The organism is Embleya sp. NPDC001921 (genome assembly GCF_053594475.1).
On the sequence record NZ_JBSFEO010000047.1, the window covers coordinates 1 to 96,634 of the forward strand.

Consider the following 96,634-nt stretch of genomic DNA (forward strand, 5'->3'; position numbering starts at 1 on the left):
TCACCGGGCGGATCGCCGGTGTCGCGGAACTGACCGATCCCGATTACTGGGTGCGTCAGGTACGCGAACCGGTCCGCTTCGCCGACGGGATCGACGCGGTCGCCGCCTCGGGCGAGACCGTGCTGCTGGAGGTCGGGCCCGACGGGATGCTGACCGCGATGGCCCGCGAGTGCCTCGGTTCGGGCACCGAAGCGGCTGCCGTCCCGGTGGTTCGCCGGGACCGATCGGAACGGGTCACGCTTACCGCGGCGTTGGGCACGCTGCACGCACACGGGACGCCCGTGGACTGGACCGCGTTCCTCTCCGGGCGGGGCGGTTCGGTCGACCTGCCCACGTACGCGTTCCAGCGACAGCGCTACTGGCTGGACCCGTTGCCCGACCCGCGGGCCGCCGGCGGCTCCGACGACCCGGACACCTGGCGGTACCGGGCCGAGTGGGCACCCTGGACCGAACGATCCGGCGCGGAACCGTTCGGCGCCTGGGCCGTGGTGAGCCATCCGGCGAGCCGGCACGCCGACGCGTGCGCGCGTGCGCTCGAACTGCGCGGTGCCGCCGTACGACGACTCGGGGTCGACGCGTCGGAGTGCGACCGAGGCGTCCTCGCCGAACATTTGCGCCGCTTCGGCCCCCTCGACGGGGTGCTCTCGCTGTTGTCCGACCTGCCGGGCGAGCGCGCCGACCCGCTCGGTCTCACCCACGGCCTGGCGGCCACCCTCGCGCTCGTCCAGGCGCTCGCCGACACCGAACCGGGGGCCAGGCTGTGGTGCCTGACCACCGGCGCCGTGTCCGTCGCCGAGCACGACCCGGTCGCATACCCCGACCAGGCCGGGATCTGGGGACTCGGCCGGGTCGCCGCGCTCGAACTGCCCGGCACCTGGGGCGGCCTGGTGGACCTCGTGGACGCCGGGCCGCGTGCGCCCGGCGCCGCCCCGGAGGAGCCGCGGACCGGCGAGGCCGTCGACGTGTGGTCCCACCTCGCGGATGTGCTCGCGCACGGCGCCGAGGACCAGGTGGCGATCCGTCCCGACGGGGTGCGCGTACGCCGCCTGGCCCGCGTGCCGGCCGCCACCGAGGCCGAGGACCACCCCTGGCGGCCGTTCGGCACGGTCCTGATCACCGGCGGCACCGGCGGCCTCGGCGCGCACGTGGCACGGTGGGCGGCGACCGCGGGCGCGGAGCGTCTGGTCCTGGCCGGTCGGCGAGGCGCGCGGGCCCCGGGGGCCGAGTCCCTCGCGGCCGAACTGACCGCCCTGGGCGTCGGCGTGCTGATCGAGACCTGCGATGTGGCCGACCGGAGCGCGGTGGAGCGCCTCGTGCGGCGGATCGACGCCGACGGGCCGCCGCTGAGCGCGGTGGTGCACGCCGCCGGGGTGCCGCAGGCCGCGCCGATCACCGACACCGATCCGGTCGAGGCCGCGCCGATCACCGCGGGCAAGGCGGCGGGCGCGGCCAACCTGGACGCCGTGCTGGGCGAACGGTCCCTGGCGGCGTTCGTGCTCTTCTCCTCGATAGCCGGAGTCTGGGGCAGCGGCGGCCAAGGCGTCTACGGGGCCGCCAACGCGTACCTGGACGCGCTGGCCCGCGACCGGCGCGCCCGCGGCCTGACCGCGACGTCGATCGCCTGGGGTCCGTGGGCCGGGGGCGGGATGGTCGAACAGGCCGACGGCGACCGACTCGCCCGGCTCGGCCTGCGTGCGATGCCCCCGGGGGCCGCGGTGGACGCGATGGTCCGCGCGGTGGGCCGGGGGGACACCGACGTGGTCGTCGCCGACGTGGACTGGCGCGCCTTCGCGCCCCGCTTCACCTCGCTGCGTCCGAGCCCGCTGCTCGGCGCCCTCCCCGAGGTCGGCGCCGCGCTCGCCGCGTTCGCCGCGCGGGCCGTGCCGGCCGCCCCGGGGGCGGCGGACCCCGGCCTGATCGGTCGGCTGGCCGCCGCGGGCGCGGCCGAACGCGCAAGGATCCTGCTGGACCTGGTGCGCGGCGAGGCCGCCGCCGTCCTCGGCCACACCTCCGCCGGACAGGTGCCGGCCGACCAGGCCTTCAGCGACCTGGGGTTCGACTCGCTGACCGCCGTCGAACTGCGGGACCGGCTCGGCCGCGCGACCGGTGTCGAGCTGCCGAGCACGCTGGTGTTCGACCACCCGACCCCCACCGACCTGGCCGCCCGGCTACGGGCCGCGCTGACCGGCGGCGACGAGTCCGTACTCGCCCCGGTCCTGGCCGAACTCGACAGCCTGGAGGCCGCGTTCGGGCGAGTCGCGGACGAGGATCGGCAGATCCGAGCCCGAGTCGCGCTGCGCATGCGGCGCTTCCTGGAACGGCTCGGCTCGCTCGACCGGGAACACACCGCGGCACCGGACGAGGCGGGTGTCGCGTCCGCATCCGACGACGAACTGTTCGCCCTGCTCGACGACCATCTCGAAACGCCCGGGCAGGCCCCGAAAGGTGAGCACTCATGAGCGGCAGCGAAGACAGGCTGCGGGACTACCTCAAACGCGCGACGGTCGACCTGCAGCGGGCCCGGGCCCGCATCGCGGAGCTGGAGCGGCCCGAGCCGATCGCGGTGATCGGCATGGCCTGCCGCTTCCCCGGCGGCGTGCGCTCGCCGGAGGACCTGTGGCGGCTGGTCGCCGACGGGGTGGACGCGATGGGCGGATTCCCGGCCGACCGGGGCTGGGCGGTCGAGGGCCTGTACCACCCCGACCCCGACCATCCGGGCACCAGCTACACGCGAGAGGGCGGATTCCTGGACGGCGCGGGCGAGTTCGATCCGGCGTTCTTCGGGATCTCCCCGCACGAGGCGCTCGCCATGGACCCGCAGCAACGGCTGCTCCTGGAGACCTCGTGGGAGGCGTTCGAACATGCCGGGATCGATCGGGCCACCCTGCGAGGCAGTTCCACCGGCGTCTTCGTCGGCGGCACCCCCAGCGGCTACGGCAGCGGGGTGCGGCACCTGCCCGACGGTGTCGATGGATACGCGCTCACCGGCGGCGTCGGCAGCGCGATGTCGGGCCGGGTGTCCTACGCGCTCGGCCTCGAAGGCCCCGCCGTCACCGTGGACACCGCGTGCTCGTCCTCGCTGGTGGCGCTGCACCTCGCGGTCCGGGCGCTGCGCGGCGGCGAGTGCACGATGGCGCTCGCGGGCGGGGCCGGCGTGATGGCGACCCCGGCCGTCTTCGTCGAGTTCAGCCGGCAGCGCGTGTTGTCCGCGGACGGCCGGTGCAAGCCGTTCGCGGCCGCGGCCGACGGCACCGGATGGTCCGAGGGCGTCGGCATGCTCCTGGTCGAGCGGCTGCGCGACGCGCGCCGCAACGGCCACCCCGTACTGGCCGTCGTGCGCGGCAGCGCGGTCAACCAGGACGGCGCGAGCAACGGCCTCACCGCCCCCAACGGCCCCGCGCAACGACGGGTGATCGAGCAGGCGCTGGCCGACGCGGGCCTGGCGCCGGCGGACATCGACGCGGTGGAGGCGCACGGCACCGGTACCCGGCTGGGCGATCCGATCGAGGCCCGGGCGCTGATCGCCGGCTACGGCAGCGGTCGCGACCCCGAACGGCCGCTGTGGATCGGCTCGGTGAAGTCCAACTTCGGCCATACCGCGGCGGCCGCCGGCGCGGCCGGGACGATCAAGATGATCATGGCGATGCGCCACGGCGTGCTGCCCAGGACCCTGCACGTGGACGAGCCGACCCCGCACGTGGACTGGTCCGCGGGCACCGTGGCAGTGCTCACCGAGGCCAGGAGTTGGCCCGGCGGCGAGCGACCGCGCCGCGCCGGCGTCTCGTCCTTCGGGATCAGCGGCACCAACGCGCACCTGATCCTGGAACAGGCCCCCGAGGCGACCGCCGCCGACGACGCGGAACCGGAGCAGGATCGCGCGCCCGGCACACCGGTGCTGCGTGACCTCACCGTGCTGCCCTTCCTCGTCTCCGCGGCCGGCCCCGAGAGCCTGCGCGCCCAGGCCGCGCGACTGGCCGCCCACCTGGACACCGAGGCCGGCCGCGGCGCCTCGCTGCCCGACCTGGCACACTCCCTGCACGCCACCCGGTCCGCCCTGCCGCACCGCGCCGTCCTGCGAGCCGCCGACCGCGACGAACTCCGGCGCGGGCTGGCCGGCCTCGCCGCCGGCACCCCGGTCGCCGCGGTCGCCAGGGGCCAGGCCCGGCACGGCGAACGGGTCGTGTTCGTCTTCCCCGGCCAGGGCTCGGAGTGGCCCCGGATGGCGGTGGAACTGCTGGACAGCGCACCGGTGTTCGCCGATCGCATCGCCGCCTGCGGGCGCGCCCTGGACCCGTACGTGGACTGGTCCCTCGAAGAGGTGCTGCGCGCCGACGCGGACGCCGCGAAGGCGTGGCTCGCGCGCGTCGACGTGGTGCAGCCGGTGTTGTGGGCGGTGATGATCGGCCTGGCCGAACTGTGGCGCTCCTGCGGCGTCGAACCCGCCGCCGTGGTCGGCCACTCGCAGGGCGAGATCGCCGCGGCCCACATCGCGGGCGCCCTGAGCCTGGCGGACTCCGCGAAGATCGTCGCCCTGCGCAGCCAGGCCGTCACCGTGCTGGCCGGCCGCGGTGGCATCCTCTCCGTCGGCGAACCGGCCGCGCGGGTCGCGGCCCGGCTGGAGCCGTGGTCCGGACGGCTGTCGGTCGCCGTGATCAACGGACCCGGCTCCACCGTGGTCGCCGGCGACACCGCCGCCCTCGACGAACTGACGGCGGTGTACGAGGGCGAGCGGATCCGCCACTGGCGCGTCCCCACCACCTACGCCTCGCACAGCGCCCACGTCGAGGAGATCCGCGACCGGCTCGTCGACGCCCTCGCCGGGATCGAGCCGCGCTCGGGCCACATCCCCTTCTACTCGACGGTCACCGCCGGCCGGCAGGACACCGCCGGCCTCGACGTCGAATACTGGTACCGCAACCTGCGGCAGACCGTGCGCTTCGAGGAGACCGTGCACGCGCTCCTGGAAGCCGGACACACCGCCTTCGTCGAGGTCGGCGCCCATCCCATGCTGGCCCCCGTGATCGAGCAGGTGCTGGACGGAGCGGACCGGTCCGCCGTAGCGCTCGGCACCCTGCGCCGCGGCCGGCCGGACGTGGAGCGATTCCTCGGCTCGCTCACGGAAGCCCACGTGCACGGGCTGCCGGTCGCGTGGACCGCGGTCCTGGGCGCCGGCTTCGGCCGGCGCGTTCCGCTGCCGACCTACGCGTTCCAACACCGGCATTACTGGCTGGAGTCCGACACCGACCGGGCCGGCGCCGGTGACGCCGCCGAACTCGGGCTCGCCCCCGTCGACCACCCGCTGCTGCTCGCCGGCACCACCCTGTCCGAACTCGGCCTCCTCGTGCTCACCGGCTTGATCTCGCCGCGCACCCACCCCTGGCTCGCCGACCACACCGTCGCCGGCACCATCGTGCTGCCCGGCACCGCCTTCGTGGAGCTGGCGATACGCGCGGCCGACGAGGCGGGCTGCGGCCGACTCGACGAACTCGACCTCGAAGCCCCGCTGATCGTGCCGCCGACCGGCGAGGTACGGATCCAGATCGTGGTCGGTCCGCCCGACGAGACCGGCCGCCGCGGCCTGACCGTGCACTCCCGCCCCGCCACCGACGGGGCGGTGGACGAGGGAGATTGGCAGCGCAACGCCAGTGCCACCCTCGCCCCCGCCGGCCCGGCCGCCGACTTCGACCCGATCGCCTGGCCGCCGACCGGCGCCGTCCCGCTCGACACCGCCGAATCGCACGAGCGGGCGCGCGCCTCGGGCCGGGTGTACGGGCCCGCCTTCCGGGGCCTGGAACAGGCCTGGCGGGTGGGCGCCGAGGTGTACGCCGAGGTCGCGCTCGGCGACCGCGAACGCGACGAGGCCGGACGATACGGCCTGCACCCGGCGCTGCTGGATGCCGCACTCCAGGCGTACGGCTCGGCCGACTCCGGTGATCGGGACGCCGGGATCCTGGTGCCGTGCGCCTGGAGCGGCGTCTCGCTGTACGCCTCGGGCGCGCGGCGGCTGCGGGTGCGGCTCGTTCCCGCGGGCGCCGACACCGTCACCGTGCTGGTGGCCGACGGCGCGGGCGACCCCGTGCTGCGCGCCGACTCCCTCGTGTTGCGCCGGGTCCCCGTCGACCGGATCGTCGGCGGCCGGGCAGCCGCCCGCGACGCGCTGTTCACCGTCGCCTGGACGCCGGTGACCGCGCCCGCCGACGAAGGCGCCGAGGCCGGCTGGGCGGTGCTCGGCGTGCCCGGCAGCCCGGCCACCGAGGACACACGCGCCGAACTCGTCGGTGCCGGGATCACCCCGGCGGTGTACGCGGACCCCGCGGCACTGGGCGCCGCGATCGAAGCGGGCGCCCCCGTACCCGACTTCGCCCTGCTCACACCCACCGGCGACGCGGCGGAGCCGGACAACCCGGTCGAGCGGGTGCACACGTCCACCGCACGGGCCCTGGCCGACCTCCAGGCGTGGGTGACCGATCCGCGCCTGGCCGACTCCCGACTCGTCCTGCGTACGCGCGGCGCATCGGCCGCGGGGCCCGGGGAGGCCGGCGCCGACCTCGGCCACGCCGCGATCGTCGGCCTCGTCCGCGCCGTGCGGAGCGAACACCCCGGCCGCTGCGTCCTGATCGACACGGATGTCGAGGCCGACTCCCGGTGTCCGCTGCCCGTCGCGGTCCGCGCGTCGCTCGCTCTCGACGAGCCGCAACTGGCGGTTCGCGCGGGGCGGTTGCTCGCCCCGCGACTCCGGCGGATCGGCGGGTCCGCCGCTTCGGCGCGGCCGGCGGGCCCGCGGCGACCGGACACCGTCAAGGCGATGCCGCTCGATCGGGACGGGACGGTCCTGATCACGGGCGGTACGGGCACACTCGGCGCCTTGGTGGCCCGTCATCTGGTCACCGAACACGGCGTGCGCGGCTTGGTGTTGGTCAACCGCGGCGGCATGGCCGCCGCGGGCGCGGCGGAGTTGGCGGCCGAACTCCGCGGCCTCGGGGCGGATGTGGTCGTCGAGGCGTGCGATGTGGCCGACCGAAAAGCGCTGGCCGAGGTATTGGCGCGGATCCCGGCCGCGCGGCCGCTCACGGGAGTGGTGCACGCGACGGGCGTGCGCGCCGACGGCCCGGTCGCATCGACGACGCCCGAGCGGTTGCGGCGGATGTTACGGGCCAAGGTCGACGGCGCGCTCAACCTGCACGAACTCACCGCCGACCTCGACCTCGGCGCGTTCGTCCTGTTCTCCTCCCTCGCGGGCCTGCTCGGCGGCGCGGGGCAGGCCGACCGGGCCGCCGCCGATGCCTTCCTGGACGCGCTCGCCCAGGACCGGCACGCGCGCGGCCTGACCGCAACCGCACTGGCCTGGGGCCCGTGGGCCGAAGCGGGCGGGCCCGCCGGCGAACCCGCCGAGGCGGACCCGACCCGGACGGCACGCGCCGGCATCGTGCCGATGGCGTCCGACCTGGCACTCGCCCTCTTCGACACCGCACGCGGCAGCGGCGAGGCACTGGTGGTGCCCGCGCGCATCGACACCGGCGCACTGCGCACCGGTCCGGTGGCACCGATCCTGCGCGGCCTCGCCCCGGCACCGGCCCGGCGCGCCGCGTCGGCCGACACGGCGGCCGCGGGACCCTCGCCCGCGCAGCGGTTGTCCGGACTGTCCGCGGCCGACCAAGAGGAGTTCCTCCTCGACCTGGTCCGCGCCCATGTCGCCGTGGTGCTGGGCCACGGGTCGGCCGGCGCGGTGGATCCGGACCGGGCCTTCCGCGACCTGGGCTTCGACTCGCTCACCGCCGTGGAACTGCGCAACCGCCTCACCGCCGACACCGGCCTGCGGCTGCCCGCCACGCTGGTCTTCGACCACCCCACACCGGTCGACCTGGCCCGCAGGCTGCGGGCGGACCTCGCCCCGGAACCGGTCGACGCACCGCCCGCCGCCACCGAGGACCCGGCCGGATCGGGCGCCGGCGGCGCGCTCGCGGAGGAGGCCGCGGCGTCGATCGCGCTGATGGACGCCGACGAACTCATCCGCCTCGCGCTCGACGGCACCGGCGACTCCTGACGGCACTGGGCACCGGACCCCGCACCGGACCCGCACCGGATCCCGAACCGGACTCCGAACCGGACCGGCCCCGCGCGCGTCACGCGCGGGGCCGATCCGCGTGCGAGGCGCATCGTGCCCCGTCGGTGGCCGAGCAGCGCCGACTCGTCCGCCTGCGAAAGCGGTTCGGCCGGCCCCGGCCCAGTCGCCGGGCGGCCGGCGAAGCGCCGCGCCGACCACCTCGGGCGCCTGGCGTCGGGTCGGTGGCGCGGGCCACGTGGTGACCTCCATCGTGGCGACCGCCACGGCGGGTTCGGACCGTCCGGGGTGATCCTCATCGGCCCAGGCATCCTCGAGCTGTCCGCTGTCCGCTGTCCGCTGTCCGTAGTCCGGCAATCGGCCGCCGGGCCGCGCCTCAGATGGACACGTCGACGGGGTCGTCGGTCTCGGTGCCCGAGTCGTCATCGGTGGTCTTCGTTCGGGACGCCCCGAGCCAGTACGGCTCGCGTTGAAACGGATACGTCGGCAGGTCGATCCACCGGGCGGGCACGTCGCGGAACAGGTCGGCGGGCTCCGGGTCGGCGCCGGCCGCGTACAGCCGGGCCACCGTCAGGGCAACCGCTCCAGGTGCGGGCAGCGTGCCCGATGGCAGGTGCACGGTGCGGGCCGCGCCGGAGTGGGACCGGTCCGTGTCGGGGCCGGACCGGTCCGCACCGGTGTCGGACCCATCCTCGCCGGCCCCATCCTCGCCGGCCCCATCCTCCTCGGACCCGTCTTCGCCGGGGGCGCCGAGCACCACCACGAGGTCGGTGTCGGGGCTCCGCCACGTGAAGTCGCGTCCCTCGGTCCCTTCGTCGCCGGTCGGCTCGGTGCCGGCGAGCAGGGCCGCGGCGTCGATCCTGGCGCCGCTGTCGGCCACCAGTACGGGAATTCGCGGCGGCGCGACCGTCCGGTCGTCCAAGGTGTCGGTACGACCGGCGGCCACCGAGGCCGCCTGCCGCAGGGTCAGGCCGCCGCCGAGATGGGCGGCGGCGAGTCGGCCGGCGCCGCGCCCGGCGACGGCGTCCGGGCGCAGGCCCAGGCTCTCCAGCAGTCGGTAGGCGGCGACGTGTGCCGCGAACGTGGCGGCGCCGACGTGCGGTTCGGCATTCCGCTCGCCGACCGGTTCGCCGTCCGTGCCCGGCGTGGGCAGTGGCCGGTCCAGGTGGGGAGCGAGGGCGCGGGCGGCCTCGTCCCAGGCGTGCGCGTAGGCCGGAAACGCCGCGTAGAGCTCGGCCTCGACGGCGGGCGAGCGCTCCTCGGCGCCGGGCAGCAGGGCCACCAGGCGGGCGTCCTCGCCGACGGACCGGCCGGTGACCAGCGCGGGATGGGCGGTGCCGGCGGCCAACGCGGCCAGCCCGTCCAGGAGTTCGGTCCGGTCCCGGGCCAGGATCGCGGCGCGTTGCTCGAACGCGGTGCGGGTGGTGGCCAGCGACCGGGCCACCTCTGCCGGTGTGACGGTATGCGCGCCGGCGATCAAGTGCTCGCGCAGCCTGCGGGCCTGTTCGGCCAGGGCGGGCCCGGTACGGGCCGACAACAGGCAGGGCGGCGGCGGGGCCGACCCGGTGCCCGGTGCGGGCAACGGGGGTTGCGTCACCGGCTCCTCGGGAGCCTGTTCCAGAATGAAGTGCACCTTGGTGCCACTGCCGCCGAACGAGGACACCCCGGCCCGGCGTGGTCGCCCGGTCTCCGGCCAGGCCACCGCCCGATGCGGGAGGGCGATGCCGCTGTCCTGCCAATCGACCTCGGTCAGCGGCTCGGCGGCGTGCAGCGCCTCGGGCACGATGCCGTGCCGCATGGCCAGGATCGTCTTGATGACACCGACGACACCCGAGGCGGCATGGGGGTGGCCGATGTTGGCCTTGACGCTGCCCAACCACAGCGGCCGGTCGGCGGGACGGTGCCGGCCGTACGCGTCGATGACCGCCTCGGCCTCGACCGCGTCGCCGAGCGCGGTGCCGGTGCCGTGCGCCTCGACCATGTCGATGTCGGCCGGGCCGAGGCCGGCCTCGGCGAGCGCGAGCCGCATGACCCGACGCTGCGAGGGGCCGTGCGGCGCGGTCAGCCCGTTGCCGCCGCCGTTGTGGTTCAGGGCCGAGCCGCGGATCACCGCGAGCACCGGGTGACCGCGGCGGCGGGCCTCGGAGAGGCGTTCGATGATCAGCACGCCGGCGCCCTCGCCCCACCCGGTGCCGTCGGCGGCGGCCGAGAAGGACTTGCAGCGACCGTCGGGGGCGATGCCGCCGAGGTTGTCGAAGGCGGCCGGAAACGCGAGCACCGTCACGCCGCCGACCAGCGCGGAGGTGCACTCCCCGCGCCGCACCGCCTGGCAGGCCAGATGCAGGGCAACCCCGGAGGACGAGCATCCGGTGTCGACGGCCAGCGTCGGCCCCTCCCAACCGAAGGTATAGGCCACCCGAGCACAGGCGAACGCCGACCCCGACCCCGCCGAGACATACGGCAGGCTCGCCAACGGAACCTCCCGCAGATCAGACAAGTAATTCTGATAGAAACTGCCTAGGTAGGTGCCGGTGTGCGCCCCCCGCAACCCTCTCGGATCCTCCCCGGCACGCTCCCAAGCCTCCCAAGCCAATTCCAACAACACCCGCTGCTGAGGGTCGATCACCAACGCCTCGTCCGCGCTCATGTCGAAGAACGCCGGATCGAACCCCGAGGCGCCGGTGATGAATCCGCCCTCCGAGAGCAGGCCGACGCCGGGCAGGTCGCCGTGCAGGGCGGCGAACCGGTTCGGATCCCAGCCGCGGTCGTCCGGCACGGGACCGATCGCGTCGCCGCCCGACGCCAGCAACTCCCAGAGCGCGTCCGGCGATTCGATGCCGCCGGGGAGCCGGCAGCTCATCCCGACGACGACCACCGGGTCGTCCTCGCGGGCCGGTCCGGCGGGGTGGGCGGCGACCGGGACGGCCGAGCCGGCGGGCTCCTCCCCGTCCGCGCCGAGTCGCGCGCGCAGGTGTTGGGCGATGGCGTTCGGCGTGGGGAGGTCGTAGATCAGGCCGACCGGCAGGCGCAGTCCGGTGGCCGCGGCCAGCCGGTTGCGCAGGTCCACCGAATTGAGCGAGTCGAAGCCCAGTTCGCGGAAGGGCCGACCGGCGCCGACCGCGTCGCCGCCGGCATGCCCCAGGACGGCGGCGGCCTGGGTGCGGACGAGGTCGAGCAGGATCCGGGTGCGCTCGGCGGGGGGTTCACCGGCCAGCCGGGCGGCCAGTTTCGAGGGCTCACCCGCTCCCGCGCCGACGACCCGACGCACCGGGGTGCGGAGCAGGCCGCGGAACAGCGGCGGCGGCGGACTGCCGGCGAGTTGCCGGGCGAGTGCGTCGAGGTCGAGCGGAAGCGGTACGAACAGCGCGGTGTCGCTGCGCAGCGCGGCGTCGAGGACGGCCAGGCCGTCCGCCGTGGACAGGGTGCGGAACCCGGCATCGGCCATCCGGTCCCGGCCGGTGCTCAGCACGCCGCGGGTCAGCTCGCTCGCCTGTGCCCACGGGCCCCAGGCCAGCGAGGTGGCGGGCAGGCCGTGGGCGCGGCGCCGGGCCGCCAGCGCGTCCAGGAAGGTGTTCGCGGCGGCGTAGTTGGCCTGTCCGGCGGTGCCGAGGATTCCGGCGGACGAGGAGAAGAGCACGAACGCGGCCAGGGGCGCGGCGCGGGTGAGTTCGTCGAGGTGGACGGCGGCGTCCACCTTGGGGCGGAAGACCGTGGCCAGGCGCTCCGGGGTCAGCGCGTCCAAAACGGCGTCGTCGAGCGCGGCGGCGGTGTGCACGACGGCGGTGAGGGGGTGGTCCGCGGGTACGGCGGCCAGGACGGCGGCGAGCGTGTCCCGGTCGGCGGCGTCGCTCGCGACGATGTCGACGTGGGCACCCGACTCGCGCAGTTCGGCGGCGAGTTCCCCGGCGCCGGGAGCATCCGCGCCGCGGCGGCTGAGCAGCAGCAGTCGGCGGATGCCGTGGGCGGACACCAGGTGGCGGGCCACGAGCCCGCCGAGCGTACCGGTGCCCCCGGTGATCAGCACGGTGCCGTCCGGGTCGAGCGGGGTGCGCCCGGGGGCGGGAGCGGCGGCGGCCCGGCCGAGCCGGGGCGAGCGCAGCGTGCCGTCGCGTACGACCAGCCGGGGTTCGCCGACGGCCAGGGCTTCGCGCAGGAGGCCGGCGGAGACCGGGGCGTCGGTGTCGAGCAGGAGCAGCCGCCCGGGGTGTTCGGCGCCGGCCGAACCGACCAGTCCCCACAGGGGCGCGAGTTCCGGGTCCGGGGCCTCGCCGGCGTGCGCGGCGACCGCCGACCGGGTGAGCAACACCAGGCGGCCGGCCGCGAGCAGGTCGTCGCCCAGGAACGCCTGCAGAGTTGCCAGGGCCGTGCACGCGGCGGCCTCGGGTCGGCCGCCCGACGCGTGGATCGGGAGCACGACGGCGTCCGGGGCGCGGGCGCCCGCGGCGACGGCGGCGGTCAGCGCGGCCGGGTCGCGGTGTGCGTACACCTCGGCGCCCGTGTCGCGCAGAGCGGCGGACAGGGCGAGGTGGCCCGCGTCTTCGGTGAGCAGTGCCCAACTCCCGGGCGAGTGGTCCGGCGTGGCGGTCACCGGTGCCCACTCGATGCCGAAGAGCACGTCGGGCGGCAGCGACGGGCCCGCGGGAGTCGTCGAGTCCGCCGCGGCGACGCGTTCGAAGGCCACCGGGCCGAGGTCGGCCAGGGGCTGCCCGGCGGCGTCGGCGAGCGCCGCGGTGACCGTGCCGTCGGCGTCGGGACGCAGTCGTACGCGGGCGCCCTCGGCACCCACGGCGTGCACGGCGACCCGGCCGAGCGAGACGGGCAGCAGGTCGCGGCCGGTGCCGTCGTCCCGCGGCGGTCGGGCGAGGTGCCAGGCCCGGAGTGCGGCGTCGAGCAACGCGGGGTGGATGCGGTATCCCCGTACCTCGCGGGCCTCGGCGCTCAGGGCCACGTCGGCGAACACCTCGTCGGCGCGCTGCCACAACCCCCGGATCACCGCCGCGTCGCGGGCGCCGTCCCGGTCCGGCAGCGCGAGCGGTTCGGCGTCCCGGGGCGGCCAGGCGTCCTCGTCCGCGACGGGCGGCGGCTCCGGATCGGTGAGGCCGGCGGTGGCGTGTCGGACCCACCGGCCGTCCGCGACGGCCGGGTGGCGCGCGTGCACGGTCAGCGTACGGGCGGCGGCGCCGCTTCCGGCGGCGGTCACCTGGACGCGGGTGGCACCCGTCGCGGAGAGCACCAGCGGCCGGTCCAGGGTCAGCCCGGTCACCGCGCCGCCGACCTCGTCGGCGGCGCGTACCGCCAGCTCCGCCAGGGCCGCGGCGTCGAGCGTGGGCACGCCGCGCACGTCGTGCCGCACGGCCGGGTCGAGCGCGCCGAGGGCGCCGGTCAGGACCACCTCGTCGCGGTCGGCCAACTCCACCGCGGCACCGAGGATCGGGTGGTCGGCGGTGTCCAGGCCGAGCGCGGACGGCTCGCCGGCCGGGCCGCCGGGCATCAGCCAGTAGCGGGTGCGCTGGAACGGATAGGTGGGCAACTCCAGGTCCGCCGCGTCGATTCCGGCGAACAGCGGACCGAGTTCGACCCGGGTGCCGCGGACCGCCGCCTCGGCCAACGAGGTGCGAAAGCGCAACAACGAATCGTCGTCGCGGCGCAGCGTCGCGACGACGACGGCGTCCGCCTCGGCATTGTCGGCACACTCCTCGACGGCCGCCGTGAGCACCGGGTGCGGCCCCACCTCGACGAAGACGCCGTGACCGCTCGCCAGCAGCGCCCGCACGCCTTCCTCCAGCAGGACGGTCTGCCGCAGGTTGCGGTACCAGTAGTCGGCGTCCAGGCGCGCGGTGTCGATCCAGTCGCCGGTGACGGTGGACCAGAACGGCACCTCCCCGGCGCGCGGCACGATGTCCGCGAGTTCCGCGGTCAGCCGCTCGCGCAGGGACTCGATCCGCGCCGAGTGCGAGGCGTAGTCGACGGGGATGCGGCGCACCCGCACGTCGTCGGCCTCGCAGGCCCGCACGAAGTCGTCGATCGGGCCCGGCGGGCCGGAGACGACGGTGGAGCGGGGGCCGTTGTGCGCGGCGACCGACAGGTCGAGGCCGGCGCCCTCGATCCGGCCCAGGACCTCGGCGACCGGCAGCGCGACCGAGGCCATCGCGCCGTGTCCGGCCAACTCCGCGGCGATCGCCCGGCTGCGCAGCGCGACGATCTTGGCGCCGTCCGCCGGCGACAGCGCGCCGGCGACACATGCCGCGGCGATCTCGCCCTGGGAGTGGCCCAGGACGGCGGCCGGCCGCACGCCGTGGTCCTGCCACAGCCGGGCGAGGGAGACCAGGACCGCCCACAGGGCCGGCTGTACGAGGTCGACCCGGGCGAGCGCGGCCTCGTCGTCCAGCACCTCGGTCAAGCGCCGATCGATCCATGGCGCGAGGGCCTCCTCGCACGCGGCCAAGTGGGCGGCGAACGCCGGGCATTCCCGGCGCAGCCGGGTCGCCATCCCGGTCCACTGGGAGCCCTGGCCGGGGAAGACGAAGACGACCTTGCCGCGGACGGTCGCGATCCCCTCGACCGACAGTGGTGACGCGGCGCCGGATTCCAGCGCGCGCAGCGGCTCGGCGGCCCGGTCGGGGTCGTCGACCAGGATCACCGCCCGGTGTTCGAGGCCGGCCCGGGAGCGGGCCAGCGCGGCGCCCACGGCGACGGGGTCGGGCCGCGGGTCGCGGGCGTACCACCGGGCCAGTTGCCGCGCGCGGGCCCGCAGCGCCTCCGGCGTGGCCGCCGACAACAGCCACGGCACCGGTCCGCGGCCGAGCGCACCGTCCGGGCGCCCTGACGGGGATTCGACCGGCGGCGGGTCGTCCGCGCCGTCGGCCTGTTCCAGGACGACGTGCGCGTTGGTGCCACTGACCCCGAACGAGGACACCGCGGCGCGGCGCGGCCGGTCGACCCGCGGCCAGTCGCGGGGTTCGACGGCGAGCCGGACGTCCCCGGCCGACCAGTCGATGTGCGGTGAGGGCGCGTCGACGTGCAGGGTGCGCGGCACCCGCCCGTGGCGCAGCGCCTGCACGGTCTTGATGACACCGGCGATGCCCGCCGCGGCCTGGGCGTGGCCGATGTTGGACTTGACCGACCCGAGCCACAGGGGCCGTTCCGGCTCGCGCCCCTGTCCGTAGGTGGCCAGCAGGGCCTGTGCCTCGATCGGGTCGCCGAGGGTGGTGCCGGTGCCGTGCGCCTCGACCAGGTCGACCTGGTCGGGCGTCAGCCCGGCGTCGGCGAGGGCGGCCCGGATCACCCGCTGCTGGGAGGGGCCGTTGGGCGCGGTCAGCCCGTTGGACGCGCCGTCCTGGTTGACCGCCGAACCGCGCAGCACGGCGAGCACGCGCCGGCCGTTGCGGCGGGCGTCGGACAGCCGCTCGACCAGCACCAGGCCCACGCCCTCGGACCACGCGGTCCCGTCGGCCGCGGCGGCGAAGGCACTGCAGCGGTTGTTCGGGGACATCAGGCCCTGGCCGCCGAATCCGTAGAAGATGGCGGGGGTGGACATCACGGTCACCCCGCCGGCCAGGGCCAGCGAACACTCGCCGTTGCGCAGCGCCTGGACGGCCAGGTGCAGCGCCACGAGCGAGGAGGAGCACGCGGTGTCGACCGTGACCGCCGGGCCCTCCAGGCCGTAGACGTAGGACAGCCGGCCCGAGAGCACGCTGCTCGAGGTGCCACTGAGCATGTAGGTGCCCACGCCCTCGGGCAGCTCCGTGACCCCGATGCCGTAGCCGCTGATGGTGCCGCCGATGAAGACGCCGGTCGCACTGCGCTTGAGCGAGGACGGCACGATGCCGACACTCTCGAGGACCTCCCACGACGTCTCCAGCAGCAGCCGCTGCTGGGGGTCCAGCGCGAGTGCCTCGCGGGGCGCGATGCCGAAGACGGCGGGGTCGAAACGGTCGGCGTGGTCGACGAACCCGCCCCGCAGGGGCGGGTCCACGCCGATCCCGGCCGCCGCGAGGTCGAGCAACTGCCGCTCCCAGCCGCGATCGTCCGGCAGGTCGCCGATGGCGTCGGTGCCGTCGACGACCAGCCGCCACAGGTCCCCGGGGGAGGAGACCGAGCCGGGGTAGCGGCAGCCCATCCCGACGATCGCGATCGGCTCGCCGGTGTCGGCGGCCGCTTGCTCGCCGCGGGCCACGAGTTCCGCGTTCCGCGCGCGCAGTCGCTCGTTGTGGGTCAGGGCCGCCCGGAGCGCTTCGACGAGCCGGTCGGAAGGGGCGGTGGCGGTCACGCCGAACTCCGCTCGTCGCGGTGGCGGGTCGGAGCGGATGTCCGGCCCGGGGAACGATCACAACAGGACCGCCCCCAAGCTAATCGGCCCGACACCGAAACCCGACCCCATCTTCGGCCCGGGCCACCCCCTCATCCGTTGCCCGGACCCCCTACCGGGCCCGAGTACCGCTCCGCGAGCAACTCGCGGGCGCGGCGGGCGGCTTCGGCGACGAGGGACTCCAGCGCGCCCGCCGGGATCCCGGGCGGCGGGGTGATCCGCGCCGGCGCGACCGGGTCGGGGACCGGCGGCGGATCGGCGGGCAGCGGGTCGGCCGGCCGGTACGCCTCCCGGGCGGTCACCCCGGGTGCGGACAGCCCGGGCCCCATCGTTTCGGACCCGGTCACCCCGGATTCGGGCGACCCGGCCGCCGGGGCGGGAACACGGGTGAGTGTGTCCCGCTCGCGCAACCGGTCCAGGAACGCGCGTTCGCCCAGCCCGCGGATCAACAGCAGCACGAACGGATCCGCGTCCAGCAGCCAGGCCGCCTGGTAGCTCAACGCGGCGGCGTGCGTGCAGGGCAACTCCCAGTCGGGGCAGTCGCATTCCGGATCCAGCTCGCCGATGCCCGGGAGCAGCGGGACGTCCGCGTCCTCGGCGGCGCTCACCAGATCGCGCGGCATGTCCCGCTCCACGAGCGCGGCCAGGTGCCCGGCCTTGGCGGCCACCTGGTCGAGGAAGCGATCCCATTGCGCGTCGGTGAACCGTTCGACCCGCACCACGGTCTCGTACGGTGTGCCGTCCGCGTCGTGCACGGTCGCGGCGATCCGACCCGGGCCGACGGTGATCGGGCCGACCCGGCCCGAGTTGGCGCAGGCCCGGCCCTTGCGCATCGGCTCCTGCGCAAGCGCGGAGTCCTCCAGGGCGTTCGTCCAGGCGCGGCCCCACCAGGTATGCCCCTTGGCGCCGCGCGACCGGCGGGCGGCGAACGCGGGGAAGGCGCGGGCGGGTTCGGTACTCGTCGGGCGCTCATCGGTCATCGCGCGCTCCTCAGCTCGACCAGGTCCGCGAGTTCGGTGTCGGAGAGTTCGGTCAGTGCGGCCTCGCCGCCGGTGAGCACCGAATCGGCCAGCGCGCGCTTGTCGCGCAACATCTCGGCGATCCGGTCCTCGATGGTGCCCTCGGCGATGAACCGGTGCACCTGGACCGGCCGGGTCTGGCCGATGCGGTACGCGCGGTCGGTGGCCTGTTCCTCGACGGCCGGGTTCCACCAGCGGTCGTAGTGCACGACGTGGTCGGCGCGGGTGAGGTTGAGTCCGGTGCCGGCCGCCTTGAGCGACAACAGGAACACGGGCACCTCGCCGTCCTGGAAGCGGGCGACCAGGGTGTCCCGGCGGGCGGGCGAAGTGCCGCCGTGCAGGAGCTGGTTGCCGATGCCCCGGGCGTCGAGGTGCCTGGTGAGCAGTCGGGCCATGGTGACGTACTGGGTGAAGACCAGGACCGCGCCGTCCTCGGCGAGGATCGTGTCCAGGAGTTCGTCGAGCAGTTCGAGCTTGCCGGAGCGACCGTCCAGGCGGGGCTCGCTCTCCTTGAGGTACTGCGCCGGGTGGTTGCAGATCTGCTTGAGCCCGGTGAGCAGACCGACGATCCGCCCGCGCCGGGCCATGCCCTTGCTGTCCCGCAGTTCGGCCATCGCCTCGCGTACCGCCGCCTCGTACAGGCCGGCCTGCTCGCGGGTGAGCGACACGGGTTGATCGGTCTCGGTCTTGGCGGGCAGCTCCGGGGCGATGCCCGGATCGGCCTTGCGGCGGCGGAGCAGGAACGGCGCGATCAGCCGGCCCAGCCGTTCCGCCGTGGGGCCGTCCCGATCGGCCTCCACCGGCTTGGCCCAACGGCGGCGGAACGCGGCGAGGTTGCCGAGCAGGCCCGGGGTGGTCCAGTCGAGGATGGCCCACAGTTCGGACAGCCGGTTCTCCACCGGGGTGCCGGTGAGCGCGACCCTGGCCCGGGCCGGAATCGCGCGCAGCGCCTTGGCGGTGCCGGAGTTGTGGTTCTTGACGTGCTGCGCCTCGTCCGCGACCACCAGGTCCCATGGCACGGCGGCCAGGCGGGCGCGATCCAGGCGCATCGTGCCGTAGGTGGTGAGCACGAAGCCGTCGACGAGGTCGTCGAGGGTGCGGGTGGCGCCGTGGAAGCGGCGCACCGGGGTACCCGGCGCGAAGCGCCGGATCTCCCGCTCCCAGTTGCCGAGCAGCGAGGCCGGGCAGACCACGAGGGTCGGCGCCCCCTCGGCCGGGTCGCCGCGCACGGTCCGGCGGTGCAGGTGCAGCGCGATCAGGGTGACGGTCTTGCCCAGGCCCATGTCGTCGGCCAGGCAGCCGCCCAGGCCCAGCGAGGTCATGCGATCCAGCCAGCGCAGGCCGCGCAGTTGGTAGTCGCGCAGGGTCGCGGCGAGCGCGTCGGGCGCGGCGATCGGCTCGCCGCCGGCGTCCGGATCGGCGATCCGCGCGCGCAGGTCGTCCAGCCACGCCGAGGTGCCCACCTCGATCCGCTTGCCGGCCACCTCGGTGCCGCCGGTCAGGGCGGCGTTCAGCGCCTCGATCGGCGTGAGCGGTTTGATCGAGCGGTTGCGGGCCTTGGCGGCCAGGGCGGGATCGACCAGTACCCACTGATCGCGCAGTCGGACCACGGGGCGGTGCGATTCGGCCAGCGCGTCCATCTCGGCGAGGGTCAACGGGTGCTCGCCGAGCGCGAGTTGCCAGTCGAAGCCGAGCGGGGTGTCGCCGCCGAGGAAGGCGCGCAGATCACCGGGCGCGCGGTCGCGGGCGCCGACCACGGCCTTGGCGGTGAGGTCGCGGACGAGATCGCGCGGCCAGTGCACCTCGACGCCGGCGGCGGCCAGCCGGGCGGTCGCGGCGCCGAGCAGCGCGCCGAGGTCGTCGTCGCCGATCACCACGCGGTCCGGCACACCGGCGTTCAGCAGCGGTTCCAGGGCGGGCCATACCCGGGCGGCCCGGCGCAGCGCGAGCAATACGTCCAGCCGGGCACGTTCGCCGAAGCGTGGGTCGGTGCCGGTCCACAGGGTGTCCGCGTCGATCACGGCGGTCGGGTCGGCGAGCGAGTGCACCTGGACCACGGCCCGGAACGGCGCGTGTTCGACGTCGTACGTCTCCAGCCGCAGCGAGATCCGCACGCCGGTGTCGATCCCGGCGGCGACCCGGTCCGACCACGGGCGCAACTCCGGCAACCGGCGCGGCGCGGCGGCGGCGAACGCGGAGGTGTCGTCGGCGGACGCGGTGGCGTCGCCGGTGCGCGGCGCCGCGGCGGTGCGCGGCATGGTGTCGGCGACCGCGTCCAGGAAGGCGCGGACCAGCGGCGCGGCCTCCGGGAGCAGTACGCCGCCCGGCGTCGGGATCGCCCGCGCCTCGCCGGGCATCGCGTCGGCGAGCGCTCGCACCCGTTCCACGTCGGCGGCGTCCAGCGGCCCGGCCCGCCACGCGTCGTGGTCGCCGGGGGAGAGCCCGGGCAACATCCGGCCGCGCGCGACCAGTTGCAGCGCGAGCACGGTGGCCGCGCCCCAGAACGCGGCGGCCGGGTGGGCGTCCGGGGTCCGGCGGGCCCGGGAGAGCAGGCGGACCGCGTCGGTGACCGGGACGCGCACGGCGGGATGGGTGTGTTCGATGCCGTCGGCGTCGAGCACGGTGACGGTGTCGGTGCCGGTCGGGTGCGGCCAGAAGGCCACGGTGCCGGCGCGGGGCGGATCGGCCGGCGCGAAGGTGGCGGCGCGTCGGATCAGGTCGGGCGGGGCGTGGGTGGCGCGGGTGGCGATGTTGGTTACTCCTGTGTCGCGGGGGGCTCGGCGGGCCGGGCGGGTTCCGCGGGCTCGGCGGGCCGGGCGGGTGCCGGGGACGCCGCGGGCCGGGTGGGTGCCGCGGACTCCGCGGACTCCGCGGACTCCACGGACTCGCGGGAGCGGATCAGCGTCTCGATGCCGTCCAGGACCAGACGCAGGCCGAACTCGAAGCTCGCGTCGGGCGGCGCCTCGTAGGTGCCGGCGGCCCAGACCCGGGTGAGGGTGGGGAAGCGGGCGGGCTGGATGAGGCGTTCCAGGTAGGGCGTGCTCTCCGCCCACCAGTCCTCGTAGCCCTCGCCGCTGTTCGCCGCCTCCCGGTTGACGTCGACGGCGACCTGGGTGACCCCTCGGACGTACGCGTCCACGAGTCCGACCACGTGTGCCATCTCGGTCTCGGTCAGCCCGAGGTCGGCGACGGTGCGCAGCGCCACCTCGGCCCGGGCGGTGATTCTGGGCCCCATCAACAGCAGGCCGGGGCCCCACAGTTGCACCACCCACGGGTGCCGCTGGGCGAGCGCGTGGTCGGCGCGCGCCTGCCGCTCCAGCGCCGTGCGCCAGCCGAGCCCGGTGGGGTCGGGCAGCTCGGTCTCGCCGAGCACGGTGTCGAACATGACGTGCAGCAGCTCGGCCTTGCCCGGCACGTAGGTGTACAGCGACATGGTGCCGACCCCCAGCCGCTCGGCGACCGCGCGCATGGACAGCGCGCCGAGTCCCTCGGCGTCGGCGATCGCGATCGCCGCGAGCGCGATGCGGTCCACGGTCAGCCCCTGCTTGGGACCCCTGGTCGGCCCCTCGCCGGTGCGCCACAACAACGCGAGCGTCCGCGCGGGATCGGCGCGCCCACTCTTCTCTCGTGCCACGTGCGTGCCTCTCTCGGGAAACTCCGTATGCCGTACGGTACGCCATCCGGAATTGATCGACAAGTGTCGTGGATCCGATCGGGAAGGCGCTTGCGCGATAACTCCGTATGTCGTACGGTACGACGTACGGAGCAACTTCGTACGTTGTACAGAGTTGTCTTCGAGGGCGTGACCCGAGAGTGCGACAAGCCGAACAAGAAGGGGTGTCCATGCCACTGGCGATCTCCGCCGAAGGCGTGACCAAGGCCTACGGCGCCGAGCGGGCGCTGGACGGGTTCGATCTGGAGGTGCCGGTCGGGACGGTGCACGGGCTGCTCGGACCCAACGGGGCGGGCAAGACCACGGCGGTGCGGATCCTGACCACGCTGCTGGCGTCGGACGGCGGGCGAGTCGAGGTGGCCGGGCTCGACGTGACACGGGACGCGGCGCGGGTACGGGCCCGGATCGGGCTGCTCGGGCAGCACGTCGCGCTGGACGAGATGCTCGGCGGGCGGCAGAACCTGGAGATGTTCGGCCGGCTGCACCACCTGGGCGCCCGCGCGGCCCGGGTCCGGGCGGGCGAGCTGCTGGAGCGATTCGCGCTGACCGACGTCGCCGCGCGGGCGGTGAGCACGTACTCGGGCGGCATGCGGCGCCGGCTGGACCTGGCCGCGTCGCTGATCCTGGCACCCGACGTGCTGTTCCTGGACGAGCCGACCACCGGCCTGGACCCGCGCGGGCGCACCGAGGTGTGGGACGCGGTGCGCGAACTGGTCGCGGGCGGCACCAGCGTGCTGCTGACCACGCAGTACCTGGAGGAGGCGGACATGCTCGCGGACGCGATCTCGGTGGTCGACCACGGCCGGGTGATCGCCCGGGGCACACCCGGCGAGCTCAAGTCCCGGCTCGGCGGCGACCGGATCGACGTGGTGGTCCGCGACCCGCTCGACCTGAGCGCCGCCGCCGCGATCCTGGCCCGGGTCGGCGCCGGGAACCCGGAGGTCCGCCACGACGAGAAGCGGGTGGGCGTCGCGGTCACCGACCGGGTGGCCGCGCTGACCGGCACGGTGCGGGCGCTGCACGACGCGGGCATCGAGGCCGAGGACATCGCGCTGCGCCGACCCACCCTCGACGAGGTCTTCCTGACCATCACCGGCGTGCGCCGGGACGAGAAACCGGACGACCGCGCGGGCGGGCCGGCTCGCGCGGGCACACCCGGCACGGGCGACAAGGCGGAGGTGGCCGGATGAGTACCGCACTGCGCTGGGCCGTGCTGGACACCTGGACGCTGACCCGGCGCGCGTTCGCGCACTGGGCCCGCCAACCCGCGCCGGTACTGGTCGGGCTGTTGTTCCCGGTGCTGATGGTGCTGATGTTCGGCTACCTGTTCGGCGGCGGGATGGACGTGCCCGGTGGTGGCGACTACCGCGAGTTCCTGATGCCGGGCATGTTCGCGATGACGATGGTCTTCGGCATCGAGTCGACCTTCACGGCGGTCGCCGGCGACGCCTCGCGCGGGGTGACCGACCGGTTCCGGTCGATGCCGATGTCCCGCTCGGCGGTGGTCGGCGGCCGGGTGCTCGCGGACATGCTGCACGCCGCCGTCGGACTGCTCGTGCTGATCGGCTGCGGCCTCGCGGTGGGCTGGCGGTGGCACGAGGGACCGGGACGGGCGGCGCTCGCCGTCGCGCTGCTGCTGGCGCTGCGGCTGGCGGTGTTGTGGATGGGCATCTACCTGGCCCTGCGCGCGAAGGGGCCGGAGTCGGTCGCCGCCCTGCAGATCCTGGTCTGGCCGCTGGGCTTCCTGTCCAACGTGTTCGTGGCGCCGCAGACGATGCCGGGCTGGCTGGGCACGATCGCCGAGTGGAATCCGCTGTCCGCGAGCGCGGGGGCCGGCCGCGAGTTGTTCGGGAACCCCGGTTGGGCCGGCGGCTCCTGGGTCGCCGACCACGCGGTCATGATGGCCTTCGTCTGGCCGCTGGTGCTGATCGCGATCTTCGCGCCGCTGTCCGTACGGCGCTATCGCGGACTCGGTCGGTAGAGCCCGTCCCGGCACCGGGTCGGCGTCCGGCCGCTCGCGAACCCGCGAGCGGCCGGACGCGCCGTGCACGGCCCGCGATCAGGCGGGCCCGTCCCCGCGCTCGACCAGGTCCCAGGCGTGGACGAACAGTTCGGGCAGGGTCAGGCGCCAGACCTGCTCCTCCCAGACCCGGTCGCCGATCAGGCGCACGCCCAGCAGTTTCGCCTTCCACACCTCGATCGGCCACAGCGGCTTGCGGGCCTTGGCCCAGCCGCCCGGCAGGAAGACGCCGCGCCCGGCCCGCGCCCGCTTGTCCGCGACCACCACACCGGCCGTCACCAGCGCCGCCGCGGCCTGCCGGTGACGGGCGGCGTTCCAACCGTTCCACAGCCGGACCCGGCGATCGCTCGGGCGCTCGATCGCGAGCAGTTGCAGGTACAGCGCGGCGGCGTCGGCGTCCACGCCGAGTGCCTTCTCGACCCGCGCGACGGTCTCCGGCGCGCTCAGCGCCGGATTGCCCTCGTACCCGCCGACCGGCAGCGCGTCGCCGGCCACCCGGTCCACCACCCGCGCGCACCAGTCCCCGCGCAGCATGTCCACGGCCTCGCGCACGGGCGCGCCACCGGAGGCGACCCGCCGCAGCAGGTCCGAACGCTCGTCGTCGCGGTAGAGCGCGGGGCGGAAGTACATCCGCACGAAGGGATCGGGGTGGCGTTCGGTGGGCTCGGCGACGGTGGCGACGGTCAGGCCGTCGTCGAAGTTCGCCGACGTCAGCGGGAGCGGGCCGGCGTATGGCCGCTCGCCGAACAGGGCGCGCAGGCGGTCGGCGGCATCGGGGTAGCGCGGGGTGTACCCGGCGTTCAACAGCAGGCCCGGATGATCGAGCCGGGCGCGCAACGCGGCCACCACGGCGGGCAGCCCGGCGCGGACCGGGTCCCCGGCGGGCAACTCGGCGTAGACGGCCGGCAGCGCGACGGTGAGTGCCATCAGGAATTCCGCGAACCAGCGGACGCCCTGCTCCGCGCTGGTGCCGTACGTCCCGCCGACCCCCTCCGCCAGCCACGTGTCGTGGTCCCGGCTGGTCAAGGGGTGCGTGTCGGGGGCCAGGAAGGCGGCGCACACGTGCGCGGCCGGGGTGTGCAGGGTCAGGCCGGGGAACTCGGCGAGCACGGCGAGGGTTTCCTCCGGCACCGCCCGCGCCCGCCCGAACCGCTCCCGCCACGCGGCGGCGATCCCGGCCGCGAGCGCACCCGGGCCGGCGGGCTCCCACAGGTCGGCCGGGTCCTCGGGCAATACCCGCGCGTACAGCTCCAGCCGTTCGAGTTCGGTCATCCGGCGCAACTCGTCGTAACCGGCGTCCGCTTCGGCCATGCTCAGCCCGAGCACCCGGCGCTGGTCGGGATCCAGCGGCGGCACGGTGCGGATTCCGCCGGCATCGCCGGTCAGCAGCAGCACCGCCGCCGCCCGGGACACGCCGGTCTCCTCGGCGATCAGTCGCGCCGCCGCCGGATCCCAGGCGATCGGCCCGCGTTCGCGCACCAGCGTGACCAGTCGGCGCAGTTGCCGCGCGTCGCCCCAGCCGCGCGCGGCCTCGACCCAGTCGCCCGGCTCGCCGAACACGGGCGGATCGGCGTCCCCGGCACGCACCTGGAGCACGCCGCAGCGGTCCTCGTGCGGCCAACTCGTGGCGATGGTGGCCCCTCGCTCGTCGCGCACGGCCTTGGCGTCGGCGCGCGCGACGCCGAAGCGCAACCGTGCCGTGGGGTCGGCCATCGGTGTGCCCGCCCAGTTCTCCAGGAATCCCAGCAGCGCCTCGCGGTGCTTCGCCGCGGTGGTCGGAGCCGCCGCGCGCAGCGCGATCGCGCCGATCCGGCCGATCACCGGCGGCCAGGACCCGTCGCCGATGATGCCCGGCCCGTCCTCCTCGGCCGGCGGATCCCACGTGCCGGCGAGATAGCCGCCGACCCGCTCGACGCCCGCCAACACATTCCAACTCCACATCCCCAGACCGGTGACGAGCCCCGACAATGCCGAGGGGAGCCACTGATCGCGAGGATCAACCGTCGTAGGTGCCATGCGCACATCCCTATCGCGTCGCGCCGACGCGGCCGGCGGCGCCCCGCTCCCACGCGTTGCCACAGCTCACGACGCCGGCGACGAAGCTCACAACACCAGCCACAGCGCGGTCGTCGACGCGACCAGCCCCAACGGCACGGTCAGCAGCCCCAGCCGGGTGAACGCCGCCAAGTCGGCGTCCGTGTCGTGTTCACGCAACACCCGCCGCCACAACAGCGTCGCCAGCGACCCGACATAGGTCAGGTTCGGGCCCAGGTTCACCCCGATCAGCACGGCGAGCACGGGCCCCGGACCCGCGCCGGTGCTCGCGGTGAGCGGCAGCAGCGCGAGCACGGCCGGCAGGTTGTTGATCAGGTTCGCCAGACCGGCCGCGACGGCGGCGATCGCGAGCAGGGCCGGCCACGAGGACCCGGCCGGCAACACGTGGGCCAGCGCGTCGCCGAGTCCGTTGTCGACCACGGCGGTGACCACGACCCCCAGCGCGAGCACGAACAGGCAGAACAGCGGATCGGCCGCGCCGAGCAGGCCGCGCACCGTGGTGTGCCGGCGAGCCAGCGCGCGCACGCCGAGCACCAGCACACCGCCGAGCGCGGCCCACACCGGCTCGAGTCCGGCGAGCGAGGTGACCGCGAACCCGGCCAGCGTGCAGGCCAGGACGACCAGCACGAAGATCGGCACCCCGGTGGTCGGTGCCGCCGTCGGCGGGGTGAGCGGCGCGGCCAGGTCGGTGCGGAAGAAGCGGCGGAACACCGCGTACTCGACCACGATCGCCACCAGCCACGGCAGCGCCATCAGCAGTGCGAAGCGCCCGAAGGACAGGCCGCTGACGGTGAACGCGAGCAGGTTGGTCAGATTCGACACCGGCAGCAACAGCGAGGCCGAGTTGGCCAGATGCGCACACGCGTACGCGTGCGGGCGGGCCCGGGCACCGACCCGCGCCGCCGTGGCGAACACCACCGGCGTCAGCAGCACCACGGTCGCGTCCAGGCTCAGTACGGCGGTCACCACGGCGGCGACCACGAACACCCCCGACAACAGCCGTCCCGGCCGGCGCCGACACAACCGGGCCACCGCGTTCCCGGCCGCGACGAACAGGCCTTCGTCCGCGCACAGTTTGGCGAGCACCAGCACGGCGGCCAGGAACGCGACCACCGGCGACAACGTGCGCACCTGCTCCCGGGCCGCGTCGAAGGACACCGCCCCGGCGGCCACCACCAGGACCGCCGCCGGCACCGCGGCGACCGCCTCGGGCCACCCGCGCGGCCGGGCCACGGCGAACGCGAGCACCGCGGCGAGCAGCAAGACGGACAACGTCTCGGCGGCGGCGGTACCCACGGTGATCTCCCCGGCGAAGGTCGAACGGTGCCGATCGAACGACCGGATCGACGAGCGGCCCACCACCCTGCCGGCCGCCCTTTTCCCGCTCGACGGCGGCCCCGGGCCCGGAGCCGGATCGCCCGGGCCCGGGCGACCCGGCTCCGTCCGAAGTGTCAGCTCGCCCGGGCCCGCTCCGCCGCCGCCAACGCCGCCCGCAGGAACTCCGCGGTCGCCGAGTCCTCAGCCTTGACCAACTCCGCCGGCGTGCCCTCGAACACCACCGTGCCGCCGTGCTTGCCGCCGCCCGGGCCCAGGTCGAGCACGTGGTCGGCGCGCTTGACCACGTCCAGGTTGTGCTCGACCACCACCACGGTGTTGCCCGCGTCCACCAGCCGGTCCAGCAGCCGGATCAACGTCTCCACATCGGACATGTGCAGGCCCGTGGTCGGCTCGTCGAGGATGTACACGCTGCCGGCCTTGTGCAGTTCGCTCGCCAGCTTGAGCCGCTGCAACTCGCCGCCGGACAGCGAACTCAGCGGTTGTCCCAGGGTCAGGTAGCCCAGCCCGACCGAGACCAGCGACCGCACCCGGGTGCGCAGCGCCTTCTCGGTGAAGTAGTCCACCGCCTCCTCGGCGGTCAGCGCCAGCACCTCCACGATCGACTTGCCGCGCAGCCGGTACGTCAGGACCTCGTCGCGGAACCGCCGCCCCTCGCACGCCTCGCAGCGTGTGGTGACCGGGTCCATGAACGCCATGTCGGTGCGGATCACGCCGCGCCCCTGGCACTCGGGACACGCGCCGAGCGAGTTGAACGTGAACATCCCCGGGTCCACGTCGTTGGCCTTCGCGAACAGCTTGCGCACGGTGTCCAGCACGCCGACGTAGGTCGCCGGCGTCGAGCGGGAGGAGATGCCCACGCCCGACTGGTCGACCACCACCGCCTGCGGGTGCGCGGCGACCAGCACGTCCGAGATCAGCGTGCTCTTGCCCGAGCCCGCGACGCCGGTGACCACGGTGAGCACGCCGGTGGGGATGTCCACGTCCACGTTCCGCAGGTTGTGCAGGTTCGCGCCGCGAATCTCCAGAGTCCCCGTGGGCCGGCGGAAGCTCGGCTTGAGCGGGCCGAGCCGGCGCAGCGCGCGCCCGGTCGGCGAGTCCGCGGCGCACAGTTCGGCGAAGCCGCCCTCGAACGTGACGGTGCCGCCGTGGATGCCCGCTCCCGGGCCGACGTCGACGATGTGGTCCGCGATCGCGATCACGTCCGGGTCGTGCTCGACCACCAGCACGGTGTTGCCCTTGTCCCGCAGGCGGGTGAGCAGGTCGTTGAGCCGCACCACGTCGCGCGGATGCAGCCCCACGCTCGGCTCGTCGAAGATGTACGTCATCCCGGTCAGGCTCGACCCGAGATAGCGCACCATCTTCAGCCGCTGCCCCTCGCCGCCGGACACCGTCGAGGTGGGCCGGTCCAGGTGCAGGTAGCCGAGCCCGATCGCGACGATCCGCTCCAACGCGACCGCCGCCGGCCGGGCGACCCGCCGCGCGACCGGATCGGCCAGCCTGGTGAGCACCTCGACCAGGTCGGCGATCTCCATCGCCGCGTAGTCCGACAACGAGCGCCCCTCGATCAGCGACGTGCGCGCCGCCTCGTTGAGCCGGGCCCCCGCGCAGTCCGGACACGCTCCGTCGGTGACGAACCGGGCGATCGTCTCGCGGCTCTTCTCGGCCAGCGCCGAGGTGTCCCGCTTGAGGTAGAGCCGGTTGAACCGGTCGACCAAGCCCTCGTAGTCGATGTGGTGCCGGCCGTTGTTGTTGACGATCTCCACCTTGGCGCCGGTGCCGTACAGGAACAGCCGCCACTGCTCGTCGGTGAACTCGCGCACCGGGACGTCGGTCGGGTAGAGGTCGTGGTTGGCGTAGAGCTGCCACTGCCAGCCGCCGACCGCGAACCCCGGGTGCCGGATCGCGCCGTCGCCGATCGTGCGGCTCGGGTCGATCAGCGCGTCCAGGTTCAGCCGGACGGTGCGCCCGAGGCCCTCGCAGGTCGCACACATGCCGTTCGGGTCGTTGAACGAATAGTGGTTGGAGGGTCCCGCCGACGGGGTGCCGTGCCGCGAGAACAACACGCGCAGCAGCGGGTGGATGTCGGTCATCGTGCCCACCGTGGACCGCGAGTTGCCGCCGATCGGGCGCTGGTCGACGATGATCGCCGTCGACAGGTGCTCGATCGAGTCCGCCTCGGGGCGCTCGTGCTTGGGCAGCCGGTTGCGGATGAACGCCGTGAACGTCTCGGCGAGTTGCCGTTGCGACTCGACCGCGATGGTGTCGAACACGATCGACGACTTGCCCGATCCGGAGACTCCGGTGAACACCACGATCCGGTTCTTGGGGATGCGCAGCGACACCCCCTTGAGATTGTGCTCCCGGGCGCCGGTGATCACGATGTGGTCGTAGTTCATGACACCAACGTACGAAGGGGTCCCTGACACGTGGTGTCAAGGATTTCGGAGCTATTCGGCATCGGTCGCCGAACCGTCCGGAACCGCGCGGATCGCTGCGACGGCGCGCAAACGGGTTGCGCGGGAGGCGTCGATCCAGCAGCATCACCGCCATGACGAACCCGAACCGAGAGGGCGGCGACCGCCCCCGCGCGTGAACGCCCCGACGCCGGCGCCCGAGCCGACCGACCCGACCGAGACGACCGCCGCGCCCCTGAGCCCGACGGTGCGCGATCCGCTCTTCGCCGGCTACGGCGACGCGACGTACCAGGCGATCCTGGCCGATCGCGACGGCCCGGCGGCCCGCGAGATGTTCGCGCGAAGCGCCGATCCGGATCCGGTCGTCCGGCTGCGCGTGACGACACTGTTGACCACCGTGAGCCACGCGGTCGATCGATGGCCGGCCGCCGCCGACATCGCCGCGAACCTGCTGATCGACCCCGACGAACGTGTACGCCGCGCGGCGGCCTGGCTGCTCGCGCAGGCCGATCTCGACCGGGCGCTGCGCACGGCCCACGAACCACCCGCCGACCCGGTGGCCGGCCTGGCACTCGTGGAGGCCGCGCTCGGCCGGTGGGCCCCCGGCGCGGAGGCCGCGCGCCTGGATCTGGCCGGGCACCTGCGCGAACACCCGGATCCGGCCGTGCGGTTGCGCGCGGGCTTCGCGGCCCTCGCGCTGTGCCCGCCGGAGCGGCGGGGGAGATGGGAGCGGGTGGTCCGGGACGCGCTGGGCTCGGCCGAGCGACTGTCCGGTCCGGGTTCGCCGGTCACGTGGAGCGCGGCCGAGCTGCTGGCCTCCGCGTTCGAGCGCGGCGGACGTGCCGAGGTGGACTGGTACCTGTGGGCCGATCTGCTGATCCGCTCCCCGGACCCGGCGACGGCGCGGGTGGGCATCGGGTTCGGCCGCGAGACGATCGGGAAGTGGCGGGCCGGCCCGGTGCGATTGTTGCCGGCCCTCACGTACGCGCTCGACCACGAGGACCCGGACGTACGGGCGGCCGCGCTGCACACGATCGGCCGCTCCGCGCACGCCACCCGGGGCGCCGCCGACCGTCTGGCGCGACTGGCGGCGGATCCGACCGCGGGTTGGCCGGCCGTCGCCGTCCTCGCGCGCGAGGGCGATCGCCGGGCGCTCCCGGCGGTTCGCGCGGCGCTGTTCACGGCGGCGACGGACGCGACGCACCCGGGGTTGACGCGGGCCGCGGCCGGCTTCGCCGACGACCCGTCGGCTCTCCTGCCGGCCGCCGGACTCGACCGACTGGTCAGGCACGACGCCGCCTCCTGCGTACGTTCGCTGCGCGAGCGCGGGTGCCTGCTGCCGGCGGCCATGGCCGCGCTGAACCCCGGTGCGCCGGTCGACCCGGCGGTGCTGCCCGCACTGATCGCGACGCTGTCCGACGTGGCGAGCGTCGAGGCGCACACCTGGCCGCGGGCGCGGATCGCGCAGGTGCTGGGCGAGTTCGGCCCGGCCGCGGGCGAGGCCGTACCGCTGCTGGAGCGCCTGGTCGCCGAAGCGCCCGAGCCGCTCGCGCGACACGCGGCTCTGGCGCTGATCCGGATCACCGGCGATCGCCGGCTCGCGGAGGCCCACCTCGACGCGCTCGAATCGGTGATCCGACGACCGCGCCAGGCCGTGGTGCTGCTGGAGTGGCTGGTGGACAACGGCGGCCTGAGCCCGCGCCATTCGGCCGCGCTGTGGTCGATGGCGGCGGACCCCGGGCGGACCTACGCCCGCGTCCTGGAACCGCTGTGGCGGCATGCCGGCGCCGCCGCGCTGCCGGTCCTGCTCGCGTCGCTGCCGCAATTCCTGGACGCCGACGTGTACGCCTCGTCCGTGTACCGCCTGCTGGACGAGTTGGGCGCGGCGGCGGCCCCGCTGCTGCCCGCCCTGGACACGATCGTCGACCCGCCCGAGCGCCCGCCGCTCACGGACGACGACCGGGACCGGATCCGCCTGGACGAGGCGCTCGTCGAGCGCGCCCGTGCGGCGCGGGCCCGGATCATCGCGGCTGTTGCAAGTGATGTGCAAGTACTCCATGACGGCAACTAAGCTCGTGCCATGACCGCCTCACCCATCGTCCTCGGCATCGAATCGTCCTGCGACGAGACCGGAGTCGGCCTGGTCCGGGACGGCCGGCTGCTCGGCCACGCGGTGGCCACCAGCATGGCCGAACACGCCCGATTCGGCGGCGTCGTACCGGAGATCGCGGCCCGCGCGCACGTGCACGCGCTCACCCCGACGGTGCGCGCCGCGCTGGACTCGGCCGGGCTGCGCCGCGGCGACATCGGCGCGGTCGCGGTGACCACCGGCCCCGGCCTGACCACCGCGCTCCAAGTCGGCGTGGCCGCCGCGAAGGGCTTCGCGCTCGCGCTGGACGTGCCCCTGTACGGGGTGCACCACCTGGCCGGGCACGTCGCCGCCGACACCCTCGAACACGGCCCGCTGCCCGACCCGTGCGTCGTGCTGATCGTCTCCGGCGGCCACACCTCGCTGCTGCTCGTGCGCGACCTCGCCCGCGACCCGATCACCCACCTCGGCGACACGCTCGACGACGCGGCGGGGGAGTGCTTCGACAAGGTGGCCCGGGTGTTCGGCCTGTCCTACCCGGGCGGACCGGCGATCGACGCGGCCGCGCGCGACGGCGACCCGCGCGCCGTCGCCTTCCCGCGCGCCCTCACCGGACCGCGCGACGACCCGTACGCGTTCTCCTTCTCCGGCCTCAAGTCCGCCGCCGCCCGCTGGGCCGAGCGCTCGCGTGCGGGCGGCGCCGCGCTGCCGGTCGCGGACGGCGCCGCCGCGCTCCAGGAGGCGGTGGCCGACGTACTGACCCGCAAGGCCGTGGCCGCCTGCGTCTCGCACGACGTGCGCACGCTCGTCGTGGTCGGCGGCGTCGCGGCCAACTCCCGGGTGCGCTCGCTCGCGGCCGAGCGCTGCGCCGCCGCGGGCATCACACTGCGGGTGCCGCCGCCGCGCCTGTGCACCGACAACGGCGCGATGATCGCCGCCGTCGGCGACCTGCTGATCCGCGCCGGCGTCGCGCCGGCTCCGCTCGACGTGTCGATCGACCCGTCCGCACCCCTGGAGTACGCGTGCCTGCACCCCGTGGCGACGCCGACACGAGCCGCCGGATGATCCCGCCGATCCGCCGATTCACCGCCGCCGATCTGAACCGGTGCGCGGCCGGGATCCGTGCCGTCTACCTGGAGGCGTTCTCCGAACCGCCGTGGGACGAGGGCCCGGAACAGGCCGACGAGTACCTGCGGCGGCTCGCGCTGGACGTCGGCCGGCCCGGCTTCGTCGGTGTCGTCGCGCTCGCCGAACCCACCGGCGCCGTGCTCGGGTTCGCCACCGCGTGGACCACCACGACACCGATGCCCACCGGCCGCTCGTACGACCGGGTCGCCCGGGTGCTGGGTCCCGAGCGCACCGCGGCGTGGTTGTGCGGCGGGCGGGAGGTGGACGAACTCGCGGTCGCGGCCGAGGCCCGGGGCACCGGAGCCGCCGCCGCGCTGCTGGAGACGGTGACCGCCGACGCCGTCGACGGCCGCTCCTGGCTGCTCACCTCCACGGAGGCCGAACCCGCCCTGCGCTTCTACGCACGCCGGGGCTGGCGACGGATCGCCTCGGACGAGTGGCCGGGCACCGTGGTGCTGTTGCACCCCCGGCACCCGGCCCACGACGAGGCGGTGCCGCGGAGTTAGGGCGCGGAGCGCAGCAGCCAGTCGTTGTTCGCGTCGCGGCCGAACTCGGGGTCGTTGGGCGGATCGGCCGGGAGCTCCTCGACCCGGTCGGCCGGCGCCACCCGCTCGGGCAGCTTGCCCCAGCGCTCGGCGCGGGCCGCCTCGGCGGCGCGCTCGGCCGCCTCGCCGGGAGTCTCCTCCACCGACGGACGTCCACGCTGCTCTTCGATGTCCATGAGCCCCTGCCCGGTTCGGACGTGCACGCTGACAGCCCAACGGTACCGCCGCCGGACCCGGGGATACTGGGGTCGTGTACGTCGAACGTCGTTCCCGCCTGGCACCGCTGATCGTGTGGACCCGCACGGTCGAGACGGCCGGATCCGGTCGCGTGTTGCCGGACGGGTGCATGGACCTGATCTGGTCCGGTGACGAGTTGATCGTGGCCGGCCCCGACACCGCCGCGCACCTGGTCCGGGACAGCCCGGGAGCGCGCTACGCGGCGGTGCGCTGCGCCCCCGGGTTCGGACCCGCGCTGTTCGGGTCGCCCGCCGACGCGCTGCGCGATCGGCGGGTCCCGCTGGCCGACGTGTGGGGCGAGCGCGACGCGCGGGAGTTGGCCGAGCGGATCGCCGCCGCCGGCGACCCGGCCGCAGTCCTGGAACGCGTGGCGGCCGAGCGGCTGCGCGAGCACGACGCCGACACGGCCCGGTTCGCCGGCACCGTGGTCGGCGAACTGCGGGCGGGCGCGGACATCGCCACGGTCGCGGTCGGGGTCAACCTGAGCGAGCGCCAACTGCACCGCCGCTCGCTCGCCGCGTTCGGCTACGGGCCCAAGACGCTGGCCCGGGTGCTGAGACTGGACCGCGCGCTGGACCTGGCCCGAGGCGGCGTCCCGGCCGCCCGGGTCGCGGCCGTCACCGGCTACGCCGACCAGGCCCACTTCGCGCGGGACGTCAAGGCGCTGGCCGGCGTCCCGCTGCGCACCCTGCTGGGCTGAACCCGGCGACCGCCCGCTGCTCGGCCGGCTGCTCGGCCCGCTACTCGGCGGCGTCCGGCAGGGGCGCCATCAGGTCGACGCCGTTTCCGTCCGGGTCGTGCAGGACCGCGTACCGCTGGCCCCAGAACGCGTCCCACGGCGGCAGGTGGCCGGTGTGTCCGGCCGCGACCAGTTCGCCGTACAGCTTGTCCACCGCGGCCGGATCGGCACACATGAAGGCCAGCGCGGCCCGGTGACCGCCGGTCGGCGCGGTCCACTCGGGGTCGAACGAGCGGACCGTCCCGACCGTGTCCAGGACCAGCAGCGGCCCGCCGGGCAAGGTCACCTCGACGTGCGGCAGCGCGTCGTCCCCGGCGGGGATGTCCAGGCCGAGCGCGCGGTAGAACGCGAGCGACGCGGGCATGTCGGCGACCACGAGGCCGATGAAGTGGAAACGCAACGCGGGAGAAGTCATGCCCCCACGCTAGCCGGCGCCGGCGGCCGAGATCTTGAACGAATCGGACGTGTTCCGGCAACGAACCCGGATGTCTTCGCGTGGCGCTTCCGGACGTGTTCACGTGGCGCGTTCGGATGTCTTCGTGGCGCGTCCGGACGTGTTCACGTGGCGCGCCGGACCTGTCCATGGGAAGCGTCCGCACGTGTTCACGCCCGTGCCCGACGAGCCGCCGTCACGGCCAGCAGCCCGGTCGCCGCGGCCAGACCGCCGCCGAACCACAACACGGCGGACGTGGCCACCGCGTCCACCGCGACGCCGCCGAGCAGCGAACCGAGCGCGATGGCGAACTGGAAGCCGGTCACGAACACCGCCGACGCCGCCTCGGGGGCGTCCGGCGCCGAGCGCAGCAACCACGCCTGCAACCCCACCGGCACCGCGCCGTACGCGAGCCCCCACGCGAGCATCGCCGCCACCGTGCCCGGCGTCCACGTGCCGGCCAGCGCGAGCAGTACGACCGAGACGGTGAGCAGCCCGGCCGCGACCGCGAGCGTGCCGTGCGGGGCGCGTCCGGTGTACGCGCCGGCCACGAAGTTGCCGACCACACCGGCCACGCCGTAGCCGAGCAGCAGCCCGCCGATCGGCCCGGGACCCAGGTCGCCGACCCGCTCCAGGACGGGCCGGACAAAGGTGTACGCGCCGAAGTGCCCGGCGATCACCAGGACCAGCCCGGCGAGGCCGAGGAGCACGGGACCGCGACCCAGCAGCGCCCGCAGCTCGCTCGGGCGCACGGCCCGTTCGGCGGGCAGCGGCGGGAGCAGTACCAACAGCGCGGCCAGGACCACGGCGGCGAGCCCGGCCATGGCCGCGAACGCGAAGCGCCAACCGGCCCATTCGCCGATCATCGTGCCGATCGGCACACCGACCACCGAGGCCACCGACACGCCGCCGAAGATCATCGCGGCGGCCCGGCCGACCGATCGGGCGGGCACCAGGCGGACCGGCAGGCTCGCGCCGATCGCCCAGAAGCCGCCGAGGCCGGCGCCGACCAGGACCCGGGCGACCAGCAGGGTGGCGAAGTTCGGCGCCAGCGCGCTGATCGTGTTGGCGGCCAGCAGCACGAACATCATCACGGCCAGCACGATTCGCCGATCCACCCGACCGGCGGCGACGAGCACGATCGGCGCGGCGAAGCCCGCGACCACCGCGGCCAGCGTCATGGCCAGCCCGGTGGTGCCGTCGGACACGTGCAGGCCGTGCGAGATCGGGGTGAGCAGGCCGACCGGGAGCATCTCGGTGCTGACCACCGCGAAGGTGCCGACGGCGATGGCCGCGACGGCGAGCCAGGACCGGGCGCCGGCCGTCTCGGGGGCCGACCCGGATTCGGCGGCCGGCCCGGGATCGGGGGCCATGGGATCGGGGGCCTTGGGATCGGGGGCCTCGGGATCGGCGGCGGACCCCGGCCCGGGGCCGGACGAAGGGGACGAAGCGGTGTCGACGACTGGGTTGGACATGGTGTCAACCCTGGTCACCGGGCCGGGCCCGAACAACGGCCGAGATCGCATGCGTGCACAAGCCTCGCTTATGCTCGCAGGTCGAAGTCCGGTGCCGGGTCCGAGCGGGCACCGCGTACGGGCCCGGTCGGCCCGTACCAGAGGGGGAGGAGAGCGCGGATGAGCGTGGAGTTCCGCGAGTTGGAGTGCTTCGTCGTGTTGAGCGAGGAACTGCACTTCACCCGCACCGCCGCCCGGCTCTACACGTCGCAGGCCCGGGTCAGCCAACTGCTGCGGCAACTGGAGGAGCGGATCGGCGCCCGGTTGTTCGAGCGCAACAGCCGCCGGGTCGAGCTCACGCCGCAGGGCGAACTGTTCCTGGCCGAGGTGCGGCCCGCGTACGCCGGACTCACCGACGCGGTCGAGCGCGCCCGCTCCCGGGCCCGGGGCATCGAGGGTGTGCTGCGGATCGGCTTCGTCGGCACGCCCTACGGCACCCTCCTGGACCTGGTCGGCGACTTCCGCGCCGGACATCCGCAGGCCGGCGCCGACCTGGTCGAGACGCCGCTGTCGGATCCGTTCGGCGCGGTGCTGCGCGGCGAGATCGACGCGGCGTTCGTGACCCTGCCGGTGGTCGACCCGGCGCTGCGCACCGGCCCGGTGATCGCCGCCGACCCGCTCGTGCTCGGGGTCTCCACCCGGCACCCGTTCGCGCGGCGCGCGCACGTGGACGCCGAGGAGTTGGCCGAGTGCGCGTTCGTGGACATCGCCGATCCGGCCCCGGCGCGCTGGCGTGAACTCCAGTCGCCGACGGTGACCCCGCGGGGTCGCCCGATTCCGCGCGGACCGGTCGCCGGCACCCTCCAGGAGGCGTTGTCGCTGATCGCCGCCGAGCGGGGCGTGCTGCTGTTCTGCGCGCAGTTCGCCGGCTACAACGCGCGACCCGACGTCGCGTTCGTGCCGGTCACCGGCCTGGCCGAGTCGGCGGTCACGCTCACCTGGCGGGCCGGGCACGAGACGAACCTGCTGCGCTCCTTCGTCGCGGTGTCGAGCCGGCCGACGGTGGCGGCCTGACCGACCTACGGCGACCGCCCGCGCCGACGGGCCATACCGTGGGGGCGTCCACCGATGTCGTACCGAAGGACCTGGTCATGCCGCTGCTCACGATCAAGTCCGAAGGTGAGGTCGAGGTCGAGGTACGGCGCTCGCGCTTCCTGTGCGCCGTCGCGCGGGTGGCCGACGACGCCCAGGCGCAGGCCTTCCTGGCCCGGCGTCGGGCGCTGCACCCCTCCGCGCGGCACAACTGCTCGGCGTGGATCGCGGGTGGCCAGGAGAAGGCATACGACGACGGCGAACCGTCCGGTACGGCGGGTGCGCCGATGCTCCAGGTGCTCCGGCGCCGCGAGCTCACCGAGACGGTCGCCGTGGTGACCCGATACTTCGGCGGCATCATGCTCGGCGCCGGCGGCCTGATCCGGGCCTACGGCTCGGCGGTGACCGAGGCGGTGGACACGGTCGGGGTGGTCGAGCTGCGGCCGATGCTGGTGCTGACCGTGGACGTCGACCACGCGCACGCCGGCCGGTTGGAGAACGACCTGCGCGGGCTCGGCCACGAGGTGCGCGACATTCGTTACGGCGCCGAGGTGGCGATCGACGTGTGCGTGCCGGAGCCGGATCGGGAGCGCTTCACCGCGCGGTTGACCGACCTGACCGGCGGCCGGGCGAGTGCCCGTGAGACGGGGCGCACGTTCGTCGAGGTCGACGCCTCCCGAAACACTTCCTGACGGACTTTTCACGCCGGTGTGCGCCGGCCCGGTTGAAACGCGCCCCAGGTCGGAACACCAAGGGGTGTATAGGGGGGCTCGCACGGGGCCGCGGGAAATGAGGAAGTGATGACGGCTGGATACGACGAGAAGTCGGCGATCGACCGGACGGAGGTCGACCGGGCCGTTCGCGAGCGGGTGATTCGGGCTCGCGCGGTGTTGTCCGAGGCCAGTGCCGCGCACGACACGAACGCGTTGTCCCCCGCGCTGGACGAATTGGAGGACGCGCTGCACGCCGCACGGGAATACGGCGTGACGCTCCCACCGACGGGCAGCGCCTGACGCGCCGGGTCAGGGGTTCTCGTGCAACCCCGCGTCGGCGGGCCCGACGACGAAGCGGGTGAAACGCACCCGCAGATCCGCGCGCTCCGGCGAACAGCAGAACGGTCCGGCGAAGGCCCGCGCGTCGGGAGACAGCGGTGCGAGTCGGATGGTCCGCCAGGGGTCGTCGGCCGAGCGCGCCCGGATGGTGAGCGCGTCGCCGGCCCGACTGACCCGGACGGTGACCGGTCGGCCGGCCCATTCGGGCACGGGCGCGATCGACCAGTCGGAGACGCCGTGGGTGACCACGGCGCCCACGTGCAGCGCGCCGTCGGTGACCTCGACGCCGGCCTTGACCCAGGTCCGCTCGTCCACGCGGACGAAGGCGCCGGCCTGGTCGTAGAGCGTGTCGAAGTCGCCGTCGAAGGTCACCTCCACCGAGGTGTCCGGCAACAGTTCGGTCAGCAGCGCACTCCCGGTGTCCCGGCTGAAGCCGTACGAGGTCTGCCGCCAGAAGTCGGCGCCCGCCTGCGGGGTCACCACGAGCGCGCTGCCGACCCGCTCGGCCGAACTCGGCGGGTTGAGCCAGCGTGCGTCGTCCCAGTCCACATTCCGCGCGTCCATGGGGTGAGGTTAGTGGTGCGGCCGGGGAACGTTTCGCCGGTCCCCGGCCGTACCCGACGGGTCAGATCGCCTTGTGCATGCCGCCGTCGACGATGTAGTCCACGCCCATGATGTTCGCGGCCCGCTCGGAGGCCAGGAACAGCACGACGTCGGCGACCTCCCGCGGCTCGGAGACGCGACCGGTGAGCACGCCCATCGCCTGCGGCAGCACCTCGTCCATGAACACCTGCGCGGTGGTCCCGGCGGACGCGGCCATCATGTCGGCGAACTGCCCCGGGTCGGTCCACAGCGGCGTGCGCACCGGGCCGGGCGAGACGGTGTTCACCCGCACACCCTGCGGGCCGAACTCCTCGGCGAGCGACTTCGAGTACGAGCTCAGCGCGGCCTTCGAGGCCGAGTAGTGCACCAGCGACGAGGACGGGAGGTGACTGTTCAGCGAGCTGATGGTGACCACCGCGCCGCCGCCCCGGGCGACGATGGACGGCATCGCGGCCCTGGTCGCGCGCACCGCGCTGAACAGGTTGATCTCGAAGATCCGCTGCCACTCGGCGTCCTCGACCCCGATGATCGAGGGCGTCGGCGCACCGGTACCGACGTTGTTGATCAGTACGTCGACCCCGCCGTGGGTGTCGACGGCGACCTGCACCAGTTCGGCCGGACCATCCGGGTGGGCCAGGTCCACGGCCACCGGAAGCACGTCGAACTCCGCGCGCAGCGCTGCCAGTTCGGTGGATACGGTGCGGCTGCCGACGACGACTCGGGCACCTTCCTCGGCGAAGCCGCGCACGATCGCCAGACCGATGCCCTTGCTGCCGCCGGTGACCACGACGACCTTGTTCTTCAGGTTCAAGTTCATGGCTCAATCATTGCTTCGCGGATAGTTCAAATCTGGCGGAAATCCGCCGTGGCGTTCGGCGGGACGGGCGGGGCCTTCGGCGCCTGCACCGGCTCGCCGGCCGGGGGTGCGAAGATCGCGCCGGGCGGACGAGCGCGGCGTCGAGATGGGTGAACTGCCCTGCCGCGAGGACGGTGTTCGGCGGACAGCGGACAGCGGACAGCGGACAGCGGACAGCGGGTAACGAACGGCGGACGGCGGACGGCGGGTCGGCCCGGGCGAGGAGTGATCGCGCGGAGGAGGGTCGGTGGCCGCCGGCCACGTCAGGCGGGTCGGCTCGCCTTCAGGGCGTTGTCGAGGAGGGTGCCGGTCTCGGCGATCGCGGCGGACAGTGTCGTGGGGGTCAGTCGGGCCACGATCTCGTCGACGCCGCGCAGGCCCGCGCGATCCAGCAGGGTCTTCTCGTTGGTCACCCACTCGCCGCGACCGGCCGACACCGCGTGTGCCGCCTCGCACGCCGCACGCCCGATCGCGCCCGCGACGTCGGTGACACGGCCGCGTCCGGCGTGCGCCCCGTCGGCGTACGCGAGGGTCAGCCGCGCGTCGTCGCCCCACCTGGTGTGTCCGGTGCGGCGCAGCGCCTCCGGGTAGGAGGGGCGCGGCAGGTCGCCGAACAGCACGCGGTTGACCGCGAGTTCGGCTACCACCAGATAGGTCGGCACGCCCGCCAGGTGGAACAGCAGCCGCTCGACCTCGAACCTGCCCTCCCGCGCCTGGGCCAACCGCAGCTCCACGTCCGCGAGTTCGCGATAGTGCAGATCGACCGCCCGGTCCTGGACGGTGAGCCAGGCGCCGCCGTTGAACACCCCGCCGCCCCACGCGCCGAACTCGGACACCTCGCCGGGCCAGCCGAGGCCGCGGACCGCGTCCGGGGTGAATCCGTCCCGGTAGTACACCGAGAAGTCCCAGTCGCTGTCCGGGCGGTGGGTGCCTTGGGCGCGCGACCCGCCGAGCGCGACCGCCGCGACGCCGGGCAGCGCCGCGAGCCGTTCGGTGACGTGGGTGGTGAAGGATGCGTCACTGGTCATCATCGCAGGCTACAACGTGCCGCTTGCGGGCCTTTCGACCCGCGCCGGGCCCGGTGGGGCGACCGGACCCACCCCGGGGCGGTCAGGGCCGCAGGTAGCCGCGGGCGACCGCCTCGTCGATCAGTTCCAGGGTATAGGCCCACAACGACGGCGAGCCGTCCGCGATCGTGCTGCCCTGCTTGGCCAGCACCTCGGTGCGGGTCAGGTCGTACTCGCGCCACGTGCCGCCCTCGGTGTGGAAGTTGAGCAGGCACGGCTGGAACCGGTCGATCGCCTTGGCGAAGCGCGCGTCCGGGCTCTCGCGGGCCTCGAACTCCTCCCACAGGGCGCGCAGTTCCGCCCCCTGCCCGGCGGGCAGCAGGCCGAAGATCCGGTCCGCGCCCTTTTGTTCGCGCTCGGACTGGTCCACCTCGGCGACCGCGTCGTAGTAGAACGTGTCGCCCGCGTCGATCTCGACCAGGTCGTGGATCAACAACATCCGGGTCACCCGCGCGACGTCGACGTCGGTCGCGGCGTGCTCGGCCAGCGTGCCGGCCAGCATGGCCAGGTGCCACGAGTGCTCGGCGGTGTTCTCGCGTCGCGACGCGTCCGCGACCAGGTTGCGCCGGACCACGCCCTTGAGCCGGTCGATCTCCAGGATGAAGCCGATCTGCGCGGCCAGGTGCGCGTCGGTGGGTGGGAACAGCGGGACACCGGACAAGGCAACTCCTCGGTCGAACGGTCGGGCGGCGTCCGGATCGCCCGACCGGCGCGCGAGCGCGGCGGCCGTCGGCCGACGGTCGACGACTGCCGGCCGACGGCCGGTCGGCGGTGCGCGCGGTCGGCGGTGATCGCGGACGCCTCCACGATATGCAACGCGGTCGCGCCGAAGACCGCCCCGGGTCCGCGGGAGCCGGATCCCCGCGCCGGCCCGCATCGCAGCGACCGTCGCGCGGTCCCCGGGTCAGCGCAACTTGGCCAGCAGCGCCGGGTGATCCGCCAACGCCTTCTCGACCATCGCGGTCGCCATCGGCGCGAACGCGGCGACGTCCGTGCCGGCCCAGTCGATCGGCCCCTGCGGCGGCTCCGGGTCGTACTCGATGCCCAACTGGATCGCGCGCGCGACGTCCGCGCCGGCGATTCTCCCGACCACGTGCAGCGCCATGTCGATCCCGGCGGACACGCCCGCCGCGGTGACCACGTCGCCGTCCTCGACCCAGCGCTCGGCCACCGGTCGCGCGCCGAAGGCGGTCAGCCGGTCGCGGAACATCCAGTGCGTGGTCGCCCGGCGCCCGGTCAACACGCCGGCCTCGCCCAGGATCAGCGAACCCGTGCACACCGAGGTGGTCCAGGCGGCGGCGGCCGACGCGGTGCGCACGTAGTCGAGCAGCGGGGCGTCGGCGAGGGCCCGCAGCGTCGCCTCCTCGCCGCCGGGAACACACAGCAGATACGGTGCGGGCACCTCGGCGAAGGTGCGGTCGGCGGCCACCCGGAGCGGGGTGTCGGTGGACATCGGGTCGGTGTTCGCGGCGACCACGGTCACCTCGAAGCCGGGCCCGAACCGGGCCAGGCTCGTGAACACCTCGAGCGGCCCGACCAGGTCGAGCAGGGTCAGTCCCTCGTACAACACGAACGCGATGGTCCTGGGCGGGGGAGCGGTGGCATCGTGCGCGGTGGATGCGGTCATGGGACGACCCTCGCGTGCCCGCGTGGGCGGTGACGAGGTCGATGTCCGAATCCTTGTGATCCCGGTCCTTCGGACACTAGGTTTCCGGGCCATGGACACTCACCCGACCCCGCGCCCGGACGCGCGCCGGATGATCGTGGTCGGCTATCCCAACTCCGCGCTCCTGGACATCGCCTGCGTCACCGAGACGCTGGTCACCGCGAACACGCTCGGCGCCGACCCGCCCTACGACGTCCGCCTGGCCGGGCTCGGCGGCCGGCCGATCGCGTGCTCCGGCGGCTTCGAGTTGACCCCGCACATCCCGCTCGAACACGTGGTCGGCGCGGTGGACACGCTGCTGATCTGCGGCGGGCACGGCCACGAACGCGCCGCCGAGGACGAACGCTTCGTCGGCCACCTGCGCCGCGCGGCCCGGGAGGCGCGGCGGGTGGCGTCGGTGTGCACGGGCGCCTCGGTGCTGGCCGCGACCGGGCTGCTGGACGGCCGACGGGCCACCACACACTGGGCCTACGCCCGGCAACTGGCCGCCGACCGGCCCGCGGTCACGGTGGACGCGGCCCCGCTTTTCATCCGCGACGGCCGGATCTCCACGTCGGCCGGGGTGACCGCGGCGCTCGATCTGACGCTGTCCTTCATCGAGGAGGACCACGGTCCGGACCTGGCCCGGCACACCGCGCGCGGCCTGGTCACCTACCTCCAGCGGCCCGGCAACCAGGCCCAGGTGTCCATGTTCGTGGCCGCGCCGCCGCCCGAACACCCGCTGGTGCGGCGGGCGACCGCTTACGTGACCGGCAACCTGGACGCCGACCTGAGCACTCCGGCACTGGCCCGCGAGGTGGGTATCGGCGCGCGGCACCTGACCCGGCTCTTCCACGCCCAGTTGGGCACCTCGCCGGGCCGGCACGTGCGGGTGACCCGCACCGAGGCCGCGGCCCGGCTGCTGGTGGCCACCCGGCTGCCGCTGAGCGCGATCGCGCGCCGCTGCGGGTTCGGCACCACGGAGACGCTGCGGCTGGCCTTCGCCGACCTGTACGCGTGCTCGCCGTCGGCCTATCGGCGATCCGCCGGCGATTTGGACGGGCCGCCGGTGTCCGCCGCCGCGACGCCCTCGGGCACGATGTAGTCGCGGATCAGCCGTTCCGCGTCGCGCACCAGCGGCCGGAAGACCTTGTACCGGGACAGCGAGATCACCCGCTCCACCATCGGCGTGGTGCGCGCGACGAACGCGCGTGACTTGGCGCACTCGGGGGAGCGGTCGTAGACCCAGAAGAGCACGATGCCCATCAGGTGCAGCCACAGCAACTCGGGCAGCAACTCGGCGAGTTCGTCGTCGATCCGGAGCGAGGAGCCGCGCAGGACGTCGGCGAACAGCCCGGTGACCTGTTCGCGGATCGGATACGACTCCGCGGAGAACGGGCTGAGCGGGCTCTCCGGGTCCGCGGCGTTGCGGAAGAACTGCACCGCGAACGCGTGGTACGGCTCGGCGACGTCCAACCACGCGGACAGCACCACCTGGAGCCGGTCGCCGAAGTCGCGGACCCCGCGCAGCTCCCGCCGGCAACGGTCGACGTGCTCGTGGGTGACCTGGTCGTAGAAGCCGTGGATCAGGTGTTCCTTGGAGCCGAAGTAGTAGTAGGCGTTGCCGACCGAGACGCCGGACTCCTGGGCGATGGCCCGCATGGTCGTCTTGTCGTAGCCGCGCTCGCGGAAGAGCCGCAGCGCGGTCTCCAGGATCAGAGACCGCGTCTGCTCGCTCTTGCCGGGCCGACCGCCCCGGTCCGGCGGGTCGCTCTTGTCGGCCGGGTTCGATGCGTCGGTGCCTTCCACGTGCTCCACGACAGGCAAGGTTAGTGCTCGAGCTCGCACCGGTCGCCACACGCGACCACCGTCCACGGTTCGAGGTAGGGGTCCTCGTCCGGATACGGGGGGAGCGGCTGCCGCCGGGTGACCGCCCGGATCCGGGCCGCGGCCAGTACGGCGGCTCGGGCCATCGGCATGCCCATCGGCGTGGCGAGCCGGTAGGACAGGCCGCGGTAGGCGCGCAGTGCCCACGCCACGGTGATCCACGCGGCCGGGCCGGACCACACCTCGCCGGCGCTGCCGACGACGGTCAGCTCGCGTACGGTCGCGGCGTGGTCGAGTTCGGGGTAGCGGTTGCGGGCCCTGGGCGAGCCGGCCGGGAGCAGGTCGACGGCGAGCAGGGTGGGCTGCCGGGCGATCCAGTCCGAGAGCGCCGTGCACAACGGGCACTCGGCGTCGTACAGGACGGTGAGGCGGCGGATCGGGGTGGGCGGCTCGGGGGCGGGGGCGCCGTGCCGGGCCGTCCCCTCCGATCGGCCCGGCACGGTGTTTTCGGGAAGGTCCTCGGGAAGGTCCTCGGCGGGGTGCTCGGGAAGGGCGATCATCGGGATCAGACCCCGGGTGCCGGTCGGGTGGTGCCCTGCGGGTGCACCGGCGGGCCGAAGTCCCGGCCGGAGACCTTGCGCGCCCGCCGGGCGCTACCGCTGCTGCCGTAGGCCTCGTCCGCCAGACCGCGCTGCCGGATGCGATTGAGCACGTAGACGTTCAACAGGTGCAGCACACCCAGGACCAGCAGCACGGTGCCGAGTTTGACCGACAGCGCCTCGACCGACTCGCGGGCGTTGTCGATGCCGCCGCCGCCCTTGAGGTAGAGCGCGACGAAGCCGAGGTTGACGAGGTAGAAGCCGACCACCAGGAGGTGGTTGACGGCGGCGGCGAGTTCCTCGCGTCCGCGCAGGACGTCCTGGAGGAAGACCTGCCCGCTGCGGCTGAGGGTTCGGGCCACCCAGACGGTGAGTCCGACGCTGATGACCAGGTAGATGGCGTACGTGACAACGGTCATGTCCATTGACCGGCTCCTTTTTGAACGTGTTCAAACTGGCCGACGAGCGCGACTGTAGACCTGTTTTTGAACACGTTCAAGTCGCCGTCGGAGAGGTGTCGGGGTCGTGGCGAACACTTCGGGCGGAAACGACTAAACCCGCCGAACACGCCGCGAGTGCGGTGCGATCGACGGGTGTTCGTGGTGTTCGTGGTGTTCGTGGTGTTTGTGGTGGTCGCGCGTTCGAGCATGTCCCCGGTGCCGTACGGCCACCACGTCGGTGGGGTCAAACCGTGGGCCGCGGACCCGGAACGGGCGGCTCGCCGGTGGCGGATGTCGGCCGGAGTCACCGGTGTGGACGCGTTCGGCTGACCGCGGACACCCGGTCGCGCGGGGCCGGCGCGGCGCGTTCCGGCCGGTCCCGTCCGGTCGCGTGGCGGCCTTATCATCCACATGATCGACAACTCGGTGACCGCGCTCGGCCCGAGCGCGCCGGGTGGCGACGACCCCGGGAGCGACCTTGTCCGACGCGCTGGAATACCACGCCCTGCACATCGCGGTGGAGACCGAGAGCGAGGGCCGGGCGATTCTCGAGGAACTCGCCCGGGACCCGGGCCGGTTCGGCGAGATCGCCCGGAAGCGCTCCAAGGACCCGCTGTCCGCCGCGAACGGCGGCGACCTGGGCTGGGGGCAGGAGGACGACTACGCCGACGCGTTCGCCGAGGCGCTGGTGCGGCTGCGTCCCGGTCAACTGAGCGATCTCGTCGCGTCCCAGTACGGCTTCCACATCATCAAGCTCGCGGGCACCCGCCCGGCCCGCTTCGTCGAAGAGGACTGACCGGGCGGGGCGTACCTCGCGCGCGGCCGGTCCGGACGCGGGCGCCGGACGGTCCCGGCGTGGCGCCGGGCGGGTCCGATCGGCGGAAGCGCTCTTCGGGTACGGGTGGGGCCGATGCGAATGGGGATGCATCCGCAGGGCGACCGTGCGCGTGCAAAGGGTAGGGCCGTCGGTTCCGCCGGGACCCCCGTCGCACGGCCGTCCGATCGAAGGGACCGCGAGATGACTCGTACTCGGCAGACGCAGGACACCCACCGACGCGCGTCGAGGAAGGTGTTCGGCGCGGCGGCCGTCGCGCTCGCCGCGATCGGCGTCTGCGCGGCGCCCGCCTCGGCCGTGCGCTTCGGCACCGACGCGCCCGCCGGCGCCGCGCCGTACGCCGTGGCCCTGTTCACCGCCGACGGCCAACAGCTCTGCGGCGGAACGCTGGTGGCCCCGAAGAAGGTGCTCACCGCGGCGCACTGTGTGAACGGGCTGGAGGACCCGACCGCCGTCACGGTGGTCGCCGGGCGCCTGGACCTGTCCGGCACGGGCGGACAGACCCGCAAGGTGACGAAGACCAAGGTGCACCCGAAGTTCGAGCAGGGCACGCTCACCTACGACGCGGCCGTGCTCGAACTGGACCGCCCGCTGAATCAGAAGCCCCTGCCGATCGCCGGCGCGAAGGACGACGCGCTCTACAAGGTCGGCAACAAGGCGACCGTTTACGGGTGGGGCAAGACCGACGGCGGCGCGACGACCACGCGGCTCAAGCAGACCACCCTGGTGCTCTCGCCGCTGGCGCAGTGCGAGCCGTACACGTTCCCCGGGGACAGTCCGGCCACGCGGGTGTGCGGCCAGGCGCCGGCCGACAACCCCGGCACCAGCATCTGCCGCGGCGACTCCGGCGGGCCGCTGGTGGAGAAGGGGAAGCTGATCGGGATCGTGTCGACCGGCAACAAGTACTGCACGGGCGAGCAGCCCGAGTCGGTGTTCACCCGGGCGAGCGCCGTGACCAAGGGCCTCGGCCTCTGAGCGGTTCCGGGCGTTCGGGACACCGCGTGATCCACCACGGCTGAGCAAGCGGGTTCGGCCGAACGGCCGCACGCGTCGGGACGAGGGCGCGCCGCCGATCGGGCGGCGCGCCCTCGTCGATCCCGCCGTACAGCCATCCGCACAACCATCCGTACAGCCATCCTTCGGCCCTGGGTACGCCCTCCATCCGCACGTCGATCTCGCTATACACGCTAGGTATACCTGCTGTGTATAGTGCTCCGCATGTCAATCGGACACACCCTGCTCGGGCTCCTGGAGTCCGGCCCCCGCCATGGCTACGACCTCAAGCGCAGCTTCGACGAGCGCTTCGGGCGAGACCGTTCGCTCGCCTACGGCCAGGTCTACTCGACCATGTCGCGGCTGCTGAAGAACGGGCTCGTGGAGATAGACGGCCTCGAGACCAGCGGCGGCCCCGAGCGCAAGCGCTACTCGATCACCGATGCCGGGGTCACCGACGTCGAGCAGTGGCTCGGCCAACCCGAGAAGCCCGAGCCCTACCTCCAGTCGACGCTCTACACGAAGGTCGTCCTCGCGCTGCTCACCGGCCGGGACGCCAACGAGATCCTGGACACCCAACGCGCCGAGCACCTGCGCATGATGCGCGACCTCACCCGGCGCAAGATCGACGGCGACCTCAGCGACCGATTGATCTGCGACCACGCGCTGTTCCACCTCGAAGCGGACCTGCGGTGGCTGGAACTGACCACCGCACGCCTCGGCGAACTCACCCAGGAGATCCGCACGTGACCGACGCCCTGCTCAGTGGCCAGGATCTGCACAAGACGTACGGTGCGACGCCCGCGCTGGCCGGCGCGGAGTTCACCATCCGCGCGGGCGAGGTCGTGGCCATCATGGGACCGTCCGGATCGGGCAAATCCACGTTGCTGCACTGTCTGGCCGGCATCGTGCGACCGGATTCCGGCGCCATCCGCTACGACGGCCGCGACGTGACCGCCATGTCGGACGTGCAACGCAGCGCGCTGCGCCGCAGCGACTTCGGTTTCGTCTTCCAGTTCGGCCAGTTGGTCCCCGAGTTGACCTGCCTGGAGAACGTCGCGCTGCCGCTGCGCCTGAACGCGGTCAAGCGCAAGGAGGCCGAGACGAGGGCCCGCGAGTGGATGGAGCGCCTGGAGGTCGCCGACCTCGCGGGCAAACGGCCCGGTGAGATCTCCGGCGGGCAGGGCCAGCGGATCGCGGTGGCCCGCGCCCTGGTGATCCGCCCCCGGGTGGTGTTCGCGGACGAGCCGACCGGTGCGCTGGACTCGCTCAACGGCGAACGTGTCATGCAGATGTTGATCGAGGCCGCCCGCACCACCGACGCGGCGATCGTGCTGGTCACCCACGAGTCCCGGATCGCCGCCTACTCCGACCGCGAGATCGTGGTCCGCGACGGCAGGTCCCGAGACATGGCGCGTGCCGCGTGAAGGTGTTGCGCGACCTGGGAATGGGCGCCGGATTCGCGGTCACCGGCGGCCGGGAGGGCTGGACCCGTACGCTGCTGACCGCGATCGGGGTCGGGCTGGGCGTGGCGCTGCTGTTGCTGACCACCGCGATCCCCGGCGCGCTGGGCGCGCGGGACGACCGCGGGCGGGCCCGGGACGAGCACGCGGGCCGGGCGGCCGAAGCCGGCGCGAACACGCTGCTGGTCGGGATTGCGGACACCGCCTACAAGGGTGAGGACATCCGCGGCCGGGTGCTGCGCGCGGAAGGCCCGGACGCGCCGGTCCCGCCGGGGTTGCGCAGGCTGCCCGGCCCGGGCGAGATGGTCGTCTCGCCCGCGCTGGCCGAACTGCTCGGCTCGGACCGGGGGCGGTTGCTCAAGGAGCGCTTCCCCTACCGCACAGTGGGCCGGATCGCCGACCGGGGCCTGATCGGTCCGGACGAACTGGTCTACTACGTCGGCAGCGACGCGCTCGCCGCGGACTCCATGTCGACGCTGCGGATCACCGAGTTCGGCAACCGGATCCCGGCGGAGAAGCTGGACGCCAGGCTGCTCCTGCTCGTCCTGGTGATGTTCGTGGTGCTGCTGATGCCGGTCGCCGTATTGATCGCCACGGCTGTGCGGTTCGGCGGCGAACGGCGCGACCGACGGCTCGCGGCGCTGCGGCTGGTGGGCGCGGACAACCGGACCACCCGCTGGATCGCGGCCGGTGAGGCGCTCGCGGGTTCGCTGCTCGGGCTGCTCCTCGGGCTCGGCTTCTTCCTGATCGGCCGGCAACTGACCGATGTGGCGGCGGCGTTCGACCTGAGCATCTTCCCGAGCGACCTGGATCCGAGCGTGCCGCTCGCGGTCCTGGTGGCGCTCGCGGTGCCGGCCGCCGCCGTCGCGGTGACGCTGTTCGCACTGCGTTCGGTGGTGATCGAGCCGCTCGGCGTGGTGCGCACCAGTACGCCGATCCGGCGCCGGGTGTGGTGGCGGTTGTTGCTGCCGCTCGCGGGCGTGGCGCTGTTGTTCCCGATGATCCGCCGAGGCGCCGATCGCGGCGAGTTCAACGAACTGCAGGTGGTCGCCGGCACGGTTCTCCTGCTGGTCGGTGTCACCGCGCTGCTGCCGTGGCTGGTCGAGGCCGTGGTGTTCCGGCTCGGCGCCGGTCGGGTGCCGTGGCAACTCGCGGTGCGCCGGCTGCAACTGGGCAGCGGCCTGGCCGCGCGGTCGGTCAACGGCATCGCGGTCGCGGTGGCCGGCGCCATCGCCTTGCAGATGCTCTTCCTCGGCGTCGACCAGGACTACGTCAAGGAGACCGGCCAGGACACCGAGCGGGCGCAGATGTCGATGTCCTCCGATGTGCGGGCGGGCAGCGACAAGGTCGCCGAGATCACCCGGGCGATCCGGGAGAGCAAGGGCGTGCGGTCCGCCTTCGGGTACGCGAGCACCCGGATCGGCGATCGGGCGGAGGACCCGGCCGGCTCGGCCTCGTTGACCATCGGGAACTGCGACGCGCTGCGCGAGCTGGCCCGGATCGATCGATGCGCCGAAGGCGACACGTTCATCATCGAGGCCCGCGCGAACCCGTTCGGCGAGATGCAGGCGGCCCCCGGGCAGCAGGTGATCGTCGATCCGTCGTACGGCCCGAACGCGCAACGGTCGGCCCGTACGCCGTGGCGGATTCCGGCGGCCGCGGCGACGGTTCCGGGGCGGGCCGACCCGCACGGGCGTTCGTACGACGGCGTGCTGGCGACGCCGAGCGCGGTTCCGGCGGCCGCGACCAAGCGCCTGACCCTCTCGATGGACATCCAAATCGACCCGGCGGCTCCGGACGCCCGGGACCTGGTCCGCAACGCCGCGGCTCGGATCGACCCGTTGTCCTCGGTCTACGATCTGTCCTCGACCGAGGAATCGCGGCGGTTCGCGAACGTGCGCACGGCGCTGTTCATCGGCACGGCCGTGGTGCTGGCGCTGATCGGCGCGAGCCTGCTGGTGACCATGCTGGAGCAACTGCGCGAGCGGCGGAAACTGTTGTCGGTGCTGGTCGCGTTCGGCACCAGGCGCAGCACGCTGAGCTGGTCGATCCTGTATCAGTCGGCGATTCCGGTGGTCCTGGGGCTGATGCTCGCGGTGGCCACCGGCGTGGGGCTGGGCGCCGTGCTGCTCGGGATGGCGGGGCGGCCGTTCACCGTGGACTGGTCCGGCATGGCGGCGATGACCGGGATCGGCGCGGGAGTGGTGCTGCTGGTCACGGCGCTGAGCCTGCCGCCGCTGTGGCGGCTGATGCGCCCGGACGGCCTGCGTACGGAGTAGCGGTACACGGCCTCGGTCGGTGGGTGGTGGTGCCGGGTGCGGATTTCCCCGCCCGGCATCGCCGTCGCGCGTTGTGGCGCGACCGCCCGGGGGCGGTGGGCCGGGCCCGGTGGGTCAGGCCTTGCGCGCGACCGCGCCGAACTGCGGTACGACCGGCGGAAGTTCGTCGGCGGGGGCGTCGGTGCGCCAGCGGGAGCAGGAGACGATGCCCGGTTCGAGCAGTTCCAGCCCCTCGAAGAACCGGGTGAACTCGGCGAGGCTGCGGGCGGTGATCGGCGGTTTCGCGTTCTCGTTCCAGAACCGCATCGCCTCGACGTTGCCCTCGCCGCCGAGTTCCGTGGTCGGGTGGGTCACCACGAGGTAGCTGCCGGAGGGCACCGCGGCCATGAGCCGGCGCACGATGTCCACGGCCGTGTCGGTGTCCAGGATGAAATTGAGGCTGCCCAGGAGCATCACCGCGATCGGCCGCTCGAAGTCCAGCGTCGCCTTCGCGGTCGCGATGATCGCGTCCGGGTAGTGCGCGTCGGCGTCGATGTAGTCCGTGGCGCCTTCGGGGGTGCTGGTGAGCAGGGCTCGGGCGTGCGCCAGTACCAGGGGATCGTTGTCCACGTACACGATCCGCGCGGTGGGGTCGACCCGCTGGGCGACCTCGTGCGTGTTGTCGGCTGTGGGCAGTCCGGTCCCGATGTCCAGGAACTGGTCCAGGCCCGCCTCGCCGGCCAGGAATCGCACCGCGCGGCCCAGGAAGACCCGGTCGGCCCGGGCGACTTCGCCGATCGAGGGGAACATCTCGGTGACGTGGTCGCCGACCCTGCGGTCGATCGGGTAGTTGTCCTTGCCGCCCAGCCAGTGGTTCCAGACCCGGGCGTTGTGCGCCACGTCCTGACTCGATGTCGGCGTGCCCTCGTCGGGTCGACTCTCGCTCACGGGGTGGTTCCTCTTCCCTGTGCGCCGTGCACCCGGCGCCTGTTCGCCGTTCAGCGGGCGCGTTTCCAACGGAGGGCGGCACCGACCGGCGCGATCGAACCGATTCCCGAACCATTGTGCCAGGCGCCGACCGTTCGGTTCGCTTCGGCGCACGGGCGTGTCGGGCTCGGGTGGACCGACGCGTGCGCGGCTCGCCGTCGTGCCGATCGGCGCCGCTGTGGCCGGGGCGCGGCGGGTCGGCGATGGTGGAGGGATGAGCGAACGGCGGTTCGACACCTGGGCGCTCGGCGACGCGTACGAGCGGTACATGGGGCGGTGGAGCAGGGCGGTCGCGGCCGAGTTCGTGGCGTGGCTCGACGCGGACGCGGGACTGCGCTGGGTGGACGCGGGCTGCGGTACGGGCGCGTTGACCGCGGCCGTGGTGGCCCGGTGCCGGCCGCGGTGGGTGCTCGGGCTGGACCGGTCGCCCGAATTCGTGGCGCGGGCTCGGGCCGCGGTGCCGGCACCGGCCGGGTTCGTGGTCGCCGACGCCCAGACGCTGCCGGTCCGGGACGCGGCGTGCGAGGTGGTGGTCGGCGGTCTGGTACTCAACTTTCTGCCCGCGCCCGACGCGGCGGTGCTGGAGGCGACCCGGGTGGTGCGGCCCGGTGGGCTGGTCGCCGGGTATGTGTGGGACTACGCCGAGGGCATGGGACTGCTCCGGCGGTTCTGGGCCGCCGCCGTCGCGGCGGATCCGGCGGCGGCTCGGTGGGACGAGGGGCGGCGGTTCACGGTGTGTCGCCCCGATCGGCTGCGAGCGTTGTGGGCGGCGGCGGGACTGGTCGAGGTGTCGGTCGTGCCGATCGAGGTGGTGACGGGGTTCGCCGGCTTCGACGACCTGTGGGAGCCGTTCCTGGCCGGGCAGGGACCCGCGCCCGGCTATGCGGCCGCGCTCGCGCCGCCCGCGCGGGACCGGCTGCGGGAGGCGCTGCGCGCGGCGGTGCCGACCCGGGCGGACGGGTCGATCACGCTCATCGCGCGGGCTTGGGCGATCCGGGGCACGCGGGTGGGGCACCGAGTCGGGTGCGTTCGGGCGGAGCCCTGAGTCGGGTGCGCGCCGGTCGGGCAACGGGTCGGGTGCGCTGGGTCGGGCGCCGGGTCGGGTGCGTTCGGGCCGAGCCCTGAGTCGGGTGCGCGGGCGGCCGGTGATCGTGATCGGCAGCGATGAGCACGAACGTGTCCTCGGACCGCTTCCGGTCCGGGGGCGCGTGCGCGGGCGGGTGGCGACGGATGTCGGTGCGCCGGAGTGGGTGTGGGGGTGCGACGGGTGGGGCCGGTGCCGGGATTGTCGGGATTCCCGAAGGAAGCGGAGGCCGCTGCTTTGCATATGCAATTGCATGCGTATCACTCGGGAGAGTGGATTCGCCATGCGCGCGTGTCCGCTCGGCGGTAGGCGCGAAAATCGGGCCGATCGGACGCTGTGACGATTTCCGATCGAGTCTTTGCGGCGCCTGTGCTTTTATGCTTCCAGGCCTGCGGTTCTCGGCGGCTCGGTGGCTCGCTGCTGTCGGATCGGCAGGACGTCCTCGATCGTTTCGGGTGCTCGGGGCCATGTCGGTGCATTTGCATTTCCGCGGATTCGTTGGTGTCCGGGAAATTCTGGGAGTAGCTTCCGAAACATCGAATGGCCCCGGGCGGCGGTCACCGCCCGGGGCCATCGGGAACAACGATCAAGGAATCGAAGATGTTGATCGAGTTATCCGGCGGAGGGTTTTCGGACCGCCTCCGGCGATTCTCGAATGTAGCATTCCGTGCTTTCGCTCGGGGGGAACAATGCGGAGTCCGAGGTTCGACGACGCGGGGTGCGGGGACGGGGAGTTCGCGGGTGTCGCGGGTGTCGCCGGTGTCGCGGGCGTTGCGCTCGGATCGGGGGCCGGGGTGTCGTTCGTGAGGCGCGTGCGTACCGCGAGCCGGGACGTTTCCGGGGCCGCCGTCGCCGTTGTCGCCTCGGCCGAAACCGGAGGGGAGAAACAGGGGATGAACGCCCGGAGGGGCATCACCCGGTGCGCGGCGTGCGGTCGACGATTCGCCCAGCGCAAGGTGACCGGCCGCAAGCGGCTGTACTGCGACCCGACGTGTCGGCGATGGGCGCAGCGGGTGCGCGAGCGGGAACGGGCACGGGAACGGGTGCGGGTTCGCGGGGTGTCGGTGCGGGTCGAGGCGGGCGAGCACGCCGCTGGGGCGCGGACCGCCGGGGCCGTCGAGTCCGCCGAGCCGACCGCGTCCACCGCGTCCACCGCGTCCACCGAGCCGACCGAGTCCACCGAGCACGCCGGTCGGGTCGATCCGCGCGGTCTGGAGACGGGAATCGTGGCGATCCTGCGCCGGGTGGCGTGCGCGCTGGAGGAGGCCGAGCGCACTCGTGAGCCGCTGCGGGTGCGGCCGGCCTACGCGGATCGGCTCGGCGGGGACACCCGCTATCGAGCGGTGGTGGGGGAGGCCCGCCCGACCTCGGCGGCGATGCGGCCGCGGCCGGAGTGGTCCGCGCAGTTGGCCGCGCGGCTGGGCGCCCGGGCGGACCCCGGCGCGGACGCCGGCGGCGACGAGGACCTCTCGTCGTCGCAGCACGCGGGCGAGCGGTTGGCCGCCGCGTTGCGCGAACTGCGCCGTGCCGACGGCGTGACCGTCGCGGAACTGGCCTGGCAGGCGGGGATCAGCGAGGGCTTCCTGGACCGGATCCTGGCCGGCGAGGTCTGGCCGTCGTGGCCGGTGGTGGAGACACTGGCCGGGAAACTCGGCGGCGAGGCGCGCGAGTTGCGTGCGCTGTGGGAGTGCTCGCGCGGGATCGACCACACCATTCGGCGCGAACTTCGAGACCTGGCAACGCTGTTGGCGCAGATGTTGCGCGGACTTTGGCTGGCCGTCGGGCGGCCCGAGCCGGAGGGTATCGGCGGCGCGCCGCTCACCCCCGACTCGGTACGGCGCATCCTGGCCGGCGAGCTGATTCCGGATCGTGGCACCGCGGAACTCCTGGTCGAACGACTGGGCGCGCACCCGGACGTGATCCGCCGGTTGTGGACGCACGTGCACTACGGCGTCCTGACCCGCCTCGGCGACACCGGATTCCCGCCCGGTGGACTCCCCTTCGCGGCGCTCACGGGCGCCGACCCCGGTGCGGACGCCCGTCCCGGTGCCGCCGATGTCCGGTGACCCGCGCGCGGCCCGACCCGTCGGCCTCGGCGTGCCCGCGGGTGTACGCACAGGCGCAGGCGTGGTCGGGCGGTCCCGTGCCCCGCTCGACTTCGCCGCGTTCTGCCTGCTCCACCGGGCCCGCTGGGCGCAGTACGCCCGCCTGCGGGTGGGTGACCGGGTCCGCGGGGATCGAGCCGTGCAGTCGGCGGTCGCGGAACTGGCCGTCAACTGGGCGGACATGCTGCGCGGGCCGAACCCGACCGCCGGTGCGTGGCGGATCCTGGGCCGGGCGGTCACCCGCGCCCCCGGCCCCACGCCCGCCCCCGCGCGGGACACCCTGCACGACGCCCTCCCGTGGCCCCAGGCGGACGCGGTGCTGCTCCACTACCGGCTGGGCCTGACCCTCACCGCGACCGCCGACCTGATGGGCACCGATCCACCCGAGGTGGCGGCACACCTGGTCGCGGCCGAACGCACCCTGCCCACCGCCATGGTCAAAACCCTCGAACGCGACCCGGAAACGAGTCGCGGCCCATCGTGAAGCAGGACGCCGGCCGCGTCGGGCCGCGACGGACGTCGCCCGGCCGATGGTTTCGGCGGCGCTCGACGGCGGGCGGGGCCGTTTCGCGTCGCCATCGCAGGCGGGTCGGGCGCGGGGCATCTCGAAGGAGTGGCTGTCCGGCGCCCGGGTGCGCGCCTAGCATGGCCGGGGGCGGCCGGGACGGTGGCGGTGTGCCCGGGCGGGTGCGGAATCGAGGGGGGTCTGGTGGGGGACGCGGACAAGCACGTTTTCGAGATCGACGTGGACACGCCCAGTGCGGCTCGGATGTACGACTGGTACCTGGGCGGTACGGACAACTACCCCGCCGATCGGGTGGCGTGCGAGGAACTGCTCAAGATCGTGCCCAGTACCCGCGAACTGGCGCGCAACAACCGGGCGTTCCTGCAGCGGGTGGTGCGGGTGCTGGCCGCCGAGTACGGGATCCGCCAGTTCCTCGACCACGGATCCGGGCTGCCGACGCGGGAGAACGTGCACCAGGTGGCGCAGGCCGTCGATCCCGGTTCCCGGGTGGTCTACGTCGACAACGACCCGATCGTGTTGGCGCACGGTCGGATGTTGTTGGAGGAGAACGACAACACCGCGGTGATCCAGGCGGACATGACCGACACCGCCGGCATCTTCGACCACCCCGAGGTCCGACGGCTGATCCGCCTCGACGAGCCGGTGGCCGCGTTGTTCGTGTCGGTGCTGCACTGCCTGCCCGACGCGGCCGAACCCGCCGCGATGATCCGTCGGGTCGCCGAACGGCTGCCCTCGGGCAGTTTCATGGTGATCTGCCAACTGGTCAGCGAGGACCCGGAGATCCGGGACGGGGTCAGCGACTTCATGGCCGAGGCGACCGGCGGGAACTGGGGACGGGTACGCGAACCCGCCCAGGTGGACGCGTACTTCGCCGGATTGAGCATCCTGGAACCGGGCCTGGTCGAGGTCTCCACGTGGCGACCCGACTCGCACGTCACCGCGCGCCAGGAGACCGAGGAGTGGATCGAGTACGGCGGCCTGGGCCACATTCCCTGACCGCACCCGGTCCACCCGCCGAGCGCCGAGACGCCGGCTCGCGGTTCAGTCGGTCCGGCCCGCCGTGAAGCGGCGTTCGGCGTCGCGCAACATGCGTTGGCTGGACTGCCGGTCCTCGGCGGCGGCCCACAGTCGCAGCAGGATCTCCCGATAGGCGTCGATGTCCGCCCGCCTGCTCAAGTACGTGGCGCTGTTGGCCTGTTCCAGGTAGATCATCTCGCTGGGGCCGCCCGACGCGAAGCGCAGATACGTCATCGGCGAGGGCGGCGTGATGCTGGCGGCGCGGTCGAAGCGTACGACGCGGATGTTGATCCGATCCCGGGCCGACTCCGCCAGCAGGTGGCGCATCTGTTCGGCCATCACCTCCGGGCCGCCGACCGGGCGGCGCAGGATGCCCTCGTCCAACAGCGCGGTCAGGTCGGGTCGGCGCTCGTCCGCGAGCAACGCCTGGCGCCGGCACCGGAGATCGATCCGCCGCTCGACCTCCTCGTGGTCGGCGCGCGGCAGCCCGGTGCGCACGATCGCGCGGGTGTACGAGGGCACCTGCAACAGGCCCGGGACGACGTGCACCTCATAGGTGTCGATCTTGGTGGCGGAGTCCTCCATGCCGATCAACCGCGCCAACCAGCCCGGCATCACGTCGCTGTAGTGGCTCCACCAGGCCCGCTCCAACGCCTTCTTCAGCAACTCCTCTATCTCGGAGAGGGATTCCTCGTCCCGTACCCCGTAGAAGTGGACCAGGTCGAAGACGTCCCGGGCACGTGGCGGGCTCTCGCCCCGCTCCAGTCGGCTGATCTTGGACATCGAGGCCCGGATCGCCTCGGCCGCGTCCTTGAGCCCCTTGCCGTTGTCCAGGCGCAACTTGCGCAGCGTGGCCCCGAGCACCTTCACGGCCGCGGCCGGACTGCTCTGCTGGGTCAGTGACACCACGGGTGCGATCGACGGGGCGCGGGCCGGGCGGTCGGCGGACATGCGGGCTCCAGGAATGGGCGTGTCGACGCACGCCATTATCGCGAGTCGAAACCCGCCTGTCCGTCGATCCCGCGGCCGAACCCCGGCCCGGACCTCTCCCCGACCGCGCCCGCGCCTTGCCCGAGCCTCACCCGGACCCGGCCCGGATCAGTCCGTCGGGGAATCGACCCCGCCGTTCCCGGCACCCGCGACGAACGCGGCGATCCTCGCCCGCGAGTAGACCAGAGCCGGTCCCCGCGCGAACCGTGAATCGCGCACCGCGACCACCCCGCCGGGCAGCACGGCGAGTTCGACGCAGTTGCCCTCCGCCGTGCTCGCGCTGCTCTTCACCCACGTCACGGACCCGAACGAGTCCGCCGCATCCCCGTTGCCGGCACGCATCCTCATCACCCTTTCCGATCCCGCCCGATCGCGACCCGCACGGCGCGATCACGGACGCGACAGCCGTCTCGCAAAACCACCTGCATTTGCATCATGGAACCGAGTGAAAGCCCAGTCACGCAAAACCGGCCGGGAAGTCCCTCGAAAGAGTGCCCGACCCGGGTCGCGCGGACCCCCGAAGTCCTCTCCGGGTTCGCCCGATCGCACGCGAACCCGCGCACGACCCGCCGCGTACCCGGGGCGCCCGCGGCAACCGACCCGACCCCCTCGAAACCGGTCTCCGCAAGACGGATCCGGCCGAAATCAGAGGGTTGACCGGCGCCCGGAGCGAACTTGGGATTTGTTCAACACACGGTCACAAGATCCTTGCGCGCAGTTGGCAATCGGGACTTGTGGCCCGCCGCCGCAATGGCGTAACAAGGAACCCGCTGATGGTGTGACACAGCTGATCGGCGTGCCCCACACCGCGGTTCCGCGACCGCGGAACCCGACGGGGAGGGGCCGCGCGGCACGACCGGAACCACCCACGCACGGCTGGACAAGCGGGACGTCCTCCCACGTCCCGGAACGTGACACACCGCTCCGGCCCCGCGGGGAGCCGCCGGCGGCGTCCCCGACGAGCAACGCTGTGCCCACTTTCCCCGCACAGCGCCGCGGTGGGGGCCGCGCCCGGGGGAAGGGAACGCTTCAGTGGAACCGGAGCGGGTATCCGAACTTTCCGATCTGCTGGCGCACGCACGCGCCTCTCGCACCGGCGCCGGCGGACGCGCCGTGATCATCAGAACCCCGTCCGGCATGTGGTGCCGCGAACTGCTCGTCGAGTTCACCGACCGGCAACGCCGCGCCGGCGCCGCGCCGATCCTGGTCTCGTGCCAACACCGCGACGCCGACCAACCCTTCGCCGCACTGCGCCAGTTGCTCACCGGCCTCGACGACGCCGCGGACAGCCCCGGCGACTCTCGCTTCGACGAACTGCGCCGGGCCCTGCCGCACGCCGTCCCCGACAACGACCGGCACCTGTTCGACGAACTCTACGAGGCGCTGCTGCCCGCGGTGCGCCGCTGCCCCCGGGTGATCGTCGTCGACCACGCGCAGTGGATGGACGACGCCTCGCTGCGGTGGTTCGCGCACCTGGTCCGCCGGCTGTCCCGGCTGCCGCTGCTGGTGGTGCTCGGCGTGCGCGTCGACGACGACCTGCCCGCGCGCGACGCGCTCGAGGACATCGGCGCGCAGGCCGCGTGCCACGAGACCACGCTGCGCCCGCTGTCCGTGCACAGCGCTCGCGAACTCGTGCAACGGGCCTACGGCGGTCGCGCCCCCGACGAACCGTTCGTACGACTGTGCCACCACGTCACCGCCGGCGTGCCCGAATACCTGGCCCGGCTGGTCGACACCCAACTCCAGGCCGGACTGCCCCCGGAACTCGGCCCCACCCGCACCGGGATCCACGTCGACGGCAGGCCCCGGCTGACCCGGGCCGATCACATCCGCCGCATCGCCGCCCGGATCGAGGCCGCGGCGGTGACCACCCGGCTGGCCCGACAACCCGACCGGGTCCGCGCGCTGGCCCAGACCACCGCGCTGTTCGGCGACGGCGCCGACCTGGACATCGTCGCCGACCTGCTGGGCACCGGCCCGGATCGGCTGGACGGCCCGCTGGCCGAGCTGGTCCGGATCGGCGCGCTGCGCCGCGCCCCGGTCGGCAGCCGGCTGATGTTCCGCACCCCCGAACTGCGCGACGCCGTCCACGACACCATCCCGGAGAAGCTGCTGCGCGACCGACACCTGCGTGCCGCCCGGCGCCTCGGCGACTATGGCGCGCCCCCCGTGCGCGTGGCCGAACACCTGCTGCGGATCGACACGCTGGACGTCGACGACCACGCGTGGGCGGGCGCGGTACTGCACGAGGCGGGCCGCACCGCGCTGGAGGCGGGCGCGACGCTGCGCTGCGCCGAGTACGCCCGACGGGCCCTGCGCGACGACCCCGCCCCCGAACACCGGGCCCGACTGCTGGTGTTGCTCGGCCGGGCCGAGGTGCCGACCGCGCCCGAGGCCGCCGCACGCCACCTGGAGGAGGCGCTGCGACTGCTCACCGACCCGGCCGAACGCGCCGAGGCCGTCCTGGAGTTGTGCCACGCGCACGTGCTGCGCCAGGGAGACTGCGTCGAATCGGTGATGCGTCCGGCCCGCGGCACCGCGTCGCGACTGGGCGAGCTGGCCGAGCAGGACTGCCCCGACCCCGACGTGCGGCTGCGGCTGCGCGCCGTCGTCCACCAGGGGGCACCCCACGGCGGCCGGCCCGCGCGCGAACTCCCGCACGGCACGGAATCGCCGGTGGACTTCACCCGAGTCACCGGAGTCACCGCCGGCGAGCGCGAACTGCTCGCCGCGTTCGCCTCGGACAGCGCGTGCCGGGCCGAACCCAGCTCGGTGGCGCTGGACCTGATCGAACGCGCGCTCGCCGGCGAAGCGCCGCGTGGCAGCGCCTCGGCCCTGCTCCTGCTGCGCAGCGTCGTGGTGTTGGCCTGGGCCGGACGGCTCGACGAGGCCCGGGCGTGGGCCGCGGGCCTGACCGCGACCATCCCGATCGGGCCCGCGCACTCGCGGATCGGCCTGCCCGCCGTGGTCGCGCACTGCCTGTGCGCGGACATCGCGCTGCGGGCCGGGAACCTGCCCGAGGCGCTGTCCGAGGCGCGCACCGCGAGCCGACTCGCGCGCGGCCCCGAACTGTCCGCCCTCGCCCAACTGACCCGCGTGCAGTTGGCGCGCATCCGGGTGGTCCTGGGCCAACACGACGCCGCCGCGGCGATGTTGCGCGGATCCCTGGGCGTACCCCGGGCACGGGCCACCGCGCTGGGCGTGCGCGGGCGATGTCGGCACGCGATGGGAGACATCCGCGGAGCGCTGACCGACTATCTCGAATGCGGCCGAAGGCTGGCCGAACTGGGCATCGTCAACCCGGCGTTGAGCGACTGGCGAGGCGGCGCGGCACTGGCGCTGACCGAACTGGACCGGGGCGCCGAAGCGGTGCCGCTGCTGGAGGAGGGCCTGGACATCGCCCGGCGCTGGGGCGCCGCGGCCACCATCGGTGAGGCCCTGCGCAACCGGGCGCGGATCGAACCCCCGCGCGCCGCGGCCCGACTCCTGGAGGAGTCGGTCGCCGTCCTCGAACACTCCGGCGCCCGCCTGCAACTGGCCGAGTCCCTGGTGGAGTCGGGCCGGATGTACGCGCTGGCCGGGCAAGCGGCGGCGGCCCGGCAGGCGCTGCGGCGCGGGATGGGCCTGGCCCAGGAGTGCGGTTGGGACCTGCTGGTCGAGCGGGCGCACAAGGACCTGCTGGCCTGCGGCGGCCGGCTGCGCCGCAGCAGCCTGTCCGGTCCCGGTTCGCTGACCCCGTCCGAACGCCAGATCGCCGAACTCGCCGCCGCCGGGCACACCAACCGGGCCATCGCCGAGTTCCTGTGCGTCACGCGCGGCACGGTGGAGGTGCACCTGACGCACGTCTACCGCAAGCTGGGCATCTCCGGCCGCTCCGCGCTGTCCACCCGGCTGGCCTCGAAGTAGCCGCCGACGCCGACCCGCGCCGACCCGCGCCCACGGAGCGGCTCGGCTCGGCGCGGCTCGGCGCGAGCGTCACGCGGGGTGCCCGGCCCGGCGCACCCGCCCACCCACCGCGAAGCCCAACAGCATGGTGAACCCGTCCAGCGCGACGAACCGCTCCCACGCGGCCATCGCCCTGGCGTACACGCCCAACCCCAGGGCGCCCCGCTCGACCAGCGGGAGCAACCGTTCCGGGGACAACTGCGGCGCGAGCGCGCCGACGCCGCCGACCTCGTCGCTGGTGTAGGCGAACGGCCGCACGGTGATCTCCTCCAGGCCCGCCGCCCGCAGGATCCGCGGCAGCCGGCGGGCCACCAACCGGTCCCCGCCGTCCGCCGCCTGCGCCGTACCCAGTGCCCGGTAGGCCTCGGCGGAGAAGGCCGACATGTCCGGGTCCGCGCAGCCCCACAGCCCGGCGTCCACATCGACGACGGCCAGCCGTCCGCCCGGCCGCACCAGGCCCGCGAGGGCCCGCGCGGCGCCGACCGGATCGGCCAGGTGCTGGAAGACGTACCGGGCCAGCACCAGGTCGAACCCCGCGGCGGGCAACGGGGGGCGGGCCAGGTCGCCCGCCAGGTAGCGAATCCCGTCGACGGGCCCCTTCGCCCGGGCCACCGCCAACAGGCGCTCGTCCGCGTCCAACCCCACCACCCGCGTGCCGGGGTCGACCAGTTCCGCCCGCAGCCGCCGGGTGACCGCTCCCGTACCGCAGCCCGCGTCCAGCACCGCCCCGCCCGAGGCCGGCGCCCAGTCGGCGAGCACCCGCCACTCGTGTGCCCAGCTCAACTCCGCCTGGGTCTCCAGCCGGCGCACCTCGGCCGGCACTCCGCCCCACTCGGCCTGCGGCCGGTAGCTGCCGCCGGGGTGGATCGTGCCGCTCACCGCGCGCCGCCGTCCGCGAGCAGGTGCGGCGTCATCAGCAGCCCGTCCCGCGGCCGCAGCGTCACCAGCGCCTCCGGCACCACCGGATGGCCGACCACGCCGCGCAGTTCCAGCCGCTGCAGGATGGTGGCCAGCACCAGGATCGCCTCCGTGGTCGCGAACGACTGGCCGATGCACACCCTTGGCCCGCCGCCGAAGGGCACGTACGCGTGCGCGGGTCGCCCCTGCCGTGCGGTCGCGGTGAAGCGCTCGGGCCGGAACTCCTCGGGCGCCTCCCATACTCGCGGGTGCCGGTGCAGGGTCCACGGACTGATGCACACCAGGGTGCCCGCGGGCACCGTGAGGCCGTCGAGGACGTCCTCCGCGTTCGCCCGCCGGGAGATCAGCCACACCGGCGGATACAACCGGATCGCCTCCTCCAGGCAGCGCCGGGTCAGATCCAGGCGCGGCAGGTCCTCGGCCCGGGGCGCCCGGCCGCCGAGCACCTCGGCCAACTCGGCCCGGACCGCCGCCGCGTGCTCCGGCTCGCGGTCCAGCAGATGCACCGTCCAACTCAGTGCCTTGGCCGTGGTCTCGTGCCCGGCCATCACCATGGTCAGCACCTGATCGTGCAACTCGCGATCACTGAACGCGTCGCCGTGCGCGTCGCGCGCGGCGAGCATGGCGTCCAGCAGGTCGGCGGGCCGATCCGACGGCGGTCCGGTGTAGCGGCGGGCGGCCACCAGCATCCCGACCACCCGTTCCAGGAAGGTCTGCGCGGCCAGGTACGACCCGCGCAGCCGGCGGAACGCGGCGTCGTGCACGACCGTCGCGTTCGGCTCGCCGTCGAAGTGGCCGATGAAGCGGTTGATGTCGTCGACGGCGCGCCCGAATCCGGGTCCGGCCGCCGCCAGATCCGCGCCCAGCAGGGCGTCCGCGACGATCCGCAGGGTCAGCGCGGTGAAGTCGTGGTCCACCCGCACCGGCCGACCGGCCCGCGCGGCCTCGCTCCACGCGTCGGCGAGATCCGCGGCGGCGTCGGTCATCAGCGTGTCGAACGCCTCCACCTGCCGGGCCCGGAAAGCCGGTGCGCACAGCCGCCGTTGGCGCTCCCAGGTCGGCCCGTCGCTGGTCAGCAGGCCGGTGCCGAGCAGCGGAGTGAGCATGAAGTCGTCGGGCGTGCCCGCCTTCGTCCACGCGGTGTAGTTGTCCTTGAGGATGTGCCGGACCAGATCGGGGCGATTGACGAACCACACCACCTCGCCCCGGGTGCGATGACTGCACAGATCGCCGTACTCGGCGGCGAGTTCGGTGAGGAAGGCCAGCGGGTCGTCCCGGATGCCGGCCAGGTCGAGTTCGTCGACGGGCCCGGGTGGACGCCGGCGGACGGGGGATTCGGACACGAGGGACCTCCTGGACCCGGACTGCGGAACCGACGACGAGGACGCGAACTCGGCCTGGAGTCAGGCCATCTGACGTTGCACCAGCCGATGGAAGAGCCCGTCCTCGTCGGCGAGCAACTGGTCCGGCGGCCCCTGCTGCACCACTCGCCCGGCGTCGAGCACGATGATGCGGTCGGCCTGCATCACCGTGGACAGTCGGTGCGCGATGATGATCCGGGTCGCGTTGAGCCGGCGGGTGCTCTGGGTGACCACCTCCTGCGTGCGGTTGTCCAGCGCGCTGGTCGCCTCGTCGAAGAACAGGATGCGCGGTCGGCCGATCAACGCCCGGGCGATCATCAGGCGCTGCCGCTGACCGGCGGACAGGGTCACCGCGCCGTCGTTGAGGACGGTGTGCATGCCCATCGGCATGCGGCCCAGATCGTCGTCCAGACCGGCCATCTCGGCGGCCTCCCAGGCCTCGTCGAGGGTGTAGTCGCGCAATCCGCAGATGTTGTGCAGCACGCTGCCCGCGAACAGCTGGCCGTTTTGCAACACCACGCCGAATTGCCGCCGCACGGCCGCCACGTCCAGCGACGCCAGGTCCTGCCCGTCGTAGAGCACCGAACCGGTGGTCGGCTCCTCGAAGCCGATCAACAACCGCAGCAGGGTCGACTTGCCGCAGCCGGTCGGCCCGACGATGGCCACGAACTCGCCGGGCCGGGCCCGCAGGTTCACGTCCTCCAACACCGGCGGGCTGTCCCGGTGGTAGCTGAACGACAACCGGCTGACCTCGATGCCGCCGTACAGGTCACCGGGCGGCTGCTTGGACTCCAGGACCTCGGGCAGCGCCCGGAGCACCGGCTGCACGCCCTCGTACAGCGGCACCGCCGCGGCCACCATGGTCACGCTCGCGGTCATCTGCAACATCGAGCCGAGCATCAGGGTGAACGCGACGTTGAAGGACAGGAATTCGCCGACGTCCAGTTGCCCGGAGGCCGGACCCGAGACCATCGCGAACAGCACCAGCGTGCAGGCGAGCAGGTAGGCCGAGTTGAACACCGTGACCAGGTTCTGCAGGCGGCGGGTGCGCACGGTCAGCATGCGACCGCGGGCGAAGGCCATCGCCCAGAACGCGAACGCCCGGTCCTCGGCCGCGGCGACGCGCAACTTGGGCAGTCCGGAAAGCAGTTGGAACATGCGGCCGGACAACAGGTGGTCCTCGGCGACCAGTTCGCGTTGCCAGCGCATCTGACGCAGTCCGGCGACCGCGCAGACCGCGCCGCCCAGCAGCGCGAGCAGGCAGGCCACCAGGGCGAGCGGCACGCTGTAGAAGAACAGCAGCCCCAGATCGACCGTGAAGACCAGGAACGCGGGGACGAACAACGCGGTGACCCCGCTGAGGATCTCGCGCAAGCCGCTGATGCCCATCGCGGCGCTGCTGAGCGAGCCGGAGGAGACGGAGGCGAAGAACCCGGTGGGCAGCCGCAGCAGCCGATCCCACACGGCCGCCTGCGCGGACGCCTCGAACCGGCCCTCGATCCGCAGCAGGGACAGGTTCTGCACCGCGGACAAGGCCGCGGCCAGCAGCGCGGACGCGATCAGGACGACGCACATCTGGGAGACCAGGACCCGATCGCTCTGCGGCACGAACACGCCGAGCACCTTGCCGGTCAGCACCGGCACCAGCAGCCCGAGCAGGGCCGCCGCCAACCCGCAGGCGAGCAGCACCAGCAGATCGCGCGCGCTGCCCCGGACGCCGAAGCGCAGCAGCGCGCCCCGGCCGCCGGGCTGCTCGGGCAGTGGCGGGTAGAACATCGTCGCGCGGCGCTCCAGCGTGTCCGCCAGCGCCCGGGTCACCGGCCTCCAGTCGGCGCCGGAGGAGTCGAGCAGGTGATAGCGCCGTCGCCGCCACACCAGCGCGACCGGGCGGCGGGTGTCCGGATCGTCGTCCACCGCGCGCACGTGGCCGACCAGCGGGCCCGAGTCGGTGCGCCACCAGTGGTCCACCAACTGCACGTCGCGCACCCGGAACCCGGAGGAGACGGCGATCCGCTCCAGCGGGTGCAACCGGGCGTCGGAGGCCTCCGAGGTGCCCGAGCGGGTGACCCGGACACCGCCCGCCTGCCCGACCACCCGGGCCACCGCGAGATAGTCGTCCTGATCGGCCGCGTCCAGGCCGGGCCGGTGGGCCGGCCGATAGGGGTCGAGCACCGCGCCCAACGCGCGCGAGGAACGGCGCAGCGCGTCCGCGTCCACCAGCCGCCGGGCGTCCAGTTCCCGACCCGCGTTGCCGCGTCGGCCGCGCAGGCGCTCGTCCACGCGCTGCATCAGGGTGTGCTGATGGCGGGCCAGGTCGGTGGCGAACACCGCCTCCGAGAGCACGTCGCGGGTGCGGACCGCGTGCACGAACGCGCCGCCGGCGGAGTACAGCCAGTCGGCCGCGCCGATCGCGAGCCGGCCGCCGAACCCGACCGTGGGCGCCGCCTCGGCATCGCCGGGGGCATCGCTCGCGGCCTCGGCGGCGGGCCGGACCGCGGTGCCCGGTCCGCGCTCGTCGGGTGCGCCGGTGTCCTCGTTCGGCCCGCCGATGGCCACCGCGCCGGAGAGCACCCGCACCCACAAGGTGCCCTCGACCGAGCGGGCCGAGCCGCCGGCGGGCATCTCCGCGCCGTCCCCGGCCTCCAGGGCGGTGAAGGTACGCGGTGGCAGGCCCATCCGGACCGCGTCGGCCAGCGCGCCCAGGCCGCGGTCCAGGCCGGCCGCGAAGCAGCCCGCGAACGCGTCGTCCCCGGCGGCGGCGGTGAGCACGTCGGTGAGCGCGGCGGTGCGTACGGCCCCGCCGGGCAGTGGCTTGCCAAGCATCGCGGTGCCGCCCGCCGGTACCCCGCACAACGCCGTCCCGGCGCCCACCCGGCACAGGAACTGCCAGCGTCCGCCCTCCTCCTCGGTGGTGGCGAACACGTCCACCATGCCGGAGGTGACGAACCGCACCTCGCGCGCGCCGACGAGCGGGAACGCGCCGGCGACCTCGGGCCCCAGCCGATCGCCGAGCGCGCTCAGGTCCAACGGCGTGTCGTCGGGCGGCTCGACGGGTTCGAAGCCCTGCGGGGGCTCGGTCATCCTGCTTCCTCCATCGGGCGGTTCGCGGGCGGCGGGCAAGACGTGCGCGTCCGGTGCCGGGGACGTCCCGGGCGGCCGTGACGGGCACGGCGTCGAGGTCGGGGTCGGCCGGGCACGGGTGGATCCGCGCCTCGGCCGGCGTCTACTGGTCGCGGATGAGTTCGGCGTACGGCCCGGCGACGGCGGCCAGCGCGTGGTGGCTGCCGCGTTGCGCGACCCGGCCCTGTTCGAGCACGACGATCTCGTCGCTGTCGCGCACCGTGGACAGGCGGTGCGCGATGATCACGCACGCACAGCCCCGCCGGCGCAGGTTGTCGTCGATGGTCGCCTCGGTCTGCGCGTCCAGCGCGCTGGTGGCCTCGTCGAGGACCAGCACACTGGGATTGCGGACCAGTGCGCGGGCGATCTCCAGGCGCTGCCGCTGGCCGCCGGAGAAGTTCTTGCCGCCCTCGGCCATCGGGCTGTGGATGGTGCCCGGGCGGGCCGCGACCACGTCGTACACGGCCGCGTCGCGCAGCGCGGCCACCACCGCCTCGTCCGGGATCGAGTCGTCCCACAGGGTGACGTTGTCGCGCACGGTGCCCTCGAAGAGGAAGATGTCCTGGTCCACGAACGCGACCGCGGTGCCCATCACATCGCGCGGGTAGTCCCGTCGGGGCCGGCCGTCGAAGAGCAACTCGCCGCTCCACGGCTCGTACAGGCCGGCGATCAACCGGCTCACCGTCGATTTGCCGCTGCCCGACCCGCCCACCAGCGCGACCCGCTCGCCCGGGCCCACCCGCAGCGAGAAGTCGTCCAGGAGCGGCTTGCCCAACGGGCTGTAGCCGAAGGTGACATGGGAGAGTTCGACCCGGCCGGCGAGCACCGGGGTGGTGTCGTGCCCGTTCCCGAACCGGGCCCGGCGGGCCGGTTCGTCCTCCAGGAACTCGGGAGCGGGCGGGAACTTCTCGATGTCCTTGAGCCGGTGCAGGTCGGCGGTCACGTCCTGCAGGCGCGGCCCGAGGTTGGCGAGTTGGGCCACCGGCCGGCTGAACGAGTTGACCAGTGTCTGGAAGGCGACCAGCAGGCCGATCGACATGTGCCCGTCGATCGCCCGCAGTCCGCCGATCCACAACAGCAGGCCGCTGTCCACCGCGGCCAGCAGCGGCGGGACCACGGCCAGGACCGAGGTGGGCGCGCCCAGGGTCTGCTGTCCGGACACCACCCGGGCCTGGAACCCGGCCCAGCGCTTGAAGTAGTCGCCCTCGGCGCCGGAGGCCTTGAGTGTCTCGATCAGTTGCAGGCCGTTGTACGAGGCGGCGACCAGACCGGAGCGGTCCGCGCGCAGCCGGGCCACGGTGTCCGTGCGCATCCGCGAGACCAGCTTGAGCACCACGATGTTGAGCATCGCCACGCCCACCCCGACCACGGTGAGCTGCGCGTCGTAGGTCCACAGCAGGCCCGCGTAGACCATCACCAGGAGCGTGCTGACCGCGGTGGTGGCCACGTCGCGGGACAGGATCTGGGCGATGGTGGCGTTCGAGGAGACCCGTTTGCCGATCTCGGCGGGGCTGCGCTGGGTGAAGAACACCACGGGCAGGCGCAGCAGATGGCGCACCACGCGTACCGAGCTGCGGATCGAGGACGCGGACTCGACGCGCAGCAGGTGGGTCTGTTGCAGCATGGTCAGCCCGACCGTGACCACCGCGGCCAGCCCCATCGAGGCGAGCAGCGCGGGCAGGAACGAGTGGTCCCCGCCGGTGAGGACCCGGTCGATGTACACCCGGGTGAAGGCGGGAGCGGCCAGTCCGGGCAGGATCAGCAGCAGGCTGGCCAGCAACGCGAGCAGCAGCGCGCCGCCGCTGCTGCGATAGCGCGCCCCCAGGTCGGCGAGCAGTCGGGGCGAGTGCCCGCCGCGGCGGAAGTCCGGGCCGGGCTCGAAGGTGAGCACGATGCCGGTGAACGCGGCATCGAACTCCTCGAGGGTGACCACCCGGCGACCCTGCGCCGGGTCGTTGAGGCGCATCACCGGGCGGCCGAGCCGGCGGGCCGGGCCCTCGTAGACCACGAAGTGGTTGAACTTCCAGAACAGGATGGCGGGCGGCCGGCCGCGGACCAGCGCGGCGGTCTCCATCTGCATGCCGCGCGCGGTCAGGCCGTACGCGCGCGCCGCGCGCAGCAGGTTCGCCGCCTTGGCGCCGTCCCGGGAGACGCCGCACGCGTGGCGCAGTTCCTCCAGCGGCACGTGGCGCCCGAAGTGGGCGAGCACCATGGCCAGCGCGGCGGCGCCGCATTCGACGGCCTCCAACTGGATGACCGTGGGGGTGCGGACCGACGTCCGGCGTTCGCCGGACTCGCGGCGGCGTCCTGCGGGCTCCGCCGGGGCGGGCGGTCCGGTCGGTGCCCCGGCCGGCGGGGGCGAGGTGGTGGTCATCCAGGAAGCAGCCAATCGAGCGGGCGCTCGCCCGGCAGGCGGGCGAAGCCGGTGATGGGGGTCTGCGAGTCGATCCGGAACGGCGGACCGGACTTGTTGGTCCACCGATAGCCGCTGAGCGTGCGCGGATCGGTCTCCAGGTCGACGGTGACCCGGACCGCGCCGCCGGCGGACAACAGTCGGGCCGCGGCCTGCTGGTCGCCGCCGAGGAAGTCGGTCACCTGCTGGGCGGTGTAGGGGAACTGGTCGATCGCGGTGATCCGGCCGCGCAGCAGCCCGAACGCCTGGGAGGGCGCGGACTGTACGGACACGTCCACCTGGGTGCCCGGGCGCAACATGCCGGCACTGCGCGGCGAGACGAACAGCGTGGCCAGCAGCCGGTCGTCGTTGGCGTCGGTGCGCTCGACGGTCATGAACGTGGTGCCCACCGAGATGTACTGGCCGCTGGAGACCAGGACGCCGATCACCCGGCCCGCGAACGGCGCGCGGACGATCTGGGTGGCGCCCTGCTGGTCGACCACGGACAACACCGGGGTGCCCTTGGGCACCAGCGTCGCCGAATCCACGAACAGGTTGGACACCAGGCCGGTCTGCGGGCTCTGCACCCGCGAGACGCCCAAGGGGTGGGTCAGGATGCCGGGCACCTTCACCTTGCGCGGGAGGGTGCCGGTCGCCGACCACCCGGCGGCGCAGCCGACCAGCAGGGCCAGGGCCAGCAGCAGGGCCCACGCGCGGGGGCGGGCCAGGCGGATCGGCGCGTCCAGTTCCTCGGGTGCCTTCAGCGCCTCCAGGGCCTCACGACGAAAGTGCATCGCGGCCTCCCGTCGGACCGGCGCGCTCGGGGTGGTCCGGCTCGACCCGGCTCGGTGCGACGCGGTCCGGCTCGCGGTGATCGCGTTCGGTGTGATCGGGTTCGACCCGGTGCGGCTCGGGGCGATCGCGTTCGGTGTGATCGGGTTCGACCCGGTGCGGCTCGGGGCCGATCGTGCCGAGCAGGAACTCGCCGACGCTGCCCTCGTGTTCCCACCGGTTGCCGGTGGCCAGCGCGAACATGTCGGAGTCGCCGCCGCCGAGCCCGCACGCGGCCAGGCCCATCGCGGTCGCCACCAGGTACATGGTCTGGTAGAGCACACCCACGTGCTTGAGCACGAGCGCGTAGCCCATCGTCTGGTACTTCCACATCACCCGGCCGAAGCGCGCGCTCACCACCAGCACCACCTGCGGCGGCGCGGTCATCAAGGACGTGGCGCGGGCCACCTCGGACAGCCGGTGCACCGCGGGGCCGGGTTCGGCGACGCGTTCGAGGCGATGTTCCCGCGGGTCGTAGTGGTAGAGCCCGGGCTCGATGCCCTCGACGTTGTTGATCAGCGGGTACAGCTCCAACTCGTGGCAGCGCCCGCCCGAGGGGTAGGGGCGGTCGCCGATCTCCTGGCGCTCCTCGTGGAAGATCGCCCGGTTGCGGGCCGTGCGGTACAGGAACTCGCCGAGCCGGTCCAGGGTCAGCGGCGCCGCGTCGTCGTGCGCGCGGATCGAGCGGCGGCCCTCCAACACCTCGGTGAGGGTGGGGTCCGCGCGGCGCACCGCGTCCAGGTCCGGGCGCGGCAGGTCGATCGCGTCGCCGGGGAACGCCGGGCGCACCGCGGGCAGCGGCGGCGCCGAGGCGGCCCGCCAGTAGGTGCCGCCGTACGGCAGGTCGTGGCGCCCGGCGCGGGTGCGGCCGTGGAACCACAACTCGTGCGGCGACCACTGGGCCCGGTCCGGATCGGCGTCCTCGGCCTCGGGATCCACCAGCAGGCCGTGCCGGGCCAGCAGGTCCAGCGCGCGGCCGACGCCCGGCGGCGATGCGGCGGCCCGGTGCGGCAGGCCGGCGAGCAGCGCGGCCAGCCCCGGGTCGAGCAGGTCGGCGGCGACCGGGGCCAACGGCGACTCCAGGACGGTGTGTTCGCCGTCGCGGCGCAGCACCGCGAAGCGGGACAACCGCAGCCGGGTCCGGTCCACGGCCGCGGTGCCGCGCGCGGCCCGCGGCGCGGGCGGCGCGAGCGGACGCAGCGTCAGCAGGGGGCGGCCGGCCACCTCCAGGCGGATGCTCAGCCAGCCGCCGGCGCGCAGCCGGCGCAGCAGCGCGGGCAGCTCGAGCAGCGCCGCCTCGCCGTCGCGCGCGAGGACCACCCGATGCAGGTCGTCCTCGAGACACGGGTGCGCGGCGAGCAGCGCGACGGCCGCCGCGACGCCCGGCGTGAGCACGCCCAGTGTCAGCCCGCGCGGGCCGAGGAAGAGCAGTGTCGCGCCGTTGGCGGCGGTGCTCACCCGGGCGCCGGGATGCAGGCCGACGCGCTCCACCGGCGCGGACTCGGTGGGTGTGGCGACCGCCGCCGCGGGCGGGGTGCCGAGGCTGGTCATGAAACCTCCGGGGCAGGTCGGGCCGTACGGGGCGCGCCGGGGCGGGCGGTGCGGCCGGTCCGGGGCGCGAGGCCGGAGCCGGCCGGCCCGGGGCGCGGCACGAGGCCGCGCTCCCGGGCCGCCCGGGTGCTCAGAAGAAGACGCTGTACGGGTTGAGTTCGGCCTCGGGCGTGGGCGCGTCGAGCCAGCCGAGCCGCACCGGGGTGTCGTACATCCGGCCCGGACCCAGGCGCCGCCAGAAGTGCCGCAGCCCCGGCACCATCACCTTGGCCACGTGCAGCTCCAGGTCGGGCAGCGACTGGTCGAGCACGATCACCTCCAGGTCGACCGCGCGCAGCCGGTCCACCGTGTTGCGGATGTCGCGCGCGATGTCGCCGCTGTGCAGGGTTCCGTAGCCGGCCAGGGTGGTGGCCGGCAGGTGCGGCGCGGGCAGCGCCCACGGCTCGCGCTCGGCGGTGGCGGTGTGCAGCCAGGCCAGGGTGTGCGGGTCGTCCTCCCAGTACTTGGTGGTGCCGTCCGGGTTGCGGTTGATCACCGCCGGGAGGAACTGGTTGACCTCGGTGAGCGCGCGCAGCACCGCGATCCGTACGTCCAGGTGCGCGCCGAAGCCCAGCAGGATGTCCTCCACCGGGTGGTCGGTGCGCCGCGAGACCGCGGCGAACGTGGGCACACCCAGGTCGGTGGTGATGTCGACGACCTCCAGGGTGCGCTGCATCCCGGCGTAGAACTCGCGCAGGGTGTCCACGTACGGCTCGCGCAGCGAGTCCAGGTCGAAGCCGGGGCGCAGCGCCCGGTTGTACCACCACAGGCCGACCGCGTCCCGCTCGCAGCTCTCGAACAGGCCCTGCATGATCGCCTCTTCGAGGGTGTTCCCGGAGGCGTTGCCGTTGCCGTCGCTGAAGCAGAAGAAGTGCTCGTGCAGGTCGGGGTGGCCGAACCAGGAGTAGCCGGCCGGTACCAGGCGGGGCCGGTCGCCGGTCAGCGACCACGCGCGGGACCACTGCAGGCGCCGGTCCTCGTCGAAGCGCTCGGGCACCAGGTGCAGCCGTCCGGCGGATTCGCGGTTCCACCTCTCGCGCGTCTCGTACTGGTTGTCGGAGTACAACAACAGGTCGTAGGGGTGCACGGCCAGGTCCGGGCCCAGTTCGGCGAACGAGCCCGGCTCGGTGGTGCGGTCCTCGCGCCACACGCCCGAGTAGCGCTCGATCGCCTCGCAGACCCCGCTGACCCGGGCCTGGACGTCACTGCGGCCCTTGCCGCCGCTCTGCCCGCGCAGGTTGCGCCGCAACATCGCGATGTTGTGCCCGGGGACCGCGAAGTTGTGGCTCGCCGAGTAGCTGAAGGTGACGCCGTTGTCGACGTCGTTGAGCAGGCGCAGCGAGCTGATCGCGCCGAGCAGCCGGCTGATGTGCTTCTCCAGGCGCTTGAACGTGTCGTCCGGGCGCATCGTGCGGTGGCCGCCCTCGTCGTCGAACACCACCGGCTGGTCGGCGAGTTCGATGCGGGGATCCCGGTCGAGCAGGAGCGAGGGGTCGCCGCAGGCCGGACACTGGGGTCGGCGGATCAGGCGGTGTTGTTCCAGGCGCCGGCCGGCGACGTGCAGCGAGACCAGCACGCCCTCGTGGTCGGAGCGGCCCGCGGCCAGCAGTTCGGCGGCGGACGCCGCCACCAGGTGCGCGGACAGGCCCACCGACCACGCGGTGGCGGCCAGCGACGTGCGGATCGGCTCGTCCGCGACGGTGCCGTCGTCGCGCCGCCGCAGGAAGGTTTCCACCTGCTGGTTGCCGGCCAGCCGGTGGGCCAGGCAGTGCCAGCAGCCGGTCTTCCCGGGTACCAGGTAGGGGCCGGTCCACACCTCGGCGCCGGTGGGCTTGGCGAGCAGCCACGGCAGCCCCTCGGCACGCAACCGGGCGTCCATCGCGTCCAGTCGGGGGTCGAGGTAGTCGTCGGTGAGCACCACCGTCAGGTCCGGTCCGCGCCGTCCCCCACTCGCCCCGGCGCCGACCTCGGCCGGGGTCACCGGGGTCACCGTCGCGCCGATCTCGCGCAGCGCGGCGACCACGGCGGCGGCGTCCACCGCGCCCAGCGCGGCGACCTCGATCCGGGCCTCGCCGAGCCGGCGCAGCGCCGTCGCGGTGTCCAGTCCCAGGCCCTCCCAGGCCGCGGCGGCGGCCCGGTCCTCGCCCACCGCGCCGTCCACCAGGTGTCCGAAGCGCTGGAACTTGGAGACGGCGAAGACCACCTCACCCATGGTGAAGCGTTCGGCCAGCTTCTCGGTGATCTCCGCGATGGTGTGCGTGCCGTCGAGATACGGCAACACGGCGGTGACCGCCTTGCCCTGGACGAGGTAGTGGCCGTCCTCGCAGACGAGGAAGACCCGGTCGGGACCGAAGGCGCGAGCGACGAGATGTGCCTTGAGACGAGGCAGGTCCACGAATTCTCTCCCGGCGTAGTCGAAATTCCACGAGCGGCGTCGACGGCTGCTGCCGGTAATTCTTAGCCGCCGCCGATACGCCCGGACAAGGTCGTTTCGGCGATTCCCCGCTGTTTCTCCGGTACTCGCGCACTCGGGTATGGGGGTGCTCCTCGGATCCCTATCGGGGGGTGCCGCCTAACGTTGGGGGGTGCCCCGATTAGCCTCCCGGACCGGCGCTTTGACCTGCGGGAGGTGAGGGGTGGGAGGTGGGGGAGGGGCGCCGTAATCATGGGATCCGGCAATTATGAATTCGGGCATTGACGGGCTGCCGGCCGCCTCCGCATGCTTCCGGTATCGCAGCCGACGTCGATCCGAATCCGGCGTGAAACAGGCGCCGAGCAGGTGAGACATCGTTATTCCGGACCGATTCGAATCGGCGCGGAATTCGCTGCACGACCCGAAGTCGGACCCCATGAAGGAGATTCGGATGGACCCCAGGGACAGGGCCGCGTTCGTCAGGTCCTACACGAAGGTGTTGACCGCGGCCTGGTCGGACGACGAGTACGCGGCCCGGCTCGAGAACGACCCGCGCTCCGCGCTGGCCGAGCACGGCCTCGAACTGCCCGCCGGCGCCACGGTGCGCATCGTGCGCAACCTCGGCGGCGAGCCGGACCTGGACAGCCAGGTCGAGCTGTGGGAGAGCGGCGCCGAGACCGGCTCGTACGAGCTGCGGGTGCCCAACTCGCCGCAGATCGAGCTGCGCGAGCTCTCCGAGGCCGACCTCGAGTCGGTCGCCGGCGGCGGCCTGGACTCGCCGCAGAACCCCGACGACACCACGTACTGCTGCTGCTGTTCTCCGTGCTGCTGCTGCACCTGATCGGCAGCGCACCCGACCGACGTCGCGGAGAGGAAGGCTCGCATGGAGCCCAGGGAAAGAGCCGCGTTCGTCGGCTTCTACGCCAAGGTGCTGACCTCGGCGTGGTCGGACGACGACTACGCGGCCCGCTTGGAATCGGACCCGCGAGCCGCCCTCGCGGAAATGGGCTTCGAGCTACCCGCCGGTGCCACGGTCAGCATCATCCGTGAGGCCGGTGGCGAGCCCGACCTGGAGGCCCAGGTGCACGCCTGGGCGGAGGGCGCCAAGACCGGTCGATACGAACTGTGGGTGCTGGACTCGCCGTTGCTGGAGACGCGCGAGTTGTCCGAGGCCGACCTGGACTCGGTCGCCGGCGGCGACGCGTACAGCTGCTCCTGCTCGCCGTGCTGCACCAGCACCTGATCCAGGCCCGATCGGCCGCGTGAGCACCGATCGACGCCCGATCGAGTGCCGATCGGCCGCACCCGCGCCCGCACGTGATCGCCCGCGCCCGCACCCGATCGGCACGGGGGAGACCCCCTGATCCACCGCTGTCCGTACAGCCGGTTCCGGCGCCCCGGGAGTCGTCCTCCCGCGGCGTCGGAACCGCCCCGTTCCACCGACCCGAGGCGGAGACAGATGCCCGGACCTGCCGCGCCGGATGTGCGCGCACCGCGCCCCCTCCCGGTGCGCGTTACCGCCGCGCCCGGCGAAGCCCGCCGGGCGGCCTCGGGCGTTCGCCGCCGGCTGGCCGCGCTCGTCGCGGCCGTGCTGGTCGCCGGCGCCGTGCTGGCCGGCTGCGGGGACACCCCCGCCGACGACCCCAAACCGGCCAAACCCCAGGGTGCCGCGCCCCCGGTGGGCGTGGAACAGGCCACCCGGCTGCTGCACGAGTACGCCGCGGCCAACACCCGGATCAACGCGAGCCTGGACCCGGCCGCGGTGGACGCGATCGAACTGCCGCCCGCCTCGACCGGCAGCAAGGCCGGACTCCAGGTGGCCAAGACCCAGGCGGTCGTGGTGCCCACGACCGGATACGTGCAGCCCAGGTTCGTCTTCCCCCGACTGACCGGCTATCCGAAGTTCTTCGTGGCGATCACCCAACTGCTCCAGTCCGACACGGTCTCCCCCTCGCCCAAGTACCTGCTGTTCGTGCAGGAGCGCGAGGACGCGCCGTGGAAGGTCGCCTACTACCCGTTCGTCACCGACCGCTCCGAGATCCCCGAACTGGAACAGGACGCCGGCGGCGGGGCCCCGGCGGTCGCCGATACCGCCGGTCTGCTCGCCGACCCGGCCGCGCTGGGGCGCGCGTACCAGGACTACGCCCAGGGCAAGCGCGACCCCAAGGTGCCGCTGTCGCCGACCAAGACGCTCACCGGGCAGCTCACCGGCGGGTGGACCGCCGGAGTGCAGGCGCTGCGCGCCAAGGGCGCCCTGCTGGAGCGGGTGATCCCGGCCGACGCGCCGCGCTACCCGACGTTCCTGCTGCGCACCCGCGACGGCGGCGTGCTCGCCTTCACCGCCGTCCAGGTCCGGGACACGATGACCGCCTCCGGCGGCAAGGACGGCGTACCGCTGGACGCGGGCAGCCGCGAGGCCGCGCTCGCGGGCAGTCCCGAGGGAGCCCGCGCGCCGCAGTACGTGGTCGACCGCCTGGTGGTCTCGCTCAGCCACATCCCGCCGGCCGCCACCCCGGGCACCGGCGTGCAACTGATCGCCTACGGCGACTACGCCCTCTCGGTCACCTGAGCACCCGCGGGCCCATCGCGTCGCCACCGACCCCAGCAGGAGGCTCCCCGGATGTCGCCGTCGCCCGCCGCACCGGCCCGTCGCCGCCAGGTCCACCTGGTCGAGCTGACCGTGATGCCCGGCGTCCGCTACAGCGCCGTGCTCGGGCAGCTCCAGGCGGCGGCCCAGGCCGATCCCGGGCTGGCCGCCGCGACGACCTTCCACAAGCACGTGCACCTGCAGGGCGGCGGCGCCTACCCGCGCGCCGCCCGAACCGTGCTGGACAGCCTGGACGACCCGCTCGCGGTCGCCTTCACCGTCTACTTCTGGAACCGGGTCCGCACGTTGGAGCTGGCCCGGCGGGTCAAGGAGCGCTGGCCGCGCTGTCGGATCGTGGTCGGCGGCAACGACGTCACCCACCAGCAGCGCGAGCTGTTCGCCCAGGCGCCCTGGGTGGACGTACTCGTGCACGGCGAGGGCGAGTTGCGCTTTCGGGACCTGCTGTCGGCGTTCCTGGCACACCCCGAGGTCCCGCTCGCCGACCCCACGCTCGGCGCTGCGTTGGCCGCGATCCCCGGGATCAGCCGGCCCGGGCCGAACGGGCGCCCGATCGACACCGACGCCGCGCCTCGGGTGAGCGACCTGGACGCGCTCCCGTCCCCGCTGCTGGATCCGGGCGTGTGGTCGGACCAGGATCTGGCCGCGTCCCGGATGATCGTCTACGAGACCAACCGGGGTTGTCCGTACTCGTGCGCGTTCTGCTACTGGGGCGGCGCCACCAACTCCAAGGTCCGCCAATACTCGCTGGAGCGCATCCGGGCCGAACTCGAGCGGATCGTCACGCACGCCGGCAACGGCACCCAACTGTTCATCGCGGACGCCAACTTCGGCATCCTGCCGCGCGACACCGAGATCGCCCGGCACCTGGTCGAGTTGTGCGCGCGGCACCGCAAACGGCTGCTGGTGATGACCAACTGGGCCAAGAACACCAACGGGCGCGTCGTGGAGATCGCCTCGATCCTGCACCGGGCCGGCCTGACCGGCGCGATCACGCTGTCCGCGCAGTCCTTCGACGCCGAGGTGCTGCAACTGGCCAACCGCACCAACATCCGGGTGGACAACTACCGGCGCATGCAACGGCAGTTCCGCGACCGGGGCATCCCGACCTACACCGATCTGATCTGGGGCCTGCCCGGCGAGTCGCTGGCCACCCACCTGGACGGCGTCGAGGAGGCGGTCGCCGCGGGCGGATCGCCGGTGGTCTACCCGCTGCTGCTGCTCAACAACACCGACTACACGCACGCGCGCTTTCGCGACGAGCACGCGCTGAGCACCCGACGCATGCCGTGCGACCCGGGCAACACCGACCTGATCGCCGACGTGGTCACCGGCCACGCCCGGATGGACTTCGAGGACTGGCTGCGCGGCATGGAACTGCGCATCCCGCTCACGCTGTTCCACAAGTGCCTGTTGCGCTGCACGCTGCGCGTGCTCGCGCACACCACCGGCACGCGCACGGTCGACCTGGTCGCGGCGCTGGGCGAACACCTGCGCGCGGGCAACCCCGACCCGATCGCCGCGTACTGGTTCGGCGACTACACCCGCTCGTGGCGCGAACCCGAGCGCTTCCCGCGCGAGGCGCTGTACGCCGAACTCGGCGACGAGTTGATCCACGAGGAGGTGCACTACCAGGCGATCCTGCACCGCGTGGTGCGCAACCCCGACCGGGCTCGGCAACACGCGTACGCGGCGGTGGACTTCCTCTACGAGCGGCTGGGCGCGGACCCGGTCGCGGCGGCCCGGCTGCCCGAGCGCGCGGAGCTGGACCGGGTGACGGAGCTGGACCTGGCCGCCGCCGCGGTGTTCCGGGCCGGCATCCACAAGGTGGCCGAGACGCACGAGTTCGCGGTGCCCGGCGCGCTGTGGGCGATCCTGCGCGAGCACGGCGACGTCCCCCCGGCCGACGACGAGATCGCCGCCGACACGGACACCGGCACCGGCGTCGGCGTGGACACCGATAGCGACGCCGGTCCGGTCCGGGGCCGGGTCGCGGTGCCGCGGGCCCGGATCCACTACCCGTTCAGCGCGTACGCCCTGTCCGTGTGGCACGGCAGCGGCCGGCCGATCCACGACTGCGCGACCACCGCCCGATCCGCCGGCCGGCCGCTGCCGGCCCCCACGCTCCCTTGAGATCGAGGCAGTCATGAATCGCACCGTGCGGGTGGCCGGCCCGATGCTCTACGCCACCGCGATCGTCCTGGCCTTCCTGCTCGACACCCGGGCGGGCGTGCTGGTGTGCGTGGTCGGCGGCATGCTGCTGGGCGTGTTGTTCACGGTGGCCCGTCGCCGCCGACCGTCGCGTCCGCCGCCACCATCCGGCCCACCAACGACTCGGTGAACGCGGCGACCGTCGGGAACTCCCAGAGCGCGTCCGGTTCGATCTCGAAACCCACCCGCTCCTCGGCCTCGGCGAGCACGGACAACGCCGCCACCGAGTCCAGCCCGTAGTCGGTCATCGGCGTGCCGGGATCGATCGCGTCGCGCGAGAGCTTCAACTCCTCGGCCAGAAAGTCGCAGAGCCAGCTCTGCAACTCGGCCCGCAGGACGTGCGCGGGAGAAGCGGGCATGTGCGGCTCCTTGGTCACGGCGCCGCGCGGCGCGGGGATCGATCCGATCCGATCCCGCGCGCCGGCGCGGACGGCTACTGCGGATCCCGGTAGAGCGAGGCCAACCGGCCCTCGTGGAACAACTCGCGCATCGCCGAGCGCTGGACCTTGCCACTGGTGGTGCGCAACACGGTGCCCGGGCTGAGCAGCGCCACGGTGCCCACCCGCACGCCGAACTCGCGGCCCACGGTGTGGCGCATCGCGGCCGCGAGCGCGGGCAGGCGCTCCTGGGGCACCCCGGTCACCTCGTGGGTGACCACGACCTCGGCGGACCCGGCCGTCGAACCGTTGGTGCCGGTGTCGAACACCACGCCCACCCGTCCCAGTTCCGGGTGATGGACGCGCAACTCCTGCTCCACGTCCTGCGGATACACGTTGCGCCCGTGCACGATCAGCATGTCCTTGAGGCGACCCTGTACGTACAACTCGCCGTCGTGGAGCACCCCCAGGTCGCCGGTGCGCAGATAGTCGCCGTCGTCCTCGCCGGGCGCGGTGCGCGCGCCGAACACGCCGCCGCCGTCGCCGTGCCCCCAGTAGCCGCCCGCGACGCCCGGTCCGCGCACCCAGATCTCGCCCAGGCGGCCCTCGGGCAGCACCTCGCGCGAGTCCGGATCCACCACGCGGATCTCGCACGCCTCGGTGGGCGGGCCGCAGCTGATCACCTCGCGCGTGGCCCCGCCCCGCGTCGCGGGCACGAACGTGCCCCGGGCGAGCGCGCCCAGGTCCACGCGTGTGGTCAGCGGCGTCCGTCCGCGCCGCCCGGACACGTACAACGTGGCCTCGGCCAGGCCGTAGCCGGGCAGCAGGGACTGCGGCCGGAAGCCGGCCGGGGCGAACCGCTGCGCGAACGCGGCCAGCACGCGCGGGTCGATCGGCTCCGAGCCGCACACCGCCACGTCCCAGCGGGACAGGTCCAGGCCGGCCACGTCCGCCTCGCCGATCTTGCGCAGGCACAGCTCGAAGGCGAAGTTGGGCGCGAACGAGACGTTGACGCCGTACGCGTCGATCAGCCGCAACCAGCGCAACGGGCGTCGCACGAAGGCGCTCGGCTGCATCTGCACGGTGCTGCCGCCGGCCAGCAGGCCCCACAACAACTGGGCGTTGAGGCCCATGTCGTGGTAGAGCGGCAACCACCCGCCCAGCCGCATGTCCTCGGGCCAGGTCATGGCGCGCATCCCGGCGAGGGCGTTGTGCAGGATGTTGCCGTGCCGCACGACCACGCCCTTGGGGCTGCCGGTCGAGCCCGAGGTGTATTGCAGCAGAGCGGTCGTGGATCGGTCCAGCGGCACCGGTGTCCAGGCGTCCGCGTCGTCGGCCAGGCCCGGTTCGTCGCCGGCGACGACCGGGACGTCGGCCGTTCCGGAGCCGGCGAGCCACTCGCGCACCTCGGCCGCGTCGGCGCACGTGGTCAGCACGGCGCCGATCCCGGCGTCCGCCGCGATCCCGACGAGTCGTTGCCGCTGATGCCGGTATCGCCCCGGCAGGGGAGCCGGGATGGCGATCATCCCGGCGTACAGGCAGCCCAGGAAGGCCGCGACGAACTCGAGACCGTTGGGGTGCAGCAGGAGCACCCGCGAGCCCGGCGCGAGGCGCTGTTGCAGCCAGGCGGCCCGGCCGCGTGCCTCGCGGTCCAACTCGGCGTAGGTGCGGCGCCGCAATCCGCCCACCGGGTCGTCCGGATCGGCGAGGAAGGCCACCGCCTCGGCCTGCGGCCGCTCGGCCGCGTGCCCGCGCAGCAGCGTCACCAGATCCGGCGCGTGGTCCAGGTCATCGATCATGCGAGTGTCCTTCGGCGGCCGGGCGGAAGTGCTCGGGCATGGGAAGGTGCGTGCTGCGGGAACGGACGAGGGCGTCGGCGAGCGCCGCCGCACCCGGCCCATGGCCCACGGACACTACCGGCGCCGACACGGGGCGGACAGGCCGGCCGGCCGCGGCGGCGGGTACACCGCGGCCCGGGCGCCCGGGCCGGCCCGGGCGTTCAACCGATGCGCCGCCGCAGTTGAACGCCTGTACGAGCAGGCGCGGTTGTCCGTCCGCCCGACCGGTCCGAAAATGGCAGCGGCGGTGCCCGCATCACCCTTCTGCCCGGGCGCCTTCGTCCAGGGCCGACGTCGGATGTCCGCCGATGGCGCCGGTCGCGCCGCCGTGAGCGGCGCACGACGCGGCGCACGCACGCCATGGCTGCCTGGTCTGCCCGCCAGGGTCGTCCATTTCCCCGGATCTCCTCGAAGCGGAGTGCCCAGATGACGGATACACCTGTTTTCCTGCGCTCGAAGGTCATCGTCGAACCACTCGTGGACAGGTTCTACGCCTGGCTGCACACGGTGGCGCCGATCCAGGCGGCGATGAACCTGGCCTATCTCCAGGTGCCGATGCTGGAGTCGTACGTGCAGTCGCCCCAGGTGCACATCGCCGCCAGTGACAACCCGGCGCTGCGCGGGGGCTACTTCGTCAACATCGGCGCGGAACGCTCGGCCGAGGTCAAGGAGTTGCTGGAGACGATCAAGCGGGAACGGGCGGACATGCTGCGCCTGGCCGCTGCGGTGGCCGAGGCGCAGGAGCTGCTGCGGGCCAACGCCACCGGGTTCGACCTGACCCCGCTGTACCCCAAACTCCCGCCCGAGCTGGGCGGCCTGGTCGAGTTGGCCTACGACACCGACAACCAGGCCTCGGTACGCTTCATCGAGCCGCTGGCCTACGCGAGCGAGGCGTACGTCGAGTCCCGACAATCGGTGCAACTGTCCCTGGAGCCGGGCACCGAGCGGCCGTTCATCCTGAGCACGCCCCGGCTGCCCGGACCGGACGTGCTGGAACTGCCCATCCCCTTCCGGCATCCCGGTCTCGAGGAGTTGTTCCGCGCCCGCACCACGGCGAGCACGCTCGGCCGACTGCGCGAGGCGCTCGAACTCGACGACGCGCAGGCCGGACAACTGGGTACGCTGCTCAGCGATCGGCCCAGTCTCGCCGAGGATCGGCACATCGAGGCGGGCGGCCGGATCCGCTACTTCGGGCACGCGTGTCTGGTACTCCAGACCCCCGAGGCGGCGATCGTGACCGACCCGTTCATCAGCGCGGACAGCTCCGCCGGCGACCGGTACACCCTGGACGACCTGCCGGACCGGATCGACCTGGCGCTGATCACGCACGGCCACCAGGACCACATCGTGCTGGAGACGCTGCTGCAACTGCGCGGCCGGGTCGGTGCGATCGTGGTCCCGCGCCCCTCGCGCGGCAACCTCGAGGACCCCTCCATGGCGCTGATGTTGCGGCACATGGGCTTTCCCGTGATCGAGGTCGACGACTTCGAGGAGGTGCCGTTCCCGGGCGGCAAGGTGGTCGCCACGCCGTTCCTGGGCGAGCACTGCGACCTGGACATTCGGGGCAAGTCGACGTACTGGGTGGAGCTGGCCGGGCGCACCGCGTACGTGGGTGCGGACTCCTCCGGGATCGACCCGCAGCTCTACCGGCACGTGCGCAACCACCTGGGCACCGCGCACTACGCGTTCCTGGGCATGGAGTGCGACGGCGCGCCGCTGACCTGGCTCTACCAGGCGCTGCTGACCAAGCCGGTGACCCGCAAGATGAGCAAGTCCCGCAAGCTGTCCGGCTCGAACGCGGAGCAGGCCGCCGCGATCATGACCGAGCTGGGGGCGAACGAGGCGTACGTCTACGCGATGGGCGAGGAGAGCTGGCTGGGCCACGTGATGGCCACCACCTACAACGAGGACACCTACCAGCTCAAGCAGGTGGACGAGTTCCTGACCTGGTGTGCCGACCACGGGATCAAGGCCGGGCACCTGTTCGGGCAGCAGGAGTGGCGCTGGTGACATCCCGGCGTGCCGGTTCGGTCCCGCGTCCGCGGGAGTGCTGACCCGGCGCCGACCCGCACGCCCGATCGGCCGACCGCGTCCCACGCGGTCGGCCGATCGGGCGTGCGGGGGAGTTGCCGCGGCCGGCGACCGGTCCGGTGGGACCGGCCACGGGCCACCGGCTCAGGTGAGGCTGCGGGGGATGCGCCAGAGCGCGAAGCCCGCGAGCAGCAGCGCGCCGCCGAGGAAGATCGCGGTCTCGGCCCACTGGAAGGTCCAGTACCGGCCGGCGGGCTGGTACTTCACGTCGAAGTGCAGGTTCTGCGCGGCCAGGCACTCGCCGGACTCGGCCAACCCGGACTTCGCGGGCTCCAGGCAGCTCTGCACCTCGGGACCGGTGGTGGCGGGCTTGCCGTCGGCGGTGCGGATCTTGGTGGATCCGGTCAGCACCCACGCGCCCGGCATGCGGTAGTCCTCGATGCGCAGCGTCGCGCCGGTGGAGACCCGTTCGTCCGGTCCGCCGGCGTCGCCGTCCAGGATGAAGCTGCTCACCCGGGGCAGCGTGGTGCCGTTCACCGCGACCGCCGCCTCCTTGGCCGGGAGCATGTGCGGCCGCACGTACGGCATCACCACCTGCACGAGCGCGAAGAGCACCAGCGTGACGGCCATGGCCGGCAGCGTGCGTCGGATCAGCAGGCCGATGGTGGTGCCCAGGACGAACGCGAAGACGGCGTAGCCCAGCGGCACGAGGTTGCGCGCGTCGAAGACGAGCGGGGTGAACCGGGTGCCCTGGAGCCGGTCGAAGGGGCGGGCCGCCCAGGTCAGCAGGGCGGAGAAGACTCCGGTGAGGACCAGCGCGGCGACGGTGATCACGGCGAGCTTGACCGCGAGCCAGCGCGCGCGGGTCACGCTCTGGTTCCAGACGAGTCGGTGGGTGCCGCTCTCGAGTTCGCGGGTGACCAGCGGCGCGCCCCAGAAGGTGCCCAGGATGGCCGGGACGACGATGAGCAGGGCGCCGACGAGGGTCAGTTGCGCCTTGTAGTCGGATTCGAAGGCGTCCTTCGCGGTGGCGCAGGTGTTCAGCGCCTGGCAGCCGACGATGTGCGCGTCGTAGTCGTCGCGGATGGACAGGCCGAGGAAGACCAGGTAGATCGCCAGCACGGCCAGCGCGCCGAGCGCGATCAGGGCCTGGGTGCGGAATTGTCGCCAGGTGAGCCAGATCATCGCGGGGCCTCCGAGGTCTGGATCCGGGTACGCGGCGTGGGCAGCCCCGCGGCGCTGTCGGCGGCCTGGGTCATGTAGGCCAGGACCATGTCCTCCAGGTCCACATGCTCGGCGGCACTGACATGGTGCGGCACCGTGCCGGAGGTTCGCACCACCAACGTGCTCTGCCGCGCGGTGTGTTCGGCGGTGACCACGTTGATCGCCGAGGGCAGCGCGTCGAGGTCACCGCGTGCCCCGGTCAAGCGGTAGTGGCTGGCCAGCAGTTCGTCCACCTCGCCGGCGAGTTGCACGCGTCCGGCGGCGAGCACGATCAGGTAGTCGCTGACCCGCTCCAGGTCGGAGAGCAGGTGCGAGGAGAGGATGATGCTCACGTCGATCTCGACCACGACCTCCATCAGGTTCTGGAGGAACGCGCGGCGCGCGAGCGGGTCGAGGGCGGCCACCGGTTCGTCGAAGATCAGCAGCTCGGGGCGTTTGGCCGCGGCGATGGTGAGCGCGAGTTGGGCGCGCTGGCCGCCGGAGAGGCGGCCGGCCTTCTGCGCCGGGTCCAGGCCGAGTTGGCGGATCCGTTCCTCGGCCAACCGCCGATCCCAGCGCGGGTTCAGCCGCGCCCCCATGCGCAGGTGGTCGGCGATCGTCAGGCCCGGGTACACCGGGGTGTCCTGCGCGACGAAACCGACCCGGGCTAACTGGTCGGCGCTCGCGGCGGGTCGGCTGCCGAGCACGCTGATGGTGCCGGCGGTCGGGGCGATCAGGCCGCAGGTCAGACCCAGCAGCGTCGATTTGCCGGCCCCGTTGGGGCCGACCAGGCCGATGATGCGCCCGGAGGGCACGCTCAGCGTGCAGTCGGCCAGGGCGTCGTGCCGGCCGTAGCGCTTGCCGAGTCCCTCGGTTTCCAGAACCGGAGTCATTGCCTCACCTTTCTGGTGTTCGCACGTTTTCCGTATGGGCTGCTTCGGTGGACCGCAGCGTGGTCCGGAAGGTGGTCATGAGCAGAGCCTCGATGCTGTCCGTGGTCAGGCCCGCTGCCTGGGCCCGGTCCAGCCAGCCCCGCAACTCCTCGCGCAGGCTCTCGTGTGCCGCCAGCGAGCCGTCGGTGAGCGTGCGGGTGACGAAGGTGCCCACGCCCGGCCTGGGCGAGACCAGGCCCTCGTGTTCGAGCTCGCGATAGGCCTTGAGCACGGTGTTGGGGTTGATCGCGAGCTTGGAGACGACCTCCTTGACCGTCGGCAGCTGGTCGTCGACCGACAACATGCCCAGGCGCAGGGCCTGTCGGACCTGATGGACCAACTGCAGGTACGGGGATACACCGGAGCGGGTGTCCAAATGGAAGTCGATCATGGTCACTCCGCTTTAACTAGGATGCTAGCACTTTAGTCTACTGCGTGTGGCGTGGCGCACACGGATTCGAACACGATCGCCCACCGGTGAAACGACGAAACGGCCGGGGTGCGCCGCGATGTCGCGGCGCACCCCGGCCGTTCCCGGGCGGACCGGGCCGATGGGAGGGGGGAGAGGGGCGTTGCGGTCAGGCCGGTCCCGGCGCGGCGGTCTCCGGGAGCAGGTCCGGGTCCGGGACGTCCTTGCGCTGGGCGAACTGCGTGCGGTACAGGTCGGCGTAGATGCCGCCGGCCGCCAACAGGCCGTGGTGCGTGCCGCGTTCCACGATCCGACCCGCGTCCACCACCAGGATCTGGTCGGCGTCGCGGATCGTGGACAGGCGGTGCGCGATCACCAGCGAGGTCCGGCCCTTGAGCGCGGTCTCCAACGCCTGCTGAATCGCCGCCTCGGACTCCGAATCCAGGTGCGCGGTCGCCTCGTCCAGCACCACGATCGGCGGCGACTTGAGCAACAGCCGGGCCAGCGCCACCCGTTGCTTCTCACCGCCGGAGAGCCGGTGGCCGCGGTCGCCGACCACGGTGTCCAGGCCCTCGGGCAGCGCGTCGATCACCTCCTGGATCCGGGCGGCCTCGCACGCGGCGACCACCTCGGCCTCGGTCGCCTCCGGGCGGGCGTACATCAGATTCGCCCGGATCGTGTCGTGGAACAGGTGCGCGTCCTGGGTGACCACGCCGATCGTGTCCCGCAGCGAGGTCAACGTCAGCTCGCGCAGGTCGTGCCCGCCCACCCGGACCGCGCCGCGAACCGGGTCGTACAGCCGCGGCACCAGATTGGTGATCGTGGTCTTGCCCGCGCCCGAGGAGCCGACCAGCGCGGTCATCCCGCCCTGCGGCACGGTGAAGCTCAACTCCCGCAACGTCCAGTCGTCCTGCGCCGTCTCCCGCACCCGCGCCCCGGTGCTCTCCAACGAGGCCAGCGACACCTCCTCGGCGCGGGGATAGCGAAACCACACGTCGTCGAACTCCAGATCCAGGCCCGACGTGCCGTCGTCGCTCGCCGCGGGCAGGTCGTGCGCCTGCGGGTCCTCCACGATCAGCGGTTGCAGGTCCAACACCTCGAAGACCCGATCGAAGCTCACCAGCGCGGTCATGAAACTCGCCTGGATGCTGGAGAGTTGATTGATCGGCCCGTACAACCGCAACAACAGCGCGACCATCGCCACCAGCGCGCCGATCTCCAGGGTGCCGTCGATGGCCAGCCGCCCGCCGAACCCGTAGACCAGCGCGGTGGTCAGCGCGGTCAACAACGTCGCCAGGATGAAGAACAGCCGCGCGTACACGTTCGAGACCACCGCGATGTCGCGCACCCGGGCCGCCCGCCGCGCGAACGCGTCGGACTCCTCCCCCGGGCGCCCGTACAGCTTGACCAGCATCGCACCCGAGACGTTGAAGCGCTCGTTCATCATCGAGCCCATCTCGGCGTCGAGTTGCATCTCCTCCCGGGCCAGTCGTTGCATCGCCCGACCGAAGTACCGCGCGGGCACCAGGAAGATCGGGATCAGCACCAGCGCGGCCAGGGTGATCTGCCACGAGAGATAGAACATCGCGGCCAGCACCAGACCCACCGTCAGGAACGTGGACACCGCCTGCGTCAACAACGTCGTCACCGCCTGCTGCGCACCGATGATGTCGGTGTTCAGCCGGCTGACCAGGGACCCGGTCTGGGTGCGGGTGAAGAACGCCAACGGCTGCCGCTGCACGTGCGTGAACACCTCGGTGCGCAGCTCGTAGACCAACCCCTCGCCGACCCGCCCGGAGAACCACGCCTGGCAGTAGATCGCCCCCGCGTCCACCACGGCCAACACCGCGATGGCCACGGACAACCACACCACGACGGAGAAGTCGCCCGGCCGGATGCCGTCGTCGATGACCGTCTTCAACATCAACGGACTCGCGGCCATGATGACCGCGTCCACGATCGTCGCCACCAGCGCCAGCACCACCCAGTGGCGGTGGCGGCCCGCGTACGGGAGCACGCGCCGGACCGTGCCCGGCGAGACCCGCTGCCGGGTGATCGAATCGTCCAGGCGCAGCGTCGGCCCCATGCCCGGGGCGGCCATCATGCTCACGGAACTTCCTCTCAGTACTTTTCGAGGAACTCGACGATCACCGAGTTGACCTCCTCGGGACGTTCCAGGTGGCCCAGGTGGCCCGCGTCGGGGATCGTGACGAGGTCGCAGTCCGGGATGGCGTCGGCCACCTCGGCGGCCAGATGCACGGGAGAGATCAGGTCGTCGGCGAACGCCACCACCCGACACGGCACGGTGATCCTGCCCAACTCCGCACGCCGATCCACGTCCAGGTCCACCCAGGCCTGGCCACCGGTGGAGTCCGCGTCGCCGGACAGCTCGAAGATCTCCAGCCACGGCGCGGCCGAGGCGTCGTCGTTCAACGTGGTCGGCGACAACATCTGGATCGCCGTGTTCAACGCGCGATAGGCGGGCGGCAGGCGTACACCGTCCCGCTCCACCGCCCGTTCCGCGAGGGTCTGCGCGCGCCGGACGGCGTCCGAACGGGCCCGCGTGGCGATGAGCACCGCACTGTGCACCGACTCCGGGTGGTGTACCGCGAGTTCCTGTGCGATCAAGGCACCCAGGGAAAGTCCGACCAGGCGACACGGAGCCAGATCCAACGCGTCGATCAGACCCTTGGTATCGGCCACCATGTCCTGGAGCGAGTATTTCCCCGGCGGCACATCCGAGGGCGCGATTCCCCGATTGTCGAAGACGACCGTCTCGAATCCCGCCCGATGCAGCGCGGGTGTCTGATGCAGGGTCCAGACCCGGCCCGCGGCGCCCGAACCCATGATGAGAAGAACACTTTCCCCGCGACCCGAGCGCTCGTAGGAAAGCCGGATGCCATTGGCGTGCAGGTAAGGCATGGTCGATGAGTTCCATTCGCCGTCGGGAACGGGATGCCGCCCCCGGGCCACGCCGGCCCGAGCGTACGCGCCCCGACCGTAGCGGGCGCCGAGGCGACCGGCTCGCCGCGAACTCGCCGCGATTCACCATGTCATCGGCAGGCCACCGGGCTCAACGCGACCACCTGGGACGACACCCGCGAGCGGGGCCCGCGGGTGTTCAACCGTGGCGCCGCCGCAGTTGAACGAGCGGCGCCGAATCCGCCGAACGCCCAACTGCGATCGACCGGTTGACATCCCCCGAGCACGCTGATGAGGATGACGGCCGGAAGCGAAGAGAATCCCGAAAAAAGCCGCCCAGGCAAGGCCGGACGCCCTCGACCGGAAGGGCGGCAGCAAATCCGGTCGAGTCGGATCCGGCCGAGAATTCCGTCGACGCACGGGTGAAACCGACGACGGATTCCCGAATCGGCACACGCCGCGGACCACACTCGTCTCGGCCGGTCCGCACGGATCTCCATGGAGAAGTACCGACCTTCTCCCGGTCGCGGCCGCCGACATCACCTGGGGGAGAGCGAATGGCCGCAACCGCGCCTGGGCTTTGGGAACTGACGGCCGGTCAACTGGGCGTGTGGTACGCGCACCAGGTGGCACCGGAGCACACGGTCTACAACGTCGGCGAATACCTGGAGATCCACGGCGACGTGGACGTGGACCTGTTCGTGAGCGCCGTACACCGCGTGCTCGACCAGGCCGAGACCCACCGGCTCCGCTTTCGCACCGTCGACGGCGCACCCCGCCAATACCCGGACCCGGCGGACGAGCACCCCGTGCGCGTGGTCGACGTCGGCGCCGAGGCCGACCCGCGAGCCGCGGCCGACAACTGGATGCGCCGCGACCTGGCCCGCAGGCTCGACCCGTGCACCGACCGCCTGTTCACCTCCGTCGTGCTCACCCTGGCGCCCGGCCGGGTGTTGTGGTATCAGCGCGCCCACCACCTGGTGATGGACGGCCACGCGGGATCGCTGATCGCCGACCGGGTCGCCCGCGTCTACACCGCGCTGCTGGCCGGCCGCACCCCCGACGAACCGCCCCTGGAATCGGTCTCGGTGCTCATCGACGCCGACCGCGCCTACCGCGCCTCGGCACACTTCGAGCGCGACCGGCGATACTGGCACGACACGCTCTCCGGCCCCGCCGAGACCTCGGCCCCCGACACCCGCTACGCGCGCAGCCTGCCCAGCGCGCAGACCCGGCACAGCGACGCGGTCGACCCGCGCGACACCACCCGACTCAAGGCCGCCGCGGCCCGGCTGCGCACCAACCTCCCCGGACTGGTCATCGCCGCCGCCGCCGCGCACCAACACCGCAGCACCGGCGCCCGCGACGTGATCCTGGGCATCCCCGTGCTGGGCCGAACCGGGCGCCGCGCACTCGCCATCCCCGGCATGACCTCCAATGTGATGCCGCTGCCCCTGCGGCTGGACCCGCGAACCACCGTCGGCGAACTCGTCGCGCAAACCTCCACCGCCGTGCTCTCCGGCCTGCGCCACCAGCGCTACCGCTACGAGGACATGCTCCGCGACCTGAACAGCGTCGACGGCGCGGCGCTGTGCGGCCTGGTCGTGAACGTGATGAGCTTCGACTACTCGATGCGCTTCGGCGACTGCCCCGCCACCGTCCGCAACCTCTCGCACGGCCCGATCGTCGACCGCCAGCTCAACGTCTACGACCGATCCGCCGACACCGGCCTCGACATCGACGTCGACGTCAACCTCGACCTGCACGACCCCGAGACGGCCGGCGACCTCGCCACGCGCTTCCTGCGCGTGCTGCGCAGCATCGCCGCCGCCGACCCCGCCGACCCGATCGGCCGGATCGACCTGCTCGACCCGGACGAGCGGCACACGCTCACCACCCGCGGCAACGACACCACCACCGCGGTACCGGCACTGACCGCCGCCGACATGTTCCGCGCCCGGGTCGAACACGCACCGCACGCCCCCGCCGTGCTCTCCGACACCGACCGGATCGACTACGCCGAACTCGACGCCCGCGCGAACCGCCTGGCGGCCCACCTGACCGCGCTGGGGGTGGGCCGCGAATCGGTGGTCGCGGTGGTCCTGGACCGAGGCGTCGAGCTGATCGTCGCGCTGACCGCCGTGCTCAAGGCGGGCGCCGCCTACCTGCCCGTCGACCCGCGCCAACCACTGGAACGCCTCGCGTACATGCTCACCGACAGCCGCGCCTCGGTCCTGCTCGGCTCGGACGACCTCCTCGACGACCTCCCCGTACGCGGCCTGCTCACCGTCGCCCTGGACGACCCCTCGGTCCGCGCCGCGATCGACGCCCGACCCGCCGACCCGATCCCCGCCCGCGCCCGGCTCGCCGACCTGGCCTACGTGATCTACACCTCGGGCTCCACCGGACGACCCAAGGGCGTGGCCCTGACCCACGCCGGCATCGCCTCCCTGGTCACCGCCCAGGTCGACCGGCTCGACGTCACCCCGGACAGCCGGATCCTGCAATTCGCCTCGATCGGATTCGACGCCGCGACCTGGGAAATCGTGATGGCACTGTGCACCGGGGCGGCCCTGGTGGTGGCCCCGGCCAAGGAACTGCTCCCGGGCAGCGGCCTCGCCGACGTGATCACCCGACACCGGGTCACCCACGCCACGCTGCCACCGGCGGTGCTCCCCCTCCTCGACCCCCGAGACCTGACCCGTCTGCGCACCCTGGTCTCCGCCGGCGAGGCCCTCGGCCGCGAGCAGGCGAGCCGATGGGCACCCGGCCGACGCATGATCAACGCCTACGGGCCGACCGAGACCACCGTCTGCGCGACCATGTCCCGGCCGCTGCGCCCGGACACCGACCCCGACATCGGCACGCCGATCACCAACTCCCGGGTGTACGTCCTCGACCACTGCCTCGCCCCGGTCCCGATCGGGGTCACCGGCGAGCTCTACGTCGCCGGCCCGAGCCTGGCCCGGGGCTACCTGGGCCGCCCGGGGCCGACCGCCGAACGCTTCGTCGCCGACCCGTTCGGGGCCGGCGGGCGGATGTACCGCACCGGAGACCGGGTGCGCCGCACCCCCGACGGGCAACTCGCCTTCGCCGGGCGGGTCGACGAGCAGATCAAGATCAGAGGCTTCCGGATCGAACCGGCCGAGATCGAGGCGGCACTGCGGACCCACCCACTCGTCGGCCAGGCCGTGGTGATCGCCCGGGAGAGCGATTCCGGCGACCGGCGGCTGCTGGGCTACGTGGTCGGCCCGGAGGCCCCGGGCGAGGCCGGCGGCGCCGTCGCGGGCACGGTCGCCGACCTCGACGTGTGGGGCGACGGTGCCACGGCCGAGGCGCTGCGCCGGTTCCTGGCCCAGCGGTTGCCGGAGTACATGGTGCCCTCGGCCATCGTGCCGCTGCCCGCGTTCCCGCTGACCGTCAGCGGCAAGATCGATCGCAACGCGCTGCCCGACCCGCGATGGCACACGGCCGTCGACAGGCCGACCACCCCGGAAGAGGACATCCTCCGCGGGATCTTCGCCGACGTCCTGGATCTGCCGTCGGTGGGACCGGACGCCAACTTCTTCGAACTCGGCGGCCACTCGCTCCTCGCCGCCCGACTGATCTCCCGCGTCCGCGCACTGCTGGGCGTCGACCTGGAGATGCGCGAGCTGTTCCGCACCCCCACCCCCGCCGGTCTCGCCGCACACCTGTCCGGCGCGATCACCGGCTCGACCCGCAACCGGCCCGTGCTCGCCGCGCAGACCCGTCCCGACCGGATCCCGCTGTCCTTCGCACAACAACGACTGTGGTTCCTGGCCCAGTTGGAAGGACGCGGCACCACCTACAACGCGCCGATCATCCTGCGGTTGTCCGGCGACCTGGACCCGGCGGCCCTGTCCGCCGCGCTGCGCGATGTGCTGGAGCGGCACGAGGTGCTGCGCACGGTGCTCCCGGCCGAGGACGGCCGCCCGTACCAGCGCATCCTGCCGACGAACGAGGCGGGGTGGAGCCTGTCGACGATCCACCTCCCGGAGGACGAACTTCCCTCGGCCGTACAGCGCGCGGCGACGCACGCGTTCGACCTCGCGGTGGAACCTCCCTTCCGGGCCTGGTTGTTCGCGGGCGGTGACGACGACCGCGCCGCCGAGGCCGGAGGCGAGGCCCGGAGCGGTTCCGATCCCGCCCCCGGATCCGGCGAGTACGTGCTGGTCGTGGTGGTGCACCACATCGCCGCCGACGGCTGGTCGATGGGACCGCTCGGCCGCGACATCTCGACCGCCTACGCGGCCCGGCGGGCGGGTCGCGCCCCGGACTGGGCGCCGTTGCCGGTCCAGTACGCGGACTACGCCCTGTGGCAGCGGGAGTTCCTCGGCGCGGAAGACGATCCGGACAGCCCGATCCGAGCCCAGATCGACCACTGGCGCACGGCCCTGGCAGGTGCTCCCGAGGAGTTGGCCCTCCCCGCCGACCGAACCCGGCCCGCCGTCGCCGGCCATCTCGGACACAGCGTCCCGCTCGACGTGCCCGCGGACCTGCACCGCGCGTTGGTGGAACTGGCCCGGGCCGAGGGGGTGACCGTCTACATGGTGCTCCAGGCGGCCCTGGCCCTGCTGCTGTCCCGCCTGGGCGCCGGTACGGACATCCCGATCGGCTCGGCGGTGGCCGGCCGTACCGATGAGGCGCTTGATCCCCTAATCGGCTGCTTCGTCAACACGGTCGTCGTGCGGACCGACCTCACCGGCGACCCCGAGTTCACCGAACTGCTGGCCCGGGTCCGACGCACCACCCTGGGCGCCTTCGCCCACCAGGACGTGCCCTTCGAGCGACTCGTCGAAGAACTCGCCCCCACCCGGTCCACGGCCCGGCACCCACTCTTCCAGGTCGTGCTGACGATGCAGGAAGACGTCGAAACGGTGCTGGAACTACCCGGCGTCACCGTTGAGTTGCTACCGGAAGAACGCCCCGGGGTGAAATTCGACCTCGACGTCATGGTGACCGAGACCTTCGACAAGCGGGCCGAACCCGCGGGACTCACCGGCTCGGTGACCGCCGCCGTGGACCTGTTCGACGCGGATTCGGCCCGTACCATCGCGCGACGCTGGGTCCGGGTGCTGCGCGCGGTGACCGAGAATCCCGACATCCGGGCCGGCCGGGTGAGCCTGCTCGACCGGGCCGAGCGGACCCGCGTGCTGGCCGAGTGGAACGACACCACGCTCCACGTTCCGCGGCACACCATCGCGCAGCTCTTCCGCGCCCGGGCCGCACGGACCCCCGACGCCCCGGCGGTGACCTGCGGCGGAACGCGCACCTCGTACGCCGAACTGCGCGAGCACGCCGACCTGGTGGCCCGGTACCTGCTCGAATCCGGTGTCGGACCGGAATCCGTGGTGGGCCTGTGCCTGCCCCAGGGCCTCGCGATGACCTCGGCGATCCTGGGCGTATGGCAGGCCGGTGCCGCGTACGTCCCGATCGACGCCCGCCAACCGGTGGACCGGATCGCCTTCCTGCTCACGGACAGCCGGGCCGTGCTGCTGATCGCCACCGAAGAGGTCCTGGACGACCTCCCGGCCGGCAAGGTGCGCATGGTCTCGATGGACGACCTGCCCACCGGGCCGGGCACGGCGGACCCCGTACCGGATCCGGTGCTCGATCCCGCCGGACTGGCCTACGTGATCTACACGTCCGGGTCGACCGGTACACCCAAGGGCGTCGCGGTCACCCACGGCGCGCTGGCCAACTACGTGACCTCGGTGCCCGCGCGCATCGGCCTGGGCACACCGGGAGCCCGCTACGCGCTGCTGCAGTCCCAGGTCACCGACCTGGGCAACACGACCGTGTTCACCTCCCTGGTCAGCGGCGGCCACCTGCACATCCTCGACGCCGACACCGTGCTCGACCCCGAAGCCGTGACCGACTACCTGGCCGAGCACCGGATCGACCACGTCAAGGCCGTACCCTCCCACCTGGCCGCGCTCGCCGAACGCGGCGGCCCCGCCTCCGTATTGCCCGCCCGCACCCTGATCCTGGGCGGTGAGGCGGCCCCGGCGCCGTGGGTACGCGAGCTGCTGCACGCGGCCGGCGACCGCGCCGTGTTCAACCACTACGGGCCGACCGAGACCACCATCGGCGTCACCACCACCCGGTTGACCGCCGCGACGGTCGAGCACGGCGTGGTCCCGATCGGCACCCCCATCGGCAACACCCGGGCCTACGTCCTCGACGAGGCCCTGAACCCGGTGCCGATCGGGGTGACCGGCGAACTCCACATCGCCGGCGCCGGCCTCGCGCGCGGCTACACGAACCGCCCCGGACTGACCGGCGAGCGCTTCGTGGCCTGCCCGTTCGGCACCGGCGAGCGCATGTACCGCACCGGCGACCGAGCCCGTTGGACCCCGGACGGACGACTCGCCTTCGCCGGTCGGGTCGACGACCAGGTCAAGATCAGAGGCTTCCGGATCGAACCCGCCGAGATCCGGGCCGCCATCCTCACCCACCCCCTGGTCGCCCAGGCCGCGGTGATCGCCCGCGAGGACGCGCCGGGCGGCCCCCGCCTGATCGCCTACCTCGTCCTCGTCCTCGTCCCCGACCCGAACCGCGACGACGAGGAACCGGTCGACGCGGTACGGGCGTTCCTGGCCCGACGGCTGCCCGAGCAGATGCTTCCCTCGGCCCTGGTCGTCCTGGACGCGCTGCCCCTCACCGGCAACGGCAAGCTCGACCGAGACGCGCTGCCGACGCCGGAACCCGGCACCGCCGCATCGACCGGACGCGGGCCCGCCAACCCACAGGAGGAAATCCTGTGCGGCGTCTTCGCCGACATCCTCGGCCTGGACGCGGTGGGCGTGGACGACAACTTCTTCGAACTGGGCGGCCACTCGCTCCTGGCGACCCGACTCATCTCCCGGGCCCGCTCCGCACTGGGCGTGGAACTCGAGGTCCGGGCCCTGTTCGAGACACCGACCCCGGCGGGCCTCGCCACCGCGCTCGCCGACGCCGATCCCGCCCGGACGGCCCTGGCCGCCCGGACCCGCCCGGAGCGCATCCCGCTCTCCTACGCACAGCAACGCCTCTGGTTCCTATCGCAGTTGGATGGTCCCGACCCGACCTACAACATCCCGGTGGCCGCCCGCCTGACGGGCGACCTGGACCGTACGGCCCTGAGCGCGGCGCTGCGCGACGTGATCGCCCGGCACGAGGTGCTGCGCACCGTGTTCACCGTCGTGGACGGCGAGCCGTACCAGGACATCCTGGATCCGGACGAGACCGGGTGGCAGCCGACGTTGGTCGACGTCGCGGCGGACGACATGGCGGCCGAGGTGGCCCGGATCGCGACACGCACCTTCGACCTGGCGACCGAGCCGCCGATCCGGGTGTGGCTGCTGTCCGCGAACGCCCGGGAACACGTCCTGGTGGTGGTGCTCCACCACATCGCGGGAGACGGCTGGTCCTGGGGGCCCCTGGGCCGGGACATCGCGCGGGCCTACGCGGACCGGCGCGCGGGACGGGCGCCCGCGTGGGCGGCACCGTTGCCGGTCCAGTACACCGACTACGCGCTGTGGCAGCGGGAGTTGCTCGGCGGTGCCGACGATCCGGACAGCGTTCTGGCGCGGCAGGTGAGGTTCTGGCGGGATGCGCTCGCGGGGGTTCCGGAAGAACTCGAACTGCCCGTCGACCGCCCGCGCCCGGCCGTGGCGACCCACGCCGGCCACAGCGCCCCGATCGAGATACCGGCCGAACTGCACGGCCGCTTGGTCGAGTTGGCGCGTTCCGAGGGCGTGACCGTGTTCATGGTCCTTCAGGCGGCGTTGGCGGTGTTGTTGTCGCGGTTGGGTGCCGGTACGGACATCCCGATCGGGTCGGCCGTGGCGGGGAGGACGGACGAAGGGCTGGACGAGCTGGTCGGGTGCTTCGTCAACACGCTCGTGTTGCGCACCGACCTGTCCGGCGATCCGGCCTTCCGTGAGGTGTTGAGGCGGGTTCGTGAGACGGGACTGGCGGCGTTCGGGAATCAGGATGTGCCGTTCGAGCGGTTGGTGGAGGAGTTGGCGCCGGCGCGGTCGTTGGCGCGGCACCCGCTGTTCCAGGTCATGTTGACGCTTCAGAACGCCGGTCGGGCCGGATTGGAGTTCGACGGTCTGGACGTCGAGACGGTCTCGGGGATGAAGCCGGCATCCAAGTTCGACCTGGAGTTGAGCCTCGCGGAGATCGTGGACGAGCGCGGTCGCCCGGCCGGCCTGTCGGGGGGTCTGACCGGCGCCGCCGATCTGTTCGACGCGGCATCGGTTGCGGCGGTCTCGGACCGACTGGCGCGTGTGCTGCGCGCGGTGGCCGACGACCCGGGTGTCCGGCTCTCGGCGGTGGATGTGCTCACCGGTGATGAGCGGTCTCGGGTGTTGGTGGGGTGGAACGAAACGGCTGTGGAGCTGGTCCCGGCTTCGGCTTCGGCTTCGTCTTCGGGTTCGTCTTCGGGTTCGGCTTCGGCTTCGGGTTCGGCTGCGGGTTTGGGTTTGGGTTCGGTTTCGGTTGTGGGGTTGTTCGAGGCTCGGGTGGTGGCGTCGCCGGGTGCGGTGGCGGTGGTGTTCGAGGGTGTGGGGTTGT

65 protein-coding genes and 1 pseudogene are annotated in these 96,634 nt (G+C 73.3%); 30 read left to right on the forward strand and 36 right to left on the reverse strand.

Annotated features, from left to right (window positions below):
- Window positions 1-2,459: SDR family NAD(P)-dependent oxidoreductase (locus tag ACWCPW_RS39840; protein WP_449766491.1), on the forward strand; the 2,459-nt coding region annotated here is incomplete at its 5' end.
- A 17-nt stretch (window positions 2,460-2,476) separates the two neighbouring features.
- Window positions 2,477-8,044, forward strand: coding sequence for a type I polyketide synthase (locus ACWCPW_RS39845; RefSeq protein WP_449766548.1), 5,568 nt, complete (start codon window positions 2,477-2,479; stop codon window positions 8,042-8,044).
- A 394-nt stretch (window positions 8,045-8,438) separates the two neighbouring features.
- Here the strand turns inward: ACWCPW_RS39845 and ACWCPW_RS39850 are convergent, their stop codons facing one another.
- From ACWCPW_RS39850 to ACWCPW_RS39870, 5 genes and pseudogenes are all read right to left on the reverse strand, one after another.
- Window positions 8,439-11,507: a type I polyketide synthase gene (locus tag ACWCPW_RS39850; protein ID WP_449766549.1), complete on the reverse strand. Its 3,069-nt coding sequence runs from the start codon at window positions 11,505-11,507 to the stop codon at window positions 8,439-8,441.
- Window positions 11,493-16,370 (reverse strand): annotated as a pseudogene (locus tag ACWCPW_RS39855) (SDR family NAD(P)-dependent oxidoreductase); the annotation flags it as partial. The pseudogene ACWCPW_RS39855 and the gene ACWCPW_RS39850, both read right to left, overlap by 15 nt.
- A gap of 92 nt (window positions 16,371-16,462) precedes the next feature.
- Window positions 16,463-17,350: an SWIM zinc finger family protein gene (locus tag ACWCPW_RS39860; RefSeq protein WP_449766492.1), complete on the reverse strand. Its 888-nt coding sequence runs from the start codon at window positions 17,348-17,350 to the stop codon at window positions 16,463-16,465.
- Window positions 17,347-20,052 (reverse strand): SNF2-related protein, encoded by a 2,706-nt coding sequence (locus tag ACWCPW_RS39865; protein ID WP_449766493.1) that lies wholly within the window; start codon window positions 20,050-20,052, stop codon window positions 17,347-17,349. Before ACWCPW_RS39865 ends, ACWCPW_RS39860 begins: the two co-directional genes overlap by 4 nt.
- Before the next feature lie 92 nt (window positions 20,053-20,144).
- Window positions 20,145-21,023: a TetR/AcrR family transcriptional regulator gene (locus tag ACWCPW_RS39870; RefSeq protein WP_449766494.1), complete on the reverse strand. Its 879-nt coding sequence runs from the start codon at window positions 21,021-21,023 to the stop codon at window positions 20,145-20,147.
- Between the two features lie 209 nt (window positions 21,024-21,232).
- Between ACWCPW_RS39870 and ACWCPW_RS39875 the strand changes: the two genes are divergently transcribed.
- Together ACWCPW_RS39875 and ACWCPW_RS39880 are read left to right on the forward strand one after the other, a co-directional pair.
- On the forward strand, window positions 21,233-22,252 hold the full coding sequence (locus ACWCPW_RS39875) for an ATP-binding cassette domain-containing protein (RefSeq protein WP_449766495.1): 1,020 nt from the start codon (window positions 21,233-21,235) through the stop codon (window positions 22,250-22,252).
- On the forward strand, window positions 22,249-23,043 hold the full coding sequence (locus ACWCPW_RS39880; RefSeq protein ID WP_449766496.1) for an ABC transporter permease: 795 nt from the start codon (window positions 22,249-22,251) through the stop codon (window positions 23,041-23,043). The genes ACWCPW_RS39875 and ACWCPW_RS39880 overlap by 4 nt, the downstream gene beginning before the upstream one ends.
- 78 nt (window positions 23,044-23,121) lie before the next feature.
- Here the strand turns inward: ACWCPW_RS39880 and ACWCPW_RS39885 are convergent, their stop codons facing one another.
- From ACWCPW_RS39885 to ACWCPW_RS39895, 3 genes are all read right to left on the reverse strand, one after another.
- Window positions 23,122-25,098, reverse strand: a complete 1,977-nt coding sequence (locus ACWCPW_RS39885; RefSeq protein WP_449766497.1) for a hypothetical protein — start codon at window positions 25,096-25,098, stop codon at window positions 23,122-23,124.
- A gap of 87 nt (window positions 25,099-25,185) precedes the next feature.
- Entirely contained in the window at window positions 25,186-26,433 is a 1,248-nt protein-coding gene (locus tag ACWCPW_RS39890) for an SLC13 family permease (protein ID WP_449766498.1), read from the reverse strand.
- Window positions 26,434-26,588: 155 nt separating this feature from the next.
- On the reverse strand, window positions 26,589-28,871 hold the full coding sequence (locus ACWCPW_RS39895) for an ATP-binding cassette domain-containing protein (protein ID WP_449766499.1): 2,283 nt from the start codon (window positions 28,869-28,871) through the stop codon (window positions 26,589-26,591).
- A gap of 193 nt (window positions 28,872-29,064) precedes the next feature.
- Between ACWCPW_RS39895 and ACWCPW_RS39900 the strand changes: the two genes are divergently transcribed.
- The 3 genes from ACWCPW_RS39900 to ACWCPW_RS39910 are packed head-to-tail and all read left to right on the forward strand — an operon-like array spanning window position 29,065 to window position 32,612.
- The gene (locus ACWCPW_RS39900; protein ID WP_449766500.1) at window positions 29,065-30,960 is read left to right on the forward strand and encodes a hypothetical protein; all 1,896 of its coding nucleotides are present in this window, start codon (window positions 29,065-29,067) and stop codon (window positions 30,958-30,960) included.
- Between the two features lie 9 nt (window positions 30,961-30,969).
- Window positions 30,970-32,043, forward strand: coding sequence for a tRNA (adenosine(37)-N6)-threonylcarbamoyltransferase complex transferase subunit TsaD (tsaD, locus tag ACWCPW_RS39905; RefSeq protein ID WP_449766501.1), 1,074 nt, complete (start codon window positions 30,970-30,972; stop codon window positions 32,041-32,043).
- On the forward strand, window positions 32,001-32,612 hold the full coding sequence (locus ACWCPW_RS39910) for an N-acetyltransferase family protein (protein WP_449766502.1): 612 nt from the start codon (window positions 32,001-32,003) through the stop codon (window positions 32,610-32,612). The genes tsaD and ACWCPW_RS39910 overlap by 43 nt, the downstream gene beginning before the upstream one ends.
- On the opposite strand, the gene ACWCPW_RS39915 is transcribed toward ACWCPW_RS39910, so the two are convergent.
- The gene (locus tag ACWCPW_RS39915; RefSeq protein WP_449766503.1) at window positions 32,609-32,854 is read right to left on the reverse strand and encodes a hypothetical protein; all 246 of its coding nucleotides are present in this window, start codon (window positions 32,852-32,854) and stop codon (window positions 32,609-32,611) included. The two genes, ACWCPW_RS39910 and ACWCPW_RS39915, sit on opposite strands and share 4 nt — an antisense overlap.
- 47 nt (window positions 32,855-32,901) lie before the next feature.
- Between ACWCPW_RS39915 and ACWCPW_RS39920 the strand changes: the two genes are divergently transcribed.
- Entirely contained in the window at window positions 32,902-33,588 is a 687-nt protein-coding gene (locus tag ACWCPW_RS39920; protein ID WP_449766504.1) for a helix-turn-helix domain-containing protein, read from the forward strand.
- A gap of 40 nt (window positions 33,589-33,628) precedes the next feature.
- Here the strand turns inward: ACWCPW_RS39920 and ACWCPW_RS39925 are convergent, their stop codons facing one another.
- Window positions 33,629-34,042, reverse strand: coding sequence for a VOC family protein (locus tag ACWCPW_RS39925; RefSeq protein ID WP_449766505.1), 414 nt, complete (start codon window positions 34,040-34,042; stop codon window positions 33,629-33,631).
- Window positions 34,043-34,230: 188 nt separating this feature from the next.
- Entirely contained in the window at window positions 34,231-35,535 is a 1,305-nt protein-coding gene (locus ACWCPW_RS39930; RefSeq protein ID WP_449766506.1) for an MFS transporter, read from the reverse strand.
- Between the two features lie 159 nt (window positions 35,536-35,694).
- Between ACWCPW_RS39930 and ACWCPW_RS39935 the strand changes: the two genes are divergently transcribed.
- The 3 genes from ACWCPW_RS39935 (at window position 35,695) to ACWCPW_RS39945 (ending at window position 37,619) form a co-directional block, all read left to right on the forward strand.
- Window positions 35,695-36,588 carry a LysR substrate-binding domain-containing protein gene (locus tag ACWCPW_RS39935; RefSeq protein ID WP_449766507.1) on the forward strand — a complete coding sequence of 298 codons (894 nt, stop codon included), beginning with the start codon at window positions 35,695-35,697 and terminating at the stop codon, window positions 36,586-36,588.
- A gap of 77 nt (window positions 36,589-36,665) precedes the next feature.
- Window positions 36,666-37,298 (forward strand): YigZ family protein, encoded by a 633-nt coding sequence (locus ACWCPW_RS39940; protein WP_449766508.1) that lies wholly within the window; start codon window positions 36,666-36,668, stop codon window positions 37,296-37,298.
- A 108-nt stretch (window positions 37,299-37,406) separates the two neighbouring features.
- The gene (locus tag ACWCPW_RS39945; RefSeq protein ID WP_449766509.1) at window positions 37,407-37,619 is read left to right on the forward strand and encodes a hypothetical protein; all 213 of its coding nucleotides are present in this window, start codon (window positions 37,407-37,409) and stop codon (window positions 37,617-37,619) included.
- A 9-nt stretch (window positions 37,620-37,628) separates the two neighbouring features.
- On the opposite strand, the gene ACWCPW_RS39950 is transcribed toward ACWCPW_RS39945, so the two are convergent.
- The 5 genes from ACWCPW_RS39950 to ACWCPW_RS39970 form a co-directional block, all read right to left on the reverse strand.
- Complete coding sequence (locus tag ACWCPW_RS39950; RefSeq protein ID WP_449766510.1) at window positions 37,629-38,222, reverse strand: DUF1349 domain-containing protein; 594 nt, start codon at window positions 38,220-38,222, stop codon at window positions 37,629-37,631.
- Window positions 38,223-38,283: 61 nt separating this feature from the next.
- A complete protein-coding gene (locus ACWCPW_RS39955) occupies window positions 38,284-39,078 on the reverse strand; it encodes an SDR family NAD(P)-dependent oxidoreductase (RefSeq protein WP_449766511.1) in 795 nt (264 codons plus the stop codon).
- Between the two features lie 302 nt (window positions 39,079-39,380).
- Entirely contained in the window at window positions 39,381-40,145 is a 765-nt protein-coding gene (locus tag ACWCPW_RS39960) for a nucleotidyltransferase domain-containing protein (RefSeq protein WP_449766512.1), read from the reverse strand.
- An 82-nt stretch (window positions 40,146-40,227) separates the two neighbouring features.
- A complete protein-coding gene (locus ACWCPW_RS39965; RefSeq protein ID WP_449766513.1) occupies window positions 40,228-40,845 on the reverse strand; it encodes an HD domain-containing protein in 618 nt (205 codons plus the stop codon).
- A 243-nt stretch (window positions 40,846-41,088) separates the two neighbouring features.
- A complete protein-coding gene (locus tag ACWCPW_RS39970) occupies window positions 41,089-41,811 on the reverse strand; it encodes a DJ-1/PfpI family protein (protein ID WP_449766514.1) in 723 nt (240 codons plus the stop codon).
- A 130-nt stretch (window positions 41,812-41,941) separates the two neighbouring features.
- Between ACWCPW_RS39970 and ACWCPW_RS39975 the strand changes: the two genes are divergently transcribed.
- A complete protein-coding gene (locus tag ACWCPW_RS39975) occupies window positions 41,942-42,934 on the forward strand; it encodes a GlxA family transcriptional regulator (protein ID WP_449766550.1) in 993 nt (330 codons plus the stop codon).
- Here ACWCPW_RS39975 and ACWCPW_RS39980 read toward each other — a convergent pair.
- From ACWCPW_RS39980 to ACWCPW_RS39990, 3 genes are read right to left on the reverse strand one after another with little or no spacing between them, the layout of a single operon-like run.
- A complete protein-coding gene (locus ACWCPW_RS39980; RefSeq protein ID WP_449766515.1) occupies window positions 42,862-43,647 on the reverse strand; it encodes a TetR family transcriptional regulator in 786 nt (261 codons plus the stop codon). The genes ACWCPW_RS39975 and ACWCPW_RS39980 overlap by 73 nt on opposite strands.
- An 11-nt stretch (window positions 43,648-43,658) precedes the next feature.
- A complete protein-coding gene (locus ACWCPW_RS39985) occupies window positions 43,659-44,216 on the reverse strand; it encodes a thiol-disulfide oxidoreductase DCC family protein (protein ID WP_449766516.1) in 558 nt (185 codons plus the stop codon).
- A gap of 5 nt (window positions 44,217-44,221) precedes the next feature.
- Window positions 44,222-44,680: a hypothetical protein gene (locus ACWCPW_RS39990; protein ID WP_449766517.1), complete on the reverse strand. Its 459-nt coding sequence runs from the start codon at window positions 44,678-44,680 to the stop codon at window positions 44,222-44,224.
- A 168-nt stretch (window positions 44,681-44,848) separates the two neighbouring features.
- Here ACWCPW_RS39990 and ACWCPW_RS39995 point away from each other — a divergent pair, with 168 nt between their 5' ends.
- The 6 genes from ACWCPW_RS39995 to ACWCPW_RS40020 all read left to right on the forward strand — a co-directional run bounded on the left by ACWCPW_RS39995 (window position 44,849) and on the right by ACWCPW_RS40020 (window position 50,265).
- Window positions 44,849-45,025, forward strand: coding sequence for a hypothetical protein (locus ACWCPW_RS39995; RefSeq protein WP_449766518.1), 177 nt, complete (start codon window positions 44,849-44,851; stop codon window positions 45,023-45,025).
- Between the two features lie 148 nt (window positions 45,026-45,173).
- Window positions 45,174-45,491: a peptidylprolyl isomerase gene (locus ACWCPW_RS40000; protein WP_449766519.1), complete on the forward strand. Its 318-nt coding sequence runs from the start codon at window positions 45,174-45,176 to the stop codon at window positions 45,489-45,491.
- A 222-nt stretch (window positions 45,492-45,713) separates the two neighbouring features.
- Window positions 45,714-46,505 (forward strand): S1 family peptidase, encoded by a 792-nt coding sequence (locus ACWCPW_RS40005; protein ID WP_449766520.1) that lies wholly within the window; start codon window positions 45,714-45,716, stop codon window positions 46,503-46,505.
- A 243-nt stretch (window positions 46,506-46,748) separates the two neighbouring features.
- Window positions 46,749-47,273 carry a PadR family transcriptional regulator gene (locus ACWCPW_RS40010; RefSeq protein WP_395868038.1) on the forward strand — a complete coding sequence of 175 codons (525 nt, stop codon included), beginning with the start codon at window positions 46,749-46,751 and terminating at the stop codon, window positions 47,271-47,273.
- The gene (locus tag ACWCPW_RS40015) at window positions 47,270-47,950 is read left to right on the forward strand and encodes an ABC transporter ATP-binding protein (protein WP_449766521.1); all 681 of its coding nucleotides are present in this window, start codon (window positions 47,270-47,272) and stop codon (window positions 47,948-47,950) included. Before ACWCPW_RS40010 ends, ACWCPW_RS40015 begins: the two co-directional genes overlap by 4 nt.
- A 20-nt stretch (window positions 47,951-47,970) precedes the next feature.
- Entirely contained in the window at window positions 47,971-50,265 is a 2,295-nt protein-coding gene (locus ACWCPW_RS40020) for an FtsX-like permease family protein (RefSeq protein ID WP_449766551.1), read from the forward strand.
- A 114-nt stretch (window positions 50,266-50,379) separates the two neighbouring features.
- On the opposite strand, the gene ACWCPW_RS40025 is transcribed toward ACWCPW_RS40020, so the two are convergent.
- The gene (locus tag ACWCPW_RS40025; protein WP_449766522.1) at window positions 50,380-51,192 is read right to left on the reverse strand and encodes an SAM-dependent methyltransferase; all 813 of its coding nucleotides are present in this window, start codon (window positions 51,190-51,192) and stop codon (window positions 50,380-50,382) included.
- 253 nt (window positions 51,193-51,445) lie between these two features.
- Between ACWCPW_RS40025 and ACWCPW_RS40030 the strand changes: the two genes are divergently transcribed.
- The 4 genes from ACWCPW_RS40030 to ACWCPW_RS40045 all read left to right on the forward strand — a co-directional run bounded on the left by ACWCPW_RS40030 (window position 51,446) and on the right by ACWCPW_RS40045 (window position 55,942).
- A complete protein-coding gene (locus ACWCPW_RS40030) occupies window positions 51,446-52,276 on the forward strand; it encodes a class I SAM-dependent methyltransferase (RefSeq protein ID WP_449766523.1) in 831 nt (276 codons plus the stop codon).
- A 932-nt stretch (window positions 52,277-53,208) separates the two neighbouring features.
- Complete coding sequence (locus ACWCPW_RS40035) at window positions 53,209-54,381, forward strand: helix-turn-helix domain-containing protein (protein WP_449766524.1); 1,173 nt, start codon at window positions 53,209-53,211, stop codon at window positions 54,379-54,381.
- Window positions 54,371-54,904, forward strand: coding sequence for a hypothetical protein (locus ACWCPW_RS40040; RefSeq protein ID WP_449766525.1), 534 nt, complete (start codon window positions 54,371-54,373; stop codon window positions 54,902-54,904). Before ACWCPW_RS40035 ends, ACWCPW_RS40040 begins: the two co-directional genes overlap by 11 nt.
- 225 nt (window positions 54,905-55,129) lie before the next feature.
- A complete protein-coding gene (locus ACWCPW_RS40045; protein ID WP_449766526.1) occupies window positions 55,130-55,942 on the forward strand; it encodes an SAM-dependent methyltransferase in 813 nt (270 codons plus the stop codon).
- Between the two features lie 45 nt (window positions 55,943-55,987).
- On the opposite strand, the gene ACWCPW_RS40050 is transcribed toward ACWCPW_RS40045, so the two are convergent.
- Window positions 55,988-56,914, reverse strand: a complete 927-nt coding sequence (locus ACWCPW_RS40050; RefSeq protein ID WP_449766527.1) for a Scr1 family TA system antitoxin-like transcriptional regulator — start codon at window positions 56,912-56,914, stop codon at window positions 55,988-55,990.
- Between the two features lie 147 nt (window positions 56,915-57,061).
- Window positions 57,062-57,295, reverse strand: coding sequence for a DUF397 domain-containing protein (locus ACWCPW_RS40055; RefSeq protein WP_449766528.1), 234 nt, complete (start codon window positions 57,293-57,295; stop codon window positions 57,062-57,064).
- 690 nt (window positions 57,296-57,985) lie between these two features.
- Here ACWCPW_RS40055 and ACWCPW_RS40060 point away from each other — a divergent pair.
- Window positions 57,986-60,859, forward strand: a complete 2,874-nt coding sequence (locus ACWCPW_RS40060; protein WP_449766529.1) for a LuxR C-terminal-related transcriptional regulator — start codon at window positions 57,986-57,988, stop codon at window positions 60,857-60,859.
- Between the two features lie 69 nt (window positions 60,860-60,928).
- On the opposite strand, the gene ACWCPW_RS40065 is transcribed toward ACWCPW_RS40060, so the two are convergent.
- The 7 genes from ACWCPW_RS40065 to ACWCPW_RS40095 all read right to left on the reverse strand — a co-directional run bounded on the left by ACWCPW_RS40065 (window position 60,929) and on the right by ACWCPW_RS40095 (window position 73,505).
- Complete coding sequence (locus ACWCPW_RS40065; RefSeq protein ID WP_449766530.1) at window positions 60,929-61,777, reverse strand: class I SAM-dependent methyltransferase; 849 nt, start codon at window positions 61,775-61,777, stop codon at window positions 60,929-60,931.
- On the reverse strand, window positions 61,774-63,159 hold the full coding sequence (locus ACWCPW_RS40070; RefSeq protein WP_449766531.1) for a cytochrome P450: 1,386 nt from the start codon (window positions 63,157-63,159) through the stop codon (window positions 61,774-61,776). Before ACWCPW_RS40070 ends, ACWCPW_RS40065 begins: the two co-directional genes overlap by 4 nt.
- Window positions 63,160-63,219: 60 nt before the next feature.
- Window positions 63,220-66,258, reverse strand: a complete 3,039-nt coding sequence (locus ACWCPW_RS40075) for an NHLP bacteriocin export ABC transporter permease/ATPase subunit (protein ID WP_449766532.1) — start codon at window positions 66,256-66,258, stop codon at window positions 63,220-63,222.
- Window positions 66,259-66,400: 142 nt separating this feature from the next.
- On the reverse strand, window positions 66,401-68,671 hold the full coding sequence (locus ACWCPW_RS40080; protein WP_449766533.1) for an NHLP family bacteriocin export ABC transporter peptidase/permease/ATPase subunit: 2,271 nt from the start codon (window positions 68,669-68,671) through the stop codon (window positions 66,401-66,403).
- On the reverse strand, window positions 68,668-69,483 hold the full coding sequence (locus tag ACWCPW_RS40085) for an HlyD family efflux transporter periplasmic adaptor subunit (RefSeq protein ID WP_395868014.1): 816 nt from the start codon (window positions 69,481-69,483) through the stop codon (window positions 68,668-68,670). Before ACWCPW_RS40085 ends, ACWCPW_RS40080 begins: the two co-directional genes overlap by 4 nt.
- Entirely contained in the window at window positions 69,467-71,071 is a 1,605-nt protein-coding gene (locus tag ACWCPW_RS40090) for a SagB family peptide dehydrogenase (protein ID WP_449766534.1), read from the reverse strand. Before ACWCPW_RS40090 ends, ACWCPW_RS40085 begins: the two co-directional genes overlap by 17 nt.
- A 130-nt stretch (window positions 71,072-71,201) precedes the next feature.
- Complete coding sequence (locus ACWCPW_RS40095) at window positions 71,202-73,505, reverse strand: TOMM precursor leader peptide-binding protein (RefSeq protein WP_449766535.1); 2,304 nt, start codon at window positions 73,503-73,505, stop codon at window positions 71,202-71,204.
- Between the two features lie 469 nt (window positions 73,506-73,974).
- Between ACWCPW_RS40095 and ACWCPW_RS40100 the strand changes: the two genes are divergently transcribed.
- The 5 genes from ACWCPW_RS40100 to ACWCPW_RS40120 all read left to right on the forward strand — a co-directional run bounded on the left by ACWCPW_RS40100 (window position 73,975) and on the right by ACWCPW_RS40120 (window position 78,469).
- On the forward strand, window positions 73,975-74,364 hold the full coding sequence (locus tag ACWCPW_RS40100) for a hypothetical protein (RefSeq protein WP_449766536.1): 390 nt from the start codon (window positions 73,975-73,977) through the stop codon (window positions 74,362-74,364).
- Between the two features lie 42 nt (window positions 74,365-74,406).
- Entirely contained in the window at window positions 74,407-74,766 is a 360-nt protein-coding gene (locus ACWCPW_RS40105) for a hypothetical protein (protein WP_395868007.1), read from the forward strand.
- Between the two features lie 216 nt (window positions 74,767-74,982).
- Window positions 74,983-76,092, forward strand: coding sequence for a hypothetical protein (locus ACWCPW_RS40110; RefSeq protein ID WP_449766537.1), 1,110 nt, complete (start codon window positions 74,983-74,985; stop codon window positions 76,090-76,092).
- A gap of 51 nt (window positions 76,093-76,143) precedes the next feature.
- Complete coding sequence (locus tag ACWCPW_RS40115; RefSeq protein ID WP_449766538.1) at window positions 76,144-78,261, forward strand: radical SAM protein; 2,118 nt, start codon at window positions 76,144-76,146, stop codon at window positions 78,259-78,261.
- Between the two features lie 13 nt (window positions 78,262-78,274).
- The gene (locus ACWCPW_RS40120) at window positions 78,275-78,469 is read left to right on the forward strand and encodes a hypothetical protein (RefSeq protein ID WP_449766539.1); all 195 of its coding nucleotides are present in this window, start codon (window positions 78,275-78,277) and stop codon (window positions 78,467-78,469) included.
- Here the strand turns inward: ACWCPW_RS40120 and ACWCPW_RS40125 are convergent.
- The gene (locus ACWCPW_RS40125; protein WP_449766540.1) at window positions 78,402-78,698 is read right to left on the reverse strand and encodes an acyl carrier protein; all 297 of its coding nucleotides are present in this window, start codon (window positions 78,696-78,698) and stop codon (window positions 78,402-78,404) included. The two genes, ACWCPW_RS40120 and ACWCPW_RS40125, sit on opposite strands and share 68 nt — an antisense overlap.
- A gap of 74 nt (window positions 78,699-78,772) precedes the next feature.
- Window positions 78,773-80,515, reverse strand: coding sequence for a fatty acyl-AMP ligase (locus ACWCPW_RS40130; RefSeq protein WP_449766541.1), 1,743 nt, complete (start codon window positions 80,513-80,515; stop codon window positions 78,773-78,775).
- Between the two features lie 465 nt (window positions 80,516-80,980).
- Here ACWCPW_RS40130 and ACWCPW_RS40135 point away from each other — a divergent pair, with 465 nt between their 5' ends.
- Window positions 80,981-82,564, forward strand: coding sequence for an MBL fold metallo-hydrolase (locus tag ACWCPW_RS40135; RefSeq protein ID WP_449766542.1), 1,584 nt, complete (start codon window positions 80,981-80,983; stop codon window positions 82,562-82,564).
- A gap of 165 nt (window positions 82,565-82,729) precedes the next feature.
- Here ACWCPW_RS40135 and ACWCPW_RS40140 read toward each other — a convergent pair whose 3' ends face one another.
- From ACWCPW_RS40140 to ACWCPW_RS40160, 5 genes are all read right to left on the reverse strand, one after another.
- Complete coding sequence (locus tag ACWCPW_RS40140; RefSeq protein WP_449766543.1) at window positions 82,730-83,770, reverse strand: hypothetical protein; 1,041 nt, start codon at window positions 83,768-83,770, stop codon at window positions 82,730-82,732.
- Complete coding sequence (locus ACWCPW_RS40145) at window positions 83,767-84,681, reverse strand: ABC transporter ATP-binding protein (RefSeq protein ID WP_449766544.1); 915 nt, start codon at window positions 84,679-84,681, stop codon at window positions 83,767-83,769. Before ACWCPW_RS40145 ends, ACWCPW_RS40140 begins: the two co-directional genes overlap by 4 nt.
- Window positions 84,682-84,685: 4 nt before the next feature.
- Entirely contained in the window at window positions 84,686-85,111 is a 426-nt protein-coding gene (locus tag ACWCPW_RS40150) for a GntR family transcriptional regulator (RefSeq protein WP_449766545.1), read from the reverse strand.
- Between the two features lie 187 nt (window positions 85,112-85,298).
- Window positions 85,299-87,233 (reverse strand): ABC transporter ATP-binding protein, encoded by a 1,935-nt coding sequence (locus ACWCPW_RS40155; protein ID WP_449766552.1) that lies wholly within the window; start codon window positions 87,231-87,233, stop codon window positions 85,299-85,301.
- Between the two features lie 17 nt (window positions 87,234-87,250).
- Complete coding sequence (locus ACWCPW_RS40160; protein ID WP_449766546.1) at window positions 87,251-88,051, reverse strand: alpha/beta fold hydrolase; 801 nt, start codon at window positions 88,049-88,051, stop codon at window positions 87,251-87,253.
- A 557-nt stretch (window positions 88,052-88,608) separates the two neighbouring features.
- On the opposite strand from ACWCPW_RS40160, the gene ACWCPW_RS40165 reads away from it, so the two are divergent.
- Window positions 88,609-96,634, forward strand: an 8,026-nt coding sequence (locus ACWCPW_RS40165) for an amino acid adenylation domain-containing protein (RefSeq protein WP_449766547.1), incomplete at its 3' end; no start/stop codon positions are given.

What these genes read in the sequence shown, in the direction of transcription:
- ACWCPW_RS40040 (WP_449766525.1), top strand. Translation starts at nt 54,371, where the DNA reads ATGTCCGGTGACCCGCGCGCGGCCCGACCCGTCGGCCTCGGCGTGCCC.
- ACWCPW_RS40020 (WP_449766551.1), top strand. Translation starts at nt 47,971, where the DNA reads ATGGGCGCCGGATTCGCGGTCACCGGCGGCCGGGAGGGCTGGACCCGT.
- ACWCPW_RS39950 (WP_449766510.1), bottom strand. Translation starts at nt 38,222, where the DNA reads ATGGACGCGCGGAATGTGGACTGGGACGACGCACGCTGGCTCAACCCG.
- ACWCPW_RS39985 (WP_449766516.1), bottom strand. Translation starts at nt 44,216, where the DNA reads ATGATCGCCCTTCCCGAGCACCCCGCCGAGGACCTTCCCGAGGACCTT.
- ACWCPW_RS40030 (WP_449766523.1), top strand. Translation starts at nt 51,446, where the DNA reads ATGAGCGAACGGCGGTTCGACACCTGGGCGCTCGGCGACGCGTACGAG.
- ACWCPW_RS40035 (WP_449766524.1), top strand. Translation starts at nt 53,209, where the DNA reads ATGAACGCCCGGAGGGGCATCACCCGGTGCGCGGCGTGCGGTCGACGA.
- ACWCPW_RS40085 (WP_395868014.1), bottom strand. Translation starts at nt 69,483, where the DNA reads ATGCACTTTCGTCGTGAGGCCCTGGAGGCGCTGAAGGCACCCGAGGAA.
- ACWCPW_RS40105 (WP_395868007.1), top strand. Translation starts at nt 74,407, where the DNA reads ATGGAGCCCAGGGAAAGAGCCGCGTTCGTCGGCTTCTACGCCAAGGTG.
- ACWCPW_RS40120 (WP_449766539.1), top strand. Translation starts at nt 78,275, where the DNA reads ATGAATCGCACCGTGCGGGTGGCCGGCCCGATGCTCTACGCCACCGCG.
- ACWCPW_RS40100 (WP_449766536.1), top strand. Translation starts at nt 73,975, where the DNA reads ATGGACCCCAGGGACAGGGCCGCGTTCGTCAGGTCCTACACGAAGGTG.
- ACWCPW_RS40155 (WP_449766552.1), bottom strand. Translation starts at nt 87,233, where the DNA reads ATGATGGCCGCCCCGGGCATGGGGCCGACGCTGCGCCTGGACGATTCG.
- ACWCPW_RS39945 (WP_449766509.1), top strand. Translation starts at nt 37,407, where the DNA reads ATGACGGCTGGATACGACGAGAAGTCGGCGATCGACCGGACGGAGGTC.
- ACWCPW_RS39860 (WP_449766492.1), bottom strand. Translation starts at nt 17,350, where the DNA reads ATGACCGATGAGCGCCCGACGAGTACCGAACCCGCCCGCGCCTTCCCC.
- ACWCPW_RS39940 (WP_449766508.1), top strand. Translation starts at nt 36,666, where the DNA reads ATGCCGCTGCTCACGATCAAGTCCGAAGGTGAGGTCGAGGTCGAGGTA.
- ACWCPW_RS39885 (WP_449766497.1), bottom strand. Translation starts at nt 25,098, where the DNA reads ATGGCACCTACGACGGTTGATCCTCGCGATCAGTGGCTCCCCTCGGCA.
- ACWCPW_RS40090 (WP_449766534.1), bottom strand. Translation starts at nt 71,071, where the DNA reads ATGACCAGCCTCGGCACCCCGCCCGCGGCGGCGGTCGCCACACCCACC.
- ACWCPW_RS40050 (WP_449766527.1), bottom strand. Translation starts at nt 56,914, where the DNA reads ATGTCCGCCGACCGCCCGGCCCGCGCCCCGTCGATCGCACCCGTGGTG.
- ACWCPW_RS40145 (WP_449766544.1), bottom strand. Translation starts at nt 84,681, where the DNA reads ATGACTCCGGTTCTGGAAACCGAGGGACTCGGCAAGCGCTACGGCCGG.
- ACWCPW_RS39875 (WP_449766495.1), top strand. Translation starts at nt 21,233, where the DNA reads ATGCCACTGGCGATCTCCGCCGAAGGCGTGACCAAGGCCTACGGCGCC.
- ACWCPW_RS40115 (WP_449766538.1), top strand. Translation starts at nt 76,144, where the DNA reads ATGTCGCCGTCGCCCGCCGCACCGGCCCGTCGCCGCCAGGTCCACCTG.
- ACWCPW_RS39970 (WP_449766514.1), bottom strand. Translation starts at nt 41,811, where the DNA reads ATGACCGCATCCACCGCGCACGATGCCACCGCTCCCCCGCCCAGGACC.
- ACWCPW_RS39990 (WP_449766517.1), bottom strand. Translation starts at nt 44,680, where the DNA reads ATGGACATGACCGTTGTCACGTACGCCATCTACCTGGTCATCAGCGTC.
- ACWCPW_RS40150 (WP_449766545.1), bottom strand. Translation starts at nt 85,111, where the DNA reads ATGATCGACTTCCATTTGGACACCCGCTCCGGTGTATCCCCGTACCTG.
- ACWCPW_RS40055 (WP_449766528.1), bottom strand. Translation starts at nt 57,295, where the DNA reads ATGCGTGCCGGCAACGGGGATGCGGCGGACTCGTTCGGGTCCGTGACG.
- ACWCPW_RS40160 (WP_449766546.1), bottom strand. Translation starts at nt 88,051, where the DNA reads ATGCCTTACCTGCACGCCAATGGCATCCGGCTTTCCTACGAGCGCTCG.
- ACWCPW_RS39960 (WP_449766512.1), bottom strand. Translation starts at nt 40,145, where the DNA reads ATGACCAGTGACGCATCCTTCACCACCCACGTCACCGAACGGCTCGCG.
- ACWCPW_RS39935 (WP_449766507.1), top strand. Translation starts at nt 35,695, where the DNA reads ATGAGCGTGGAGTTCCGCGAGTTGGAGTGCTTCGTCGTGTTGAGCGAG.
- ACWCPW_RS39975 (WP_449766550.1), top strand. Translation starts at nt 41,942, where the DNA reads ATGATCGTGGTCGGCTATCCCAACTCCGCGCTCCTGGACATCGCCTGC.
- ACWCPW_RS40005 (WP_449766520.1), top strand. Translation starts at nt 45,714, where the DNA reads ATGACTCGTACTCGGCAGACGCAGGACACCCACCGACGCGCGTCGAGG.
- ACWCPW_RS40130 (WP_449766541.1), bottom strand. Translation starts at nt 80,515, where the DNA reads ATGATCGATGACCTGGACCACGCGCCGGATCTGGTGACGCTGCTGCGC.
- ACWCPW_RS39850 (WP_449766549.1), bottom strand. Translation starts at nt 11,507, where the DNA reads ATGGCCGATGCCGGGTTCCGCACCCTGTCCACGGCGGACGGCCTGGCC.
- ACWCPW_RS39930 (WP_449766506.1), bottom strand. Translation starts at nt 35,535, where the DNA reads ATGTCCAACCCAGTCGTCGACACCGCTTCGTCCCCTTCGTCCGGCCCC.
- ACWCPW_RS39955 (WP_449766511.1), bottom strand. Translation starts at nt 39,078, where the DNA reads ATGAACTTGAACCTGAAGAACAAGGTCGTCGTGGTCACCGGCGGCAGC.
- ACWCPW_RS39895 (WP_449766499.1), bottom strand. Translation starts at nt 28,871, where the DNA reads ATGAACTACGACCACATCGTGATCACCGGCGCCCGGGAGCACAATCTC.
- tsaD (WP_449766501.1), top strand. Translation starts at nt 30,970, where the DNA reads ATGACCGCCTCACCCATCGTCCTCGGCATCGAATCGTCCTGCGACGAG.
- ACWCPW_RS39880 (WP_449766496.1), top strand. Translation starts at nt 22,249, where the DNA reads ATGAGTACCGCACTGCGCTGGGCCGTGCTGGACACCTGGACGCTGACC.
- ACWCPW_RS40075 (WP_449766532.1), bottom strand. Translation starts at nt 66,258, where the DNA reads ATGACCGAGCCCCCGCAGGGCTTCGAACCCGTCGAGCCGCCCGACGAC.
- ACWCPW_RS40135 (WP_449766542.1), top strand. Translation starts at nt 80,981, where the DNA reads ATGACGGATACACCTGTTTTCCTGCGCTCGAAGGTCATCGTCGAACCA.
- ACWCPW_RS39925 (WP_449766505.1), bottom strand. Translation starts at nt 34,042, where the DNA reads ATGACTTCTCCCGCGTTGCGTTTCCACTTCATCGGCCTCGTGGTCGCC.
- ACWCPW_RS40125 (WP_449766540.1), bottom strand. Translation starts at nt 78,698, where the DNA reads ATGCCCGCTTCTCCCGCGCACGTCCTGCGGGCCGAGTTGCAGAGCTGG.
- ACWCPW_RS40110 (WP_449766537.1), top strand. Translation starts at nt 74,983, where the DNA reads ATGCCCGGACCTGCCGCGCCGGATGTGCGCGCACCGCGCCCCCTCCCG.
- ACWCPW_RS40080 (WP_449766533.1), bottom strand. Translation starts at nt 68,671, where the DNA reads ATGACCACCACCTCGCCCCCGCCGGCCGGGGCACCGACCGGACCGCCC.
- ACWCPW_RS40010 (WP_395868038.1), top strand. Translation starts at nt 46,749, where the DNA reads ATGTCAATCGGACACACCCTGCTCGGGCTCCTGGAGTCCGGCCCCCGC.
- ACWCPW_RS40140 (WP_449766543.1), bottom strand. Translation starts at nt 83,770, where the DNA reads ATGATCTGGCTCACCTGGCGACAATTCCGCACCCAGGCCCTGATCGCG.